134 protein-coding genes, 2 tRNA genes and 5 pseudogenes (2 of these 141 cut by a window edge) are annotated in these 107,937 nt (G+C 57.7%); 82 read left to right on the top strand and 59 right to left on the bottom strand.

Annotated features, from left to right (window positions below):
- Together JFT87_RS19935 and JFT87_RS19930 are read left to right on the top strand one after the other, a co-directional pair.
- Positions 1-51 (top strand) — tRNA-Cys (locus JFT87_RS19935) (it extends 23 nt beyond the left edge of the window).
- 193 nt (positions 52-244) lie between these two features.
- Positions 245-331 (top strand) — tRNA-Leu (locus JFT87_RS19930).
- A gap of 82 nt (positions 332-413) precedes the next feature.
- Here the strand turns inward: JFT87_RS19930 and JFT87_RS19925 are convergent.
- From JFT87_RS19925 to JFT87_RS19915, 3 genes are read right to left on the bottom strand one after another with little or no spacing between them, the layout of a single operon-like run.
- Positions 414-1,445, bottom strand: a complete 1,032-nt coding sequence (locus tag JFT87_RS19925; RefSeq protein WP_201203996.1) for a tyrosine-type recombinase/integrase — start codon at positions 1,443-1,445, stop codon at positions 414-416.
- Between the two features lies 1 nt (position 1,446).
- Complete coding sequence (locus JFT87_RS19920) at positions 1,447-1,653, bottom strand: DUF4224 domain-containing protein (protein WP_201203989.1); 207 nt, start codon at positions 1,651-1,653, stop codon at positions 1,447-1,449.
- A gap of 42 nt (positions 1,654-1,695) precedes the next feature.
- Positions 1,696-2,193 (bottom strand): hypothetical protein, encoded by a 498-nt coding sequence (locus JFT87_RS19915; protein ID WP_201203987.1) that lies wholly within the window; start codon positions 2,191-2,193, stop codon positions 1,696-1,698.
- Positions 2,194-2,265: 72 nt separating this feature from the next.
- Between JFT87_RS19915 and JFT87_RS19910 the strand changes: the two genes are divergently transcribed.
- On the top strand, positions 2,266-2,406 hold the full coding sequence (locus JFT87_RS19910) for a hypothetical protein (RefSeq protein WP_201203986.1): 141 nt from the start codon (positions 2,266-2,268) through the stop codon (positions 2,404-2,406).
- Between the two features lie 55 nt (positions 2,407-2,461).
- Here the strand turns inward: JFT87_RS19910 and JFT87_RS19905 are convergent, their stop codons facing one another.
- From JFT87_RS19905 to JFT87_RS19885, 5 genes are all read right to left on the bottom strand, one after another.
- The gene (locus JFT87_RS19905; RefSeq protein ID WP_201203985.1) at positions 2,462-2,785 is read right to left on the bottom strand and encodes a hypothetical protein; all 324 of its coding nucleotides are present in this window, start codon (positions 2,783-2,785) and stop codon (positions 2,462-2,464) included.
- Positions 2,786-3,189: 404 nt separating this feature from the next.
- Positions 3,190-3,369, bottom strand: coding sequence for a hypothetical protein (locus JFT87_RS19900; RefSeq protein ID WP_201203984.1), 180 nt, complete (start codon positions 3,367-3,369; stop codon positions 3,190-3,192).
- A complete protein-coding gene (locus tag JFT87_RS28480) occupies positions 3,366-3,752 on the bottom strand; it encodes a hypothetical protein (RefSeq protein ID WP_242487278.1) in 387 nt (128 codons plus the stop codon). Before JFT87_RS28480 ends, JFT87_RS19900 begins: the two co-directional genes overlap by 4 nt.
- Positions 3,753-4,072: 320 nt before the next feature.
- On the bottom strand, positions 4,073-4,996 hold the full coding sequence (locus JFT87_RS19890) for a DNA cytosine methyltransferase (RefSeq protein ID WP_201203983.1): 924 nt from the start codon (positions 4,994-4,996) through the stop codon (positions 4,073-4,075).
- Positions 4,997-5,041: 45 nt separating this feature from the next.
- Complete coding sequence (locus JFT87_RS19885; protein WP_201203982.1) at positions 5,042-5,818, bottom strand: DUF2786 domain-containing protein; 777 nt, start codon at positions 5,816-5,818, stop codon at positions 5,042-5,044.
- Between the two features lie 49 nt (positions 5,819-5,867).
- Here JFT87_RS19885 and JFT87_RS19880 point away from each other — a divergent pair, with 49 nt between their 5' ends.
- Both JFT87_RS19880 and JFT87_RS19875 read left to right on the top strand, forming a co-directional pair.
- On the top strand, positions 5,868-6,455 hold the full coding sequence (locus JFT87_RS19880; protein ID WP_201203980.1) for a hypothetical protein: 588 nt from the start codon (positions 5,868-5,870) through the stop codon (positions 6,453-6,455).
- A 194-nt stretch (positions 6,456-6,649) separates the two neighbouring features.
- On the top strand, positions 6,650-6,907 hold the full coding sequence (locus JFT87_RS19875; protein ID WP_201203978.1) for a hypothetical protein: 258 nt from the start codon (positions 6,650-6,652) through the stop codon (positions 6,905-6,907).
- Between the two features lie 23 nt (positions 6,908-6,930).
- Here the strand turns inward: JFT87_RS19875 and JFT87_RS19870 are convergent, their stop codons facing one another.
- The 11 genes from JFT87_RS19870 to JFT87_RS19820 form a co-directional block, all read right to left on the bottom strand.
- Positions 6,931-7,332 (bottom strand): hypothetical protein, encoded by a 402-nt coding sequence (locus JFT87_RS19870; protein WP_201203976.1) that lies wholly within the window; start codon positions 7,330-7,332, stop codon positions 6,931-6,933.
- A 382-nt stretch (positions 7,333-7,714) separates the two neighbouring features.
- The gene (locus tag JFT87_RS19865) at positions 7,715-8,101 is read right to left on the bottom strand and encodes a hypothetical protein (protein WP_201203974.1); all 387 of its coding nucleotides are present in this window, start codon (positions 8,099-8,101) and stop codon (positions 7,715-7,717) included.
- Between the two features lie 75 nt (positions 8,102-8,176).
- Positions 8,177-8,641, bottom strand: coding sequence for a hypothetical protein (locus tag JFT87_RS19860; RefSeq protein WP_201203972.1), 465 nt, complete (start codon positions 8,639-8,641; stop codon positions 8,177-8,179).
- Positions 8,638-8,880: a hypothetical protein gene (locus tag JFT87_RS19855; protein WP_201203970.1), complete on the bottom strand. Its 243-nt coding sequence runs from the start codon at positions 8,878-8,880 to the stop codon at positions 8,638-8,640. The genes JFT87_RS19860 and JFT87_RS19855 overlap by 4 nt, the downstream gene beginning before the upstream one ends.
- A gap of 2 nt (positions 8,881-8,882) precedes the next feature.
- Positions 8,883-9,545 (bottom strand): lambda exonuclease family protein, encoded by a 663-nt coding sequence (locus JFT87_RS19850; RefSeq protein WP_064116720.1) that lies wholly within the window; start codon positions 9,543-9,545, stop codon positions 8,883-8,885.
- A complete protein-coding gene (locus JFT87_RS19845) occupies positions 9,545-10,534 on the bottom strand; it encodes a RecT family recombinase (protein WP_201203968.1) in 990 nt (329 codons plus the stop codon). Before JFT87_RS19845 ends, JFT87_RS19850 begins: the two co-directional genes overlap by 1 nt.
- Positions 10,535-10,589: 55 nt before the next feature.
- A complete protein-coding gene (locus JFT87_RS19840) occupies positions 10,590-11,717 on the bottom strand; it encodes a hypothetical protein (protein ID WP_242487277.1) in 1,128 nt (375 codons plus the stop codon).
- A gap of 278 nt (positions 11,718-11,995) precedes the next feature.
- Positions 11,996-12,190, bottom strand: a complete 195-nt coding sequence (locus JFT87_RS19835; RefSeq protein ID WP_201203966.1) for a hypothetical protein — start codon at positions 12,188-12,190, stop codon at positions 11,996-11,998.
- A gap of 244 nt (positions 12,191-12,434) precedes the next feature.
- Positions 12,435-12,671, bottom strand: coding sequence for a hypothetical protein (locus JFT87_RS19830; RefSeq protein ID WP_201203964.1), 237 nt, complete (start codon positions 12,669-12,671; stop codon positions 12,435-12,437).
- 867 nt (positions 12,672-13,538) lie between these two features.
- Positions 13,539-14,303, bottom strand: a complete 765-nt coding sequence (locus tag JFT87_RS19825; RefSeq protein WP_201203962.1) for a hypothetical protein — start codon at positions 14,301-14,303, stop codon at positions 13,539-13,541.
- Between the two features lie 69 nt (positions 14,304-14,372).
- On the bottom strand, positions 14,373-14,732 hold the full coding sequence (locus JFT87_RS19820; protein WP_201203960.1) for a hypothetical protein: 360 nt from the start codon (positions 14,730-14,732) through the stop codon (positions 14,373-14,375).
- A 441-nt stretch (positions 14,733-15,173) separates the two neighbouring features.
- Here JFT87_RS19820 and JFT87_RS19815 point away from each other — a divergent pair, with 441 nt between their 5' ends.
- Complete coding sequence (locus JFT87_RS19815) at positions 15,174-15,494, top strand: DUF1654 domain-containing protein (protein ID WP_201203958.1); 321 nt, start codon at positions 15,174-15,176, stop codon at positions 15,492-15,494.
- 63 nt (positions 15,495-15,557) lie between these two features.
- Here the strand turns inward: JFT87_RS19815 and JFT87_RS19810 are convergent, their stop codons facing one another.
- The 3 genes from JFT87_RS19810 to JFT87_RS19800 all read right to left on the bottom strand — a co-directional run bounded on the left by JFT87_RS19810 (position 15,558) and on the right by JFT87_RS19800 (position 17,101).
- Positions 15,558-15,860 (bottom strand): hypothetical protein, encoded by a 303-nt coding sequence (locus JFT87_RS19810; RefSeq protein ID WP_242487276.1) that lies wholly within the window; start codon positions 15,858-15,860, stop codon positions 15,558-15,560.
- Positions 15,850-16,149, bottom strand: coding sequence for a hypothetical protein (locus JFT87_RS19805; protein WP_201203957.1), 300 nt, complete (start codon positions 16,147-16,149; stop codon positions 15,850-15,852). The genes JFT87_RS19810 and JFT87_RS19805 overlap by 11 nt, the downstream gene beginning before the upstream one ends.
- Positions 16,150-16,234: 85 nt before the next feature.
- Positions 16,235-17,101, bottom strand: coding sequence for a S24 family peptidase (locus JFT87_RS19800; protein ID WP_201203956.1), 867 nt, complete (start codon positions 17,099-17,101; stop codon positions 16,235-16,237).
- Positions 17,102-17,208: 107 nt separating this feature from the next.
- Between JFT87_RS19800 and JFT87_RS19795 the strand changes: the two genes are divergently transcribed.
- From JFT87_RS19795 to JFT87_RS19685, 23 genes are all read left to right on the top strand, one after another.
- Positions 17,209-17,415, top strand: coding sequence for a Cro/CI family transcriptional regulator (locus JFT87_RS19795; protein ID WP_034152713.1), 207 nt, complete (start codon positions 17,209-17,211; stop codon positions 17,413-17,415).
- A gap of 64 nt (positions 17,416-17,479) precedes the next feature.
- Positions 17,480-17,947 (top strand): YmfL family putative regulatory protein, encoded by a 468-nt coding sequence (locus JFT87_RS19790; RefSeq protein WP_201203955.1) that lies wholly within the window; start codon positions 17,480-17,482, stop codon positions 17,945-17,947.
- 63 nt (positions 17,948-18,010) lie between these two features.
- Positions 18,011-18,814 carry a phage antirepressor protein gene (locus tag JFT87_RS19785; RefSeq protein ID WP_201203954.1) on the top strand — a complete coding sequence of 268 codons (804 nt, stop codon included), beginning with the start codon at positions 18,011-18,013 and terminating at the stop codon, positions 18,812-18,814.
- On the top strand, positions 18,811-19,257 hold the full coding sequence (locus JFT87_RS19780; RefSeq protein WP_201203953.1) for a hypothetical protein: 447 nt from the start codon (positions 18,811-18,813) through the stop codon (positions 19,255-19,257). Before JFT87_RS19785 ends, JFT87_RS19780 begins: the two co-directional genes overlap by 4 nt.
- Positions 19,257-20,063: a hypothetical protein gene (locus tag JFT87_RS19775; protein WP_201205291.1), complete on the top strand. Its 807-nt coding sequence runs from the start codon at positions 19,257-19,259 to the stop codon at positions 20,061-20,063. The genes JFT87_RS19780 and JFT87_RS19775 overlap by 1 nt, the downstream gene beginning before the upstream one ends.
- Positions 20,053-20,859 carry an ATP-binding protein gene (locus tag JFT87_RS19770; RefSeq protein ID WP_201203952.1) on the top strand — a complete coding sequence of 269 codons (807 nt, stop codon included), beginning with the start codon at positions 20,053-20,055 and terminating at the stop codon, positions 20,857-20,859. The genes JFT87_RS19775 and JFT87_RS19770 overlap by 11 nt, the downstream gene beginning before the upstream one ends.
- A gap of 1 nt (position 20,860) precedes the next feature.
- A complete protein-coding gene (locus JFT87_RS19765; RefSeq protein ID WP_201203938.1) occupies positions 20,861-21,229 on the top strand; it encodes a phage protein NinX family protein in 369 nt (122 codons plus the stop codon).
- A complete protein-coding gene (locus JFT87_RS19760) occupies positions 21,226-21,603 on the top strand; it encodes a hypothetical protein (protein ID WP_201203936.1) in 378 nt (125 codons plus the stop codon). The genes JFT87_RS19765 and JFT87_RS19760 overlap by 4 nt, the downstream gene beginning before the upstream one ends.
- Positions 21,600-21,767, top strand: coding sequence for a hypothetical protein (locus tag JFT87_RS19755; RefSeq protein ID WP_201203934.1), 168 nt, complete (start codon positions 21,600-21,602; stop codon positions 21,765-21,767). Before JFT87_RS19760 ends, JFT87_RS19755 begins: the two co-directional genes overlap by 4 nt.
- Positions 21,764-22,165 carry a recombination protein NinB gene (locus JFT87_RS19750; protein ID WP_201203933.1) on the top strand — a complete coding sequence of 134 codons (402 nt, stop codon included), beginning with the start codon at positions 21,764-21,766 and terminating at the stop codon, positions 22,163-22,165. The genes JFT87_RS19755 and JFT87_RS19750 overlap by 4 nt, the downstream gene beginning before the upstream one ends.
- On the top strand, positions 22,165-22,395 hold the full coding sequence (locus JFT87_RS19745) for a hypothetical protein (protein WP_201203929.1): 231 nt from the start codon (positions 22,165-22,167) through the stop codon (positions 22,393-22,395). Before JFT87_RS19750 ends, JFT87_RS19745 begins: the two co-directional genes overlap by 1 nt.
- Positions 22,386-22,985: a recombination protein NinG gene (locus tag JFT87_RS19740; RefSeq protein WP_201203927.1), complete on the top strand. Its 600-nt coding sequence runs from the start codon at positions 22,386-22,388 to the stop codon at positions 22,983-22,985. The genes JFT87_RS19745 and JFT87_RS19740 overlap by 10 nt, the downstream gene beginning before the upstream one ends.
- Positions 22,982-23,677: a hypothetical protein gene (locus JFT87_RS19735; protein ID WP_201203923.1), complete on the top strand. Its 696-nt coding sequence runs from the start codon at positions 22,982-22,984 to the stop codon at positions 23,675-23,677. The genes JFT87_RS19740 and JFT87_RS19735 overlap by 4 nt, the downstream gene beginning before the upstream one ends.
- Before the next feature lie 139 nt (positions 23,678-23,816).
- Positions 23,817-24,362, top strand: coding sequence for a hypothetical protein (locus JFT87_RS19730; protein ID WP_201203922.1), 546 nt, complete (start codon positions 23,817-23,819; stop codon positions 24,360-24,362).
- Positions 24,363-24,427: 65 nt separating this feature from the next.
- Complete coding sequence (locus JFT87_RS19725) at positions 24,428-24,715, top strand: hypothetical protein (protein WP_201203919.1); 288 nt, start codon at positions 24,428-24,430, stop codon at positions 24,713-24,715.
- A 136-nt stretch (positions 24,716-24,851) separates the two neighbouring features.
- Positions 24,852-25,181, top strand: a complete 330-nt coding sequence (locus JFT87_RS19720) for an FxLYD domain-containing protein (RefSeq protein ID WP_201203917.1) — start codon at positions 24,852-24,854, stop codon at positions 25,179-25,181.
- A 340-nt stretch (positions 25,182-25,521) separates the two neighbouring features.
- Positions 25,522-25,779, top strand: a complete 258-nt coding sequence (locus JFT87_RS19715) for a hypothetical protein (RefSeq protein ID WP_201203916.1) — start codon at positions 25,522-25,524, stop codon at positions 25,777-25,779.
- 72 nt (positions 25,780-25,851) lie between these two features.
- On the top strand, positions 25,852-26,184 hold the full coding sequence (locus tag JFT87_RS19710; protein ID WP_085731213.1) for a phage holin, lambda family: 333 nt from the start codon (positions 25,852-25,854) through the stop codon (positions 26,182-26,184).
- 53 nt (positions 26,185-26,237) lie between these two features.
- The gene (locus JFT87_RS19705) at positions 26,238-26,453 is read left to right on the top strand and encodes a hypothetical protein (RefSeq protein WP_201203914.1); all 216 of its coding nucleotides are present in this window, start codon (positions 26,238-26,240) and stop codon (positions 26,451-26,453) included.
- Positions 26,450-26,671, top strand: a complete 222-nt coding sequence (locus JFT87_RS19700) for a hypothetical protein (RefSeq protein ID WP_201203912.1) — start codon at positions 26,450-26,452, stop codon at positions 26,669-26,671. The genes JFT87_RS19705 and JFT87_RS19700 overlap by 4 nt, the downstream gene beginning before the upstream one ends.
- Positions 26,668-26,859, top strand: a complete 192-nt coding sequence (locus tag JFT87_RS19695) for a hypothetical protein (protein ID WP_201203910.1) — start codon at positions 26,668-26,670, stop codon at positions 26,857-26,859. The genes JFT87_RS19700 and JFT87_RS19695 overlap by 4 nt, the downstream gene beginning before the upstream one ends.
- Positions 26,856-27,044 (top strand): hypothetical protein, encoded by a 189-nt coding sequence (locus JFT87_RS19690; RefSeq protein ID WP_201203908.1) that lies wholly within the window; start codon positions 26,856-26,858, stop codon positions 27,042-27,044. The genes JFT87_RS19695 and JFT87_RS19690 overlap by 4 nt, the downstream gene beginning before the upstream one ends.
- Complete coding sequence (locus JFT87_RS19685; protein WP_201203906.1) at positions 27,041-27,295, top strand: hypothetical protein; 255 nt, start codon at positions 27,041-27,043, stop codon at positions 27,293-27,295. Before JFT87_RS19690 ends, JFT87_RS19685 begins: the two co-directional genes overlap by 4 nt.
- A gap of 76 nt (positions 27,296-27,371) precedes the next feature.
- Here the strand turns inward: JFT87_RS19685 and JFT87_RS19680 are convergent, their stop codons facing one another.
- The gene (locus JFT87_RS19680; protein ID WP_201203903.1) at positions 27,372-27,731 is read right to left on the bottom strand and encodes a hypothetical protein; all 360 of its coding nucleotides are present in this window, start codon (positions 27,729-27,731) and stop codon (positions 27,372-27,374) included.
- 101 nt (positions 27,732-27,832) lie between these two features.
- On the opposite strand from JFT87_RS19680, the gene JFT87_RS19675 reads away from it, so the two are divergent.
- The 21 genes and pseudogenes from JFT87_RS19675 (at position 27,833) to JFT87_RS19580 (ending at position 43,982) form a co-directional block, all read left to right on the top strand.
- Positions 27,833-28,354, top strand: a complete 522-nt coding sequence (locus JFT87_RS19675; RefSeq protein WP_201203901.1) for a hypothetical protein — start codon at positions 27,833-27,835, stop codon at positions 28,352-28,354.
- A 1-nt stretch (position 28,355) separates the two neighbouring features.
- The gene (locus tag JFT87_RS19670) at positions 28,356-29,846 is read left to right on the top strand and encodes a terminase (protein ID WP_201203900.1); all 1,491 of its coding nucleotides are present in this window, start codon (positions 28,356-28,358) and stop codon (positions 29,844-29,846) included.
- Complete coding sequence (locus JFT87_RS19665; RefSeq protein WP_201203899.1) at positions 29,846-31,306, top strand: DUF4055 domain-containing protein; 1,461 nt, start codon at positions 29,846-29,848, stop codon at positions 31,304-31,306. Before JFT87_RS19670 ends, JFT87_RS19665 begins: the two co-directional genes overlap by 1 nt.
- Positions 31,242-32,335: pseudogene (locus JFT87_RS19660) on the top strand (minor capsid protein). The gene JFT87_RS19665 and the pseudogene JFT87_RS19660 overlap by 65 nt, the downstream one beginning before the upstream one ends.
- An 8-nt stretch (positions 32,336-32,343) precedes the next feature.
- On the top strand, positions 32,344-32,829 hold the full coding sequence (locus JFT87_RS19655; protein ID WP_201203898.1) for a DnaT-like ssDNA-binding protein: 486 nt from the start codon (positions 32,344-32,346) through the stop codon (positions 32,827-32,829).
- Positions 32,830-32,910: 81 nt separating this feature from the next.
- Positions 32,911-33,684 carry a hypothetical protein gene (locus tag JFT87_RS19650; RefSeq protein ID WP_201205289.1) on the top strand — a complete coding sequence of 258 codons (774 nt, stop codon included), beginning with the start codon at positions 32,911-32,913 and terminating at the stop codon, positions 33,682-33,684.
- Between the two features lie 3 nt (positions 33,685-33,687).
- Positions 33,688-34,665, top strand: coding sequence for a major capsid protein (locus tag JFT87_RS19645; RefSeq protein ID WP_201203897.1), 978 nt, complete (start codon positions 33,688-33,690; stop codon positions 34,663-34,665).
- A gap of 55 nt (positions 34,666-34,720) precedes the next feature.
- Positions 34,721-35,026, top strand: coding sequence for a HeH/LEM domain-containing protein (locus JFT87_RS19640; RefSeq protein ID WP_201203895.1), 306 nt, complete (start codon positions 34,721-34,723; stop codon positions 35,024-35,026).
- Positions 35,027-35,036: 10 nt separating this feature from the next.
- Positions 35,037-35,414, top strand: a complete 378-nt coding sequence (locus JFT87_RS19635) for a hypothetical protein (protein ID WP_201203893.1) — start codon at positions 35,037-35,039, stop codon at positions 35,412-35,414.
- Positions 35,415-35,416: 2 nt separating this feature from the next.
- The gene (locus tag JFT87_RS19630) at positions 35,417-35,806 is read left to right on the top strand and encodes a hypothetical protein (RefSeq protein WP_201203891.1); all 390 of its coding nucleotides are present in this window, start codon (positions 35,417-35,419) and stop codon (positions 35,804-35,806) included.
- A 2-nt stretch (positions 35,807-35,808) separates the two neighbouring features.
- On the top strand, positions 35,809-36,465 hold the full coding sequence (locus tag JFT87_RS19625; protein ID WP_201203889.1) for a hypothetical protein: 657 nt from the start codon (positions 35,809-35,811) through the stop codon (positions 36,463-36,465).
- Positions 36,462-36,881, top strand: a complete 420-nt coding sequence (locus JFT87_RS19620) for a phage tail terminator-like protein (RefSeq protein ID WP_201203887.1) — start codon at positions 36,462-36,464, stop codon at positions 36,879-36,881. The genes JFT87_RS19625 and JFT87_RS19620 overlap by 4 nt, the downstream gene beginning before the upstream one ends.
- 70 nt (positions 36,882-36,951) lie before the next feature.
- A complete protein-coding gene (locus JFT87_RS19615) occupies positions 36,952-37,605 on the top strand; it encodes a phage tail protein (RefSeq protein ID WP_201203884.1) in 654 nt (217 codons plus the stop codon).
- A gap of 3 nt (positions 37,606-37,608) precedes the next feature.
- Complete coding sequence (locus tag JFT87_RS19610) at positions 37,609-37,998, top strand: phage tail assembly chaperone (protein ID WP_201203881.1); 390 nt, start codon at positions 37,609-37,611, stop codon at positions 37,996-37,998.
- A gap of 17 nt (positions 37,999-38,015) precedes the next feature.
- Complete coding sequence (locus tag JFT87_RS19605) at positions 38,016-38,309, top strand: DUF1799 domain-containing protein (RefSeq protein WP_201203880.1); 294 nt, start codon at positions 38,016-38,018, stop codon at positions 38,307-38,309.
- A 10-nt stretch (positions 38,310-38,319) separates the two neighbouring features.
- Entirely contained in the window at positions 38,320-41,646 is a 3,327-nt protein-coding gene (locus JFT87_RS19600; RefSeq protein WP_242487275.1) for a phage tail tape measure protein, read from the top strand.
- Entirely contained in the window at positions 41,643-41,921 is a 279-nt protein-coding gene (locus tag JFT87_RS28475; protein WP_242487274.1) for a hypothetical protein, read from the top strand. Before JFT87_RS19600 ends, JFT87_RS28475 begins: the two co-directional genes overlap by 4 nt.
- Positions 41,921-42,259 (top strand): phage tail protein, encoded by a 339-nt coding sequence (locus JFT87_RS19595; protein ID WP_201203878.1) that lies wholly within the window; start codon positions 41,921-41,923, stop codon positions 42,257-42,259. The genes JFT87_RS28475 and JFT87_RS19595 overlap by 1 nt, the downstream gene beginning before the upstream one ends.
- A gap of 8 nt (positions 42,260-42,267) precedes the next feature.
- A complete protein-coding gene (locus JFT87_RS19590; RefSeq protein WP_201203876.1) occupies positions 42,268-43,017 on the top strand; it encodes a phage minor tail protein L in 750 nt (249 codons plus the stop codon).
- A 1-nt stretch (position 43,018) separates the two neighbouring features.
- Complete coding sequence (locus JFT87_RS19585) at positions 43,019-43,783, top strand: C40 family peptidase (protein WP_201203874.1); 765 nt, start codon at positions 43,019-43,021, stop codon at positions 43,781-43,783.
- A 25-nt stretch (positions 43,784-43,808) separates the two neighbouring features.
- Positions 43,809-43,982, top strand: a complete 174-nt coding sequence (locus JFT87_RS19580; protein WP_201203872.1) for a hypothetical protein — start codon at positions 43,809-43,811, stop codon at positions 43,980-43,982.
- Between the two features lie 245 nt (positions 43,983-44,227).
- Here the strand turns inward: JFT87_RS19580 and JFT87_RS19575 are convergent, their stop codons facing one another.
- Together JFT87_RS19575 and JFT87_RS19570 are read right to left on the bottom strand one after the other, a co-directional pair.
- A complete protein-coding gene (locus JFT87_RS19575) occupies positions 44,228-44,488 on the bottom strand; it encodes a protein L (RefSeq protein WP_201203869.1) in 261 nt (86 codons plus the stop codon).
- A gap of 2 nt (positions 44,489-44,490) precedes the next feature.
- A complete protein-coding gene (locus JFT87_RS19570; RefSeq protein WP_201203867.1) occupies positions 44,491-45,066 on the bottom strand; it encodes a hypothetical protein in 576 nt (191 codons plus the stop codon).
- A 411-nt stretch (positions 45,067-45,477) separates the two neighbouring features.
- Between JFT87_RS19570 and JFT87_RS19565 the strand changes: the two genes are divergently transcribed.
- From JFT87_RS19565 to JFT87_RS19515, 11 genes and pseudogenes are all read left to right on the top strand, one after another.
- Positions 45,478-45,819, top strand: coding sequence for a hypothetical protein (locus JFT87_RS19565; protein ID WP_008076930.1), 342 nt, complete (start codon positions 45,478-45,480; stop codon positions 45,817-45,819).
- 71 nt (positions 45,820-45,890) lie between these two features.
- On the top strand, positions 45,891-46,457 hold the full coding sequence (locus tag JFT87_RS19560; protein ID WP_201205287.1) for a tail assembly protein: 567 nt from the start codon (positions 45,891-45,893) through the stop codon (positions 46,455-46,457).
- Positions 46,458-46,512: 55 nt separating this feature from the next.
- Positions 46,513-50,076: a host specificity protein J gene (locus tag JFT87_RS19555; protein WP_201203865.1), complete on the top strand. Its 3,564-nt coding sequence runs from the start codon at positions 46,513-46,515 to the stop codon at positions 50,074-50,076.
- Positions 50,077-50,091: 15 nt separating this feature from the next.
- Positions 50,092-50,394: a hypothetical protein gene (locus JFT87_RS19550; RefSeq protein WP_201203858.1), complete on the top strand. Its 303-nt coding sequence runs from the start codon at positions 50,092-50,094 to the stop codon at positions 50,392-50,394.
- On the top strand, positions 50,394-51,077 hold the full coding sequence (locus tag JFT87_RS19545; RefSeq protein ID WP_446739721.1) for a hypothetical protein: 684 nt from the start codon (positions 50,394-50,396) through the stop codon (positions 51,075-51,077). Before JFT87_RS19550 ends, JFT87_RS19545 begins: the two co-directional genes overlap by 1 nt.
- Positions 51,078-51,100: 23 nt before the next feature.
- The gene (locus tag JFT87_RS28470; protein ID WP_242487273.1) at positions 51,101-52,369 is read left to right on the top strand and encodes a hypothetical protein; all 1,269 of its coding nucleotides are present in this window, start codon (positions 51,101-51,103) and stop codon (positions 52,367-52,369) included.
- Between the two features lie 5 nt (positions 52,370-52,374).
- Positions 52,375-52,725, top strand: a complete 351-nt coding sequence (locus JFT87_RS19535; RefSeq protein ID WP_201203856.1) for a hypothetical protein — start codon at positions 52,375-52,377, stop codon at positions 52,723-52,725.
- Positions 52,726-52,783: 58 nt separating this feature from the next.
- Positions 52,784-53,208, top strand: a pseudogene (locus JFT87_RS19530) (cell wall hydrolase).
- Positions 53,208-53,714 carry a lysis system i-spanin subunit Rz gene (locus JFT87_RS19525; RefSeq protein WP_201203854.1) on the top strand — a complete coding sequence of 169 codons (507 nt, stop codon included), beginning with the start codon at positions 53,208-53,210 and terminating at the stop codon, positions 53,712-53,714. Before JFT87_RS19530 ends, JFT87_RS19525 begins: the two are co-directional and overlap by 1 nt.
- Positions 53,681-54,127 (top strand): hypothetical protein, encoded by a 447-nt coding sequence (locus tag JFT87_RS28720; RefSeq protein WP_342367184.1) that lies wholly within the window; start codon positions 53,681-53,683, stop codon positions 54,125-54,127. The genes JFT87_RS19525 and JFT87_RS28720 overlap by 34 nt, the downstream gene beginning before the upstream one ends.
- 131 nt (positions 54,128-54,258) lie before the next feature.
- Positions 54,259-54,528 carry a helix-turn-helix domain-containing protein gene (locus JFT87_RS19515; protein WP_201203852.1) on the top strand — a complete coding sequence of 90 codons (270 nt, stop codon included), beginning with the start codon at positions 54,259-54,261 and terminating at the stop codon, positions 54,526-54,528.
- Positions 54,529-54,662: 134 nt separating this feature from the next.
- Here JFT87_RS19515 and JFT87_RS19510 read toward each other — a convergent pair whose 3' ends face one another.
- Entirely contained in the window at positions 54,663-55,388 is a 726-nt protein-coding gene (locus tag JFT87_RS19510) for a hypothetical protein (protein ID WP_201203850.1), read from the bottom strand.
- Positions 55,389-55,518: 130 nt separating this feature from the next.
- Here JFT87_RS19510 and JFT87_RS28465 point away from each other — a divergent pair, with 130 nt between their 5' ends.
- Complete coding sequence (locus JFT87_RS28465; RefSeq protein ID WP_242485544.1) at positions 55,519-55,737, top strand: hypothetical protein; 219 nt, start codon at positions 55,519-55,521, stop codon at positions 55,735-55,737.
- Here JFT87_RS28465 and JFT87_RS19505 read toward each other — a convergent pair.
- The 3 genes from JFT87_RS19505 to JFT87_RS28460 form a co-directional block, all read right to left on the bottom strand.
- Complete coding sequence (locus JFT87_RS19505) at positions 55,715-55,993, bottom strand: hypothetical protein (protein ID WP_201205341.1); 279 nt, start codon at positions 55,991-55,993, stop codon at positions 55,715-55,717. The two genes, JFT87_RS28465 and JFT87_RS19505, sit on opposite strands and share 23 nt — an antisense overlap.
- A gap of 374 nt (positions 55,994-56,367) precedes the next feature.
- Complete coding sequence (locus tag JFT87_RS19500) at positions 56,368-56,613, bottom strand: hypothetical protein (RefSeq protein ID WP_201203849.1); 246 nt, start codon at positions 56,611-56,613, stop codon at positions 56,368-56,370.
- Complete coding sequence (locus tag JFT87_RS28460) at positions 56,614-56,835, bottom strand: hypothetical protein (RefSeq protein ID WP_242487272.1); 222 nt, start codon at positions 56,833-56,835, stop codon at positions 56,614-56,616.
- A gap of 132 nt (positions 56,836-56,967) precedes the next feature.
- On the opposite strand from JFT87_RS28460, the gene JFT87_RS19495 reads away from it, so the two are divergent.
- Entirely contained in the window at positions 56,968-57,225 is a 258-nt protein-coding gene (locus JFT87_RS19495; protein WP_201203848.1) for a hypothetical protein, read from the top strand.
- A gap of 43 nt (positions 57,226-57,268) precedes the next feature.
- Here the strand turns inward: JFT87_RS19495 and JFT87_RS19490 are convergent, their stop codons facing one another.
- From JFT87_RS19490 to JFT87_RS19445, 10 genes are all read right to left on the bottom strand, one after another.
- Positions 57,269-57,553 (bottom strand): hypothetical protein, encoded by a 285-nt coding sequence (locus JFT87_RS19490; protein WP_201203847.1) that lies wholly within the window; start codon positions 57,551-57,553, stop codon positions 57,269-57,271.
- Between the two features lie 545 nt (positions 57,554-58,098).
- Positions 58,099-58,329, bottom strand: a complete 231-nt coding sequence (locus JFT87_RS19485; RefSeq protein ID WP_201203846.1) for a hypothetical protein — start codon at positions 58,327-58,329, stop codon at positions 58,099-58,101.
- 123 nt (positions 58,330-58,452) lie between these two features.
- Positions 58,453-58,683 carry a hypothetical protein gene (locus JFT87_RS19480; RefSeq protein WP_201203845.1) on the bottom strand — a complete coding sequence of 77 codons (231 nt, stop codon included), beginning with the start codon at positions 58,681-58,683 and terminating at the stop codon, positions 58,453-58,455.
- Between the two features lie 71 nt (positions 58,684-58,754).
- Positions 58,755-60,392, bottom strand: coding sequence for an ATP-binding cassette domain-containing protein (locus JFT87_RS19475; RefSeq protein WP_201203844.1), 1,638 nt, complete (start codon positions 60,390-60,392; stop codon positions 58,755-58,757).
- Between the two features lie 145 nt (positions 60,393-60,537).
- Positions 60,538-61,575, bottom strand: coding sequence for a DNA topoisomerase IB (locus JFT87_RS19470; RefSeq protein WP_201205281.1), 1,038 nt, complete (start codon positions 61,573-61,575; stop codon positions 60,538-60,540).
- 75 nt (positions 61,576-61,650) lie between these two features.
- The gene (modC, locus tag JFT87_RS19465; protein WP_201203843.1) at positions 61,651-62,730 is read right to left on the bottom strand and encodes a molybdenum ABC transporter ATP-binding protein; all 1,080 of its coding nucleotides are present in this window, start codon (positions 62,728-62,730) and stop codon (positions 61,651-61,653) included.
- 3 nt (positions 62,731-62,733) lie between these two features.
- Entirely contained in the window at positions 62,734-63,414 is a 681-nt protein-coding gene (gene modB / locus JFT87_RS19460) for a molybdate ABC transporter permease subunit (RefSeq protein ID WP_201203842.1), read from the bottom strand.
- Positions 63,415-64,182, bottom strand: coding sequence for a molybdate ABC transporter substrate-binding protein (gene modA / locus JFT87_RS19455; RefSeq protein WP_242486247.1), 768 nt, complete (start codon positions 64,180-64,182; stop codon positions 63,415-63,417). It lies immediately after the preceding gene.
- 281 nt (positions 64,183-64,463) lie between these two features.
- Complete coding sequence (locus JFT87_RS19450; RefSeq protein WP_201203839.1) at positions 64,464-65,528, bottom strand: NAD(P)H-dependent flavin oxidoreductase; 1,065 nt, start codon at positions 65,526-65,528, stop codon at positions 64,464-64,466.
- A gap of 109 nt (positions 65,529-65,637) precedes the next feature.
- On the bottom strand, positions 65,638-68,088 hold the full coding sequence (locus tag JFT87_RS19445) for an autotransporter (RefSeq protein ID WP_201203837.1): 2,451 nt from the start codon (positions 68,086-68,088) through the stop codon (positions 65,638-65,640).
- 188 nt (positions 68,089-68,276) lie between these two features.
- On the opposite strand from JFT87_RS19445, the gene acuI reads away from it, so the two are divergent.
- Together acuI and JFT87_RS19435 are read left to right on the top strand one after the other, a co-directional pair.
- Entirely contained in the window at positions 68,277-69,260 is a 984-nt protein-coding gene (gene acuI, locus JFT87_RS19440) for an acrylyl-CoA reductase (NADPH) (RefSeq protein WP_201203835.1), read from the top strand.
- Positions 69,261-69,322: 62 nt separating this feature from the next.
- Positions 69,323-69,780 (top strand): annotated as a pseudogene (locus tag JFT87_RS19435) (GyrI-like domain-containing protein).
- On the opposite strand, the pseudogene ada reads toward JFT87_RS19435, so the two are convergent.
- The 5 genes and pseudogenes from ada to JFT87_RS19410 all read right to left on the bottom strand — a co-directional run bounded on the left by ada (position 69,777) and on the right by JFT87_RS19410 (position 72,923).
- Positions 69,777-70,840, bottom strand: a pseudogene (gene ada / locus JFT87_RS19430) (bifunctional DNA-binding transcriptional regulator/O6-methylguanine-DNA methyltransferase Ada). The pseudogenes JFT87_RS19435 and ada sit on opposite strands and share 4 nt — an antisense overlap.
- Before the next feature lie 101 nt (positions 70,841-70,941).
- A complete protein-coding gene (gene alkB / locus JFT87_RS19425) occupies positions 70,942-71,607 on the bottom strand; it encodes a DNA oxidative demethylase AlkB (RefSeq protein WP_201205276.1) in 666 nt (221 codons plus the stop codon).
- A gap of 5 nt (positions 71,608-71,612) precedes the next feature.
- The gene (locus JFT87_RS19420) at positions 71,613-72,317 is read right to left on the bottom strand and encodes a 2OG-Fe(II) oxygenase (RefSeq protein WP_201205274.1); all 705 of its coding nucleotides are present in this window, start codon (positions 72,315-72,317) and stop codon (positions 71,613-71,615) included.
- Between the two features lie 98 nt (positions 72,318-72,415).
- A complete protein-coding gene (locus JFT87_RS19415) occupies positions 72,416-72,589 on the bottom strand; it encodes a hypothetical protein (RefSeq protein WP_201203833.1) in 174 nt (57 codons plus the stop codon).
- A 28-nt stretch (positions 72,590-72,617) separates the two neighbouring features.
- Complete coding sequence (locus JFT87_RS19410) at positions 72,618-72,923, bottom strand: DUF1883 domain-containing protein (RefSeq protein ID WP_101208500.1); 306 nt, start codon at positions 72,921-72,923, stop codon at positions 72,618-72,620.
- Between the two features lie 211 nt (positions 72,924-73,134).
- On the opposite strand from JFT87_RS19410, the gene JFT87_RS19405 reads away from it, so the two are divergent.
- Positions 73,135-73,491 (top strand): hypothetical protein, encoded by a 357-nt coding sequence (locus JFT87_RS19405; protein WP_201203832.1) that lies wholly within the window; start codon positions 73,135-73,137, stop codon positions 73,489-73,491.
- A 71-nt stretch (positions 73,492-73,562) separates the two neighbouring features.
- Entirely contained in the window at positions 73,563-73,793 is a 231-nt protein-coding gene (locus JFT87_RS19400) for a hypothetical protein (protein ID WP_201203830.1), read from the top strand.
- 11 nt (positions 73,794-73,804) lie between these two features.
- On the opposite strand, the gene JFT87_RS19395 is transcribed toward JFT87_RS19400, so the two are convergent.
- Positions 73,805-74,086, bottom strand: a complete 282-nt coding sequence (locus tag JFT87_RS19395; protein ID WP_201196760.1) for a hypothetical protein — start codon at positions 74,084-74,086, stop codon at positions 73,805-73,807.
- A gap of 143 nt (positions 74,087-74,229) precedes the next feature.
- Positions 74,230-74,415: a hypothetical protein gene (locus tag JFT87_RS19390; protein ID WP_201203829.1), complete on the bottom strand. Its 186-nt coding sequence runs from the start codon at positions 74,413-74,415 to the stop codon at positions 74,230-74,232.
- Between the two features lie 260 nt (positions 74,416-74,675).
- Here JFT87_RS19390 and galU point away from each other — a divergent pair, with 260 nt between their 5' ends.
- A complete protein-coding gene (gene galU, locus JFT87_RS19385) occupies positions 74,676-75,515 on the top strand; it encodes a UTP--glucose-1-phosphate uridylyltransferase GalU (protein WP_201196763.1) in 840 nt (279 codons plus the stop codon).
- A 131-nt stretch (positions 75,516-75,646) separates the two neighbouring features.
- Positions 75,647-77,005, top strand: coding sequence for a glutathione-disulfide reductase (gene gorA / locus JFT87_RS19380; protein WP_201203828.1), 1,359 nt, complete (start codon positions 75,647-75,649; stop codon positions 77,003-77,005).
- On the opposite strand, the gene JFT87_RS19375 is transcribed toward gorA, so the two are convergent.
- On the bottom strand, positions 77,002-78,012 hold the full coding sequence (locus JFT87_RS19375; protein WP_201203827.1) for a DNA-binding protein: 1,011 nt from the start codon (positions 78,010-78,012) through the stop codon (positions 77,002-77,004). The genes gorA and JFT87_RS19375 overlap by 4 nt on opposite strands.
- Before the next feature lie 176 nt (positions 78,013-78,188).
- Between JFT87_RS19375 and JFT87_RS19370 the strand changes: the two genes are divergently transcribed.
- From JFT87_RS19370 to ahpF, 3 genes are all read left to right on the top strand, one after another.
- Positions 78,189-79,133, top strand: coding sequence for a site-specific integrase (locus JFT87_RS19370; protein ID WP_201203822.1), 945 nt, complete (start codon positions 78,189-78,191; stop codon positions 79,131-79,133).
- Positions 79,134-79,278: 145 nt separating this feature from the next.
- The gene (gene ahpC / locus JFT87_RS19365; RefSeq protein ID WP_201203821.1) at positions 79,279-79,842 is read left to right on the top strand and encodes an alkyl hydroperoxide reductase subunit C; all 564 of its coding nucleotides are present in this window, start codon (positions 79,279-79,281) and stop codon (positions 79,840-79,842) included.
- Positions 79,843-79,982: 140 nt separating this feature from the next.
- Positions 79,983-81,548 carry an alkyl hydroperoxide reductase subunit F gene (gene ahpF, locus JFT87_RS19360; RefSeq protein ID WP_201203820.1) on the top strand — a complete coding sequence of 522 codons (1,566 nt, stop codon included), beginning with the start codon at positions 79,983-79,985 and terminating at the stop codon, positions 81,546-81,548.
- A 66-nt stretch (positions 81,549-81,614) separates the two neighbouring features.
- Here the strand turns inward: ahpF and gloA are convergent, their stop codons facing one another.
- Positions 81,615-82,136, bottom strand: coding sequence for a lactoylglutathione lyase (gene gloA / locus JFT87_RS19355; RefSeq protein ID WP_131058687.1), 522 nt, complete (start codon positions 82,134-82,136; stop codon positions 81,615-81,617).
- Positions 82,137-82,281: 145 nt separating this feature from the next.
- On the opposite strand from gloA, the gene JFT87_RS19350 reads away from it, so the two are divergent.
- Positions 82,282-82,806 (top strand): DUF4946 domain-containing protein, encoded by a 525-nt coding sequence (locus JFT87_RS19350; protein WP_201203819.1) that lies wholly within the window; start codon positions 82,282-82,284, stop codon positions 82,804-82,806.
- A gap of 221 nt (positions 82,807-83,027) precedes the next feature.
- Here JFT87_RS19350 and JFT87_RS19345 read toward each other — a convergent pair whose 3' ends face one another.
- From JFT87_RS19345 to JFT87_RS19335, 3 genes are all read right to left on the bottom strand, one after another.
- On the bottom strand, positions 83,028-83,390 hold the full coding sequence (locus tag JFT87_RS19345; protein ID WP_201203818.1) for a histone-like nucleoid-structuring protein, MvaT/MvaU family: 363 nt from the start codon (positions 83,388-83,390) through the stop codon (positions 83,028-83,030).
- Between the two features lie 224 nt (positions 83,391-83,614).
- Positions 83,615-85,150: an EAL domain-containing protein gene (locus tag JFT87_RS19340; RefSeq protein WP_201203816.1), complete on the bottom strand. Its 1,536-nt coding sequence runs from the start codon at positions 85,148-85,150 to the stop codon at positions 83,615-83,617.
- A gap of 115 nt (positions 85,151-85,265) precedes the next feature.
- Positions 85,266-86,138, bottom strand: a complete 873-nt coding sequence (locus tag JFT87_RS19335; RefSeq protein WP_201203814.1) for a LysR family transcriptional regulator — start codon at positions 86,136-86,138, stop codon at positions 85,266-85,268.
- A gap of 69 nt (positions 86,139-86,207) precedes the next feature.
- Here JFT87_RS19335 and JFT87_RS19330 point away from each other — a divergent pair, with 69 nt between their 5' ends.
- Positions 86,208-87,152, top strand: coding sequence for a DMT family transporter (locus tag JFT87_RS19330; RefSeq protein WP_201203812.1), 945 nt, complete (start codon positions 86,208-86,210; stop codon positions 87,150-87,152).
- A 265-nt stretch (positions 87,153-87,417) separates the two neighbouring features.
- Entirely contained in the window at positions 87,418-88,494 is a 1,077-nt protein-coding gene (gene hppD / locus JFT87_RS19325) for a 4-hydroxyphenylpyruvate dioxygenase (protein ID WP_201203810.1), read from the top strand.
- A gap of 125 nt (positions 88,495-88,619) precedes the next feature.
- Here the strand turns inward: hppD and rarD are convergent, their stop codons facing one another.
- The 3 genes from rarD to JFT87_RS19310 all read right to left on the bottom strand — a co-directional run bounded on the left by rarD (position 88,620) and on the right by JFT87_RS19310 (position 92,220).
- On the bottom strand, positions 88,620-89,501 hold the full coding sequence (gene rarD / locus JFT87_RS19320) for an EamA family transporter RarD (protein ID WP_201203808.1): 882 nt from the start codon (positions 89,499-89,501) through the stop codon (positions 88,620-88,622).
- 217 nt (positions 89,502-89,718) lie between these two features.
- Positions 89,719-90,732: an aldo/keto reductase gene (locus JFT87_RS19315; protein ID WP_201203800.1), complete on the bottom strand. Its 1,014-nt coding sequence runs from the start codon at positions 90,730-90,732 to the stop codon at positions 89,719-89,721.
- A 177-nt stretch (positions 90,733-90,909) separates the two neighbouring features.
- Positions 90,910-92,220: an MFS transporter gene (locus JFT87_RS19310; protein ID WP_201203798.1), complete on the bottom strand. Its 1,311-nt coding sequence runs from the start codon at positions 92,218-92,220 to the stop codon at positions 90,910-90,912.
- A 169-nt stretch (positions 92,221-92,389) separates the two neighbouring features.
- Here JFT87_RS19310 and JFT87_RS19305 point away from each other — a divergent pair, with 169 nt between their 5' ends.
- The 5 genes and pseudogenes from JFT87_RS19305 (at position 92,390) to JFT87_RS19290 (ending at position 97,938) form a co-directional block, all read left to right on the top strand.
- Positions 92,390-93,502 carry a sugar diacid recognition domain-containing protein gene (locus JFT87_RS19305; protein WP_201203797.1) on the top strand — a complete coding sequence of 371 codons (1,113 nt, stop codon included), beginning with the start codon at positions 92,390-92,392 and terminating at the stop codon, positions 93,500-93,502.
- A 140-nt stretch (positions 93,503-93,642) separates the two neighbouring features.
- Entirely contained in the window at positions 93,643-94,782 is a 1,140-nt protein-coding gene (locus JFT87_RS19300; RefSeq protein WP_201203796.1) for a glycerate kinase, read from the top strand.
- A 302-nt stretch (positions 94,783-95,084) separates the two neighbouring features.
- A pseudogene (locus tag JFT87_RS28890) lies at positions 95,085-95,852 on the top strand (MCP four helix bundle domain-containing protein); the annotation flags it as partial.
- Positions 95,847-96,710 (top strand): methyl-accepting chemotaxis protein, encoded by an 864-nt coding sequence (locus tag JFT87_RS28885; RefSeq protein WP_416195338.1) that lies wholly within the window; start codon positions 95,847-95,849, stop codon positions 96,708-96,710. The pseudogene JFT87_RS28890 and the gene JFT87_RS28885, both read left to right, overlap by 6 nt.
- A 40-nt stretch (positions 96,711-96,750) precedes the next feature.
- Positions 96,751-97,938 carry a pyridoxal phosphate-dependent aminotransferase gene (locus tag JFT87_RS19290; protein ID WP_201203794.1) on the top strand — a complete coding sequence of 396 codons (1,188 nt, stop codon included), beginning with the start codon at positions 96,751-96,753 and terminating at the stop codon, positions 97,936-97,938.
- 122 nt (positions 97,939-98,060) lie between these two features.
- Here the strand turns inward: JFT87_RS19290 and JFT87_RS19285 are convergent, their stop codons facing one another.
- The 5 genes from JFT87_RS19285 to JFT87_RS19265 form a co-directional block, all read right to left on the bottom strand.
- Complete coding sequence (locus JFT87_RS19285) at positions 98,061-99,038, bottom strand: 2-hydroxyacid dehydrogenase (protein ID WP_201203792.1); 978 nt, start codon at positions 99,036-99,038, stop codon at positions 98,061-98,063.
- 13 nt (positions 99,039-99,051) lie between these two features.
- Positions 99,052-100,350 (bottom strand): MFS transporter, encoded by a 1,299-nt coding sequence (locus tag JFT87_RS19280; protein WP_201203791.1) that lies wholly within the window; start codon positions 100,348-100,350, stop codon positions 99,052-99,054.
- 115 nt (positions 100,351-100,465) lie between these two features.
- On the bottom strand, positions 100,466-101,440 hold the full coding sequence (locus JFT87_RS19275) for a sugar kinase (protein WP_201203790.1): 975 nt from the start codon (positions 101,438-101,440) through the stop codon (positions 100,466-100,468).
- Entirely contained in the window at positions 101,433-102,215 is a 783-nt protein-coding gene (locus JFT87_RS19270; protein WP_201203789.1) for a sugar phosphate isomerase/epimerase family protein, read from the bottom strand. Before JFT87_RS19270 ends, JFT87_RS19275 begins: the two co-directional genes overlap by 8 nt.
- 175 nt (positions 102,216-102,390) lie before the next feature.
- Positions 102,391-103,419 carry a LacI family DNA-binding transcriptional regulator gene (locus JFT87_RS19265; RefSeq protein ID WP_201203788.1) on the bottom strand — a complete coding sequence of 343 codons (1,029 nt, stop codon included), beginning with the start codon at positions 103,417-103,419 and terminating at the stop codon, positions 102,391-102,393.
- A gap of 260 nt (positions 103,420-103,679) precedes the next feature.
- Here JFT87_RS19265 and JFT87_RS19260 point away from each other — a divergent pair, with 260 nt between their 5' ends.
- The gene (locus JFT87_RS19260; protein WP_201203786.1) at positions 103,680-106,514 is read left to right on the top strand and encodes a hypothetical protein; all 2,835 of its coding nucleotides are present in this window, start codon (positions 103,680-103,682) and stop codon (positions 106,512-106,514) included.
- 241 nt (positions 106,515-106,755) lie between these two features.
- Positions 106,756-107,937, top strand: the beginning of a protein-coding gene (locus JFT87_RS19255; RefSeq protein ID WP_201203784.1) for an autotransporter outer membrane beta-barrel domain-containing protein. The gene runs 1,479 nt beyond the window's last position; only the first 1,182 of its 2,661 coding nucleotides appear in the window; it begins with the start codon at positions 106,756-106,758; its stop codon lies off the right edge, out of view.

Below are 107,937 nucleotides of genomic sequence, written 5' to 3'. Positions count from 1 at the left end.
CAGTGGATTGCAAATCCACCTACGCCGGTTCGATTCCGACCTCGGCCTCCACTCTAAACAAGCTCCGTAGATCAATGATCTACGGAGCTTTTTTATTTTCGCAGTCCTGCAAGATTTTGTCTTGAAAAGGGCATTTGCGAACTTGCTTCACCGGGGCGGGGTGTATATATTTCCCCCTCTGTTGCACAAGCGTCAGAACTGCCAGGTTTTTTGGGCAGCCGTAAGACCGCTTGATCGCGCTACCGCCCGAATGGCGAAATTGGTAGACGCATGGGACTTAAAATCCCCCGCTCGTAAGGGCGTGCCGGTTCGATTCCGGCTTCGGGCACCATCTTAAATCAAGGGTTTGCGGGCGAAAGCTGATGCAAACCCTTGTTTGTTTCTGGGTCGCAAAAATAGACATGGGTCGCAACTCACTTGGTTGGCGACACTTTTTTGCTCTTGCGATTACGGATGTACTGCTCGGTCATCACCACGGTGGTATGCCCGAGTTGATCCTTCGCTTGCATGATGTCACCGCTCGATTCAGCCTTATCTGTACCAGCCTTGGCGCGTAAATCACGCATTTGAAACTCGGCCTTTTCAACGCCTGCGGCCTCCCTGGCCACATCAAATCTCCTGCGCAACATTGCCTCCGTCATCGGAGTGCCGTCTTCGGCCACGATCAGCCGCGTCGAGCGGACTTTGTGTCCGGACTTCCGGGCCATGATTCGATCAATCAAAACTTTCAGCTCACCAGTTACCTCGATCCGCCGTTTAGCCTTCGTTTTTCCCTGGAGCACCCAGATCTGGCCGTCGCGCACGTCTCGTTCATCCATAAGTCGCGTGTCTGTCACTCGTTGGCCGGTCAAATAGGCCAGGTCCATGGCGTCGCGCAATCCGGCGTCAGCCTTGTCGTGCACCCGTTTGAACAGTTCATCCTCGACATAGGTATCCCGGCCCGTTTCTTTGTTGCCCTTGATTCCGGAGCAAGGGTTGGCCAGCGACGTGTAGCCCTTGTCTCGTGCGTAGTTCCAGATCGCGCTCAGCAAAGCCTTTTCCCGATTTGCCCGAACAGGTGCAGATTTTCGCCAGGTTAAATACTGGCGGACATGGAGCGGTTCGATTGTCTCGAGCGGTGCCGGCGGATCATCGAAGAACGCCATCAGGTTCTTTAGCTCGCGCACATTGTCCTTCTGAGTGCTTTCTGCCTTGGTTGGCACTACCTCGATCATGTACTTCTCGGCCACGTAGCGAAACGTGACGACCTTGGCAACCAGTTCAACCGCGGTTCGATCGCGCTCCAGCTTCGCGTATTCCATGATCGCCAGGCCGTAATCGCTACCCAGCGCTATTTCCTTGCGTTCTTTTCCACCCAGCTCGTAGTAATAGTAGGTCCGGCCACTTGCCTTTTTGCGTTCCCGCAGCCGGGCGATGGAACCCGGCTTCGTTGGTCTTCTTCCCATCTCAACTGGCCTTTCTTGGCGTCCACACAGGTTTTTCTGGTTCGTACGATCCGACGGCGGTAACTGCCAAGGCCGTCACTGCAGGCCAGCCGCTGCGTTTGATTGAGTGTCGGATACCGTTTTTCTTCAGGTTCAGGATCTGTCCTGCCTTGGTTCGCGCGCCGGTCAGCTCGCAAACCTCCTCGTGCGATAAAAATTGAATGTTCATGAGCTATCCATACCGCGCGTGGCGGCAGAAGGTGGTGATGGGTTATGCGCCGGCCTTGGCCAGGACTGCGTCGGCGACCGCCATTGCAGCTTGGGCGTCGTCCACGTAGGCGGGATCGAATCCGCCAGCGAGATGGATGGTTGCTTGGCAGGCGCGCAGGTTCTCGCGGTTGAGTTTCAGCGCGGCGGCCAGCTCTTCGTGCAGTCCGCGCTCCTCGCGACCGATATCCCAGAAGCACTGGCCCCAATGTCCAGTCGGTGGCGGATTACTGTTCTGCGCGCCGAGTGCCAGTGCGCCGACCACAGCGTCCAGCAGATCGCGCTTGTAGGCGTTATCGCCGTCGATGCTCAGGCCCTGCCGGCGGAGCGCGTCGAGCGCGTTATTCAAGTTCGCCTCGGGCGAAGGCAGCACCAGGTCAAAGTCAGCTTTGCCTGGCCGGCAGACGATGACAAACATCTGGCAATCGAGCGGCAGGTGTTGGGCGATATCCGAGATCGATTCGATAGCCACTTCGCGCAGTTGGTGTTTTTGATCAGACATACGAATTCCTCGCCCGCCTTACATCGGCAAGCTTTGTGCTTAAATGAGATGAATTCTTAGGGAGAGGGATCTATGAAAAAGGCATTTCAAAACCCGTTGTTCTTAACCGGGCTGCCGCTGACTATTTGCGGTTTTGCGATTACCGCCCCGGGTCTTTGGATTCCGGGCTTGGTGCTGATGGTCGCCGGCTGGGCAAAAACAAAGCGATCCTGACTTCATCGCCACGGCCCCCTGTAGATCAGGTAGGCCATGTAGAGCGGGGCGAGGATCATGGCGTCACCTCGCGTCGTGCCCACCAGCAGGCCGGGCCATCGTCGGTGTCGTGAATCGACAGGCAGAACCAGCCTTCGCCTTCCGGTTTATCCGGATCCCAGTAGCTGCAATCCGGATCATGGGAGTCGAAGTAGCGCTCCGAGATCTCGTCCGGCGCGTCCTCAATGCTGGTCATCTTCACGACCAGGCGCTGCTCGGCGATCCACTTCTTGCACTTATCGCCATCACCTTCATCAAATGGCGGCAGTTCCGGGTGCCAGAACATCCCGTTTTCATCGCGCACAACCGGCACCGGCTGAATCAGTTTTATCGTTTCCATGGGCGAACTCGTCCTTGCCGCTATAGCGGCTGATTTTGAAGGGGAGGGAGTAGAGGTTTTGGCAGCTACGGCTACTATCGATATGAATCGGTTACAGCGGTGGCCCAGATGCTCAACGAGTCAGATAAAGTCGGACACACGTTTAAGCGGGCGTTTTTCCGGGTAGATGGCGTGACGATGTATTTTTTGGGCTGTATGGCTCGGGCTCACTATATGGGCGCTATTTGACCCCGCGCTTTTAAGATTCCCCGCTTGGATTCTTTTTATACTCGGCATGACGTTGAACCCTTTCATCTACGTTCTACTGGGTGTTATGCGCTCACCTGGGTTGTTGACGGCGCTTATCATCCTTTTCTTCAATGCTAAATTCCTCCTCATCTTCGTCTGACTTAGAGGGGGAGGGGTTACTGGTATTTGTTGCTGATGCGTTCAGCGATGTCTTCGAGCTTTTCGGCCATACCGTACATTTTGTTGTTGTCGCGGCGGGAGACGACCGGGGAGCGGTGGACGTTCCGGCCTTCGAGGATCTTCGCTGCCAGCAGGATCAGCCACGCTTCTAACTTGCGGCGGGTGAAGCGCTTCATGGCTTAACCGTTTCGTCGGGGTCGAATCCGAACCGCCGGCAGAGCGCGTGCGCAACACCCGATCCGCAGCAGAAAGCGTCCTTCATCGCTAACCAGCGCTGCGTGTCGCGCCGGCTGGTGCCGGTCACCATTCGAACGGCTGTACTGATAAGTTCGTGTTCACTGAACTCGCAACCCGACAGGGTGATCATGCGACTTTCCGTCAAGTTGGCTGCTGCGAGCTGTGCTTTCAGATCGTCGATGGTCTGATCCGCTGCATTCAGGCGCAGCTGCAGGGCGTCACGCTCTTTGATCGCAGTCGCGTGCTTTTCGCGCCAGTGCAGCACTGCGTCGAGTTCTTCAGCCGCTGTGGCTGGTGCAGCCGGTTTGTTTTCTGTGGGCATGGGGCGTCCTATGCCGGGGCATGCCCGGGCGGTGGAGGGTGGCGAGGGATCAGCTACAGTTCAGCGTTCAGCCAATGGAGAAATTTATGAGCTGCTTTATCTGTGGTCGTGCGGCAACGGCTGTCCCTTCGACTGGGGACTATCAAGAAAGGGTGTGTGCCAGCTGCGGGCATTACCGAATAAGCGGAACAGTTGTTGACCAACTGCAGCGTTTCAATCGCAAACTCGATGTAGATCTCATGCGTATATTTGTTCAGCAAGATGCAGCCAGAGGGATCGTTCCGCTCATTACGACCTACGTGGCCAATATTCAGTAATTGTCAGGCTGCGGCGTTAAGTGCTTCGATGATTCGCTGGCCAGCGAGGGGCGGAACCGCGTTGCCAGTCATGTGCATGGTCAGTTTGTGGTTGTTCGGGCGCAGCGTGTCCTTCGGGAAGGACTGTGCGGCCATGGCTTCGTCAGCGCTGATCATCCTCATCATGTCGCCGTCGACTACGGCCCAACGATCCAGAGTGGTGATGGTGCCGATCGGTCGGTCGAGGCTGCGGCCGGTGAGTCCAGAGCCTGACCCGTAGTAGGGCATGACGAACCGTTCGCCGAAACGCTCGCGGCCATTCTTCACGCGAGTCAGCGTCGACGCGGCACGGCCAGGCTTGTTGATCGGCGACCACTTGCCGGCGTCGAAGTCGATAATCTGGCTGGCGGGCACGTGCTGGTAGCGGGGCAGTTGCAGGTGCAGCGGCGCCTTGCTGCGCGAGCACACCATGAACAGGCGTACACGGTGCTGTGGAACGCCGAGATCTGCGCAGTCCACGATGTGCGGCGCCAATGAGTAGCCCAAACGCTGCATCGCGTCAGCCCAAGCCGGGTACAGAATCCAGTCCATGAACTCCGGTACGTTCTCGATCACTGCGAAATCCGGGCGGTTGACTTCAGCGTTCTGCACCGGCGCCCAAGCCGTCGAGCGCGAGTTATCGTGCTGAGGGTTGCCGGCAGCCTTGCCTCGAGCTTTCGTGTGCCCTTGGCAGCATGGCGAGGCGAGCATCACATCGTGCTTCGGCACATCCGCCCAGTTCGCCTGGTGCAGATCCTGACAGGCGTGGATGGTGCCTGGGTTATTGCGGGTGTGCCACTCGACCGCCTCAGGCCAGTGGTTCGCAGCCCAGAGCACATTTAGCCCGGCGTCCTTGCCGCCGCGCGTCCAACCACCGAAACCAGAAAACAAGTCAATTGCTGTGAGCATGCGGAATCCTTACCGGCATGCGCCGGTTGTTTCAGGCAGGAGAGGTCAGGCGGTTGCGGATAGGGCGAGAGTGTCCTCGCCGCCGCGCGCGATGCCGGCGTGCAGGTCCACCCTACGCCCGGCGAGCATTCCGGCGATTTGCGCATTCAGGTCGATATCGACATCACGCGATTTTCGAGCTTTCCCCACGCCTTTGTTTGCGAGGTACTCGGTGATCAGTGCCTTGTCTTGCGCTTCAACTGCGATGATCTCGCGACCCTCACTTGCTGGCGCGGTATCGTCTTCGCCTTTCGGGACAAGGGCGCTCAGCTTTTCGTAAACCTCGTTAACCCAAGCCAAGGCGAAGTGGTCGCCTGCTGTTTCGGCTGAGTACGAGCTGCGGTGCACGCCTGCACGCACCGAAGCGACGTATTGCTTGCGAGCAAATTTCAGCTTTGTCAGCAGCGCCTCGAACGCATACAGCGCGATGTGCTGGGCAGGCGTCACCCCTACGAATGACACGCGGGCGATGATTCGATCCTTTTCCTTGCAGTACTTCCGACCGTACAGCGACGTGCATCCGAACACATGAGCGACAGCCCCGCTCAGGCTCCGCTCCCACGCGGGGAGGCGTTCGACTCGGGAGAACTGCGACTCGACTTCACCGACGTCGCTCAACTTCACATCCATTTCGGTCAGCCGGTACTCGCGCATCAGTGCCTGCGCTTGCCGAAGCGCCGTCGCCGCCTCGTTCTCGTTGGCGCTCTGGGCCAGTGCAAGGCAGTGCTTGATCTTGCGGATCGCGCGCTCGAGTTTCTTTTCGTCGATCTGTTGTGCGGACATAGGGGATCCTCGCCGGGTATATTTGGCGGATAGGGAAAGGGAGATCGCGATGCTTAATGATTACGGGAAGAGTTTGTTTCAACCGTTACTATCGGTTCCGAACATTGTTTTATGTTTATCTGCCGCTTTCGTCCTAGCTCTGGCTTTGATGAAAGTGGAGTTAACTAATAGTGAATGGGCAAGCTGGGTTCAGGCAGTTGGGGCGATTGTTTCGATCTGGGCCGCCTGGGTTATAGCGAGCCGCCAGAGCAGACGAGCGGAGAAAGCCGCGATGCGTCAGGATTCAGCTAAATGTGCCGCAATCGTCGGAGTTCTTAACTACGCGCTGAACGTCATCGAGCAAGAGTCATTAACTGAAAATGGGAGTGTTAATCCCCTCCATCTGCGGGCCGATATCGAAAAAATCCTTTCAATGTTCGACCGAATTGATCTGTTAGCCATTCCTGATCCGGTCGTTGTAAACGCAGTCTGCGCTGTGCGCAGATCGATAGAACTGCTGGATAAGAAACTCATTGAACACAGGGGGACTACTGTGTTCGCCCTTCATTACAGGTTTGGCCTTGCTAGGGCATGTATCAGCACAACACAGCACCAAATTCTGCTATGTGAAGTGGCCATAGCCGAATTGAATTCGTAGAGGTTGGTTTTTTTGGTGAATTAAGAATTTCCACCATTACAGACGCGCATCGACTCGCGCTCGAAGGCAAGCCCGATGCCGCTGCACACAGAGCTGGAGGTGATATGGGGCATAGGGGATCCTCGCCGGCTGGCGTGATTCGTAGAAGTGGGGTATTTGTGTTCAGCCCGGCATCGAGCCGGAAGGAGAAGCAGATGGCTACTGATTTTACGAAGGGCCGCTACAACGTCTATTCGGGTCGAGGGCCGGCCGCGCCTTTGATTGGTCGTATCGATGAAGACGAGTTTGTTCGAAGTAGCACTGGCGAGCTTTTGTATCGGATCGATGGTGACGAGGTATACACCGCGGGTTCTTCCGCGAAATACATTGGTGACATCACGGAAACAGATAGCGGTCGAGCCATGGTCGTTGATTCAAACCACAATGCGGTGCTAACCATCTCGCCTGAGTGATCAGTGCCACAGGTGAGGGCTGATCAGGCGCGCCGGACCTTGAAGTGCAACATCGCCTTGATGCTGTGGCAATAATCCTGAAGCTGCTCGTAGGCCTTGTATTTGGCCTGACTTCGAGTGGCCGCCCACACCCTGACCAGATCTTCGCGGGCCTCGCGGTTCCAGTCGAGATCGTCCCAATCGTGCTTGAACGGCAGCACCAGCCACTCTTTTAGCGGTAGCGTCTCAGCCATTTCGCCGTATTGCATTTCGTGGGTTGGGTGGTAGTTGCTGATCCGCTTCTTCGGATCTTCGTCCAGCACCACGCCGATATAGTGGCCGCGATCCGCAAGGATGACTCCGGGCTTTCCGTAGGCGATGACGCGTCGGCCAATCTCGGCGGACACCTGGTAGTGCTGCCGGACATATGCGCAGTTGTAGCTCATGGATTTCTCCAGTCAGGCGCCGCCCTCCGCGACCGGTGGTGGCAATTTGTATATAGATAAGGTTTGATAGCGCCTCGAATTTAGCAATGGAGGCTTTATGTCTTTTTTAGAGCGGCTCAGTGTTTTTCAACGGCAATTGACATCTTGTTGCCTCCTCACCCCAACAGCGAGGCGTATGACATCTTTCGGGCATTGGTCGAGTGCAGTGAAGCGGTGAGTAGTATTGACATCACTCAGCTCGACGCCCAAGCGGCAGGCTGGGTCGACCAGTTAAAGCGTCTGATGGACTATAGCCACTTGTCAGTTCCGACCGACAAAGGGGGGCTAGAGGTAAAGGCAGAGGGTTTCGGGATAACTGACAAAATCGAATTATCTCAACTGGTCAAAGATCTGTACGAATGGTGCAGCGAGGCAAATCGGAAGGGCTTATAACTTCATCGCCAGCTTCGCGCGCCAGTTCGACCATGCTCTTCGCGTAAAACTCTCGCGACACCTTTTCAGTAACAACAAAAGGTGTCGTGACACATTTGAGCATCTGGGCCTGGGTTTCGAAGTCGGCGGCGATCAGGTTGCGCAGCAGGTTCTGATGGATCTCCTGCTGGTTGTTGAATCCGTGGGCGGCCATAACCCGCTTGAGGTCTGGCTTGAACACGCCGGCAACTTCAACCGTAAACTTCTCCACGCCCAATGCAGCGTCCTTTGCTGCCGCTTTCTCGCGCTTCCTGCGCTGCTTCTTGGCTTCCTCCGTCAGTTCCTTTACCTCGGCCATGGCCTACCTCTTCAATTCCGCTGGCCGGCAAGTCCAACCAGGTCTGTCGTTTGCGTTGTTGGGTGCGAAAACGTCTCACGCTGCGACCTTCACCTGATGCCAGGCGCCGGCGGCGTAGAACAGCTTCGCGGCTTGGGCTTCGTCAATCGAAATTTCATCCGGAATAGCGATCCAGCCTGATGCGATCAGATGGGTGGGGTTCGCGCTGTTGCGCAGCTCCAGGTAGTAATGCTCGATCGCATCGGTGAGGTGCTCAACCTTGTAGATGCCTTCGGGCGAGATCTCCACCGACTTGATGTACTCGGCGCCGCGCTCGTCGCGACACATGGCGCCGATGTAAATCGTCCAGCGGTATGAGAAGTCGAAGATCGCATTAGCGATCGCCAAACTGCGGATCTGACGGCAGTTCTTCCAGTTCACCATGATCTGGGAGCCGCTTGGGTCGATGTTCACCACCGCGACGTGGTTGGTACGCAGCAGCGCCCGGCAACTGCGTTCAGCCCGGGCGAAACCGTTGTTGGGTTTGCGTTTCGACTTCATACCGAGTCCGCCATTTTGCGCAGAGCCTTGCGGTCAGCGGCCGATATCGGCTTCGGCCGCCGCTTGAGGACCGTTTCAGGGTCTACCCAGTCCCGCCGCGCAGGCCTTGGCTTCATTCGAGCCGGCGGCAGCTCCTTGAAGGTGCTGCCGGGCCGACTCCAGAAGTCAGTCGTCGCCGCCGCAATTCGGTCAGACTCAGCTTGTTTCGTTCGAACTGCATTGAGGTTGAGGCTGATCATGCTCAAGCTCCTAATCTATGGGCTTGTGCCCGTGCTTTGTCCGCGACTTCATCAACCATGCGGTTCAGCTCCAAGTTGAATTGGACGAGCTCTCTGTGCAGGTTGGCGATGTAGTCTTCGTCGCGGTAAATCGTTTCGATGTAGAGCTGACACTCCTCGTCTTGGCGGGAATCGAAGGACAGAAAGTCCCACCATTGCCGGCCTGTCACGAACATGCAGCCCTGAATCTGCGGCATGTGTTCCTCGGGCATGCCCTCCAGCCAAGTCCTGACGTGGATAGCCTCGTTGAAAGGGCACTTTGATTCGGTGCCGCCGTCGTCGTTGATCAGGCCGTCTGGCGAGCAGCCGAGCCAGTCATACTTCGGGTGAACGATGAATTCCGACGGCACGACAATGTTGCCGGTCAGCATCTCGTAGGCGTCCTGAGCCTTTTGCTCTTCTGTGTGACCCCACTTCATGGAGGCGCTGCTGACGTTGTGCTTGGACTTCTTCGCCAGTCGTTCGAAGCACAGCTCGCGCATGTAGGAGGTGCGCGCGCCCATCGGCTCGCGCTTCCCATTCTTGTCAGGCTTCCCCCAAGCGATCACATCTTTGAAGCGACTGGCAGTTACTCGACCTGACCGGTCTGAGTGCCACTTTTCAGTACCTTGCAGTTCCGTTCTCACTACGCCGCTTCCTCGACCTGGGACAGGTCTTTGTCCGTGCCAGTCATATCGGTGAAGTCAGCATCAACGGTTGCCGCCATGCTCTTGAGTGCTTCGTGACACTCCAAGCCGATCGCTGCGCGCTGCTTAGGCTTGAGACCTGCCCACGCCGCCGCATAAGCATCGATGTCCTGTCGCTTCGCGACGACCAGCAGGTCAGCGAATACTCCGTCGATTTCCGGTGATGGGGATTTCGGGCCGAAAGACACCTCGGCGGCGGCAGCGGTGTTTGAGGCGTGCTTCGCAGGAGTTATATCGATTTCGCCACCGTAGGAGTCTTCGAACTCGTCAGGCGTGTAGACGCCAAGGATGACGTCCGGGCAGAAGAGCCTCGCCCATTTTTTCGTCACCAGGTAGGCGATTTGCTGCTTCGGATCCTCCGCCCAAAGTGTCGAGTTGCGAGTGCGAACTTGAGTGAGCAGAAGCTCCAAAGTGCGCGGCTCCTCTTCGCCTTTGAACGTTGCCCAAACCTTGATACCGAGTCCTTTCTCGTCGTCGAAGCTCCACCCCGGAACGCGGTATTTCTTGAACTCGCCGGTGTCCTCGTCCTTCTTGGTTCGGCTGGTCACTTCGCGCATCTTTCCGATGACGTTTTCCCAATTGCCGAACCACTCGAAGTTCAAACGTCCTTTGACAGGTGCCTTGGCGGTGATCACTGCGTTGACGAGCTGCGCCTCATAGCTGAGTGCACCACCGTTCACGATGAAGGTCTTTTGAGCAACCGCAAACGGGTTCATCTGCCACTGCATTGCTTGCAGGACGACCGCCATGCAGTCAGCTTGATTGCCCTTCAAATGCTTGGGCACAGTTGTCACGCCCTTCGACATCATCAAGGCGAGGTCGCTCATCGACTTCATGGTGCCCGGGTCGAGAATGAGTGCTGCCGCGTTGTGGGACGGGTCTTGGTAAGTGGCAAGGCCCGTCGCTGTTTGAGTGTCTGAGTCATTCATTGCGCTCTCCTTGGCCGACGATGTGTTCGTCGACCTTTAGAGGGGAAGGGAGGGTTTAGAAGCGAATTGCACGAAGCCAGGCGCGAGCGGTGTCGACGCTTACGTCGAAGCCCAGTGCGACGACCTCGACGATGTCTTCAACCGCAGGCGCGGTGGTGGTCACGTCGTCGAATTCAGCTGCGATCGCCGGAGTGTTGATAGGTGCGACCTCGACTTTCTCTTCGATCAGCGGCGCTACCGCTGCAATGATCGGTGCCGGTGCGGCAGCTTGGGCGCGCAGGCGGGCCAGTTCTTCTTGGTCACGCTGGTTCTGCTCGTCCTTCAAACGCTGAGCGTCTTGATCACGCTGCAGTTGTTCGCGCTGCCGGTTGAGTTCTGCCTGCTGATCTGCAATGCGCTGGCGATCTTCTGCTGCGACCCGTTGGCGTTCCTTCTCTGCGTATTCATCGGCGATGCGTTGCTTCTCGCGCAATTCGTCGAGCTCTTTCTGCTGGGCTGCCAGCTTGGCGGCAGCCTCTTCGCGCTCGACGGCAGATCTGTGCAGGGTTTCGAGCTGCTCAATTGCGTTGTCCCGAGCGATGGTGCCTTCAGCTTCAAACTCGGCGTACTCCTCTGGCAGGATTACCGACTCTTTGACGTTCAGCAGGACATTTGCAACATCGGCAGCGCTTCGGCTTGCGTATGCAGCAGCGACCGAACTGAATCGGGTAATTTTTGCTCGGATGGCTTCGACACGCTCAGCTTCGATGCGCTCGCGTTCGGCCTTGGCGTCCGCTACGCGCTTTTCTTCGGCCTTGATGGCTTCATCGACAGGCGCTTCAATCGCGAGAACTCGATCTTTCAGCGCCTCGCCAAATTCCTTTACCTGGTTGACACGAGCCTGGGCTTCTTTGACTTTCTGCTGATAAGGAACGAGCGCAGTCTTCGTGGTGTTAGCCAAGGCGTAACGCACATCGCGGATGTCGACCCGCACTTCCTTGGCGTTTGCCAGCCCCTCGCTGGTTGAGCAGTCAACGACAAGCTTCCCGTAGCTGGTTTCCAAACGGACGATCTGTTCCTCATGCGGCCGATACTCGGCGATGTCGGTGACGGCAACCGCAGGAGCAACAGGGTTCTTTGTGCTTCCGGTTTCACTCAGATCGAGGTCGGCCGATACGGGGGCTTGTTTGGCGTTTGCGGACATGACGATTCCTTGCCGCGCCGAGCGCAGCGTGTGGTGGTTTTGTTTATTGAGTGACGCGATCGGCGAGGGCGCTGAGTAGCATCAGGAAAGTAAAAACGCCCATGGCGGAGAACGAGCCGCGCCGAATTAGCAGCCGGCGCGCTCGCTGAAGACTGGTCACCGGAAAACCCGGTAGGTGGTTGAGTGCGGCACTTCGCACACACCAGACGAATCGCGTGCCGTCGTGTAAGCGGCCATCCCGGCAACGAGGACGGAGGCGAGGATCCAGTAGGCTAGCTTCATGGCCGAGCCCTCACCGCGATGCGACCGCCTTTCATGGTGACCGACAGGCGCTGCGGGAGTTTGTCGACCAGGTCCTCGCGTTTGCGGCCGATCACCTCGTTGAAGGGGAGACCGAAGCCGAGGATGGCGATGCGGCGCTCAATGTCGTCGAGTAGTTCATCGACCAGAGTTTTTACCGGTGGAGTTGTCATGCGGCTCTCCCTTTTCGGAATTCGTATGCATGGTTCAGTCGTTCGGTGTAATCAGCGTCCTCTGTCGCGCTGATAATGCTTAGTGCGCGGAAAATCATCAGAGCGGTGTTAGCTGAGGACCGGACGGCCACTGCACTGCAATCCGGGTCGGACATGCTTTTGATGTAGCCTTCGAGCATCCCAACGGCCAGATCGTGATTCCCTGCACCGGGAAGGCCTGCGGCCACTGGGACCTGATGAGCGCTCATTTCAACCCCCAGAATTCACCGTAAGCGACCACTGCTGCCGAGACGCGCTTTGCCCGTGCTTTACGGTCTACGAGTTCCTGAGCGGCCATCAACGCTTGGCGCTGGGTGCGCTTCTGCTCAGCGGCTTCGTAGTCGTGGAAGTCTTCAACCTTCGGCGCTTTCGGGCGCCCCCAGTCGTCGTAGCGCCTGTCCCATTCCCGGGCCTGCGCACTGTCTGCATAGCTGGTTGCCATGGTCGCCTCCGTGGTGGCGGGTGTTGATCCAACAAAACTCGGATGCACTCAACCGCTCCGCTGGTTGCCGTTGGGCGCGGAGGTGAGTGCATTCGGGTGGTGTCGGAGGATAAGGAAGGGAAAACGGAGTAGCGGGGCAGTGGGGCCGGCGGTGGAGTCTTAGTCCGAGCCGCCGGCAATGAGCATGGTTACTCTACGATGCAGATCCAGCGGTGGTTGTAACGGTAAGGAGCGCGAGTGAAGTGCACATCTGAAACCAGATTCATGCCTCGCTCTTGGAGCGCTTCGGTCAGTTGTACGAGTGTCTCTGCTTGGATAGTCATTGCTGTCACCTCGTCAGATTTCCTGCGTTCATAATTCTTGACCGAGCGGGCAACTGGCTAATTCAATTTTTCTACCTGTGTGATATGCAAAGCACCCAGACCCGCTACTGGCGTCGGTCTGGGCTTGGAGCATCACATTGTCGACGTGCGCAGGGTGGACTACCGGGAATCCCGGCCGATGCGCGGTGACATCGACGTCCTACTGTCCGCTGCCTGTATGAGTGATGGGCGCCGGCCTTCAGGCTTGCCGCGCCGCGCAGGTGAATCGCTCACTTTTACATGGCTGCCATTCCTCTGATTGAAGGCAACTGCCGAGCATCCCTCGGTAGTTGGTTGCGATGCAGGTGAGCGGTTATAGACCGCAGTTTCGTCCGCATCAGGGTGGGATCTGGCCGGGGCTCAACCGGCATTTGGCGGAAGGGGTGGCCCTATAGGCGACCGGTTGGCTCATCCGCTGCCCGAGACTTAGCCTCAGATCACACCCCGATGCGCTCTCATAGAGAGGATCAGGCAGTTAACGACAGGCTGTCGTGGCGCTGATTGGTCAGTCGTAGATGCCGTAGCTAAACTCATCCTCATCGCAGTCGACGATGATTTTGGATTTACCGAAGTAGAGTGCAGCGACCATCTTTTCGAATGGAGAGCGGAATTTCAGTGTTTGGCTGATCTTCTCGTTGTCGATTTTGGCGGCGTACACCGAGCCAACCTCATGACCTTTTTCGTTTCGGTCTTTCCCGTAACGGTCAAAGCTGATGTGGATCGCGTTGTCGAGCATGTACTCGCTGCGCTCAGTGCTTCTGGAGTAGGTCGAAATTCCGTGATCCTTTGGCTTCTTGTCGAAGTAGATGTGCAGGCCACCGTAGTCGGATGGCTGGAAACGGATGTCCGGGGCTTCCCAATGCTCTTCGGCCGCTGACTCTTTGTGGTCTTCGACAAAGGCTTCCAGTAGATCCTGCAAACTGATCACTTCAGGCAGCGCGTCTTTGTTCAGTACTTCATCAATCTGCTTTTGCGCCAAGCGCACCATGTCGGCTTCTACGCCGCTGTTTTCCCACTTCTCCTTCAAAGCAGCAGCGATCATTGCGTTATAGCGAGTCAGCTCAAAGATTTCGGTCAAATTGGCCGGCAGTGCGGCCTTGATTGCCTCCTCAACCTGCTTGCCCATGTCGCCATAACGGCCGAAGCAGTTGTCGACCACGTTCGTGAACATCTTCTTGACGTGCTCGTCGATGATTTCGACTGGCTTGTCGCTGTTTGCAAAAGCAGTGACGCGCTCGGCGAGCAGCGCTTGAAGGGTTTGTTCGCTCATTTGATGCTCCGTGCTTGATCGGTTGTTTTCCCAATGCACCCGTCACCAGGTGCATCAGGAAAAGGTCCGTCATTGCATGCGATCCAGGTTCTCAGCGATTTGCTGATCAACCAGATCGGCAATCTTGAATGTGTCGTCAATCGAGTAGTGCGGATTGCATTCAGAGCAATGCCCGGCCACCTCAATCTCAATGGCGTGCTGGACCAGCTCTTGGTCACGGAAACAGGAAGGGCATCGAACAGTCTCAATGCCGCGCGCCTTGACCTTGCCGACGCAGCACTTCTCTGCATCATCTTTCTCGTCGTGCGCCTCTTCGCAGGTATCGCACAGCCAGACGTCGCTCACTTCTGGCTGGCAGCACTGCTCGGCCGCGTAATGCGTGTTGTGCACGTCGTTACAGCTTCCGCACTCATAGGCCTTCTTCGGCATCGCGGTGCCCTCCGTTGATTTCCAATGCCGCCTCATCGAAGCGGCATCAGTAAATCTGTGGCGCCGTGACCCGCTACTGGCGGCCGTCATCGGCTTGAATCGTGTTGTTCCTCCAGCCGCGGGCCTTTCGGCTTGTTCTCCCGCTGTGTAACTGTTCTTGGCGTTTTACGCTGCACGCCCGGGTCAGTTGCCAACCCTCTGAACCGTTGAGGCCGGTTCATCGCTGCCTTTGAATCTGGGCCGGTAGTGATCCGGCAAGGTGTATCACTAAAGAGCGGCGGGTCTGTTGAGGCCCTTCGCAATGGCTGTGTGTCGCTGCGATGGGTGTAAATTAACCGGCGGTTTCTTTGTGGTCAATACCGGCGGTTAATTTATTTTCCATAAGAATTGGTTATGCTTTGTTTTAACTGGATGGATATACAGCTATCAGGAGTGAAGTAGATGGCAATGGCGCAAAAACAAAACCGGCTCGAAAGCGGTGCAATGTCTGACCTTGAGCGCCTTCAGTTGCGCGTCTCGTCGATGATCAATCACCCGATCGCACAGATACAGCGATGGGTGGCGATCCACCGACTGGACACGGATGGAGAAAGGGAGTGGGAGGAGGTGATGGGATTGCTGTCAGAGACTGAGTGCATAGACATGACGTTCAATGACGACGAGTCGGTAACCCTCAGGTGGGATCCTCAGGGCGAGGAGGAGCGAGTCGCTAAGGTAGAAAATCTTTTTGAAGTGGCGATGGAGCAGACAGCTCCGTTTTGAAAGGCAGAAAAAAGCCCGCTCACTTGCGGGCTTCGTACAATCTTGGCATTCATGAAGTCGTACTTAAGAGCCTGAAAACAATTTGGTCAGGCCAAAAGTGATGGCGCAAGCAAGGCCGGTCATCGCTATGGCTGTGCCAATGCACCACTTCAGCATGCTTAGCTCAGTGTTGGCCAGATCGGCTTTGGTCGCAGTGTGTTTATCGATGGATTCGACCTTGACCAAAATTAGATTCAGCTTTTCCTTGATCTCAGGAATAGCACTTTCTATTGCAGAAACTCGCGATTCCAATGTCATGCCTCCTGGTGGGTTTCCAGAACCATTACCCTTGGCTGAGCGAAAACCTACGATATTGTCATTCGCCATGCTCGTCACCAGTATGCTCGCCAAGAATCGTTCTTGCCATTGAGATCGCGTTAATAAAGCGAGTATTGCCACATCTTAAGCAGGAGACAGGCATGTACAGCAAGCCAAGATTGTCGTCTTTTGCCAGAATGATGGGGATATATGCAACATCACCGCCATCGGTTTCAATTTTGAAATCTTCATACCCACACGCTTCGCAAGGTCGGTTGCAGCGCATACGTTTTAGGTAGTCATTTGCCTGATCAAAAGAGATCTTTATCGCATCATCATAACTGACATCGTCACTCATGCTATTCCCTTGAGTCTCTGAATACAGCGCTCTTGCCCGCACGCCAAACGCGCTGACAATTTCCCATGGTGTACATTTTTGGTGGTTAAAGCAGTTGAGCATTCCAGGCTAGAAGTACGCGAGCCTGGATAAACGTCTCGTCTGCTCGAATCGTTTGTGGAGGGTGACGATCATTGTCAGAAATCATCTTGATCTGATCGTCACCAATCCACTGAAGCCGCTTGATGTAGAGATGACCTTCCCACGAGAACATGTAGATCCCGTCCCCCACGAATTCTCGGATACTGATGTCGACCAGCAGCGGGTCTCGATGCTTGATAGTCGGCGCCATTGACTGACCCCAACCGGTCACCATTTTTAGATGGAAATGCTCCTTGAACTCGACACCCATCTCGCGAAGATGCTGGGGGCTCACCCGGACATCCTGCAGCATCTCGGGATAGTCATGTGGGATCTGACCGCCGCCCATCGCTGCGCGGACATCGTAGTGGGCGATCCATACCTCATCACCCACAACCCCTGGCCGGTAGTAGTCAAGCTCGATGGTGCCGCCGGCATCATCTGCTTCAGCGGCTGCCATCAATCTTTGTCTGGCCGTGTCAGTCAACCCTTTGCCCTGCTTATCGAGCATCTGGCGGACCATATCAGCGGCAGAAAGCGTCGAAGCCGATGGCGCTTCGGCGACACTTGTCAGCCCGCTGATCTCGCGCGCAAGTCGCTTACTGAAGCGCTCGACTGGAACGCCAAGTAAACGCGATAGAACCGACGCGAACTTGGCGTTCAAAGGGTTCGTTCCGTTCAGGTACATCGCTACCGCAGCGGCCGATATATCAGCCTCCGCCGCAAGGCTCGCCTGAGTCAATCCGAGCGCATTCTTTTTCGATACGAAAAGCGCCTTGGCGGCGTCGCACTCAGCTTTCAGTTCTGGGGACAGTTCTTTCTTTCTGCTCATCCGTGAAATTTAACCGTTGGTTAATTATATTGCGGCAACCGCCGGTATTGCTTGAAAACTAACCGGCGGTTAATATTGGGTCTGACAAAGTTTGCTGAGGCAACGACATGAAAAAGACGCCACTGCCAGAACTGGTTGAGCGAATTGGTCAGTCCGCTGTCGCCAAGGGCCTTGGCGTCAGCGCTCCAGCCATTTCAAAAGCCTTGAAGGCGGCCAGGGAAATCCTGGTCATTGAACATGAGGACGGGAAGTTGACAGCGGAGGAGGTTCGTCCGTTTCCGTGCCAGTTGCCTGTACAGAAAACAGCCGCCTGACGTGCCCGCCCGCCGAGCCATTGAAGACATTTTGACCGCATCCAACCCAAGGAAAAACTAGGACATGAAATCGCCCGTACTAGAGACCCGCCGCCAAGTAATGGCGGCCGTGTCCAACGCTTTCCCTGGCGGATTGGATTGCGCAGCTGCGCGTCTTGGAATCAAGGACAAGCGCCTGGAAAACCAGATCTACGAGACAGCAGGCTGCAAGCCGTTGAGTGATGCCGAAATCTTCGTGCTGGAAAGCGAGACGAAGACCGAGCATCTGCCCGACTACATCTGCGGCATGTATGGCGGCGTGTTCGTGAAGATTCCGGAAGCGGGGGAGCTGGATAACGTGGATCTGTACCAGCGCTCGCTGGCTGCATCTGCACAGCGAGGTGCGCTTGATCAGATGGTGGCTTCCGCCTTGGAAGACGGCGAGATCGATGCGAACGAAGCCAAGAAGATTCGCGCCCTACACGCCAAATACATGTCGGCGAGTCTTGAGGCTGTCGGCGCAGTAATCGAGTTGCACAAAGCCCGCGCATAAATCGCAGGCGAAAAAAGCCAGGTTCGTGGCCTGGCTCTCTTAAAACGCTTTGTGGAGTAAATCATGCACCAATCAATTCAAACGATCAATACCCCGGCCAGTGTCGCGACACAATTTGGCAACGGTGAAAACGTGTCGCGTGAAAAAATGAGCAGCTTCGACTTGCTCGACCTGGTCAACGCGGCGCGCAAGGAATTTGGCGAAAGCGAAGTTCGTCGCAACGATTTCACCGCGCGATGCCGTGACGAGCTGGACGGCGAATACTACGAAACTTTCGTAGTAAGGAATCAGCGCGGCCCGGCCTCTGAGGCTTTGATGCTGACCAAGGATCAGTGCCTCCTGATATCGATGCGCGAATCTAAAGCGGTTAGACGCTCGGTTGTCTCCAAGATCAATGCATTGTCACAGCCGCGCGAACTATCCCGCATGGATCTCATCCAGCTCGCCTTCGAGGCAGAACAGCAGCGCCTGCAACTGACCATCCAGGTCGAAGCCCAGGCCTCGAAAATCCACTCCATGGAGAACTTGTTCAAGGAAGGGATGACCCATACCCAATTCTGCAAGGGCCTCAATGGGGTCAACGTCATGCAGGTGGGTAAATTCCTAGAGGGCCGCAACTGGCTCTACAACGAGAGCAAGTCCGGCCTCCGCTTCCGCGTGGCGTCCTACGCGCGCGACAAGTACATGACCGAGCATCAGACCGAAGTCGCCCTCCACGGCAAAGAGCCGTTCATTGCCTTCACGCCTGTTCTGCTGAAGAAGGGTGCCGTGCGCTTGTACGACCTGTATCTGGCCGGCGAGTTACCTATGAAGAAGACCTGGGACGGGCAGTTCACCCATGACAAGGCTATGCGGGGTGCCGCATGAGCTACATGAGTGAAATGCGAGAGGAGTTCGATCGTGGTGAGTACCGCCAATTAAAAGGTGCGGCTCTTGGCTCGCTGGAATGCCAGCACCCGCAGCATCAAGAGGGTTTCGATCAGGCTTTCGCAGAGGCAGCAACGCCTGGCGTGATCTGGAAGCTGGTGGAAAGGCATCAGGCGCTGATCGCCGATAACGAGCGACTGCAAAAAGCGAGGATCCCAGCCGGCCTTTACCGTGAACTCGTCGCTCTCCGTGAACTGCGCGACCAGACCAAGAAGTACGTCGATTCCTACCTGCTGGACGAAGTGGAAGACGCTGAGCTCTGCGTTTCCGAAGGCCAGCATCTCTGCGCTTCTGCCCTGAGTGAATGCCTTATGGATGCGTTCGAAGCGCACTGGGATTCGGCCATGGCCAACGCTTCAACGAATGCACCGGAGGCCCAATGATGGCCAGATCCAGAAATATCAAACCGGGGTTCTTCTCGAACGAACACCTGGCCGAAGTAGATTTCGCAACGCGCCTGCTGTTCATTGGCATGTGGACCGAGGCTGATCGGGAAGGGCGCCTGGAAGATCGTCCGCGCCGCCTGAAAATGGCTCTGTTCCCGGCCGACAATGTCGACATCGAAAAGATGCTCGCGGACCTGGATCATTTGGGGTTCATCACGCGGTACACCGTTGGATCATTCAAGGCGATCCAGATCGTGAACTGGTCGAAGCACCAGAACCCTCACGTCAAAGAAGCCAAAAGCATCATCCCTGAAATGCCCGGTTTAGATGGTTCGGAGGGTGAGCATGGTGCAAGCCCGGTGCAGGCACCAGACAAGCACAGTTCTTTCCCTGCTGATTCCCTCTCTCTTGATTCCGGATTCCTGATTCCTGATTCCCTCACTCCGTCGCAGGCTCTGGTGGTGCCCGAGGGCTTGTTCGCGTCGTTCTGGAAGCTCTACCCGCGCAAGGTCGGGAAGGACAAGGCCGAGAAAGCGTGGGCGAAGCTCAAGGTGAATCAGGCGCTGTACCACCTGATGGTCTCAGCTCTGGCCAAGCAGGTGCTGACGCCTGACTGGACCAAGGAGCGGGGCCAGTTCATCCCGCACCCGGCGACGTGGCTCAACGGCAAGCGCTGGCAGGACGAGCTTCCCGAGCTCGCCAGCAACGTGCACCCGTTCCCGCAATCCCGTCACACCGGCTTCACCGAGCGCGATTACACCTCCGGATTGAAGCAGCGGGAGGATGGTAGCTATGCGCTCTGAAAAAGCCGTATCACTTCCTGAAGGCGCTCCACCGATCCGTACTCAGCCGGCCGAGTGCGAGAAACACGGCAACTTCGATCAGAAGGTCACCGTGCTGCTTGGCCGAGAGCTGAAGGGCGGTTGCCCTGAGTGCCTGCGAGTTATCGCCGACGAGCGCGCTGCCAGCGCCAAGGCCAACGCTGCGTACGAGCTGCGCTTGTCCCTGACCCGCAAGCTGGGTGATGCGTTGATCCCGAAACGGTTCACCACTCGCACCCTGGACAACTACCAAACCGACCATGACGAGCAGCGCAAGGCTCTGAAGTTCTGTCGTCACTACGTCGCCACGTTCGACCAGATCCGCGATTCAGGACGCTGCATGGTGTTGATCGGCAAGCCCGGCACAGGCAAGACGCACCTCGGCGTGGCGATGGCCAACGAGCTGCTGCACAAGACGGCCCGCACCGCCGTGTACCGCACCGTCGGGGCAGTCCTGCAGGCCATTAAGGCGACCTTCGACCGCAAGAGCGAGTTATCCGAATCCGACATCCTCGCCAGCCTGATCAATCCCGATCTGCTGGTGCTGGACGAGATCGGCGTGAGCAAGGAGCAGCCGGGTGATTTCGAGCTGGCGACGCTGTTCGCGATCATCAACGGCCGGTACGAGCGCGAGGCGCCCACTGTGATTATTTCTAACCTGCAAGCCGATGAACTGGGTCGGGCAATGGGTGATCGCTGCGTTGATCGGTTGCGGGAGGGCGGACTGATCGTTGTTCCGTTTGAGTGGGAATCACAGCGCGGCAAGGAGGGCTTTTGACATGACGGAATTTGTTGAAGTGAACACGCAGGAACTGTCGGGTTCGGCGCTGGATTGGGCGGTGGCGAAAGCAGCTGATGAGCAAGTCACTGTCATGCCAGGCATGGAGTGGAAGAGCCAACTCGTTTGGACTGCTGGATCTTTCAATCGCTACTCGCCAACCACCGACTGGAGCCGGTGCGGCCCGCTGATCGCCAAAATCAAAATTGGCTTTGGCCCTGTCCGCAGTGGCTGGGTAGCACACCCGCATCGCCCGAACGCACCAACTGAATGGCTGAACGCTGACGAACCGCTGGTTGCCATCTGCCGCGCCATCGTCGCGGACAAGCTCGGCATGGTAGTGAGCGTTCCAAAGGAGCTGATGCCATGACCATCGACAAACAAAAACTCCAGAAGCTGCTGTGGAGTGAAGTCGCCTCATGGAAGGCTGACTGTGAGGAGTGGAAGCCCAATGCTGAGGCACTCGGTGAATTCCTCGGCGAGAAGACCGTGGAGGAGGTGGCGCTGGAGTTGCTGGCCGAGAATGAGGCGCTGCGCGACGGCGCCAACTTCAGGGCGATTCAGTCCCTGCGCCAGGATTGCGAGGCGCTGCGCAAAGACGCCGAGCGCTACCGGTGGCTTCAGCACGGCCACAGCGGTTACATCGAAGTCGTAGAGTGGATCGGCCCTCACGCCACCGGGATGATCGGTGAAGATCTCGATGCGCTTTTAGATACCGCTATGAGCAAGGCGGTGCAGTCATGAGCAATTTCTTCGCAGGACTATTTTTTGCCGCTGTGCCAGCGCTGCTTGCCGGATTCGTGTTTGCGCTACTCAGCCCTTGGCTTGGTCTTCTCGTGGGCATCGGCATGTTCGGGTTCGGCCTGGATCTGTGCTTTCGCGGTAGCGGCAAGGAGGGGCGGCCATGAAGCCCGAATACACGATCCGAGATCGCCGTGACGCCAACCGCGTGGCAGGTGTTCTGCACGCCATCGACCTGAGCAAACCGAAGGTCGTGGTGATCCGCGACGAAAAGCGCCCCGACGTCTGCAACCGCAAGATGTGGGCAATGCTCAAGGACGTATCCGGGCAAGTGATCTGGCACGGCAAGAAACTGACCAGCGAGGACTGGAAGTGCCTTTTCAGTGCCTCGCTGGAGAAGCAGCGCGCGGAGCCTGGCCTCGACGGTGGCTTCGTTGTGATGGCCGTATCGACCCGCAAGCAGTCGCAGAAGTGGTTCAGCGATCTGTTCGAGCTGATGCATGCCTTCGGCGCCGAGCATGACGTGAAGTGGACTGAGCAGGACAAGTGGGGAGGGCGCTACTGATGCGAGAGGCCAAGACTTTCACCATTGCCGACGCGCTCACCAAGTACGTCACCACCTGGTATCTCGATAAAACGGCAATCATCAAAACGGCGGAGGAGACGCCGCCCGAAATTGGCGAAACCTTCCGCCTCGGTTTCAAGGACTACACAGTCATGATGGTGATGGGCGAACACAGCCCTCGCTGGGTGAATGCCGTGATCGTACCGAAGGAGGCCGAGCCATGCGCGTAGCCCTCAAGGAAGCGAAGCAGAAGACGTGCAAGGCCTGCGGCGACAAGTTCTCTCCGATGTTCAACACCACGCAGGTGGTGTGCAGCCCGAAATGCGCGCTGGCTCACGCGCCGGCGAACAGCGAGAAAGCCCGCAAGGCCATCGCCCAGCGCGATCGCCGCGAGGTCCAGGTACGCAAGGAGAAGCTGAAGAGCAGGGCGGATCACCTGCGCGAAGCCCAGGCGGCGGTGAACGAATACGTTCGCCTGCGTGACGCACACCTGCCGTGCATCAGTTGCGACTCTATGCCGAACGACAATGACCTCATGACGGGCAGCCGCTGGGACGCCGGGCACTATAGATCTGTCGGCGCCTGTCCGGAGCTGCGCTTCGAGCCGCTGAACATTCACCGCCAGTGCGTGAAGTGCAACCGCAACCTGTCCGGTAATTCGATCGAGTACCGCATCCGGCTGGTGCTGCGCATTGGCGCCGACCAGGTGGCTTGGCTTGAAGGGCCTCATCAGCCCAGCAAGCACACCGTCGAAGAAATCAAAATCATCAAGGCCGAATACCGAGCCAAGACCCGAGAACTGAAGAGGGCTGCAGCATGATCTATCCAAGCGTTCTGAACGCAGTTGTCTCCGCCCTCGCGGCCGAGGCCATCGACAACACCAGCACACAGGCATGGCAGAAGCTGTACAACGCTGTCGACGAAGAAGAGGGCGGCGATCTGGCGACACTGGTTCGCTCGCGTGGTTCCGACGGCATGGATCGCAGAGAAGTGGACTGCTGGGTATCCGCTCGACTCCACAGTGCGCTCGAACCGAAGCACTGGGATGCGCTGCTGGCGAAGTACAGCACCCATAAGGGGCGCAAGGTGAAGGCCATCTCCGCATTGCAGACCCTCATAAATACCCCGGCCCCGAAGCTGTTTCTGTACAAGGCAACCACCGCCTGGGCAATCCCACAGTTGAAGGGGGCGCGCCCTAAGGTGGTCACCTCCGTATCGGTGGAGATCCCACTCGATGCGCCGGCGTGGCGCCGGGAGACGATGGTGAAGGCGGCAGTTGCAGCCGGGCAGGCCAAGGCGAAGAAGGACGAAACCCGATCTGCCGACATGATCGTCCTGAAAGACAGCTTCTACGACATGAACACCTGGGACAATGACGGCACACCGGAGTCGACGCGGCGTCGGTGGCGCCAGGATATCGGCAAGGCTGCTGACAACTTGGTCAACGAGGCACTGGCGCATGCCGCTGACATTTTGGAGGGGGAAGGATTGCTGATTGAGCGGGCAGCGTGATTGCCTGTTGACATCAGTGAGCGGATGAGCGAAATTAATCCCATCCTGTCATTCCTGCGTGCGTAGGACTGATAAACGAAACCCGGCCACCGAGCCGGGTTTTTTGTATTCCGCATCCTGGGTTGAAAGGAAGATTGAATTGGAAGGAATCAGCCCGTCAGTTTGGTTTCCTGTAGTGACATTGGTCATCGGCGCTTTACTAAAGGCTGTTTTTGACTCTTGGACGGAGAAAAGACGCGCTGGCTTTGATAGGGAGTCGAGAGTTGAAAAGCGCAAAGAAGTCATCCTTATGCAGAGGATTGATCTTCAGCGAAAGGCACTCGGTGACATACAGATCGCGATTTCTGATCTGATGCGCTGCACGACGGTTCTTCACCTGGCTGAATGTAAATTGTGGAGAGACACCGGTAGCTGGGGAAGTGGCGACATTCCAGTCGATGTGAATGACCAATCGAGAGCAGCTTTCCGTCAGGTTACGCTCGCAAGAGTTAGGGTTCGTGATGAGCATGTGAGGGAGATGGCAGAGCAGGTTTCAAAGCTGTGTTCTCAAGTTTCGTTCGCTGATTCGGTTGACGCGTCTGAGGACGCCGTTCTTTCTGCAGGAAGTCTCTACAACATCTTCAATGAAAAGGTTGGTGAGTCTCTCAGGGCTTTGGAAGATGAGGAGCAGGCGCTACTGATCTAGCCCCTTCCGATTCATTACTCAGGCCCAACCATGCGCCGCCCTTTGTGCTTTCGCAGGATCGTGAAATGATCCGCGCTTCTTCAAAAAACGGGTGCAATATGGATCGAGCAACTCATACCGAAGTCACGGGGATTGCGAGCACGGTGGCTGATATGGCGACGCAGTATTTCGCCGCCTATCGCTCTGACAGCACGCCATTCGAGACGACCGTTAGTTTTCACGATGAAAACCCTGAAATTGTCAGGCTGAAGGCCGCAGAGCTGCGCAACAGCTTGTGTGAGCACTACGAGGCATCTCGAGTACATGTAAGTATTCAGGGCACAAATTACATGATTCAAATCGACAGACCTTAGGTCGTCTGACCCCTTTGAGCCTCGGCATTTGCCGGGGCTTTTTCGCTTTCGGGAAATGAGTTGGCGCGTCGATATGTTGTCGCCAGTATCTTGACATCATCGAAAATCTTAGGCAAAAGTGGGATCCAATTCACAAATGAGCCTGACCAATGCGCAAGATTTTTGCTGCCGCTGCAATTCTTTTTCCGCTTTCGCAGTAGCTGAGGATCGGGTTTCCGTTTCCGGCCTCCAAGTTTCTCAAGTTAGCGCGGGCTATTCCGTAGTAGAAGGGATCGCCCACAACAACACCAACGCTACGCTGGCGAATGTCTTCGTGAAATTTAAGCTTTATGATGAAGGTGGAACGGTAGTCGGGAACACCATTGCCCACGGGGCAGATATCGGCCCAGGTGAGAACTGGAGGTTCTCGGCGCCTGCTACGGTGCCGTTCGCTAACGCGAAATTGAGCAGTATTCAGGCTCAGTAATTTGTTTTTGCAGAAGCCCCGTCTTGAACGGGGCTTTTTTATGCACCGAATTTACCTGTAGCCAGGACAGCCCTCGGGATGGCCTGGACATTGATAAGCCGGTAAGTGCAGTGCTACAGAATCAACACCGGCAGCCCGCGCACCTGACCTCACGATTTGCTTTCAGGGTGGCGCGAGACTGGATCAGCGAGATCGATGCAAAGGGGCGTCGACGTGGATCCGGGCTTTGGCGGACAGCGCGGAAAGACGCGCGCACCTATTAAGGGCCTCTGCATTCGCATGGGCCTTTTCGTTCTTGCCTCTGATAGAGTGGCACTTTGTCATCGCGGAAGGGAATCGTATGTCGAAGTACCACATCAATGAAGGTCATGGCTCCAGAACCGGTCAGAAACTCTATCAGGTGTTCATTGGCGGGAAGACCATTGGCAATCCGTATCCATCCCGAGAACAAGCCGAGGGCTATATCAAGCTTCTTGAGCAGCGTGATGCGGAAGCTGAGGCCGAGCGCGAGAGGGAAGTCGAGGATGAGCGCCATCAGGAGGCTGAGGCGGAGAGGCAGCGAAAGAAAAATAGATCCGGTCCGTCCTTCGGAATGTGACAACCCCAAAACCAAGAGCCCGGCATTTTGCCGGGTTTTTTATTCCTGACTCCCTGAAGGGGAGGAACAGAGATGCCAAACATGCCAGACAAACCAGACACATGGGCGATAGCGCTTGCGTGGTTGAGCCAGCATTCGCCAATCCTCTATGCCGCTGCGCTGTCCTGCGCCATGGCCGTTTTGCGGATCACCTACGGGGGCGGCACGCGTCGCCAGATGTTGGTGGAAGGCGCCATTTGCGGCGGCCTGACGTTGACCATCATCAGCGGCCTGGACTTTTTCGGCCTGCCCCAGAGCATGGCCACCTTCGCCGGCGGCTGGGTTGGCTTCCTGGGCGTGGAGAAGATCCGCAACATCGCGGATCGGGTGACTGACTTCAAGCTTCCCACTCGCAAGGCGGAGTAAATTGCGACACGTTTCGCGAGTCAGCAAATTGTGTCGCGACATTGGAGGTTGGTATGAGCATCAAGAAGACGTTAATCCACTTCAACAACATCACACTAACCTTGTCTCCGAACGAGCTTAAGTCTGCGCTGATCGCCAAGTACGGTGATGCAGCAGTGGACGTGCTGGGGGAGGGAGTGATTCTGCAGAACGCCTATTTCTCATCGTATCAGCCAGAAGACGGCTTGAAGTTCACCTTTGCTCAGCCTCTGGAAGGACATCAGACATGAGCGATCAATCAGGCGAGAACGCCCACTGGGTAAACGACGGGCGAGGGCTGCGGCTGGTTTTCATTGACGGTGAACGCGTCAATTATGTGCTGTACGCCGACACCAAGGCCGGAATAGCAGTGGTGTGTGATGACCCGCCTACTTGCTTGGATGGCGAACACATCGACTTCCATCCCGTATGGGGTGAAATCACTGTAGTTCCTGTGGAAGGCGCATGAGTAACGTCACCCGCCTGCACCACGCGCTCCCGCTGAGCCAGGACATCAACAAGGCACTGACCGAGCTGGATAGCGCGATCGCCAAGGCCATCGATGCTGCCAAGGCTGCTGGCCTGCCTCAGGGCCTGATCGTTGCCGAGCTGCACGGGCATGCCCACGCACAGACCCACAATATGGTGAAGGCATGACCGCAGACATCCACGACATCGCCGGTCAGCGTCCGCACCTGACGGTAACGGCTGAAGACGGTGTCCACGTGCTGCCGTGTGACCTGGTGCGCTCCGTGATCGCCGGCGACAAACCATCAGCCATCCTGAGTGAACCGGTTCTGCGCCGTATCATTGAAGAGTGGCTCCACGGGGTGACGGCATGACCGCGAAGCTTGTTGAGTTCAAGCGGGAGGGCTGGCGCGGCGCCGCCAAGACCCTGCGCAAGATTGCTGATGACCTCGATGCCGGTGTGCACCCGGAGTGCACTGTAGGCGCGCTGACCCTCATGGGGCCGAAAGGCGAAGTGACGGTGTTCGGGCTTGGTCCCAAGTGCGACGACTTGCAGTGCCTAGGGGCAATGCGCCTGGGCGAGCAGAAGCTGATTGATGTGCTGCTGGATGGCGGAGAAGGGTGAGGCGCCGTCGCATGCATTGCTTTGCAGCGCAGATGTTTAGCGCCCTCCATGGAGCCTATTTCATTGCTTAACCCTGTCAGCCTCTTTGCAAGCTATGAAACCAAGATTCGTAATAGATATTGAGGACTTGCTGAATAACTTCCCCTGAAACGGTGTATGTACCAGTTCGGTCGGCAAGTGGCATGCAACCATCCTGGCCAATAATTACCGTCAGATAGGCATCCTCACTTTCTGGGATAGGCCTAAGGAATGCCTCGTGGGGTAGGTAACCTCCGCCCGCAAAAAAATTAGTCAATGAGTCAAATGTTTTTCTGGCTGTGTCGAGTTCCTTTGACGTTGCCCGATTCTGATCTGACAACACGATGCGGGCGGCGAAATAGCTCGCCGCGTAGGCGACCATTTTCTGTTCCGGAGTTTTTTGATCGTTTTCTTGCATGGTTGGCTTCTCCCTACTCTCCGACGGAAATGTCGAGGCGAACAAATACCGGCAACTCGCCACTATTTCAATCCCTACCTTATGTCTACCCGGGACAATTTATGACAACTAAGCAACCCGACTGGGAGGCGATCGAACGAGCCTACCGTGCCGGTCTGCTTTCCCTGCGCGCCATCGCCGCTGAGCATGGCGTAGCGCACAACACGATCATGAAGCGCGCCGAGAAGGAAGGCTGGCAGCGGGACCTGACGAGCAAGGTCAGATCTGCCGTAAAGGACAAGGTGACCAGAGCGGTGACCACGGATGGTGACCAGAAGAAACTGGTCACTGATGCCGAAATTATCGAGGAAGCATCCGATCAGGCTGCGGCTGTCGTGCTTGCGCACCGTTCTGGCTTGGCGCAGTGGCGCGGCATTGCGAGCAAGCTCAGCACATTCCTCTCCAGCGTCACGGTCACTGAAGAAAACCACGGCGACTTCGCTCGGTCACTCAACGCGGGCGTCGACGCCCAGCTCAAAGTGATCAAGGGCGAGCGCCAAGCATTCAATCTCGATACGGAAGAGGGCGACAAGACAGTCGACACCCTGGCCGCGATGATGGACGAACTATCGAAGGACGCCTGACATGAAGCCCGAGCACATGAAGCTGCTCCGGGATAAGCGTTGGAGGCTCAATAATCTCTACTTCATAACTGACAAAGGCGGGAAGAAAGTCCGCTTCAGGATGACGGACGAGCAGATCGAATACTTCGACGGGATGCACACCCGGAACATCATCCTGAAGGCTCGCCAGCTCGGCTTCACCACTGAGTGCTGCATCATCCAGCTGGACGCGGCTTTGTTCGAGTCGGCCAAGTGCGCGCTTATCGCCCACACCCTGAACGACGCCAAGCGCCTGTTCAGGGAGAAGGTGAAGTACGCCTACGACAACCTGCCGAAAGAGATCCGCGCTGCAAACCCTGCGAGCAACGACGCTGCCGGTGAGCTGGTGTTCAGCAAGGGCGGTTCGCTCTACGTCAGTACCTCGTTTCGGGGCGGCACGCTGCGTTACCTGCACGTCTCCGAGTTCGGGAAGATTTGCGCCAAATTTCCGCACAAGGCGCGCGAGATCGTCACCGGCGCCTTCGAGGCGGTGGCGACTGACTGCTTTGTCACGATCGAATCCACGGCTGAGGGCCGGGCCGGCTACTTCTTCGATTATTCCCAGACTGCCGAGAAGCAGCTGCTGTCAGACACGCCGCTCGGCAAGCTGGACTGGAAGTTCTTCTTTTTCAGTTGGTGGAAAAACAAGGCGTACTGGCTTGACCCCACCGACGCGGTCATCCCGCAGCGCCTGACCGACTACTTCAACGAGCTGTTCGCCAAGCACGGCATCGAGACGAACCCGGGCCAGCGCGCCTGGTACGCCGCCAAGGAGAAGACACTTGGCGACGACATGAAGCGGGAATATCCGTCTCTGTCGGCGGAGGCCTTTCAGCAGTCGATTGAGGGCGCCTACTACGCCAAGCAATTTACGAAGCTCCACGCCGCTCAGCGCATCGGCGCACTACCCGACAACAGCCATCTGCCGGTGCACACGATCTGGGATATCGGCGTCGGCGACTCTACGGCGATCTGGTTTGTCCGGATCGTCGGCGAGGAATACCACGTCATCGACTTCTACGAGAACAGCGGTGAAGGCCTTCGGCATTACATGAAAGCGCTCAAGGATCGCAAATACACGTATGGCGATCACTGGGGTCCGCACGACATCGATAACCGAGAGTTCGGCAGCGACGGCAAGACTCGCCGCGAGCTGGCACGCGAGGGCTACGAGATCGACGGGCAGAAATACAGCCTCAAGTTCAGCGTTGTTCCAAAGCTTGGTATCGACGAAGGCATCGAACAGGTTCGGGAAATCCTTCCGGCCTGCGCCTTCGATGAGTCCAAGTGCGAACTGGGTATCTCCTGTCTGGAGAATTACCGAAAGGAGTGGGACGACAAGCGGGGCTGCTGGAAAGACAAACCCTTACACGACTGGTCATCACACGGCGCGGATGCATTTCGCTACTTCGCTGTTTCGATGGGCAGACGTAAACGCACAGGCGGTGTCCGCCGTATTGGAGGCTTGGCCTGATGCCAGTGCAATCGACAAACCCCGACTACGACGCGCACATCGCGGAGTGGGAGATGATGGACGACGCGCTCGAGGGTGAGTGCGCCGTGAAGCGCAACGAGCGCAATCTGCCCAAGCCGAGCGGAATGGTCGAAGCCGAAAAGCTGGATGGCGCCGGCAACAAGTATCTGTACCAAAACTACACCGACCGCGCTCAATACGAACACTGGGTGCGTGACTCATTGCGTTCGATGATGGGTTTGGTATCTCGGTTGATCCCGGAGATCGAACTGCCCGGCGGCCTGAAAGGACTGGAGGAAAACGCAACTGCGGACGGCTTCGGTCTGAAGCAACTGTTCTTCCGCATGGTGCGCCAGGCTATCTCGCACGGTCGGGTGCCGCTGGTGGTGAACATCGATGATCGCGGCGAGCCGTATTTCTCGACGTATGCCACGCGCAACGCGATCAACTGGGACTCCGCTGATCAAGGCGGCCGGCAGGATCTGGTCCTCTCGGTATTCCGCGAGTTTCGCAAGAAGGGCGGCGATCGATACAGTCATGACTGCGACACTGTGTTCCGTGAGTTCTTCATGCTCAACGAGGTCTGCTACACCGCCGTGCGGAATGAAGGCGGTGAGCTGGTCGAGAACGAAAAGCCGCTGGGCACCACAGGAACGGACAACCGCCTGGTCAAAGGCCTGTCGTACTTGCCGGTGATCTACTGCGGATCGACCGACAACTCGCCGGACGTCGATGAGGTGCCGCTGTTGACGATGGCGCGCGCCGCGTTGAAGTCCTACCAACTGAGCGCTGATTACTTCACTGCCCTGCACCAGACCAGCCACCCTCAGCCGTGGGTGTCTGGACTTGATGAGTCTGTAGAGCTCAGCGTGACCGGGCCATCTGCTGCTTGGGATCTGGGCCCGAATGGCGAGTGCGGTTACCTGGAGTTCCAAGGTGCCGGCATTGAAGCAGTCCGCAAAGCCATGGATGACCAGAAGAACGCCGCGCTTGAGGCTGGCGCCAAGGTTATGGACGTGGGCGGTACTGAGTCGGGAGAGGCGCGAAAAACACGCCAAAACGACCAGCATGCCACGCTGCACAGCATCGTCATCACGGTGGCCGAGGCGGTGGAGCAAGGCCTGCGGTACGCCGCCGAGTGGAAGGGCTACGACCCCAAGCAGGTCAAGTTCAAGGTGACCCCTGAATTCGTGACCCCAACGGTCGACGCCCAGGTGCTCGCGGAACTGCTCAAGGGTGTGATGGCTGGCACGATCAGCGCTGACACCTACTGGCAGTATCTCACTACCGGCAAGCTGCCGGATCGCCCATACGAAGACGAAGCCGACCTGATCAGCGATGAGCGCGAGTCGGCCGGCATCAACCTGGACAAAGAAGATGCCAACGACAAGTCAGGTGCAGGCGGACAGCCAACTACTGGAGCAGACAACCCGCCACTCGGTAATGCTGGAGCGGCTTAAGGCTGGTGAGGTAAAGAAATTCGAGAAGTACCTGCGCCAGATCGACAAACTGGTGCGGGAGCAACTGACACGCAAGGAGCTGACCACCTACAGCCGCGACCGTCTCGAACAGTTTCTGGCGCGAGTGGACGGCAAACTGTTGGAGATCTACAAGGCTTATGGCGACCTGGTGCAGACCGATCTGGTCGATATCGCGCTGTACGAATCGACATTTGAAGCCAAGAGCTTGAGTAATGCGCTGTCAATTGACGCGGTCGTTCCGACCAATACCGTCATCCGTGCAGCGATCTTTTCGTATCCGTTGCAGGTGAAGGGTATCGACGGCGGCAAGCTGTTGAAGAGCTTCGTCAGTGGCTGGACGCGCACCGAGACGATGCGAGTCACGAACACCATTCGACTCGGCTTCGGCCAGGGTCAAACCAACGCCCAGATCATCCAGACGATTCGCGGCACCGCGACGCAAAACTTCACGGACGGCATCCTGGCGGTGAGCAATCGCAACGCCGCCTCTGTGGTGCAGACGGCAATCCAGCATGTGGCCACCACGGCGCGGATGGAAACGCTAAAGGCCAACAGCGACGTGGTTCTGGGCTATCGGTGGGTTTCGACACTCGACCGCAAGACCTCGCAGCAATGCAAAGGATTGGACGGTATGCGCTTCGACCTTGGCAAAGGGCCTCTGCCGCCGGCGCACATCAATTGCCGGTCAACCACGGTGCCGACAACTAGGCTTTCGGAGCTGTTCGCAAAGGACGCCACGCGCGCTTCGGTGGGCGAGAGCGGCGGGACGCAGGTCGACGCCAGCCTGAACTATTACGAGTGGCTGGCAACACAGCCGTCGAGCTTTCAGGATCATGCTCTCGGCCCGGTGCGGGCCAAGTTGTTCCGTGATGGGGGCTGACTCCTGAGAAGTTCGCCAAGCTGCAGCTCGACAAGTCGTTCAAGCCGCTGACGCTGGCGCAGTTGAAGGAAGCAGAGCCTGACATGTTCATCCGAGCAGGCGTTACACTCAGCGCTCAACCAGGTTGAGATAGCGCATGCAGATTATCGTTGAGGACGGGAAGGGTAGGCCGGACGCCAATAGCTTCGTGCCGCTGGATAAGCTGACCTTCTACCGTGACTACTACGGGTTCCGGATACCTGAAGCAGAGGCTGACCAGGTCGAACTTCTGCTGCGCGCTGCAGCCGATATCAACGCTCGCCAATGGAAAGGACGCAAGGCCAATACGAATCAGGCCATGGCCTGGCCACGGCGCGATTGCAAGATCGAATATCAGACGCTGTCCGACACGTTCGTGCCCTTTGAGCTTGAGTGGGGCCAAGTACGGCTGGCAGTTGAGTTATACGCCGCCGAACAGGGCTTCCAGATCGAAGAGCCAACTCACTGCACTGAACCAAACGGCCGGCGGACGCGGCTCAATCGCGCTACCCCGGGCTTTCGCATGCGCCCGCCGCCATACGCGCCGAGTAGGACGCAGTTCGCTGATTACCTTGTCATGCGCGGACTTTCAATAGTTCGGTAAAGCACAGAATTCACACCAAACCGCCCAATGGGCGGTTTTTTATGCCCGCCAGGCGGGCCAACCAATCCCCAGGGGATACCCATGCCATTTGAATTTGACCCAGCCGCCGCTGGCCTCACCCTCGACGCAACTCAGACTGCAGCCCTCCAGGAGGCGCTTGGCGGAAAAGTTCAGGAGTATCTGGACAAGGAAGTAAACGGGCTCAAGTCCAAGAATCAGGAATTGTTGGGCTCCAACCGGACCATCAAAACCGAACTGGACAAGCTGAAAGGTCAGTTTGAAGGCCTGGATATCGACGCGGTTAAAGGCTTGCTCGTCAAGGTCGGTCAGGACGAAGAAACGAAGCTGATTGCAGAGGGCAAGCTCGACGAGGTGATCAACCGCCGCACCGAGCGCCTGCGCACCGACTCCGAGAAGCAAATCAAAGCCGCCAACGAGCGTGCCGACAAGGCCGAAGCCTTCGCTGCCAAGTACAGCGACAAAGTGCTGGCCGACTCCATCCGCGCTGCCGCCATCAAGGCCGGCGCGCTTCCAGAGGCTGCCGAGGACATCATCTTGCGCGCCCGGGGCACTTTCAAACTCAGTGAAGACGGCGAGGCAATCGCCACCGACCGTGACGGCGAGGTCGTTTACGGGAAGGACGGGAAAACCCCGCTGTCGCCGCTCGAATGGGCGGAATCGCTGCGTGAAACAGCAACACACCTTTGGCCAAGGGCTCAGGGTGCCGGTCAGACCGGCGATCAAGGTGGCAAGGCCACGAAGAAATGGGGCGAGTACACCGAGCAGGAGCGCGCCGCGCTGGCCCGGGACAACCCCGACGCATTCAAAAAACTCCAGGCCACCAAAGGAACCTAATCCATGGCAACTACCCAATTGACCGACATCTTCGTCGGCGACTACTACGCCTCCTTGGCGCCGGTTAACAGCCCGGAAAAGACCGCTGTTTACGAATCGGGCATTGTGACCCGCTCGCCTGTGCTGGACGCGATCGCCTCCGGCAGTCAGGGCACCGCGGAGATCAGCTACTGGCAGGATCTCAACGCTGATGAAGCCCCGAACATCAGCAACGACGACCCGAACGACCAAGGCGAAGTTGGCAAAGTCGAGCAGGACAGCATGCGTGCCCGCGTTCTTTACCTCAACAAAGGCTACGGCGTTACCGACCTGACCGCAGAGCTGGCCAACACCGAACCACAGCAGCAGATCCGCAACCGCTTCGGCACCTACTGGACTCGCCAGTGGCAGCGTTACACCCTGGGAGCTGCTCGCGGCATCATCGCCTCGAACATTGCGAATAACGGCGGTGACATGGTCATCGACGCGGGCGCGACCATCAGCGCGAACGCCTTCCAGGATGCTGCGTTCACCGCCGGTGATGCGGCCGACCAGTTTGGCGCGATCGGCGTGCACTCGGTGGTGATGAACCAGATGGTCAAACAGGATCTCATCGAGTACCTGCGCGACTCCGACGGTAAGATCATTCTGGCCACTTACCTGGGCAAGCCGGTGTTCATGGACGATGCCTTGGTATATGGCGCGGGCAAATACCTGTCCGTGTTCTTCGGCCAAGGCGCATTCGGTTATGGCGACGGTACGCCGAAGGTGCCGGTAGAACTCGAGCGTAAGCCAGGTGGCGGCAACGGTGGCGGCGCGGAAGTGCTTTGGGAGCGGAAGACCTACATCCTCCAGCCTGCCGGTTTCAGCTGGAAAGGTTCTGAAGCTCAGAACGCCAGCCCGACCGCGACCCAATACGCCGCCGCCGCCAACTGGCAGCGCGTGTTCAGCCGCAAGCAGGTCCCATTCGCCGCCGTGATCAGCGGTACCACCACGCCGTAACTCGGCCCGCACAACCTGGCGCCCGTCTGGCGCCGGGATGCTTTTGAGGTGACTTATGAAAGTGATCTACACGGACAAGCCGGGCAAAGAGCGCGGCGTGTGCTATCGCCTGTTGAGCGAATTCTTCGGTGTCATCGGCTCCGCCACCGAGGTGGTCGTCGATGGCGATGCACCGGATATCGTCGATGCCTACCAAGCGGCTGGCATCAAGGTCTCGGACGGCAATGAGCAGGAAGCCCCGGAAACCGACCCTCTGAAAATGAAGGTTCCCGAGCTGAAAGAATGGCTGACCGAGAAGGGCATCACCTTCGACGCAACCGCCAAGAAAGAAGACCTGCAGGCGTTGGTGCCGGCGGAATAAGGACGAGCACATGACCGACTTCATCACCGTCGCCGATGTTGACGCCCAGCTTGGTCCTGGCTGGGCTGGCACCGGTGATCCGGCCCTTGCCGTGACCATGGCCAATGCCTGGCTCACGACCAAGATTAAGCGGGCTGTTCCAGATCCGGTTCCGGCCGAGATCAAAACAGCCGGCGCTCAGGTCGCCAAAGAGGCGGCGGCGGGCAAGCTGTACACGTCCACGCAGAAGGAAGTGCAGAGCAAGACCGTATCGGCTCAGTCCGGCACGTCAGTGAGCAAGACCTACGTGGCTGGCTCTACCGATCAGTCAGCGGGCGTAAATTTCGCCTTGGCACTGCTCGATCCGTGGATCAAGCGCTCCGGCGTAATGATGCTCAAGAGGATCTGATCATGGGCATGCGCGAAGAGCTCCAGGCTGAAATGGCTGAAGCGTTCGATGATCCTGATGGCCTTGCCGATGCGGTGAAGCCAGTGACAGGTGTGCGCAAGGTTGCGGGCGAGTATGACCCTGATCTGGGCGGTGCACCCGAAGTGACCACCACCTACGGCGGTCGTGGAGTATTTGGCAGCTACTTGGCCAAGGAAATCGACGGGTCATTGATCCAGACAACCGACGAAAAGCTGCTGATCTTGCAGAACGAGTTGTACCTCACTGTTGAGGGAGTGCCGACAGCGATGATTGCCGAGCCGAAAATCGGCGACATCATCGACAGAAAGCGCGCTCTGAACGTCAGCCAGGACCCAGTTGGCGCCACCTGGACAATTCAACTGAGGGTTTGAAGATGGCATCCAAGTACGGCGGACAGTCCGGTAGCTTTGCACTGAGCCTTGCCGAATTCGCAGCCAAAGCCACGGAAGCCATCGACGCCAGTCTTCGCGAGATCATCATCGAGCTCGGTAACAGCGTCATTCGTATGTCACCAGTGGGCAACCCCGAAATCTGGGCGGCGAACATCGTTCATCGCGAAGCGAACACCCGGGCGGCAGACGATTACGACTTCAAGGTCAACGTCCGCAATACGATCATCAATCTTGACGAGTCGAACTTCACGAAGGCCGGCAAGCTCCGCAGCGGTGTGAAATACGCCAAGCCGCTGACCAAGGCTGAGCGTGAACAGAATTTCAACGTGAACGGACTGGTCTCTGGCAAGGGTTACGTCGGCGGCCGGTTCCGCGGCAACTGGATGTTCAGCATCGGCGCGCCCGACAGCACCACGACGGAAGAAGTCGATCCGAGCGGTGCCAAATCAACGGCGCGAATCGTTGCCGGTGCCATTGAGTTCAAAGCAGGGGATACCTGCTACATCACCAACAGCCTTGGTTACGCGATTCCGCTGGAGTTCGGGCATTCCACCCAAGCGCCGGGCGGCATGGTTCGCATCACTGTGGCTCGCTTCCAGCAGATCGTGCTTGAGGCCATCAGGAACAATCAGGTATGAGCCACAACGTCATTGCTTCGATCTACGAAGCCAAGCTGATCGCCTGGGCAAAAGCGTTGCCGAATCCGCTGAAGGTCGTGGTCGAGAACGAGGCCTTTACTCCCGGCGACGACGCCACTTACCTGAGGGCTTTCACGCTACCGGCCGACACCGCGAGCAACACACTCGGCGGTGACCACAGGCTTTTCACTGGAGTATTTCAGGTCAGCATCGTGACGCCCTCAGGCAAGTACCGCGGCGCAGCTGGAGCGCTGGCGGATCAGATCGCCGCGCTTTTCCCGCTGTATGAGCGAAACACGAAAGGGGCACTCACCGTTGTGACGTTGACGCCGGTTGACCAGGGGCCAGGCATTCCCGGCGACACAAATTTCGTAGTGCCGGTGTCTTTCCAGTACCGCGCTGACACCACAACTTAATCCGCCCATTGGGCAACCCCCAGAACCCGCCATTGAGCGGGTTTTGTCATTTCTGCAAAGAGGAAAACCCATGAGCGCAATTCTCCCCAACGGCTCCATTCTCGAGATCGCCGCGATTTTCAGTGCGTTGAAGCCAGTAACTGCTATCAGCAACGCCAATCCGGCTGTCGCCACTGCGGCAGCGCACGGCCTCGCGGACGGCGATGTGATCGTCGTTAAGTCCGGCTGGACCCGTCTGAATGACAAAATCGCGCGGATAGCCGAATCCGATTCGGGCACGTTCGAGCTCGAAGGCATCAACACCACCAATACCGTTGTTTACACTGCGGGCGCGGGCGCCGGATCGGTGCGCGCCGCGAGTGGCTGGGCGCAAATCAGCCAGATCACCGATAGCTCGAGTTCTGGTGGCGAGCAGCAGTTCACGACCTTCGGTTTCTTGGAAGAATCCGACGATCGTCAGCTGCCTACCACGAAGTCGCCGATCAGCATGTCCATAACCGTTGCAGATGATCCGGATCTGCCGTACGTGGCCGTGGTGGAGACTGCCGACGAAGACCGCGCGCCCCGAGTGCTGCGTCTGACCCTGCCTAACGGGTCTGTCATCTATTACAACGCGTACGTGTCGATCACCTCGACTCCGACGCTGTCCCGCAACAACATCATGACCCGCACCATCACGCTGTCGCTGGCTGCGCGCCCGACTCGTTACGCGGCGGCGGTGTAACCCATGGCTAAATTCAAGATCGCCCAAAACCCGACGTTCAAAGCTGACGTGGATATTCCTCGCGTCGGCGGCACCACGATCAAGGTGCCGTTTGAATTCAAGTACCGCGATCGCAGGGACCTCGCGAAGCTTTTCGCTGGCTGGCAGGAGAGCGCGAAGGAAGACCGAGAGCGTTTCAAGGCCAAGGGTGACGACCTCACTCTGATCGAGATCACCGACTCTCACGTCGAGCGGCAGGTCGAGCAGGTGACTCAACTGGTCACCGGCTGGGGCTTTGAAGACAAGCTGAGCCCCGAATCGATTCGCGCCCTGGTGGAAACCTCGGCCGGGGCCGGCGATGCGATTGTCGATGCCTATCAAAAGGCATTCTCAGCAGTACGCCTGGGAAACTGACGAAGGTCGCCCGCCTGATGTACGAGCCTGGTCCGTCTGAGGCAGATCTGGCGGCGTTCGGCTTATCCATCTCTGACATCCCCGAGGAAGAGTGCGAAGTGCTGGCCGAAAACTGGCCGACCTTCGTGCTCTTCAACGCCATGTCCACGCAGTGGCGCACGGGCATGGGCGGGGCTACCGGCCTTGATTACACGGCTCTTCGAGACGTCTCCGACTTTGTCGGCACATCCAGAAAACAACTCAGAGAGATCTTCCCAGACCTTCAGGCTATGGAGGTCGAGGCCCTGCTCGTCATGAGCGAATCAAAGTAATGGAGCACTCATGTCGGGCACTATCGCGCAGTTAGGCATCGAGGTTGACTCGGGCGATGCGGTCAAGGCTGCAACTGACCTGGATAAATTGGTCGATGCGGGCAAGGACGCGGAGGAAGCGGCAAAGCGAACTGGCTCAGCCTGGGAGCAAGCCCTTGCCGGGATGGCAGGTGACACCAAGCAGATCGTGAAAGAGTTGCAGGCTCTTAACGCGAAGCAGGACACCACCGCTCAACTGATGGCGACGGTGGGACGCTCGCTTGCGGAGGTTACGCAGGGACTGAAATCCACTACGGCGGCAACTACTGAACTCAGCACTGCTGAAGTAAAGTTGGGAGAGTCGTCCGAGGATGCAAAAAGTCGTCTTTTGGCAATGGCCAAAGCGTCTTTGGAGTCGAGCGACTACTACCAGCGCTTGACCACCAGCATGGAGACCAATACGGCGGCAATGGATGCTTCCGGATCTTCGGCCAGCAGTTTGGCGGCGCTTGCTCGTCGCCTGAAGGCTGATTCGGATGCACTGGTCGGGTCAACGGACAAGCAAGCCGACGCGGCGAAAAAGGCGGCGGCTGCCACCGGTGTTCAGGCAGAAGGTCTGCAAGCGCTGCTGGGTAAGATCAATCCCGCGATCGCCGCGCTCGACAAGCTGGATCAGCAGCAGGCGCAGCTGCAGAAGTACAAGGCTGCCGGGCTGATTGATGCCGATACGTTCCGGGAGTACTCCGCTCGTATCGATGCCTCTCGGCAGAAGCTGGGCGACTTTGATGAAGGGCTGAAAAAGACCGGTGTCAGCTCGAAGCAAACCGAGGCTGCGCTGCGTCAATTGCCTGCGCAGTTCACGGATATTTTTACCAGCCTGGCCGGCGGACAAAACCCGCTCTTGGTGCTCATCCAGCAGGGTGGGCAGATCAAGGATTCGTTCGGTGGTGTGGGCGCTACCTTTGATGCCCTCGGGGCCAGAATTAAGTCCCTCTTCACTGGCGGTGCAGGAGCGGCGGTGCTTGGCGAGTCTTTGGCCGGGATCGCCGTCAATGCCAAGGATATGGCCGAGAGCACCGGGAAAGCAGGCGAAAGTCTGTCTGATCTGGCCGAAGGCGCAAACACCGCAGCTGACGCGACTAAAAATGCCAAGGAAGCTACTGACGCTCTCAGAGCCGCAACGCCTCCGCTAGGGGTTGGGCTTGGGTTGATTCTTGGCGGTGCCGTTGTTGCAGCCGCAGCCATTGCGGCTTTGGGTCTCGCGTACAAGCAGGGCAGTGCTGAGTCCACCGCTTACACTACTGCGCTGGCGATGACGGGAAATACTGCTGGCACAACGGCCGCTCAACTCAGCGTGATGGCCAAATCTGTATCCGAATCGAACGGAACCATCAATGAAGCCGCTGCGAGTCTGGCACTGCTCGCAGCGTCGACGAGGATTCCGGTCACCTCGTTCGAGATGATTGCCACCGCCGCCGCGAACTTTGAGGACGCCACTGACAAAGCAGCCTCAGAAACCGTAGCCAACTTTGAGAAGATCGCCAAAGACCCCGTGAAGGCAGTCATTGCCCTCAACGAGTCGATGAACTTCCTCACGGTCAGCACGTATGAGCAGATCACTTCGCTTGAGCGCCAAGGGCGAACCCAAGAAGCTGCGACAGTTGCGAGCAAGGCTTATGCGGACTCGCTGAACACTGTTTCTGCGAACGTGAAAGCGAACCTCGGCGTTATTGAGGCTGCTTGGAAGGATGTCGCGGACGGCGCCAAAGGTGCTTGGGATGCGATGCTTAATGTCGGTCGAGAAAAGTCCTTTGCTGACAAAATGTCAGACCTTGAAAAGCGCATAGCCGACTTCAAGGCGCAGGGCGAGAGCGTCGGCGGTAGCTATGGTGCGTCCCTTGCGGCGAATGGCGTTGCGAAGCTTGAAGCCGAAAAGACCCAGCTCCTTCTCGAAAAGGGTGAGCAGGATCGCCGGGCTGCCGCGAAGGGGTTTGCGCAGCAGCAGGAACAGAAAGCGCTTTCGGCGGCAGAGCACATTGGCAAAGTTCGCGATAGCTTCCAGAGCAACGAACAGAAGCGCGACAAGGAAATACTGGATTACCGAAAACGCGTCGAGGAGTTGCGGAAGAATAATGCGGCGAGCCCGCTACTCGATGAGAAGCTGGTCGCGCAAGATATCCAGAACATCAAGAACAAGTACAAAGATCCCAAGGCCCCATCTGCTGGCGCCGTTGACCTTACCGGTTACAACGCTGCGCAGAACGCCCTCAAGGAAATCCAGGCCGAATACGCGAACACCCAGAAACAACTGGATGCCGCACAGAAGGCCGGGCTGATCTCGCAGCAGGAATATCTGCTGAAGCGCGAAGCGTTGATCGGCAACGAGAAGGACGAGGTCGCGAGCGCTTATGAGGCCGAGATTGGAGCGCTTGAAGCGGCGAAGGCCAAGGCCAGCACCACGGCCGAGCAGCGTATCCAGCTTGACCAGAAGATCGCCGATGCGCGCACTGACATGGTCAAGGCGCAGAAGGCTGCGGACAGCGAACTGGATGTGTTGGCGAAGAATGAACAAGGCCGGCTCAGGAAGCAGGAGCAGGCAGTTCAGACCTACACCAACGCATTGCAGCAGCAAGTTGATACCTTGCGCGAACAAGGCCAGCGTGCCGCTGCGGGACTTGGTCAAGGGGACCGGCAGCGCGGCCTGACGGATCAGCAGAACGCCATCGACGACCGCTTCAATTCACAGAAGCTCGATCTGGCCAACCAGTATGGCGATGGCTCGCGCGGCATGAGCCTCGACGAGTACACCCAAAAACTGGCGGCGCTCAAAGCCACGCAGAAGGATCTGCACGACACGGTTCAAGCCAACTATGACGAAATGACTGCCGCCCAGGGTGACTGGAGCGCCGGCGCGTCGTCGGCGTGGCAGAACTACCTGGAATCGGCCCGAGATGTCGCCGGTCAAACCAAAAGCCTTTTCACCAACGCCTTCAGTTCGATGGAAGACGCGATCGTCAATTTCGCCATGACCGGGAAGCTGTCGTTCGCCGACTTCACCAAATCGATTCTGGCCGACATGACGCGCATTGCTACCCGGCAGGCCAGCTCTGCGTTGCTGAACAGCCTGGTGGGCGCCGCTACCAGTTACTTCACGGGGGTGGGGCGACGGCGTCTGCAACGGCAGGCGGGGCGGAGGCTGGGGCTCAGAGTTTTGGCAGTCAGTTTGATGCCAGCTCTGCGTCCGTGTCTTTCGGTGGCGGTCGTGCTGTTGGCGGTGCTGTCGAACCGAACACTTTCTATGAGGTTAACGAAAAGGGGCCTGAGCTTTTCAATCAGGGCGGCAGGTCTTACCTCATGACTGGCGCGAATGGCGGCAGCGTAACGCCACTGACTTCAGGTGGTGGGCCGGCGCTGGCCGCAATGTCCGGTACCGGTAGCGGCAACACCTACAACTTCCCTGTGGCGGTCTCGGTACAGACGTCGGCCGGCGAGGGCAGCGGGGTCTCGCAAGAGGCATCGACCCAGCTCGGCAAAGGCATCCAGCAGGCTGCAAAAACTGAAGCGGAAACTGCAATTGCCCGAGCTCTACAGCCAGGCGGTTCGATCTGGCGCCTGACAAATGGGAGAGGCTGATGGCCATCGAAAAATTCACTTGGCCAGCCGAGCGCGGCGGCACACCCGAGATTGCTTATCGGGTGCGCACCGCCCAATTCGGCGGCGGATATGCGCAGAACGTCGGTGACGGGCCAAACAACAAGGAGGACTCCTACCCGATCACCTTCACCGGTCAGAAGGCCAAGGTGCTGGAGATCATGGACTTCCTCGATCGGCACGCCGGGGCCAAGGCGTTTCTCTGGACAACGCCCCTCGGCCAACTCGGTCTGTTCACCTGCAAAAATCCCGCTCCCACGCCAATGGGTGGTGGCGTGTTCAAACTCACAGCCACGTTCGAGCGTGCATTTCAACCCTAGGAGCGATCATGTCGCTGATCAGTGACATCCAGGTGCTTGAGCCTGGCAGCGAAGTGCTGCTCTTTGAATTGGACGGCACGGACTACGGCGCAGACGTTCTGCGCTTCCACGGGCACGCCATTCCGCACACTGCGGCCGAGCTGATCGCCGCCGGTGCCAATGCTGACCAACTGCCGGCGAAAGCGATTTACTGGCAGGGCAATGAGTACAGCGCCTGGCCAATGCAGATCGATGGCATCGAGGCGAACGGCGACGGCACTGCGGTGCGGCCGAATCTTTCAGTCGGCAACGTCAACGGACGAATCACCGCGCTGTGTCTGGCCTTCGAGGATCTGCTCGAGTTCAAGCTGACGATGCGTCACACGCTCGGCACCTACCTCGACGCGGCGAACTTTCCCGCCGGCAACCCAACTGCTGACCCAACCCAAGAGACGATTGAGGTCTGGTACATCGACCAGAAGACAAACGAGGACGGGGAGACGGTCAGCTGGGAGCTGGCCAGCCCGGGCGACGTCGGCAACGAGTCCATCGGCCGCCAGGCCACGACGCTGTGCCACTGGTGCCTCACCGGTGGTTACCGTGGGCCGAGCTGCGGCTACATCGGGCCGTACGTGACCAAGGACGGCATCGTCACCGACAACCCGGAGCTGGACGAGTGCGACGCCACCCTGGGCAAGGGCTGCATTCCTCGTTTCGGAGAGGGCAACCCGCTGCCGTTCGGTGGCTTCCCTGCCGTTTCGCTGATCGCACGGAGCTGACATGCGCAAACACATTCTGAGCGCGATCCAGGCTCACGCGGCGGCCGAGTACCCGAAAGAGTGTTGTGGGCTGCTGCTGGCAATCGGACGCAAGCAGCAATACTTCCCTTGCCGCAATGTCTCAACCGAGCCGAACGAAGAGTTTCGAATCGACCCGGAGGAATACGCCAAAGCCGAAGATGTCGGCGAAGTGATCGGAGTGGTTCATTCACATCCGGATGCGACCAGCAGGCCGTCACCGCGCGACCTAGCCATGTGTGAGGCCACCGCGCTGCCGTGGCACATTCTCAGTTGGCCGGAAGGTGACCTCAGAACGGTCGTGCCCACCGGTGATGTGCCGCTGCTCAAACGTCCATTCGTTCACGGCGCGTGGGACTGCTGGCAAGTCTGCGCAGATTGGTACAAGCGCGATTGGGGGCTGGAGTTCGAAGCCTTCAAGCGCGCCGACGGCTGGTGGGAGAACAAGGACAACACCAGTCTGTACGAAGCGAACTACGAGGCCGCCGGCTTCTACCGGGTCGATCAACCGCAGCGCGGCGACATGATCGTGATGGAGGTGGGGCGGACGGTTTACCCGAACCATGCTGGGATCTTCCTCGGCGCTGATCCGGCACTGCCTGGTGAAGATGCTGCCACATTTGGCCCCGGGCCGTTCCTGCTGCACCACCTTTACGGCAGGCCGTCGGAGGTCATTGTTTTCGGCGGGCCGTGGCTCGACCGGACGCGCCTGGTGTTGCGCCACAAGAGTGCACCGCCAAACCCTTAAAATTGAATATGTGCTGGAGAAAAATATGGGCGAGATTAATCATGGTTTATCTGAAAAATTAGAAGATCTGAAGCGAGAAATTTGCGACCTGAAGGCCCAACTCGATCAAGAGTCAGGCCAACGAGCTCTAGCCGAAGATCATCTTTCTTCTCGGATTGATGAGCTTTCGGAATTGATCGTCAGCAGGCGTGCTCCTTAGCACTTTCTTCTTTAGCCAACTGCTCAATTTGGGAAATGGTTAAGTCTGCGATTGGAGATGTTGGCCTTACCCAAATCTGGGTTTTGGTTCCTGTCTCGATGCTTTCAAGAGAAACCAGAAGGCGACCGTCTCGGGCTATGCCTACGTGTGTAATGTTGAATGACATTTGACCTCCAGGTCCTATCCGCGCCGAAATTGGCGCAATCCCAGTCCTTGGGCTTGCAGGCAAAGGACTGGGGAATCCCTCAGTCTGTTGTCTGAGTCTTGACGATCAGCTGCCACTGCACTGGAACCGATAGGTTGGTGTGCTGGTGCCGATTTTGTGGCGGGAATTTATCGCCCTTATTGGAGGTGATTTCATCGCCGCAACCTGTGCACCGATAAATGCCAGAAGCCGGAACAACTGCGCCAGTGCCGTAAACGTATTGCCACTCCTCAACCTTATCAAGAATCGTCGGCGCAATCTTCCTGATGTAGTGAGCCGTGTTCGCAATGACCTCTGCCATCTTCAATCCCTCGAATGGGTTTGCTCGAGGCGTAACGCTACTACGGGGTTCTGCGTCGCGGTTACTGGCTTTTCATCCATGCTGGATGCCTCGCCAGGTTCAATCCACGCAACGATTTTCCCCACCTGAACAGGAAGTTGCATTAGTACTTCAAGGAGCGGCGGCCTCCGCTCTCCAACTTCCGGATTGTGATTTGAAATTGCGGCGTACCAGTACTCACGTGAGTTGTGCGCTCGGGTTCCATGGTCGGTTACGTAGTCAAGCCAATTCATGTCCAATGTCCAGAACATCGAAGAAAACACCTCAAAGACAGGTATTCTATGGTGCGGTCTAGGAATGATTGTCTCTACAAAGCGCCTTGAGTCATCAATCGAGTTAGCCCCAAAGAAGGCCTGCATGCGTGAGGTATATGCTGAAAAAGCAGGTTCTTTTTTGATTGTTTCCAATAAGTACTCACGCTGTTCGGCGTCGCTCATTTTCTCGAATGGAACTGTTTGTATGGCATCCCAATAAGCAGATCCAAACCGAGATAGGCCTCGACTGTCGAGTTCTATCGACTGACCTTCAATCAGCCTCAAGTCGCGATCTGCATGATAAAAACGATGTAGTCCCAAGTTTTGATTCTCGAACTAGATTTGAATAATTGAGCACCAATTCGGCTAGCGCTCTTGTATGTTCACCGCCAATATTACAGTCAGCTATTTCAGGATGAGGAACAATCTACAGTATTGTCAGTTCGCCGGTGCCATGCTGGCGTTTTTGCTTTCCGGTTGTGCAGGGACGATTTTTCCGTATGACGAAGCCAGGGAAGTATGGCTGGGATGATCGAGGACGGAACGGGCCGCCTGATTTACTTCAGACTAGTGGACGTGGCGATTGTCGAAGTGCTCACCATTCTTGCGATTTTTAAATGACGTTTCTTGACAGGTTGGTTTTTTGTCGCCAGCACCCAGTGCTACATTGCCCGCAAATCCACAGGAGTGACCTTTATGAAATTGATCGTAGGAGCACTGGCGGTAGCGATGTTGGCGGGGTGCTCTTCACCATCTGACTTGATGGCGTCGGCGCCGTCGATAACCGTCTCTTCGGCGAAGACCCCGAAAGCGATCGCGCTGTGTGTTTTCCCTGCATGGCAGGAGCACAACTCGAACGCAAGCATGAGTGAAACAGCCAGTGGTTACAGGCTTGTTAACGGTTTTGCTCAACAAACAGACGATGTGCTCGATATCACTTCCGCCAAAACGGGCTCCGTTGCGAAGCTCTATCAGCGAGTGGCTTGGTCTCAAATCGGAAGGGGCGATTTGAGAGAGTCGCTTCAGAAATGCAAATAATCTAAAGCCGCCGCGAGGCGGTTTTTTTATGGGTGGACTCAAGAGTGGCAGAATTCCCTCACAAGACCGGCATGACGGTCATAAAGCTTTCAGGTTCTCTCGCGCAGAAGTTTGGCAGAGTTCACTCCAAACAAATCGATTCAGGCTCAAGCCGTGAGGCTTTCAAGTCTTTGAGTTGCACAATCGATGGATTTGAATCTGAAATCAGGCGGCTAGCCGCTTTGGGTATGCGTTTTGCGGTATTCAGAAACCGCGTCAATGTTGGCGAGCCGGATTTGGATCTCGGCGGCACTCGGGAAATCAGGATCGTGCCAGTCGTCGAAGGCAGTAAGCGTGCCGGGGTTTTGCAGACTGTCGTCGGCGTGGTATTGCTGGCCATCTCGTACGCGCTTCCTTTTACCGCGCCATATCTGACCCCGGCGGGTATTGGACTTATTGCCGGCGGCGTCATCCAAATGCTCAGCCCGCAAGCCTCTGGCCTGAAGCAAAGCGCATCCCCCGAGAACTCCCCGTCCTACGCCTTCGGTAGTGCCAAAAACACCACAGCCAGCGGTAACCCGGTACCGATCTGCATCGGCGAACGCCGGTGGGGTGGGATGATCATCTCGGCTTCGATCCTGGCTGAAGACAAAGTGTAATCAGGAAGCAGCACACCAACCGCCCGCGAGGCGGTTTTTATGCCTGGAGGAAAGCATGGGCGCAGCAGAACAGATCGATATCCACGGCGAGAAGGGCGGCAGCAGCAAGCCGAAGTCGCCGGTCGAAGCCAGCGACAGCCTGCGCTCGACCAACTTGGCAAAACTGCTTATCGCCGTGGGCGAGGGCGAGTTCGACAGCGTCCCGACCGATTACGACATCTACCTGGACAACACGCCGATCCGCGATGCCAGCGGCAACTACAACTTCCCGAACGTCCGTTGGGATTGGCGTTCAGGCTCGGTCGACCAGACGTATATCCCGGGCATACCGGCGGTCGAGAACGAGACCTCGCTGAACGTCGAACTGCGCAGCGATTCGGCTTGGGTCCGCTCGATCACTAACATTCAACTATCGGCGGTACGCATGCGCCTGGCGTGGCCAGCCCTGCAGCGCGCTGATGACGAAGGGAATATCGGTGGTTACCGCATCGAGTACGCGATCGATGTAGCCACCGACGGCGGCGCTTATCAGCAGGTGCTGGTGGACGCCGTCGACGGCAAGACCACCACGCGCTACGAGCGCTCGCGCCGAATCGACCTGCCTGACGCAACTACGGGCTGGCAGATCCGCGTGCGGCGCCTGATGCCGAACCAGAACAGCAACAAGATCGCCGACACGATGCTGATCGCCGGTTACACCGAAGTGATCGACGCCAAGCTGCGCTACCCGAACACTGCGCTGCTCTACATCGAGTTCGACGCCGAGCAGTTCACCAATATTCCGGCCGTGACCGTGAAGTGCAAGGCGCGGCGCTGGATGGTGCCAAGCAACTACGACCCGATCCTGCGCACCTACACCGGCACGTGGGATGGTTCTATGAAATCCGCCTGGACGAACAACCCGGCGTGGATCACCTACGGCGTGTGCACCGAAGACCGCTTCGGCCTGGGCAAACGCATCAAGCCATTCATGGTCGACAAGTGGGAGCTTTACCGCATCGCGCAGTACTGCGACCAGCTGGTGCCGAACGGCCTTGGCGGCGTCGAGCCGCGATTCCTGTGTGACATGAACCTGCAAGGCAAGGCGGATGCCTGGTCGCTGCTGCGTGATATCGCCGGCATTTACCGAGGCATGACCTATTGGGCGCAAGGCCAGTTGGTGATGCAGGCCGACATGCCGCGCGCGCAGGACTTCGATTACGTGTTCACTCGCGCCAACGTCATCGATGGCAAGTTTTCTTACGGCAGCGCCTCGGCGAAGACCCGTTACAACCGGGCACTGGTCAGTTATGACAACCCGGCAAACAACTACGACACCGATGTGATTCCGTTCGCTGACCTTGAACTGCAACGCCGTTACGGCGACCGGCCGACCGAGCTGAGCGCCATTGGCTGCACTCGCGCATCCGAGGCTCAGCGGCGCGGCAAGTGGGCGATCCTCAGCAACAACCAAGACCGCACCGTGTCGTTCAAGACCGGCATGGAAGGCGTCATTCCGCTACCGGGGCATATCATCCCGGTGGCGGATTCCCTGCTGGCCGGGCGGGAGGTTGGCGGGCGGATCTCGTCAGCGTCCGGTCGCGTAGTAACCCTTGATCGTGACACGCAGGCCAAGGCCGGTGATCGGCTGATCATCAACTTGCCCGGCGGGCGCGCCGAAGGCCGCACGGTGCAAAGCGTGAATGGCCGCGCCGTGACCGTCACGACGAACTACAGCGAGCCGCCGATCACGCAATTGCAATGGGCGCTCGACGCCGATGACCTCGCTATTCCGCTGTACCGTGTGCTGCGCACCAGGCGCACGACCGAGGGCGATTTCGAGATCAGCGCTCTGCAATACGAGCCGAGTAAGTTCGCCTACATCGACACCGGCGCTCGCTTGGAGGAGCGGCCCATCAGCGTGATCCCGATCACCGTTGTGCCGGCGCCAGCGAGCGTGACCGTCGTTTCGACGTCGGCGATCGTTCAGGGCCTGGCTGTGGCCACGATGACCATCAGCTGGCCGGCCGTGCCCGGCGCCGTCGGCTATGACATCGAGTGGCGTAAGGACAGCGGCAACTGGATCAAGATGCAGCGCACCGGCATGACCAACGTCGACGTGGTTGGTATTTACGCCGGCGCTTATGTGGCACGGGTGCGCGCAGTGAGTGCGTTCGACATCACGTCGATCTGGCGCAACTCGATCCTGACCAACCTCAGCGGCAAGCAGGGTCTGCCGCCGGCACTCAGCTATCTGACAGCTACGCCGCTGCTCTTTGGCATCTACCTGAAGTGGGGTTTCCCACCAGGTGCAGAGGATAGCCAGCGCACTGAAATCTGGTACAGCCAGACAACTCAGCTCGACATGGCTACCAAACTGACCGACCTGGCTTATCCGCAAAGTGACTTCTCCATGCTCGGCTTGCGCGCCGGCGTGACTTTCTATTTTTGGGGCCGGATCGTGGACAAGATCGGCAACATCGGGCCTTGGTATCCGATCGGCATTGGCGTGCAGGGGCAATCGAGTTCCGACGCGGCAGCAATTCTGGAGATGATCGCAGGGGAGATCGGGCGTACCGAGTTGGGGCAAGACATCCTCGACGAGATCGACAAGATTCCGGGGCTCCAAGCGCAGATCGATGCACTCGATGGGCTGAAGGGTTACGACCCGGAAGCGACCTACGAGGAATATGACCTAGTGGTGGTTGGCAAGCGGATCTATCAAGCCACGGGCGCGGTGCCTGTGGATACACCGCCGCCGAATCCGGCCTATTGGCTTGACGTCGGGCAAACCGTGCAAACCGCAAACGGCCTGGCTCAGCAGGTCGCAACGAACACGTCGGATATCACTGAGCTTGACGGCGTGGTCACTGCCCAGGCAACAGCGTTTCAGGCGCTCCGGGCTTCCTATCGCGACGAAGATGGCGAGGGTGAAGCGCAGGATGCGCTGCGCGGCTGGAATGCCACGACCAGCTTTGCCGAAGAGGTCAAGGTTCGGGCAACGCAGAACAGCGCGCTGACGCAGCGGGTCACAACGCTTGATGCCGAAGTGGGCGAAAACACTGCAAACCTGACCGAGCTGGAACAGACGGTCGCCACGAACGAGGAGGCCACGGCCACCAAAATCACTCAGCTGACCGCCACGGTCGGAGAGAACACATCCGCCATTCAGGAAACCTCCGAGGCTTTTGCAGATCTCGACGGCAACCTGAAAACGATGTGGTCGGTGAAGATGTCGGTTACTGCGAATGGTCAGTACGTGGCTGCGGGCATCGGCCTTGGCATCGAGAACGTGAACGGTGTTTTCCAAAGTCAGTTCTTGGTGGCTGCTGATCGGTTCGCCATCGTCAACACCATCGCCGGCGGCGCCATCTCGGTGCCGTTCGCGGTTCAGGGCGGCCAGGTGTTCATGAACTCGGCTTTCATCGCTGACGGCACGATTACCAACGCCAAGATCGGCAGCTACATCAGCTCGACCAACTACATCCCCGGCCAGCAAGGCTGGATTCTCAATAAAGACGGAACGCTCGAGATCAACGGCATTGTCCCCGGACAGGGGAGGCTGGTGATCAACTCGCTGAACGTCTCGGTCTACGACGCGAACAATGTGTTGCGTGTCCGTCTCGGATGGCTGGGGTAATCAATGGCACATGGAATGCGGATCTGGGGCGCCGACGGCGCCCTTCAGGTCGATGAGAATTCGTTCACCATTCGCGTGGTTCTTTCAACGCTGGTTACGTTCGCCGCCGTCAAGTCCAACCAGGACTTTTCGGTTCCCGGTGTGGGGCCGGCGAACGGCTGTGCGATTGTGGTCCCAATCGGTACGTATACCAACCAACAACAGCAGTTCGAAACTGAACTCGTCGACAACGTGGCGCGGGTCTACAACCACACGCGAGGGTACGCCAGTATGGTCGCTTCAGGGACGATGAGACTGATCGTGATGAGGTTCAACTGATGGCGGGATACGGCCTTCAATTCACAAACAACAGCAACGCGGTGACCATCGATTCGGAGTTTGCCCGGTTGATGGTCATTGCCAGCGGGAGATATGCGCCGACTGAAGAAGGCGGCATGGGTTCAACAACTTACTTCGCGAGGCCGGTGACATCTCAAGAGCCGCCGCTGGTATTTGTCCGGCCGGACAACAGCACTCTGATTGCAGGACTGAGCAACATGCGGTTGATAGGGTCAGCCGGAAACTGGACTGGGTTCTACGTTCGGACTTACAGCAGCGCAACTGCTCAGCCGAACGGACGCTATTTTGTGGGAGCGTTCGCGGCGCAAGCTGTCGCGCAGTACGGCATGCGACTTTGGGACGGAACCGGAAAAATGCTGTTCGACTCCGGAACGCCTAACGCCACATTTACGCGGTCTTTCCAGAGCTGGACATACCTTAAATCTGATCAGGATGATCAGGGCCTGTACAGAAATTATTATTCTGTGCCGTTCAGCTTCCCTCAAAACGAATTCATGCTGATCAACAATTTCGGCATGACGATGGTTTCCGGCGGAAACATCCCTAGGCAGCTCTACTGCACTTGGGATTTTTCGGCGGGAAATCTCTACGCAGTAACAGTGGCCGCCAACAATCCATTCAATTTTTTCCTTCCCGCTGTATTCGCAAAACAAGCCGCCTAACTTCTCACTTATAGGAAAAGTCCATGACCTGGTACAAATCAGGAACGGTCTCTGTCGCTCAAAATTCCAATGCCGTGATCGGTGTCGGCACGGCTTTCATCGCGAACAGTCGGGTCGGTGATGCTTGGATCGGCCCGGACAGTGGGCTGTATGAAGTCACCAACATTGCAAGCGATACAGCTCTATCGATCTCGCCTCCGTACAGGGGGCCGACGGTCGTGGGCGGAACCTACGCCCTTGCGCCGATGCAGGGCTATTTGAAAAACACCGCCGACGCGTTACGTCAGGCATCGCTTGAGGTTGGCGACGCGCTGGATGGTCTCGAAGAGAGCGTTCTCTCGGCATCGACTTCGGCTGCGTCCGCCCTGGCATCTAAGAATGCCGCGGCGCTATCGGAAACCAGCGCCGGCAGCTCGGCAGCCACCGCAGTGGCATCAAAAGATGCTGCTGCACTTTCAGCTGGGTCGGCATTGGCCTCAAAAAATGCCGCCGCCGTGTCGGAAACCAACGCAGGGGTCTCGGCCGCTGCCGCTCTCGCCTCCAAAAACGCAGCAGCGACGTCTGAGACGAACGCCGCCGCATCGGCTGCGACCTCAGCCTTTTTGGGCGTAGGTCGAGGATACATCGATGGGCTGGTGCTGGAATTCGTTTCGCTGACATCCATAAAAATCAAAGCAGGCTCGGCATTTGTCCCAGCGCTTAACCGAACAGTGACGCTCGCTGCTGACAAGACCATTTCCCCAGCTCTGTCAGCTTCGGCTTTTCATCATGCCTACCTATACGAAAACGCCGGAGCGGGGGACATCGAGATTTCGAGCACTGCTCTCCCGACTGCATATTTCGGGTCTGCCAATCAGAAAACCGGGGATGCATCCCGCCGATACATTGGCAGCTTCCTAACGGCCAACAACGCGGCGATCTGGAAATTTCACCATGAGTCTCGGCGCAACTTTGTCCGGTACATCGAAAACCTGACCACGGCGCCTTTCCTCGTTCTTACCGGAACAGCCGCAACAACTCCAACACCGGCCAGTTGTGCTGCTGTCGTTCCCCGAACAGGGCATACGGCATTGGCTTCGGTGTATGCGGGAACGGGTCTGTATTTCAGTAGCAGCGACAGCCCATCGGCGCTGAGTAACACTTCTTGGGGTGTCGGCTACAGTACTGGGCCGACCACCCAATATGACCTTTATTTGAGTCGCGGCACGGGTGTCGAGCAGCAGTTCCGATATTTCGGATTGGCAGCGGCAGCGGTGTTTACCCTCGTTCATGGCTACTACTTCGACAGGTGATCAGCATGCCCTACGCAATAACTATCAATGGCTGGCGAGCGATTACAGAGGGGATGGCATTGCAGGACGGGGAGACTTATGTCGAAGACATTCCCCAGGCGCTGCTTGAGGTCGTTGCCGCTGCCAGTGTGCGCGCCGAAAAAGTTCAAGCCGAAGATGCCTGGCGCGACCAGGAAGTAGTCGCCATCAACAATCAATTGATGGCTATCGAGGAGGCAGAGGCAACCGGTGAAGATACCGGCGTACTGCCCGGAACGCGCCTGCAATGGCTTCAGTACCGCACAAAGGTGCGCAACTGGAAAGAAGGATCCGAGAGCTTTCCGGATTGTGACCATCGACCAAACCGCCCTGAATAAATCGACGACTTACGAAGGCCCGCCATTGAGCGGGTATTTTTTTGCCTGGAGAAAAGCGATGCCTGTTACCGATAAAGACCGAGACACCCTCGCACGCACGCTGTGGGGGAGGCCCGCGGCGAGAGCCTGGCCGGCCAGATCGCCGTAGCCTGGACCATCCGCAACCGGGTGAATGACGGCAAGGATAAATCGTGGTGGGGCGAGGGCTACGCCGGCGTCTGCCAGAAACCGTATCAGTTCAGTTGCTGGAACAAGAACGACCCGAACTTCGCCTACCTGATCGGCGCGAAGCAGATCCCGTTTCGCGAACTGGCGCAGGCGCGGATTGCAGCCGACCAGGTGATCGACGGCAAGGTGCAGGATCCTACCGGTGGTGCCACGCACTATTACGCGCTCAGCATGAAGACGCCGCCGGCGTGGGCAGCGAAGGCAAAGCAGACGCTGAGCCTGGGCGGGCACATTTTCTTTAAGGATGTGCCGTGATGGTCGTGCCGTGGCGCTTGATCGGCGCGCTGGCGCTGGTGTTGATCGGCGCCGGCAGCGCTTGGCAGTTTCAGGACGGGCGCTATGGGAAGCAGTTGGCGGAACAGGGGCGGCTGCACGCCGAAACCCTCGATCAACTGACCCAAGCCGCGGCCACCGCGCAGCAGGCCGATCAGGACAAGCACCTGGCGCTCGAGCAGCGCCTGTCGGCCAGCGACCAAACCCACTACAAGGAACTGACCGATGCCCAAACCAATCAGGCTCGCCTGCGTGATCGTCTTGCCACTTCTGATTTGCGGCTGTCAGTCCTCCTCGACGCCGCGGATTCAGCCGGTGGCTGTTCAGTGCCAGCCGGTACCCAAGCCGGCGGCGTGGTTCATGGAGGAGCGCGCGCCCGACTTGACCCAGCGCATGCTCAACGAATTGTCGCCATCACCGGTGAAGGTGACCGGGGATTGATCGCGCTACAGGCTTGTCAGGACTATTTGAGGAACCTGCAGCACTGATTGCTCCAAGTCATTCTTGCGATGCTGCCAGTCGTGAACCATTATTCAGTTTCGAACTGGATGACTGGTGGAATGGACAAACAACTGGCTGGCTACTCAATCGTGATGACGGTTATCTGGGTTTCAGTGGTTCTTGCAGTCATTTATTGGATGTCGTAGTGAATGTAATGGGGGCTGACGTGGAAGGCGTGGTGCTGAGCGAAAAGATGCAGCGAGAAGCAGATCGGCTGCTGGCGCAGATTGTCCGGGCGGATTCGATGATCATCGCTGTGAAGGCGGGGGCACGGGCTGATGGCTTCGTGCTTGGTCTGGAAACCGGCGGGGCTTTGCGCTCCGGTGATGCTGAAAGGCTGTACATCATTTTTGAAGCTGCGCTGGTGGAGCGGCTGAAAACGCTGTCGCATAGTTCATGAACCGGGGCGCCTGACCAAAGCGCCCGTTCATCTCATGGTTCTGTCAGCGTAGAGCCGCTGGCAGCAGCCTGTTTTCTGCCCAGAGAGAAGTTGATAGCATCCCAAAAGCCTCAGAAAAAAAGGATGCCAAGATGACGGATGGTCGCTTTTCAGTAAGCCCTGATACAGCCGTTACGCTCGGCGATCGGCTTCGCCAAGAGCGTGTGAGACTCAATATGAGCCAGCAAGATTTCGGCTCAATCGGCGGGGTGAAGACGGATGCGCAATACAAATACGAGCGTAGTCTTCGGATTCCAAAAGCAGACTACCTTGCTGAAATTGCGAAGGTTGGTGTGGATATTCTTTACGTCATAACAGGAAACACTGCGCCAACAGTTTCGAATGACTCAATGAAAAATTAGTGCGACCTTGAAAGGGTTGGCTATAGTTGAATTTGTCCTGCAACACCTTTAGCCCGCGTGCTCCTTCGCGGGCTTTTCTTTGGCTGAAATTTAACGGTGGGGGCCAATTGGCATCCGCTTCCATTGTTGAGCTTTCAAGTGAGGGCAGTTGGGATCAGCTTTTTGACAAACCCTTGTCCGGCGCAGGTCGAACAATCGTCGCGCTCACCAAAGCAATCACGGCAGGTGGGGCAGATGCAAAAGGCCGCCAACTCGATGTGAGGGCGCACTTTTTCAAAGACGCGCAGATCCCGGTCCTCCTGGGTAATCTGAGCCGCATCAACCAGTGCTCGGTAAGCTTCCGGGTCGTCGATGGGGGTGTGGCAAATTCCGCGGATCATCCGCTGCGTCTCGATCAATTGGTACCGCCGCCCGTGCATCTCCAAAATCAGCCCTGTGATCTTGCCGACATTTCGGGAAAGCCCCAGATTCAGGTGTATCCCCTCTGGGCCCGAGTAAACCTTGCCGTCATAGGAAGATGATGCGCAGCGCGGCTCGGTAGTTGCGAAGTAGAAGATTGAGCGGCTGATCGTGCCCAACAACTCTCCGTTGTCGATCCGCACGACGTCATAGGTCGACGCTCCGCGGTACTGGCCCGGCGAGTTCTGCAACTCCTCAACTGCATGCCAGTACGCGGCGTCTGCCATTTCGCCCATGTCGAACCGCTCAAGCTGATCAATCAGTCCTTCGCGATGGAGAGCTGCTGCCATCTCATGGAGTGTTTCCCGGTGGCCTTCAGGGTTTTGCATACGGAAGCCCTGGTCGTCGAGTGTGGCGCGCCATTGCTTGAGCCGGAGGGTTTTCGCTTGGTCGAAATTCATGGAGCAAGGTTCGCTGTACAAATGCTGTATTTATGTACAGTAATATAGGTGCGGCGAGCAGACGAGGAGGAGGCGACGAAATGTAGGAAAGTGACTAGGCTAGCGCCACCTGACCTCAAGGATGACTTCCATGCCAAATAACTCAGACTCCAACATTGCTACAGCGGATGCACTGACATTGCTTCTGCATAACCAGCATGCGCTAGGGGCTGCGATAGAGGAGGTCACGAAATGGCTTTCAGAGAGTGGCGTAGAAATTGTTGCGGAGAACGCAATCGTGGCCATGGAAACCTTGGACACAAATGCGAAAGCAATCACCGACGCGATTACACGGTTACGCCAATTGTAGAGGCGCCTTCGAGGGCGAGCTGGTTTTCGTTGATCTTGAAGAGCCGGGAAGGGAGCAGGTCGGAGTTGGGCATTTTTGGTTTCCTCTTTGAACGAAACCAGAGTAGCAGGGGGTGATCTGTCGGCGGAACGCCGCGAGTTGGATTATGCAAAACAGGCATGATGCTGGAAGACGAAATAGCAGCGATCACCTCCGGGATGCCGCCAATTTGATAGAGAATTTCGGGTCGCAATGAATTTTCAATATCCGAAAACATTGGGCGAAACATGGGTGTTTAGAGAGTAATTGCGACCCGGAAAACAGGCTGAAAGCCTCAGCCCGCTTGGTTTTCTCCTAGGACTTAAAATCCCCCGCTCGTAAGGGCGTGCCGGTTCGATTCCGGCTTCGGGCACCATCTTAAATCAAGGGTTTGCGGGCGAAAGCTGATGCAAGCCCTTGTTTGTTTCTGGTCCGCTATTTTGAACTTGGCCCGCCATTCACTTTGTGGGCATGAGTTTTTACCCTTACGATCGCGAATGTAACTGGTCATCACCACGGTGGTATGCCCAAGTTGATCCTTGCCCCGCATGATGTCGCCGCTTGATTCAGCCTTGTCGGGGCCAGCACGTGCCACGAAGTGATTTTATTAAATTACGTTCGCACAATCGTTCCCGCCTTTACCTCGTCAGCGTAGCGGCGAATCTTTTCTTGCTGGTCCTTCAGTAGAGCGGAGATCTTCATAAGCTCAATGGCCTCATCTGGGGACTTGCCGCGGCCGGCCATGTTGGTCAATTGGGCCACTGCCCAGCCGACAACGGCGGTCGCATCCTCAAGGTCGTAAAACAGTTCCTGCTGTGCTGTCCTGGGGCCGTCGAGTCCTTGTATGAGATCTGTCATCTAGCCGCTCTCCCCATAGAAGTGGTGTAGCGCTATCAGTTCAAACATAGCCACGAAAACGCAGAGAACAACGAAGCCAGGGCTAAAGACCCGCTTGCGATTGGATGAGCCTCCGCCCGGAAAGCTTAGATTTGAACCGTCGGGAATCATTAAGATTAAAAGCGCCAGCCAGGCATAGCCCGCTACCTTGGTCCAGAAGCTTTGGTTTCGCCACTGCGTCATGCATGCTCCTCTTTATCACGCGTTATCCGGCCCACCTTCACCTCATCAACATGGCGGGCATCCAGACTGGCCGTCGCACTTTCCGATCTGCATCTATAGTGAAATTCCCAAGTCCAGCAGGTGGGTTTCACTATGAAGCGCTTAGTTCTGTTAATCGCATCTTTCGTTGTCGCCACGCCACTTTTCGCCGCAAACGATTTGTGCGCGATCAATCTACAGAAACTACACGAGCTCAAACAGACGGCAGTCATGGGGCAGCCTGCATTGGGTGAAATTCAACAAGCGCGCAAGGATGCCGAGGCCGCGCAAAAGGCAGGGGATACGCAGAAGTGTATTGATTTGACGAACAGGGCTCTGAAAACAGTTAAAGACGTTCAGGGCAATAACTGATGCGTAATGGGCCGATGTTGATCGGCCCATTTTTTACGCAGTTCTAAACGAAAGATTGATGGGCAAAGCCCCGTGGCAAGCGTTGCAGTCCTGCCATTGCGGTCAACCGATCGGTCCACTCAGCACGCCAGTTAACGGCGTGGTGCGTGGCTTTCGCCTGTCGAGTGACGCGGCGAGCGGCGTTACGTTGTTCTTTTCTCGCCTCTTTGTAGGCATCAGTGTTACGGCAACTGCGGCATTTCACGCGATTGAGTTCGCGACTGGCGCTGAGGTTTTGGCCTTTATGGCCACAGGCCAAATGCCCGTCGACGTTGAAATGGATAACCATGAACAGTCTCCTTCGTGACGTGTAACAGTTATGACAACTGACAGGCCACAGTGTTCGGCAACGTAAACGACCAACAAAAAAACACCCGCATGCGGGCGGGTGTTAAGGGGATATCAAAAGGAGTTAGTTCACTGTAGGCGCGCAGATGTGATGGTTATGTGAAAAGAACCAGGTTGCCGCGCGAGGAATACAAAAGCCGCTCAAGACGTCTCTCGGTGACGCTACAGTCGCCGCTCTTCGCCCCGTGACAAATGCTGCGAGATGATGGCTCCCTAAGCTGGAATCGCCTGGCCGCCAGCTTCCGCCAAACCCCAAGCCTCACCCTGTGGCGAGGGAATTTATCCCCGCTGGGTTGCGAAGCAGCCCCAAAACCTTAGAACCCGGTACATCAAACACACCCTGTGCACCGGGTTTACGACTGCTGCACAGCCGAACGGGGATAAATCCCCTCACCACAATGGTTGTTCATTCAGCCGGGTCTCTGGATCCCCTGTAGGAGCTGCCGCAGGCTGCGATCTTTTGATCTTGATCCAGAGGCCGTTAAATTACCTGAAGCGCGGTAGCGGCCTATCGACAGGCTTGAGCGCTGACAGCGTGCTGCGAATCAGCGGTGCGTCTTTCTCGATGTCGTTCAGTCGGTCACGAATTTTCAGGGCCGTAGGGTGCCCGCCTTGATGATCGACCCAGTCGGCAATTTCCTTGCAAGCGGCCGCGAGGCGAGCCTGACGAGAGTCAAGCAGGGTGAGCAGGGTGGTGATGGACTCTTTTTCGGACATGGCAAACACCTCCTTCGAAGGAATCTGACAAGTGGCAGCAAAAAGCCCGCGGGTGCGAGCTCTCTGCTGATGGGGTCGCTGGTCCTTCAGCTGATTTCAGTATAGACCCGCTTATGATCGGCATCAGCCGGAGAACTGGCGGGCTGGTAAGGGTGAACTGGCTGCGTTGAGGCGCTTGCATTCGCGCTCGGCGTCGTCTTGCGCGTCATAGCCATCACCGATGAAACCGTCGGTGCGCGTGTCGCGGATGCGGAACCAGCTTTTCGCTTCGGCAGGATCATGCTGGCTATCTCCGGCGCGTCGACCGTGAATGATGATCTTGTTGCAACGCTTCACGACGAATATGTCTTCCATGGCGTCACCGCAGTTGATTCGTGTCAGATCAACTATAGAAGTCCCTGACGATCGTGCAAAAAATACACAGTTCAGCTCGTCGGTTGCCACTGCCAGCCCTCGGGGTGCCACGTCAGGCAGTGGGTGGGATTTAACGCCCGGAGAAACGCATGGTCGTGAGAAACCGCGACAATCGCGCCGGGAAAGGTCTGTAACGCTCGTTCAAATGCTTGAATGGACGGCAGATCAAGATGATTGGTGGGTTCGTCAAGCAACATCAGTTGCGCCGGTATCTGGCGCCATAGGGCCAAGGCCAGCGCAGCTTTCAAGCGTTCACCGCCGCTGAGTGAGGCGCAGGGCTGGGTAGCCCGCTGTGCGTTCAATTGCAGGTGTGCCAGGTAACTGCGCAAAGTACCCTCGTCCAGCTGTGTCCGCTGGGCCTGCAGCTGTTCGACAATGCTGGTTTGATCATCAAGTATCTTCAATTGCTGATCGAGAAAGGCGAATGGCACATAGGTATTGCACACACCGCTCACCGGTAACCGTTTTGTGGCGAGCATTTTCAGCAAGGTCGATTTTCCGCAGCCGTTCGGGCCGCTGATGGCAACGCGCATCGGCCCGTGGAGGTTCAGGTTCACGTGGGTCGGCGGTGCATCGATTGGCAGCCACGGCAAAACGGCATCCATCAATGTGCACACTTGGCGGCCATTCGGAACGACACTTCCCGAGAGATTGATAAGCACACCATCATCAGGCACGACCTTCGCGTACGCCTCACGAACGCGCTCGTCCAGATCGGACTTGCGCGCCTGATGACCGGCCTTTACGTGACCCATGATTTCCCTGGCGGCGGCTTTCATGGCCGTGCGCTCGAAGCTGGCTACGTTAGCCGTTTGCGCGTTGCGCCGACTACCGGCGGCGTGGCGCTGGATCGTATCGTGCTCACGTTGCAGTCGTGTGCGTTCACGCTGGCGCTCAGTGCGGGCTTGATCGAGCTGCGCCTGAGCCGCCGCTTGCTGGCGTCGGCGCTGCTCGACGAAATCCGCATAGCTGCCGCTAAACACTGTCGCGCCCAGCGGCGTCAGTTCCACGATCTTTTGCATGTGTTCCAGCAACTGCCGATCATGGCTGACCACAATCAGGCCACCGCGCCATTGCTTGAGGCTGCTCAATAGCCATTGCCTGCCTGCGCTGTCCAGATGATTGGTCGGTTCATCGAGTATCAGCAATTGAGCCTGGCTCAACAGTGCGCCAATCAGGGCGATCCGGGCTTGCTGACCGCCGCTGAGGTTTTCCGTCAAATCCGCCGCAATAATGTCGTTGAGCCCGGCTTCGTCGAGGCGCTGACGCAGGCGCTCCGCAAGATCCCATTGGTCGCCAATGATGTCGAAATCGTCGCCAGTGACCTGACCGCGATGCAGCCGTTCGAGTGCCGCGAGTACCGGCGCTGTGCCGGTTGCCTCGGCCACCGTCTGCCCGGATGTGGCGACGAACACTTGCGGGACATAAAGCACAGGCACCGCATTTACCACAGTGCCGGCGGTGGGCAGCAGTTGTCCGGCAATCAGGCGTGCGAGCACGCTTTTGCCGACACCGTTGCGCCCGACGATGGCGGTCGGTAAGTGATCGAATTTGAGATTCAGTGCGTCGAAAATCGTCTCGCCATTATCGAATTGAAAAACCAATTGATTCAGGGAAACGAGTGCGGGCGTACGCGAGACGTGAGTCATCGGCACCTCCAGAAAAATGTCGTGAAAACTGACAAGCGCCGTTCAAGGCGTGTCGCGATTACATTTTTAGAAGGCCGGGTTGTTCACTTCTGCGGTCGTCCTGAGGAGGGAGAGGTGGCTAGCCTAGACGACGATGCGCAGTCGATCAAGGCGAGTCTGTCATCTCGCTCATTCGTTCAAGAAACATTGCCAGCGCCACCTCTTCGGCCCGGAGCCCTTTTCGTACCCGCGGCCGAGGCAATTGGGCCAATGCGCCGAGCAGAAATCCATCCACCACCGCCGGGTGGATGTAGCATTTGCGGCACACCGCCGGAGTGTTGCCCAGCTGCTTGGCGACATTTTTGACCATCTCAACCACATGCCGCTTGGCGTCGGATTCCGGCTCCCATTGCAGTTCTCGCAATAGCGCCAACGCCAGAGCGCTGCCGGCCCAGGTGCGGTAGTCCTTGGCAGTGAAGTCGGCACCGGTGAGGGTTTGCAGGTAGGCGTTGACGTCGGAGGAGCTCACGGTGTGGCGCTCGCCGTTTTCGTCCAGGTACTGAAACAGGTTTTGCCCGGGGATTTCCAGGCAGTGCCTGACGATCCGCGCCAGGCGTCGGTCTTTCACGGTGATCTGATGTTCGACGCCGCTTTTGCCACGGAACTGGAACTTGATTGCACTGCCATTGACCTCGACATGCCGACTGCGCAGGGTGGTCAGGCCATAGGAGCGGTTGTCCCTGGCATATTGGGTGTTGCCGACGCGGATCAGCGTCGCATCGAGCAGCGTGATGACCGTGGCCATGACCTTGTCGCGGCTGAAGCCAGGCGCTGCCAGCAGGGCTTCCAGCTGTTTGCGCAGTTTCGGCAGGGCTAGGCCGAAATCCCTTAGGCGCGAGTACTTGTCGGCATCACGCACCTCGCGCCAGCGCACGTGATAACGGTATTGCTTGCGACCCCGGGCATCGCGGCCGGTGGCTTGCAGATGGCCGCGCGGGTCGGCGCTGATCCACACGTCGGTGTAGGCCGGCGGCACTGCCAGGGCGTTGATGCGTTTGATTTCGACAGGGTCGCTGATGCGTTGACCCGCCGGATCGAAGTAACAGAATTTGCCGCGCAGTTTTTTGCGGGTGATGCAGGGCTGAGTGTCATCGACGTAATGCAGGTCGGGCGGCAGCACATCGGTCAGCGCGGTATCGGGCATGGCGGTGGTCCTGGGCAGCAATTCGAGGGCTTGTACAGCCATTGACCGCGCGCTGTCGCCGTGGTGCCAACGAATTCAGGCCAGTACGGCCACCGCTTTGATCTGGGCCCAAAGTTGTTGGCCGGGATGGATGCCCAGTTGATCGCGGGAGTAGCGGGTGATTCGCGCCAACAGCGGTGTGCCGCCAGCCTCAAGGCGAATCAGCACGTGGGCCGCGTTGTCGGCGCCCAGTTCACTGACCACTGTGACCGGCAAGCGATTGAGGATACTGCTGTGTTCGACGCTGTGCAGGCTCAAGCTGACATCCCGCGCCTGCACTTTGCAGCGCAGCGCCTGGCCCACCGTCATCGGTGCGTGCGTCACGCGGATGTTCATCTCGGTGGCTGGCAGTTGCAAGGTCAGCAGTTGATAGTCGGCATCGTAGGCACTGACGTGGCCCTCGATCACTACGCCGGCGTCGTCACCCATTGCCAGCGGCAGGTCGAGGCGGGCCAGGGTTTCGCCGATCGGGCCGCTGGCCAGGGCCTTGCCTTCACTGAGCAGGACAATGTGGTCAGCCAATCGCGCGACTTCATCCTGGGAATGGCTGACGTAGAGCACCGGAATATCCAGTTCATCGTGTAGCCGTTGCAGATACGGCAGGATTTCGTTTTTGCGTTGGCTATCCAGCGCCGCCAGCGGCTCATCCATCAGCAACAGTTTCGGGCTGGTGAGCAGGGCGCGAGCGATGCCGATGCGCTGGCGTTCGCCACCGGACAGGTGCTGCGGATGACGGTCCAGCAGATGGCTGATGCCCAGCAGTTCGGTGGCGTGCGCCATATCGACCCGGCGTTGCTGTTTGGGGATGCGTTTGAGGCCGAATTCCAGGTTGGCCAGCACCGACAGGTGCGGGAACAGGCTCGCCTCCTGGAAGACGTAACCGATTGCACGTTTGTGCGGCGGGACGAAAATCTTCTTGCTGCTGTCTTGCCAGACTTCATCGTTGACCTGGATGAAGCCTTCTTCGGCTTGCTCCAGACCAGCAATGCAGCGCAGGCAGGTGGTTTTGCCCGAGCCGGAGTGGCCAAACAGCGCAGTGACGCCACGGCCAGGCAGTTGCAGATCCACATCCAGGGCGAACCCCGAATAGTGCAGTTTCAGGCGCGTTTGAATCATCGATCAGCTCCAGCCAGCTTTGGTTTTACGGCTGGAGTAGAGCGCCATCAATACCAGGAAGGAGAACACCAGCATCGCCCCGGCCAGCCAATGGGCCTGTGCGTATTCCATGGCCTCGACATGATCGTAGATCTGCACCGACACCACACGAGTCTTGTCCGGAATATTGCCGCCGATCATCAGCACCACGCCGAACTCGCCGACCGTATGGGCGAAGCCGAGAATGGCGGCGGTGATGAAACCGGGGCGGGCCAGCGGCAGGATCACGCTGAAAAACGTGTCCCAAGGATTGGCGCGCAAGGTTGCGGCCACTTCCAGTGGGCGAGTACCGATGGCGGAAAAAGCGTTTTGCAGCGGTTGCACCACAAACGGCATCGAATACAACACCGAGCCGATCACCAACCCTGCAAAACTGAATGTGAGGGTGCCCAGCCCCAGTGACTGGGTGAACTGACCGACGAAGCCGTGAGGCCCGAGCGCCAGTAACAGATAAAAGCCAATCACCGTGGGCGGTAGGACCAGGGGCAGGGCGACGATCGCCCCGACCGGGCCGCGTAACCAGGAACGGGTGCGCGACAGCCATAACGCAATTGGAGTGCCGATAACCAAGAGGATGACGGTCGTCAGGGACGCCAGTTTCAGGGTCAGCCAGATGGCGGAAAAATCGGCACTCGATAGCGTCATTTAGAGTTGGTAACCGTAGGACTTGATGACAGCAGCGGCTTTCGGACCCTTGAGGTATTCAACCAGTGCCTTGGCGGCCGGGTTGTCTTTGCCTTTGTTGAGGATCACCGCGTCTTGTTTGATCGGGTCGTGCATGCTCGCCGGAACGATCCAGGCCGAACCGCTGGTGACTTTGCCGTCTTTGTAGATCTGCGACAAGGCCACGAAGCCCAGTTCGGCATTACCGGTGGAGACAAACTGGTAAGCCTGAGTGATGTTCTGACCTTCGACGATCTTGTCCTTGACCTTGTCGGTCAGGCCTTCTTTGGCGAGCACCTGAGTCGCAGCCAGGCCATAAGGCGCGGCTTTCGGGTTAGCGATGGACAGGTGCTGATATTCGTTTTTCTTCAGCACGTCGCCCTTGGCATCGACGTAACCTTCCTTGGCCGACCACAGCACCAGGGTGCCGATGGCGTAGGTGAAGCGCGAACCTTTGACGGTGTCGCCTTCGGTTTCGAGTTTTTGCGGGGTGGTGTCGTCTGCCGAGAGGAACACTTCGAACGGCGCGCCATTTTTGATCTGGGTGTAGAACTGACCGGTCGCGCCATAGGCCGCTACCAGTTTGTGCCCGGTGTCTTTTTCGAAATCGGCGGCGATCGCCTGGATCGGCGCGGTGAAGTTGGCAGCAACCGCCACCTGGACTTCATCCGCCTGGGCCGAGCCCAAAGCGAATACAGCGAGCAGGCTCGCCAGGCAAGTAGGGGCGAAACGTGAGGCACGAATGGTCATGAAACGGCTCCGTGGTAGGCAAGTGCAGTGGGCAGTTTTTATAGGGGGTGAACTGCGCCGATGCGAGGGGTGAAACGCTATATATCGGAATATATAGCGAAATGCCTGTAAACGGAACTTTGCCGGCGTGGCTGAATGTTGACGCTGCACCTGTGGCGAGGGAGCTTGCTCCCGCCGGAGCGCGAAGGGCCCCCGCTTGTTCCCGGAAAAGAAGGGGACTGCTGTGCAGTCCGACGGGAGCAAGCTCCCTCGCCACAATTTTTGTATTCGCGTTGGGAGATTTAGCGGCCAGTTAGTTTCGCCAGCGCTTCTTCAGCCAAATGCTTTGTTAGCTCAGCCGTCGTCAGTTCAACGCCCAGAGTGAACGCCTGCCCAGCCCACAGATTGGCGAATTGCGCCGGTTCCTTGGCCCGCAACGGCATCAGTGCACCACCGGCCAGCGGAAAGGCTGGTGCCTTATCGCTCATCGGCCCCAGTTCACGCATCACCCGATTCAGAATCCCCCGCGCCGGGCGCCCGGTGAACAGGTTAGTGATTGCCGTCTCGCTGTCCTTGGCCGTGCGCAACGCCTTGTGGTGGGCCGCGCTGATCTTGGCTTCCGGGGTGAACAAATACGCTGTACCCACCAGCACCGCCGAGGCGCCCAGGTGAAACGCTGCGGCAATCCCTCGAGCGTCACCAATCCCGCCCGCGGCAATCACCGGGACTTTCACCGCGTCGACGATCTGCGGCACCAGTGCAAAAGTGCCCACCTGACTGCTTAAGTCTTTACTGAGAAACATCCCGCGATGACCGCCAGCCTCGTAACCCATGGCGATGATCGCGTCGCAACCGTGTTGCTCCAGCCAGATCGCTTCTTCAACATTCGTCGCCGATGACAGAATCTTTGCGCCGGTGGCTTTTACCCGATCCAGTAGCGACTTCTCTGGTAGCCCGAAGTGAAAACTCACGACCGTCGGACGAAATTCCTCGATGACTGCGCACGCCGCGTCATCGAACGGCGCCCGATTGGATACCGGCGTCGGTGCGTCGAAATCGATACCCAGTTCGCGATAGTACGGCTCCAGCAGATTTTTCCAGTCCCGGGCTTTTTGCTCATCGGCGGCTGGCGGTTGATGGCAGAAGAAGTTGACGTTGAATGGGTGCTGGCTGTGCTGGCGAATGGTTTTCAGCTCTTCGCGCAACTGCTCGATACTCAACATCGCGGCGGGCATTGAGCCCAGGCCACCGGCGTTGCTCGCCGCAATTACCATCGATGAATCGGTCGCGCCGGCCATGGGCGCCTGAATAATCGGCAGTTCGATCCCGAGAAGGTCAAGAATGCGGGTGTCTGGCCATTGGCTCATTTGAAAGCTTCTCCGACGTCAAAACAGGGCAGGGACGGTAGTGCCGGTTTTGTATCAGCAAAACCGGACCCAGAGCCAGTTCGAAATTCAGAACCGCTTGTTCAGGTTTTCAGCGTCGGTGAAATCCGCCACCACCACCTCCTCCAAACGAATGGTTCATGAATTGCGAGGAGTTGTGAAAGTTGTTGGTGCGCTGGTTACCCATATTGCGCGCAGCGGATTCCCGGTTGAGGTTCTGCAATTGCGCGTTGTTGTTGATGGGGGCAGTTCGTGTCGCACCGCCCTTGACCATCGACTGCCAGCCGTCGTTGGTCTTTTTGTAGACGTTACCGTCATGCCCGGCGTAGACATTGTCGCCGATCTTGGCGGCGCTGCTATTGCGCCCTTGGACACCTTTGTACTGGGTGGTGTTGCCGGTGTTGGGGTTGTAGACCGCACCGCGGCTGGCAGTGACTTGAGTGCCATTGCGCACGTTGCCTGCCGTGACTTTCTGACCGGCAATGGCCCCGCCGTTGGGACCTGCCGCGACCCCGCTGCGTCCCGCCGCATAGTTGCCGGTGTAGACGTTGTGCACTGCGCCGCGCTGGCCAGCCGTGGCGACACCTGTGCGTGAGTTGTAGGAAGAACCGACCTGGCCGGCCCAGCGATTGCCGGTCCAGGCGTTGTAGCCGGCACCGTAGCGGCTGACCGAGGCGCGATCACCCCATTGGCGGTAGATGTTGCCCGTGCTGCCGGCCCAACCACCCGGACCCCAGGCCACCGCGCCGCCGTGATAACCATAGGCCGCTCCACCCCAAGGCATTGGCGCTGGATACAGGCGTGGTCCCCAAGCGTAACCCCAGCCGTAATTGCCCCACCAAGGGTAGGCGCCCCAGCCCCAGCCCATGGCCACGGTGCTGCCTCCCCAACTCCAGCCGAAACCGAAACCGAAGGTCCAGCCAGTCCAGGGCGTGTAGCGAATCGCGACGCCAAAACCGTAGGTCACTGGCGGCCCGTACCAAACGTTGCCGACCCAAGGTGTGTAAGGGTAACCGGTGCCATAGACCACCACACCGCTGGCCGGGTCCACCGTAGAGCCTTGGTACCCCGGCGTGTAACCCACCACCACGGTGTCGCCGTTGGCTTCATAGACTTTGACATAGGTGATGTAGTGCATTGGTGAGCTGGGCGGAATCGAGTAAATCACCGCCGGCACCGAAGTCGCCACCGACCATGGCCCCTGAACCGAAGTGGCGCTGAACCAGATACCGTTCTCGACTGCATACCAGCTATTGGCATCGACCATGATGATCGGCGTTGGCGTGTTCACCACATATTGCAGCGGCGTACCGCTGATAGCCTTGAGTTGCGGTTGACCATCGAACTGCGGCGCGGTCATTTTCACCTGGCTTTTCTTTATTGCCGAGGTCTGCGGGATGGTTGCCGCAATCGCTGCTTCCCGGGCCTGAGGCGTACCGGCCACCGAGGCTTTGACGTTCTCTTTGGCGCTGTCATCGGGGATGTTGGCGAAGTCGGCCGGTAATTTGTCCGCCGGGGCGAAGGTCCAGGGCCCTTTCAAGTCAGCCGCTTTGAACCAGCGTCCGGAGATCAGCACATAGCTGTCCTGATCGCCGACTTCCTTGAAGATATGCCCGGTGGTGTTGGTCACATAGAGCAGTTGGGTGCCCTGGATCGGCTGCCATTGAGGTGCGCCGTCGGTGACGATCAATTCAGTGGGCGCAGTTGCGATATGAATCTGTGGGATCGGTGGCTTGGCCAGTGTCGGAATTTTGTCCTTCGGGTCGCTCTGACCTGTTAGCAGATCCACCTGACGACTCTGGATCGCCGCTTTCTTGGCTTTTTCCAGATCGGCTGAAGGCGAGGGCAGTGGTGTGTACTGGCCGCCCAGTTCATCGGCCACCATCCAGCCATCGAACACATGCAGATAATGTTTGCCCTGGGCATCCTTGAGCAGCAACGGACGGGTGTTGATGACCCGCTGCAACGCAGTGCCGTCCACCGGCCGGTAAGCCGGCTCGCCATCGATGTACACCAGCAGCGCCGGGACGTCGGAAGTGATGATGGTCGGCGGGGTATTTTCAATGGGGTCGCTGCTGGATTTCTGCTCGGCAGCGAGTACGCCGACGGCGGCTTCGAGCTGATCCAGAGAAATGGTTTTCTTGCGGCTTTGAGCATCCTTTTGCAGGGCTGCGAGCCAGGTCTCGGACTGACTGGCGTCCGCCGGGAAATCGGCTTTGACGATTTGGTACTGGTCAAGCGCGACCCAGCGAGTGGCCTTGTCGACCAGGGTGTGGGCACTGAATTGAACAATCCCGAAGGTGGACTTGCCATCGGCGCCGGTCGCTTCGACGGCGGCGCGGGCGTTCAAGGTGTAGCCATCCCAACTGTCGAGTTGCGGTTGATACACCGTTAATTTCGCCTTGCCGCTGGTGATGACTTGCGGCCATGTCGGTTCGCTCGGCGCAGCATCAGCCGCCTTCGGGGCGGTCGCCGCCCACGCGTTGCCAACTGTCAAAAAACACAGCATCAACATCACAAACAACGCACGGGGGTAAGACATCGTCAGCTCCATCGACAGGCCGTTTTCATGAGGAGTAATCGCGAACTTACGGCAGTCGAAAAAGCATAGTCGCCCGCCATGGAAATACCCGGCCGATTCGCGGATTGGCGCAAAGTCGAGTGTGGCAATGTGTTGCGATGTGGTATTTCAAGGCACGATATTCTGAAAAACCGTCATGCGAGGCCATCATGTTCAACGCCATTGTGATCAACAAAGACGACAGCGGTTATCGCACCGAACTGCAGCGGATCAACGAAGATCACTTGCCGGAGGGCGATGTAACGGTGCGCGTTGCTTACAGCACGCTGAATTTCAAGGACGGTCTGGCGATTACCGGCAGCAGTCCTGTCGTGCGCAAGTTTCCGATGGTACCGGGGATCGATCTGGCGGGGACTGTCGAAGTCAGTTCGCATCCCGACTATAAAGTCGGCGATCAAGTGCTGCTTAATGGTTGGGGCGTCGGTGAGTCGCATTGGGGCGGCCTCGCACAAAAAGCTCGACTCAATGGCGACTGGCTTATCCCGTTGCCCAAAGCCTTTAGCGCGGCCCAAGCCATGGCCATCGGCACCGCGGGCTACACGGCAATGCTGTGTATTCTGGCGCTTGAGCGCAATGGCGTGACGCCAGAACAGGGCGAAGTGCTGGTTACCGGCGCCAATGGCGGTGTCGGCAGCTTTGCGATCGCGTTGCTCGGCAAGCTCGGCTATCGCGTGGTGGCGTCGACGGGGCGAGTGGCAGAGCATGAGTATCTGACGCAGTTGGGTGCCGCCGAAATCATTGACCGCGCCACGTTGTCCGAGCCGGGCAAGCCCTTGGCCAAGGAGCGTTGGGCGGCGGTGATTGACTCTGTCGGCAGTCACACATTGGCGAATGCCTGCGCGAGTACCCGTGCAGAAGGCACCGTCGCCGCCTGTGGTCTGGCCCAAGGCATGGATTTTCCTGCTTCCGTGGCGCCATTCATTTTGCGCGGCGTCACGTTGGCCGGCATTAATAGCGTGACTCAGCCTAAAGCGCGTCGTTTGCAAGCCTGGGATCATTTGGCCAAGGATCTGGACTTCGCCCTGTTGTCACTGATCAGTCACGAAATCGCCTTGAGCGAAGCCGTCGGCGCAGCGTCAAAATTGCTTGCCGGACAGCTGCGCGGACGGGTTGTGGTCGACGTCAATCGCTGACAAAGTGAGCGCCATTGCGGCGCTACGCAGGCGCCCTCAATCAGCAGGGAGCGAAACTTTCGATGGACTTGAAACGGCAGCAGATCAATGCGTTCACGGTGTCCGGTCTGAGCGTGCGCACGACCAATGCGGCGGAACACAATCCTGAGACGGCGAAGATCGGCTCGATGTGGGGGAGTTTTTCGGCAAGGGATTTACCGAGAGTATTCAAGGCAAGCGCGCCGATTCTCCGGTTTACGGCGTGTATTCGGCTTACGAGTCCGATGCCTCCGGGCATTTCGATGTCATCGCGGGTGTCGCGGTGGACGAGGCCTCTGCGGATTTCCAGTCAGTCACCATTGAAGCGGGCGACTATCTGGTGTTCGAAGCGCAGGGGCCACTGCCTGACGCAGTAATCGCCACCTGGGGGAAAGTCTGGACGTTCTTCGAGGAAAACCCGCAGATTCAGCGTCGCTACGCGACTGATTTCGAAACCTACACAGGTCCCGAGTCAGTCGCGATCCATATCGGCATCCGCTAAGTCAGCTCGCGCTCAAGCAACTGACGTTTGCGCTCAACCCCCAGCGATAGCCACTAAGATTACCGTCGCTGCGCACGACGCGATGGCAGGGGATCGCGACTGCCAGTCGATTGGCTCCGCAAGCCTGGGCTACGGCACGCATGGACGTTGGGGCGCCGATGCGTTGGGCAATGTCGGCGTAACTGGCGGTGCTGCCGGCGGGGATTTCCCGCAGCGCCTGCCACACGCGTTCCTGAAATGCCGTGCCGCGGACATCCAATGGCAAATCCAGGCCAATGGCCGGTGCTTCGACAAACCCCACGACTTTGGCAATCAATTGTTCGAAGCCATCATCGGCGCCGATCAGGTTGGCTTTACGGAACTGATCCTGAAGATCGCAGACCAGTTGATGCGGATCATCACCCAGCAGAATTGCACACACCCCGCGTTCGCTTTGCGCCACCAGAATAGCCCCGAGCGAGCATTGCCCGACGGCGAAACGAATGTCGTTGTTTTGCCCGGCAGCGCGATAGTCACCCGGTTTCATGCCCAGCAATTGATCGGCAGCTTCGTAGAAACGGCTGTTGGAGTTGAACCCAGCGTCATACAACGCGTCTGTCACGGAGCCACCGTCAGCCAGGCGTTCGCGCACTTTGCGCGAGCGCTGGGCTGCGGCATAGCCTTTGGGTGTCAGGCCGGTGGCGGCTTTGAATATACGGTGGAAGTGAAACGGGCTCAGTCTGGCGGTTTCCGCCAGTTGATTGAGCGCTGGCAACGTTTCGGCAGATTCGATCTGGCGGCACGCCGTCGCCACGATTGCGGCGTGCTGCGCCGCCACCTCACTTTGGTCCTTGCCGGCGCGTTTGCTGGGGCGGTAACCCGCGGCCTGGGCCTGCTCGGCCGTCTCGAAAAATTCGACGTTCTGCGGTTTCGGCAAGCGCGCCAGGCTGCTGGGGCGGCAATAGATACCAGTGGTTTTCACCGCGTAGACAAACTGCCCGTCAGCCGATGGGTCGCGAGCTACAACGGCGGCCCAGCGTGGGTCGTTTTCGATGTTGAGGGTGGTCGAAAGCGTTTTCATGAGGGGTGGTCCGTTGGCCTGTTTGATTCAGGTTAACCAGCAGCGCGGGGCGCAACACTCCGGGCCTTGCGGTCAAACTCTGCCAGTGATCCTTTTGCGATCTATCCTGCGACGCGGAAAGTCAGGTTGATCCGCTGTTCGCCAAGGCGCGGGTGCCTACCTTGCTTGATCGGCAACACGCCATGGAAGCGCAAGCGGTCAACCCCGCCCCAGATCACCATATCGCCATGCAGCAGCGCAATACGCTGGCTTTTGTCGCTACGATTGAATCCGCCAAACAGAAACATCGCCGGTAACCCAAGCGACAGCGAAACGATCGGTGCTGTGTAGGCTTTTTCGTCTTTGTCTTGATGCAAGGACATCTTGGCGCCAGGGACGTATCGGTTTATCAGGCAGGAGTCGGCGTTGAATCCGGCAAAGCCTGCCCGTGCCGCCGCCGAATGTGCCAGCTCGGCAAACACCGGCGGCAACGCCGGCCAGGGTAATCCGCTCAGTGGATCGACACTTGAATAGCGATAGCCGCTGCGATCTGTAATCCAGCCCAGCGCCCCACAACTGCTGGTGCCGACCGACATGCTGAAGCCGCCCGGCGTCATCATGTGACGCAAGGGGGCTGCGAGCAAAATCGCCTCCAGCGCGGGTAACAGTTGCTCGATCACCGGCAGGGCAAAGCCGCGCAGCAGCCACGACTGATCGCCAATTTGCTCGGCGCGCGGTTGTTGCTCGGGTTCGTGGTCGGCGAACAAATCGAAATGGCTCGGTTGCATGGTCGTCATGAAGCGTCGTGAAAGATGATTCCAAGGGTATGCCGTTTTCCGCTGTGCAGGCGACTGACGCCGTGGCGCAGGGTCACGCGGTAATAACCGCGAACGCCTTTGACCGGGCGCTGGTTGACGGCAAAGATCAATCCGTCACCTTTCTTTAGTCCGATTACCTGAGGGCGCGACTGCATGCGCGGGCGCTGCTCGGTCAGCACGAACTCGCCGCCAGTAAAGTCTTCATCCGGTTCTGACAGCAGAATCGCCACTTGCAGTGGGAAAACGTGTTCGCCGTACAGGTCCTGATGCAAGCAGTTGTAGTCCTGAGGGCCGTATTGCAGCAACAACGGTGTCGGCCGCTCCTGACCGGCGGCATGGCAGCGTTCGAGAAACGCTTCGTGGTTGTCGGGGAAACGGGTCGGCAGGTCCATGTGCTCGTACCAGCGATTCGCCAACGGCACCAGGCGTGGATACAGGGCTGTGCGCAGACGTTCAACTGCAGCGGGCAATGGATAGCGGAAATATTTGTATTCGCCACGACCGAACCCGTGACGGCTCATGATGACCTGCGAGCGAAACGGTTCGGTCTGCGGATACAACGCACTCAAGCGATCACAGCTTTTGCCCAGCAGCAGCGAGCGAATGATAACGCAGCCGTGCTCATCCAACTGTTGTTCCAGGTTTGCCCAATCGAGCATTTCCAGCCGGGCAGGGGACATCGACATGCTGACTCCTTGACTCAAGGTCGAGGTGGTCATTCTGAGCAGTGCGTAGCGGCAGAACACTCCGCCGCTTGCGGTCGAATTCCTGGCGGGTGTTACAGGGCTTTGCTGACAGCAATATCGCTGATCACGTCTTGTGCATCATGAAGTTTGGCGAGCTCAGCCCTGGCTTCTGCCTCGGTGCCGTCTACCAGTTGCGCGAACTCGAAGCGGCGTTCGCCGTTGAGTTTGTATTTGATGACGTACTTGGTCGTTTGGGCCACGGTCATGACTGCCTGTTCACGTGTATGGGCGTACTCAGCTCAGTTTTGTGCTGGAACGGCGGACGATTTTGATTGAGTGAGTCAGGGTCGGCTTGCGCGTCACGCTGATGGCCTTGCGGCTGTTGACCATGTCGATGGTGATGTTCCAGAAACCGGTGCTCGGTGCAGTAATTCGTGCCGGGAAGGTGTCGAACGCTCCGCCGTGATAAGTGTGGCGGCCGCCATTCTTGAAGCTGCGGAAGTTGGCGTCGTTCATCAAGCGGATGTTGCAGGTTTGGGAGCACTGGATGACGACAATGTCGTCCTCATTGAGGTGCTCGCGCTGGTGGATAAATTTCATGAGGCGCCTCCAGAAGGGCTTTTTCTACAAAATCAAAACGATAGCAGGGCAATGGGCGCAGTTTATCAGCCCGAACAGGTTATTATCTGGCTGTCGACGTCGTGTTTGACAATTAAAAACAGTTATTCGGAATTCTATGAGCGATAAAAGCAACGAGCCTCGGAGAAAAACAGCATTTACGCTGTCGGAGGGTCTTTATCGGAGGTTTTGTATGAAGTGGGGTGTTCTGGTCCTGCCTTTGGCGCTAGCGGTGAGTGGTTGTGCAAATGTCGCAGAAATCAACGAGTCGCTGCCGACCATGAGTGTGATCTCAGGCAAAAAGCCCCATGAGTACGCGCAGTGCCTGGTCGAGAAGCTGGCGTCCAGCCGTGGCGCCTTGCAGCTTGAGCCGCACAAGGACGGTGTGCGAGTGATCGTACCCGGCAAATTTTCCTCGGGTCCGGCGGCCGTTTTCGATATCGAAGAACGCTCCAGTGGCAGCAGCATCAAGTTGCATGAGCGCATGTCCAACGTGCCAGTACGTCCTAAGGATGTACAGGGCGCCGCCAACGCGTGCATTTCCGGCTGATGGACTATCGGCAGTCAGCCTGATGCCGCCAAAGCGTTGCTTTGGCGGCATTGTCATTTCTGGAGTCACGCATGAAGCGCGAGCAAATACGGGAACGCCATGCAGAGGGCCATATCTCTGCCACGCACGTTATTCAGAACCCGGCCAATTCCGGGGAATGGATCGTGTTTTTCAAGAAGAGCGCCGGGCGCAGCTATTTTCTGGTGGATGAAAACGATGAAGTTGAATCGTTCGCCCGCCTGGACGATTTGATCGAGACCGTGCGCGGCCTCGGGATCAAATTTGCCGAAATCCACATGTAGGGCAGGGCGCCCTACTTGCAGACCACCACTACGCTGCGGTTCTTGAAGTTGCCGACATCCACACCCAGGGTCTTGTCGCTTTCCTTGGTGGCGGGGCTGCCGTTGGTGCTGACGATTCGGTAGCCGGTGCCAGCACACGAGTCATCGGCTTTTTCGTAGCAGGTGGCCCAGGAGTTGGCTTCTCCGGAACAGTCGATGCTCAGGCCCTGCTCGCCGTTTTTCAGGTAAGTGCTTTCTGATGTGGCGCAGCCAGTGAGCGCCAGTACCGCAATCAGTGCCAGAAATTTGTTCAGGTTCATGATGTAGGTCTTCAGCGAGGGGGACTAGACGCTCTGACAGCGCCGCGTTGAAAAGGTTATAGCGATAGGCCACTTGTTTGCACGCGGGTACAAAAAAGCCCTGCACAAGGGCAGGGCTCCAGGCGTTTCGCAGCTGATCAGTCCTGATCTTTGCCACGGCGCTTCGGCGATGCCGGGGTGTCGGTGAACACCGACGCTACATCAGTCGCCATTTGTTCGCTGTCGAAAGGCCCGGCCATGTGTTCGCCATTGGTAGTGGTCACCGTCCACTTGCCGTCTTTCTTGCGGATCTCATACCTGTTGATGATTTTTACCACGGCCATCTAGTCTGTCTCATTCGCTGGTTCAAAGGTGCCATGATACCGGCAAATGCTCGCATTGGGGGATGATCGGCGTATGGTGAAGTAGTTTCTCGGCGTCTTTGAGCTAAGCTGATTTCGCTGCCTGAACGCACCAACGGAACTATCCGCCAGAATATTTCTCTATGATGGCATCGGTTAGCCAGTGCGGGGCATTGTAAGGTGCACGCCGCCTGATTAGACTGCGCCGAAACTCGTACAACACAGCCCTTTCAAGGACTTATATGATCAAGAAATGCTTGTTCCCAGCAGCCGGTTACGGTACTCGCTTCCTGCCAGCGACTAAAGCCATGCCCAAAGAAATGCTGCCGGTGGTAAACAAGCCACTGATCCAGTACGGCGTCGAAGAAGCACTGGACGCAGGCTTGACCGAAATCTCCATCGTGACCGGTCGTGGCAAGCGCGCTCTGGAAGACCACTTCGATATCAGCTACGAGCTGGAAAACCAGATCAAAGGCACTGACAAGGAAAAGTACCTGGTCGGTATCCGCAAGTTGCTCGACAACTGCTCGTTCTCCTACACGCGCCAGACTGAAATGAAGGGCCTGGGTCACGCGATCCTGACCGGTCGTCCGCTGATCGGCGACGAACCGTTCGCTGTGGTGCTGGCGGATGACTTGTGCGTAAACCTCGAAGGCGACGGCGTACTGACCCAGATGGTCAAGCTGTACAAACAGTACCGCTGCTCGATCATCGCGATCCAGGAAGTCGACCCGCAGGAAACCAACAAGTACGGCGTCATCGCTGGCGACCTGATCGGTGACGATCTGTACCGCGTACGCAACATGGTTGAAAAACCAGCGCCTGAAGATGCACCGTCGAACCTGGCAATCATCGGTCGTTACATCCTGACGCCGGACATCTTCGACCTGATCAAGCAAACCGAGCCAGGCAAGGGCGGCGAGATCCAGATCACCGACGCCCTGATGAAGCAGGCGCAGAACGGTTGCGTGATCGCCTACAAGTTCAAAGGCAAGCGTTTTGACTGCGGTGGCGCTGAAGGCTACATCGAAGCGACCAACTTCTGCTTCGAGAACTTCTACAAGACTGGCAAGGCTTACTAATAGCGCCTGACCCGACTTGTACTGAGAAAGCCACCTTCGGGTGGCTTTTTCATTTTCCGGCCCCATATTGTTTGCAGTGCTTGCCCAGCGGGCGTCTGCGGGTATGCTGATGGCCTGCCGAGGAGATAGAAATGGCCTACGATTTTGACCTTTATGTGATTGGTGCCGGTTCAGGCGGCGTGCGTGCGGCGCGATTTTCAGCCGGTTTTGGCGCAAAAGTCGCCGTGGCTGAAAGCCGCTACTTGGGTGGCACCTGTGTGAACGTCGGCTGCGTGCCGAAAAAACTGCTGGTCTACGGCGCACACTTCGCCGAAGACTTCGAGCAGTCTTCCGGTTTCGGCTGGACGCCTGGCGAGGCGAAGTTCGATTGGGCGACGTTGATCGCCAACAAGGACCGCGAGATCAATCGCCTGAACGGCATCTATCGCAACCTGCTGGTCAACAGCGGCGTGACCTTGCATGAGGGGCACGCCAAGATCGTCGACCCGCATACCGTCGAGATCAACGGCGAACGCCACACCGCCGAACACATCCTGATTGCTACCGGCGGCTGGCCGCAAATTCCGGAGATTCCGGGACACGAGCACGCAATCAGTTCCAATCAGGCGTTCTTCCTCAAGGAACTGCCAAAGCGCGTTCTGGTGGTGGGTGGCGGTTACATCGCGGTGGAATTCGCCGGGATCTTCCACGGCCTGGGTGCTGAGACCACGTTGTTGTATCGCGGCGATCTGTTCCTGCGCGGCTTCGATGGCGCGGTGCGCAAGCACTTGCAGGAAGAACTCACCAAGCGCGGCATGGACTTGCAGTTCAACGCGGACATCGAGCGCATCGAGAAGCAGGCCGACGGCAGCCTGAAAGCGACGCTCAAGGATGGTCGTGAACTGGAGGCTGATTGCGTGTTCTACGCCACGGGTCGACGTCCGATGCTGGACAACCTCGGGCTGGAGAACACCGGCGTCAAACTCGACAAGAAAGGTTTCGTCGAAGTGAATGAGCAGTATCAGACCGCCGAGCCGTCGATTCTGGCGTTGGGTGATGTGATCGGTCGCGTGCAACTGACTCCGGTGGCGCTGGCCGAAGGCATGGCTGTTGCGCGACGCTTGTTCAAGCCAGAGCAGTATCGCCCGGTGGATTACAAGATGATCCCGACGGCCGTGTTCAGCTTGCCGAACATCGGCACCGTCGGTCTGAGCGAAGAAGAAGCCCGGGAAGCCGGGCTCGATGTGGTGATCTATGAAAGCCGTTTCCGGCCGATGAAGCTGACCCTGACTGAATGTCAGGAACGCACGCTGATGAAGCTGGTGGTGGACGCCAAGACCGACAAGGTTCTGGGCTGCCACATGGTCGGCCCCGACGCCGGCGAGATCGTGCAGGGTCTGGCAATTGCCTTGAAGGCGGGTGCCACCAAGCGCGACTTCGACGAAACCATCGGCGTGCATCCAACGGCCGCCGAAGAGTTCGTCACCATGCGTACGCCGGTCGCGAGTTAATCGTCCTTCGCTGTGTCTGGCGCGGTCGCAACGACCGCCGCCAGACGCACGCTTTCATCCAGGCTGGCCTGGGTCTTCGCCAATTCGATTTCCAATGACTGATTGATCTGCGACTGCTCGTCGACGTTCTGCTTGAGCGCCTGACTTTCCAGCAGGGCAATGCGCAAGCGTTCCTGGAGGAGGGTGCGTTCACTGTCGACGCGGTTGGCTTGCTCCAGCAGTTGATCCTGCCGACTGTTGGCTTGCTTGAGTTGCTCCTGCAACAGGCTCAGCTCTCGCAGCGTTCCGCGGTTTTCGGTCAGCAAGCGTTCGTTGTCGCGGTGCAACTGCGTGATCTCATCCTGGCGGACGAGGGCGCTTTGCTGGGCCTGACGCAATTCCATCTGAATTTGTTGTACCTGGCCTTCGTGACGGCGCTGTTCCTGCTCGCGCTGTTCCTTGACGGCATTGCGATAGTGTTCAAGCGCATCGCGGGCGTGCAGGTGTTTTTCTTCGAGGGAGCGGATCTGCTCGTCCTTGTCTTTCAAACGTAACTCGAAATCGGACAGCGCCTGATTCAGCCCGGCGTTGCGGGTCTGCTCGGTCTGCAGCATCGAGCGGGTATTGCCCAGTGCTTCGGATTCGCGCTCCAGCGCCGCGCCTTGAATCTCATGCTCCTGTTCCAGCTTTTCCAGTGCCTGGCGAGTCTGCTGCAGCTGCGTTTCGAGCGCGTCACGCTGCTCTTCAAACTGCTCGCGCGCTTGGTCGATGGGTTCTTGCGCTTGCTCTTTCAGGCGTTGCGCTAGGCGCGAAACCAATCCTGCCAGCTCATCATCGATGGGTTCGGACGTCTCTTCAGCACGCTCCGGGCCGGCATCCAGCTCCTTTAGATAGCGATGAATTGTGGTTTTCGAGCCTGTATTGCCCATCTCGATCCGTACTGCGTCGATGCTTGGGTTTTCGCCACGGGCGAGGATCGCCAAACGTGCCGCTTGCACCACTGCTTTATTTACACCGCCACGAGCCATGAGTTCTCCTACGATTTCGTACTGTGGTACATGCCACTAAAGTACGCAGTGTACCACGCTGAAAATAAAGTTAAATGCTTGATTATTAACAAGCGGGATATACTGGTATTACCCAATGCCAGATGATTAAATTGCTTTTTGATCACTGAATCAGTACACCTGCGAGAAAACAGCCCATGACCGATCTGGATCGCTACCTGCAAGCCGCCACCCGCGACAACACTCGTCGTAGCTACCGGGCGGCAATCGAGCACTTCGAAGTCAGTTGGGGCGGGTTCCTGCCGGCGACCAGCGACAGCGTTGCGCGCTATCTCGTCGCGCATGCAGGCCTGTTGTCGATCAATACCCTGAAGCTGCGCCTCTCGGCATTGGCGCAATGGCACAACAGCCAGGGCTTTGCCGATCCGACCAAGGCGCCGGTGGTGCGTCAGGTGTTCAAGGGCATTCGCGCGTTGCACCCGGCGCAAGAGAAACAGGCCGAGCCGTTGCAGCTTCAACACTTGGAGCAAGTGGTGGCCTGGCTTGAGCAGGAAGCGCAAACCGCCCGTGCTGACGGTGATCAACCCGGGTTGCTAAGAGCGAGGCGCGACATGGCGCTGATCCTGCTGGGCTTCTGGCGTGGCTTTCGCAGTGATGAGCTGTGCCGCTTGCAGATCGAACACGTGAAAGCCATCGCTCAGTCGGGTATCACGCTCTATCTGCCGCGCAGCAAGAGCGATCGGGAAAACCTCGGCAAGACTTTCCAGACCCCGGCGTTGCAGCGTTTGTGCCCGGTGCAGGCCTACATCGACTGGATCACCGAAGCCGCGTTGGTCCGTGGGCCGGTGTTCCGTGGCATTGACCGTTGGGGCAACTTGAGCGAGGAGGGCTTGCACGCCAACAGCGTGATTCCATTACTGCGCCAGGCGCTGGAGCGTGCCGGCATCCCCGCCGAGCACTACACCAGCCACTCCTTGCGGCGCGGCTTTGCGACCTGGGCTCACCAGAGCGGTTGGGATTTGAAGTCGTTGATGAGTTACGTGGGCTGGAAGGATATGAAGTCCGCCATGCGCTATGTTGAGGCCAGCCCGTTTCTCGGGATGACGCCACTCGCGGAAAAATCCATTGGCGCTGCTCAGTAAGTTTTCTTCTATTAATACGTTCCGCTAATAGCGAAAACCAATGAGCAGCATGAGGTTTGCCAATGAGCCATCCGGCCATCGGATGGGTAGGATTCACCCCATCAACTTCTTAACCAAACTTTTCAACCCTGACGGAGAGTCACCGATGCCTATCATCAACAGCCAAGTTAAACCGTTCAAAGCTACCGCCTACAAAAATGGCGACTTCGTACAAGTGTCGGACGCTGACCTGAAAGGCAAGTGGTCTGTCGTGTTCTTCTACCCAGCTGACTTCACCTTCGTTTGCCCGACCGAACTGGAAGACCTGGCTGACAACTACTCCGCGTTCCAGAAACTGGGCGTCGAGATCTACAGCGTTTCTACTGACACCCACTTTGCTCACGCTGCCTGGCACAACACTTCGCCAGCTATCGGCAAAATCCAGTACACCATGATCGGCGACCCGACCCACGCCATCTCCCGCAACTTCGATGTGCTGATCGAAGAAGTTGGTCTGGCTGACCGCGGCACCTTCGTGATCAACCCAGAAGGCCAGATCAAAATCGTTGAACTGAACGACGGCGGTGTTGGCCGCGACGCTTCCGAGCTGCTGCGCAAAATCAAGGCTGCTCAGTACGTTGCTGCTCACCCAGGCGAAGTGTGCCCAGCCAAATGGAAAGAAGGCGAGGCCACTCTGGCTCCGTCCCTGGACCTGGTCGGCAAGATCTAAGTCTGTGACACACGCATCACCGGGGCGGGTTTCCGCACCTCAGTAAGCTGCAACCGCCCAATAAAAACGCCCGGGCGAGATTCGCTCGGGCGTTTTTTTTCGCCTGCTTTTCATGAAACTGCATAAAGGAAATCGCCCGTATGTTGGACGCCAATCTTAAAGCCCAGTTGAAATCGTACCTGGAACGGGTCACCCAACCGATCGAGATCGTTGCCTCCCTCGACGACGGTGCGAAATCCCAGGAAATGCACGAACTGCTGAAAGAAGTTGCCAGTCTTTCTACTCAAATTACCTTGCTCGATAACGGTGACGATGCACGTAAGCCATCGTTCTCGATCAACCGCCCGGGTGCCGATATCAGCCTGCGTTTTGCCGGCATCCCGATGGGCCACGAATTCACCTCGTTGGTGTTGGCCTTGCTGCAAGTCGGCGGCCACCCTTCGAAAGCCAGCGTTGAAGTGATCGAACAGATCCGCTCGCTCAAAGGCCAGTTCAGCTTCGAGACTTACTTCTCGCTGTCCTGCCAGAACTGCCCGGACGTGGTCCAGGCGCTGAACCTGATGGCCGTGCTCAACCCGAATATCCACCACGTCGCCATCGACGGTGCGTTGTTCCAGGCCGAAGTCGACGATCGCAAGATCATGGCGGTGCCAAGTATCTACCTGAACGGCGAAATCTTCGGTCAGGGCCGCATGGGCCTGGAAGAAATCCTCGCCAAGATCGACACCAGCGGTGCCGAGCTTCAGGCCGAGAAGATCAGCGCCAAAGAAGCCTTTGACGTGTTGATCGTCGGCGGTGGCCCGGCCGGTGCTTCGGCTGCGATCTACGCTGCCCGTAAAGGCATTCGTACCGGCGTGGCCGCTGAGCGTTTTGGTGGGCAGGTGCTGGACACCATGGCCATCGAGAACTTCATCTCCGTGCAGGAAACCGAAGGGCCGAAACTGGCCAGCGCCCTGGAAGAACACGTCAAACAATACGACGTCGACATCATGAACCTGCAACGCGCTACTGCGCTGATCCCGGCGAAGAATGTCGGCGAGTTGCATGAAGTTCGCTTCGAAAGCGGTGCCAGCCTGAAGACCAAGGCGCTGATCCTTGCCACCGGCGCCCGCTGGCGCGAAATGGGTGTGCCGGGCGAGCAGCAATACAAAGCCAAAGGCGTTTGCTTCTGCCCACACTGCGACGGCCCGCTGTTCAAGGGCAAACGTGTGGCGGTGATTGGCGGCGGTAACTCCGGCGTTGAAGCGGCCATCGACCTGGCCGGCATCGTCAGCCACGTCACGCTGCTGGAATTCGACAGCAAGCTGCGCGCCGACGCTGTGCTGCAACGCAAACTGTACAGCCTGCCGAACGTCAACGTCATCACCAGCGCGCTGACCAGCGAAGTGAAAGGTGACGGGGAGAAAGTGACCGGTCTGGTCTACAAGGATCGCGATTCGGGTGAGTTCAACACGGTCGAGCTGGAAGGGATCTTTGTGCAGATCGGTTTGCTGCCTAACACCGACTGGCTTAAAGGCACCGTCGAATTGTCGCCGCGTGGCGAGATCATCGTCGATGCTCGTGGTGAAACCTCATTGCCGGGCGTGTTCGCTGCCGGTGACGTGACCACCGTGCCGTACAAGCAGATCGTGATTGCAGTGGGCGAGGGTGCCAAGGCTTCCCTGAGCGCATTCGATCACCTGATCCGGACCTCGGCCCCGGCTTAAACGCCAGCGCTGAAAACACAAAACCCCATGAGTGATCATGGGGTTTTTTATGCCTAGTGCTGTCAGTTACATCGGCGCTGGCTGAATGATCTCAACCCAGTAAGCATCCGGGTCCTTGATAAACGCCAGGCTCTTCATCCGGCCATCGTTCAAACGCTTCTGGAAATCACAACCCAGTGCTTCAAAACGCTCGCATGCTGCACGAATGTCCGGCACTGAGATGCAGATATGACCGAAGCCACGCGGATCAGTGTTGCCGTTGTGGTAGGCGAAGTCCGCGTCGTTTTCGGTGCCGTGGTTGTGAGTCAGCTCCAGAATGCCCGGGATCGACTTCATCCACTCGGTACGAGCAGCGGCATCGGCCGGAATCTGTGCCTTGTCGACCAGCGCCAGGAAGTACAGACTGAATTCGGCTTCCGGGAAGTCGCGCTTTTCAACCAGCGAGAAACCGAGGATGCGCGTGTAGAAATCCAGCGACTTGGTGATGTCCTTGACCCGCAGCATGGTGTGGTTGAAGACGAACTTCTGAGTGGCGGTGTCAGGTTGGGCAGTCACGCCCGGGAAGGTGTTCAATTCGTGCAGGCTCATGGGCCCTCCGGAAAATAAGTGGGGCTGGCGAATGGTCGCAATGATACGCAAGCGTCCGGGCATCGCCAAACCAAAACGGCCAGCTATTGCCTGGCGGCCGAGTGAGGCTCAGACTTTGTGGTTCAATCTGTGAGTACCCCTCGTAATGATCCGACCGTTCAAATCGCTGTTCGTTTTCATGGGTTTGTTTGCACTGGCCACTGCGGCGCAAGCAGACACCCCGAGCATTGCCTGGCCAAGTGGCTGGGAGGTGGAGGCCGTAGCGCCCAATGACACCACGCCGCAGGTATCCCGCCAACGCGCGGTGAAAAACGATGCCGATGGCAACCAGGTATTGGTGATGGAGCTGACGATGACCCAAGTCGAAAGCGGCCATCAGGTGAATTTACAGGGCGTGTTGCTGGAGATGCGCAAGTCGGTGCAGAAGGACTTCTTCCAGGGCGGCTATCAAAGTGTCTGCAACAAGATTCACCCGGCCACGTTGAGTCAACTGCCAGCACTTGAAACCACTTGTACGGTTACCCAGAACGGTCGACACGTGCTGTCGCAAACATTGGTCGCTGCGGTGGAGGCGGACAAGGCCTATGTTCTTTCCTATGCCGGGCAAGCTGAGGTTTATAAGGCAAGTCAGGACGAAATACAGGCTGCCCGTAACAGCTTGAAACTGTAGATGAAGAATTGAGTCGGCGATCGATTGCGCCAAGCCCCGGCCTCTTTAGATACCCAAAGGGATTAAGCACAAAGTTAGCCGGAAAGTATTGAGTTCTTGCAGCGGCGACATCCCCGTTAGAAGCAATTTCCAACTTTATCGACGACTATCGTTGCATTTGTTAGATGTCATCCACAAAAAAAGCCCTGCATTAGCAGGGCTTTTTTTGTTGTTGCAAAGGGTTAGCCGCGCAACCAGGAATCAACGGTAGCTGCACCGTACTGTTCCTTCCAGGCTTTCAGGCCACGGTGGTTGCCGCCCTTGGTTTCAATCAGTTCACCTGTGTGCGGGTTGTGATAGACCTTGACCACACGGGCGCGACGGGTTTTAGGCGCGGCCTGTTGAAGCCCCGACTTTGACGGGTTTGGGTCGAGGATGGCGACGATGTCGCGCAGGCTCTTGCCGTAGGTTTTCATCAGCCCCTGGAGCTTTTCTTCGAATTCGATTTCTTTCTTGAGCCCGGCATCGTTCTTCAGGGACTCCAGCTGCTTGAGCTGTTCTTGAAGGGCCTTTTCAGCGGCACGAAATTCAGCGAGTCTGGACAATATCTTTACTCCAATAGTGTGTTTGGCTGATACCAACCGCAAACAAAGCTATAAGCCAAGAGCCTTGAAGCGACTCGGTGATAATGGCTCACCTGCCAATTTTGCACAGGTAAGAAAAATTGTAGTAGTTAATTGACCAAGAGTAAATCCTGTCTTTTTCTTCATGTAACAACAGCAGTGTTTTGATGCAATTTGGTGCAAGATTTCGTTATTTGCCAAGCCGGTTAATGGTGACTTAATGCATTAATGAAGTCGGCGCCGGGCATTGGCCGGCCAAACAGGTAGCCTTGCAGAAAGTTCACGTGGTGCGCCGTCAGGTAATCGCTTTGCGCCTCGGTTTCTACACCTTCGGCAACAATTCCCAAGTCCAGCTTGGCCGAGAGTTCGATAATGCTGTCCAGAATGTGCCCGGAAAGAGCATCGGCACCGATCATCGCAACGAAGCTCTGATCGATTTTCAGGAAATCCACATTGAACTGTCGCAGATAACCCAGGCTTGAATGGCCGGTACCAAAGTCATCGATCGCGATCATCACGCCCAACCCGTGAAGCTGCTCGAACAACTGGTGAGTGATGTCTGTCGGCTCGATGAGTTCACGCTCGGTCAGTTCCAGCACCAGGCTGATGCTGCCCGGCACGAAGGCCCCGAGGAATTCGCGGCAGTCTTGCACCAATGCCAGGTCCTGACAGTGGCTGGCTGTGATGTTGATGCCGATGTGAAACGGCTTGTCGAACGATGCCGACACCGGTGCCAGCAGGGCGCAGGTTTGCTGCATCAAGGCGCGGGTCATTGGTACGATCAGCCCCGAGTGTTCCGCAAACGGGATAAACAGATCCGGCCGCACCAGGCCTTCCTTGGGATGATTCCAGCGCATCAGCACCTCGGTGCCACTCCACTTTTTGGTATCGCCATGCACCACCGGCTGAAAATATGGAATGAACTCCCCAGCCTCCAGCGCCCGCTGCAGCTCAACGCTGGGCGACGAGGCACGTTTTTGCAGGACATGCCCAATCAAGCCCGACACCACGCCGAAAAAAATCAGCAGGCTGAACAGCGGCGGATACTCACTGCTCATATAGCGCCAGGTTTCGCCCTCGGGAAAACCGGCGGCTACGGTAAAGGCATACGGCCCGGAAACCCGCGTGCTTTGCGCCACCGGCAAGGCGGGCAGGGGGCCTTCATGGACTTTTCCGTCGGCGGATAACCAGTTATTGCCCACTTGCAGCAACAGCGAAGTCCGGCGCCCGATCAGGCGCAGCACGTTGCTCAGGTGATAACCGTCGAGCGTGGTTAGCGCGCCTTTTTTGTCATCACTGAGGCGATACACCAGTAGCGCGGTGTTGGGCGTCACCGGGTTGCCGTTCATTAACCACAGTTTGCCTTCGTGGTAATCGCCCGAGTTCACGGCTTCCTTGAAGTCACCGAACAGCGAACTGCAATAGAGGTTGTCGTCCCATACCAAATTGGTGGAGCGCACGAAGGGGCGCCGGGTGACTTGTTCGCGCAGGGCCAACTTCACGTCTTCGCAGGTTTTTCCTGCCAATGGCAGCAACTCGTGAGCAGCTTGCGCCGTGTTGTCGAGCATCAATTCGAATTGACGCAAGGCTTCTTCGGCGGTTTGCCGAGCACTCTGCTGCAGGGTGCGTTCGGCCTGCATATAGAGAATTACGCAACCCAGCACTACCGGGAGCAGGCCGCTGAGCAGTGTCACGATGATGCGAGTGCTGCGCTTGCGGCGGGATCTGACGGTTAACGGCATGGGCGCATCCTGTCGCGAAGGTATAGCGCTCTGAAATGCCGGACGGGCAACGGCGCGCGGCCAAAAAACAGTTGAGCCAGAAGGGAGGATAGATGGCCGATGAAACTTGTGCTGCTCATTGATGATTCATGTTTGTGGCCAATTCGATAAACGCCAGCGCGGCGGGTGAACACTGGCGCTTATCCAGTACGGCAAGGCCTACCGTGCGCTGCACGGCAGGCGCTAACGGTTTCTTCAGGTAACGCGGCGTAGCATCGTCAGGCAACGAGCCTTCAGCGACGATCGTGATCGCGTCGCCGCGACTGACCGTGTCCACGGTGCTGAGCAATTGCGAGCAGCGAAAGCGGATGTTCGGCGTCAATCGGGCGGCATTGAACAGGCGGCAAACCAGCTCCGAAGAGCCGGCCTCGGTCAGCACGAACGGGTCATGGCACAAATCGCTCAAACTCAGGCTGTCGCGCTTTGCCAAGGGATGATCGGCGGGCAGCAGCGCGACCATTTGGTCCTCCAGCAGCGCAAAGGTGTCGAAGCGTTCCTCGGGCAGCACTACAAAACCAATGTCGATGCGCCGCTCTTCCAGCCACTGAATCACCTGTCGATCCGGGCCTTCGTCTATATGCACTTCGATGCCGGGATGAGCCGCACGGTACTGCTTCAGGATCGTTGGCAGCAATTTTATCGATGATGTCGGACCGAACGAGCCGATGCGCAGTGTGCCGCGTTTCATCCCTCGAGCATCGGCGGCTTCCTGGCGCAAGGTGTTGGCCAGCCCGAGCATCGCCCGAGCGCGCAGCAACAGTTGCTGGCCGATGTCGCTGAGTTCGACCAACGACTGATGCCGGTGCAGCAACTCGACGCCCAACTCTTGTTCGAGTGACTTGAGGGCGTGAGAAACCGCCGATTGCGAGATCCCGAGGCGATTGGCCGCAGCCGTGAAGCCGCGCAGTTCAGCAACCAGCGAGAAGATTTCCAGTTGAGTCAGGGTCATGAGTGTTTACTCATTTTACGATGATCGAGCATTAGCCAGATGATACGGCATCTTTTCTTCTGGTGACTTATGAGTAGCTATGAGCAAAACCCGACAAAGCCGTCGGATGTGCCGGTTTACCTGAAGCTGGCAGCGGTGACCATGATCTGGGGCGGGACCTTTGTCGCCGGGCGCTTCCTGGGCGGCAGTCTCAGTCCGTTGTTTGCCGCCAGCCTGCGATTTTTGCTCGCCAGCATCGCGTTGTTGCTGTTTGTGTGGCTGGCCCAGGTGCAGCTGCTGCGACCAAGCCTGAGGCAATGGTTACAATTGGCATTGCTGGGATTTTTCGGCATCTTCTTCTACAACCTGTGCTTCTTTTACGGGCTGCATTACATCAACGCGTCACGGGCGTCGTTGATCGTGGCGTTGAATCCGGCGGTGATTGGCTTGGCGTCGTGGCTACTGTTCAAGGAACGCTTGGGCCGGGCGAAAGTGGCTGGAATTGTGATCTGTATCGCCGGGGCCAGTATCGTGATCGTCAGCCGAAATCCGCAATTGCTGGCGACCAATGCCGATGCGTGGATCGGCGATCTGCTGATTTTCGGCTGCGTCCTGAGTTGGGGCGTTTACTCGCTGTTTTCCAGGGAACTGAATCAAACATTGGGGCCGGTGCAGACGGTGACCTACTCGATTTTGTTGGGCACGGCGATGCTCTGGGCGACCAGTGCGCTGCGGGGCGAACTGAGTGTGGATACGCTTGTCAGCCTCGGCCCGCAACAATGGCTGAGCCTGATGTACCTCGGCGTGCTCGGCTCGGCGCTGGCCTATATTGGCTACTACGACGGCATCCGCAAGATCGGCGCGACCCGCTCGGGCGTGTTCATTGCCCTGAATCCGCTGACCGCCGTGATCCTCGGCGCGTTGCTGTTGGGCGAGCAACTGACATTGACCATGTGCCTGGGCGGCGGGCTGATTTTGACGGGGATTTACCTGTGCAACAAACCGCTTGCGCCGTCCACGAAAAAGGGGATTTGATACAGAAGGCGGACAAACCGTTTTACGCTGTGTAGAATCGGTTTACGCATACAATAATAAACGTCTTCTGGCAGCAGAAGCCTCGCCCGCAAGAGCCTTGGGTCGACAATGAAGAGTTTTGGGTTTCAATTGATCTACGGTGACTTCCTCGCCCGCAGCGTTCGGGGCATCTCCTGCGCGCCACCCGCCAGTCTCAGCATTGCTAGCAACTAACGATCCGTTAATTCAGCCGTTAATTTTAAAAGCAGATGATGAGGCGCCAACCATGGCAGATTTATACGAAAACCCAATGGGCCTGATGGGCTTTGAATTCATTGAGTTTGCATCGCCGACCCCGAACACCCTGGAGCCGATCTTCGAGATCATGGGCTTCAGCAAGGTCGCGACCCACCGCTCCAAAGACGTGCACCTGTATCGCCAGGGCCAGATCAACCTGATCCTCAACAACGAACCTCACAGCGTTGCTTCGTATTTCGCGGCCGAGCACGGTCCGTCGGTGTGCGGCATGGCGTTCCGCGTCAAGAATGCCCAGCAGGCGTTTGCCCGTGCCCTGGAACTCGGCGCCCAGCCGATTCATATCGAAACCGGCCCGATGGAACTGAACCTGCCGGCGATCAAAGGCATCGGCGGCGCGCCGCTGTACCTGATCGACCGTTTCGGCGAAGGCAGCTCGATCTACGACATCGACTTCGTGTTCATCGAAGGCGTGGACCGCAACCCGGAAGGGGCGGGCCTGAAGATCATCGATCACCTGACTCACAACGTGTATCGCGGTCGCATGGCCTACTGGGCCAACTTCTACGAGAAGCTGTTCAACTTCCGCGAAATCCGTTACTTCGACATCAAGGGCGAATACACCGGCCTGACCTCCAAGGCGATGACCGCGCCGGATGGCATGATCCGCATCCCGTTGAACGAAGAATCGTCCAAGGGCGCCGGGCAGATCGAAGAGTTCCTGATGCAGTTCAACGGCGAAGGCATCCAGCACGTTGCGTTCCTCAGCGACAACTTGATCGACACCTGGGATCGCCTGAAGAAAATCGGTATGCGCTTCATGACCGCGCCGCCAGAAACCTACTACGAAATGCTCGAAGGCCGTTTGCCGAACCACGGTGAGCCGGTCGATCAACTGCAAATGCGCGGGATCCTGCTGGACGGTTCGTCCGAGTCGGGCGACAAGCGTCTGTTGCTGCAGATCTTCTCGGAAACCCTGATGGGGCCAGTGTTCTTCGAATTCATCCAGCGTAAAGGCGATGATGGCTTCGGCGAAGGCAACTTCAAGGCGTTGTTCGAATCGATTGAGCGGGACCAGGTGCGTCGCGGTGTGCTCGCTACCGAGTAAGCCGCTAGCGTTGTAAAAAATGTGGGAGCGAGCTTGCTCGCGATAGCGTCTTCAGATTCAACACGGATGTTGGCTGACAGACCGCTATCGCGAGCAAGCTCGCTCCCACTTTGTTTTTTGGGCGCCTAAGGTCTGCGGTTGCGCATCATGTGTTTGAACCCTTCAAACACCAGAACCACCACTGCCAACCAGATCGGAATGTAGGTCAGCCATTCGCCAGGCTTGATGCTTTCCCCCAGCAGCAACGCCACGCCGAGCAACAGCACCGGTTCAACATAGCTCAACAACCCGAACAGGCTGAACGGCAACAGTCGGCTGGCAATGATGTAGACCACCAGCGCCGAAGCACTGATCAACCCCAGTACAGGGATCAGCAGCGACAGCCACGGGTATTGATCGAATACGCCGAAACCTTGTTCACCGCCCCAGACGAACCAGAACGCCACCGGCAGCATCAAGGTCATGTCCAGCCACAAACCGCCGAGGTTGTCGGTCTTCAGCCACTTGCGCAGCACGAAGTAGGTGGGATAACCGACCACCACCAGCAACGTCGCCCAAGAAAAACCGCCAACCTGGTACAGCTCGTTGAGCACGCCGAGGGAGGCAAAAAACACCGCGACTTTTTGCAGGTAGGACAAACGCTCGCCGTAGGCAATCCGCCCGGTCAGCACCATCGACAGTGGCAGCAGGAAATAGCCCAACGAGACGTCGAGGCTGTAGCCGTTGAGCGGCGCCCACATAAACAGCCAGAGTTGCAGGCCCAGCAGCGTCGCAGACACGATCAGGGCAGCGAGCAGTTTCGGTTTGCCGGTCAGGCGCTTGAGGATCTCGACCGAGCGCCGCCATTCGCCGGACACCACCATGAACACTGTCATGCAGGGCACGGTCAGCAACATCCGCCAGCCGAAGATTTCTACGCCGCTCAACGGGGTGAGCAACGAGGTGTAGTAATACATGACGGCAAACAGCACCGAGGCTGTGACCGATAAAGCGATACCTTTAGACAAACTGTCCTCGCGGGGTTGAACGTGAAACGGGGTGCGGAGGATACGTGGTTTTAGCGTAGAACATTGTCCGATTGATCAAGAACGAACATGGATTCTGCATTCAACACAAAACCCTGTGGGAGCGGGCTTGCTCGCGAAGGCGGCGGGTCAGTCAATATTGATGCCGGCTGATCCACCGCTTTCGCGAGCAAGCTTCGCTCCTACAGGATGTATGTCTTCAGGTATTGCGGGGTTTACGGCCGGACACGAAGTGGCTCACGTCATTGAATCCCGGTGTCGAGGAGTGCCCAGGCGTTACCAGCGAATCGATAAACGCCTCATCTTCTGCCGTGATCTTCACCGCTTGGGCCTTGGTGTATGCGTCCCATTGTTCCTCAGTGCGCGGCCCGACGATGGCCGAGGTCACGGCGCTGTTGTTCAACACCCAGGCGATGGCGAATTCGACGATGCCTACGTCACGCCCCTGGGTGTATTGCTGGATTTGCTGGGCAATGCGCAGCGATTCAACGCGCCATTCGGTTTCGAGGATGCGTTTGTCCTGACGCCCGGCGCGGCTGTTGGCGTCCGGCTTCACGTCCGGTGCGTATTTGCCGCTGAGCACGCCGCGGGCCAGTGGACTGTAAGGCACAACACCCAAGCCATAGGCGTGAGCCGCGGTAATCTGCTCGGTCTCAGCCTGGCGATTGACGATGTTGTACAGCGGTTGGCTGATCACCGGCCGATCGACGCCGAGTTTGTCGGCCACGCGGATCACTTCGGCGATGCGCCAGCCACGGTAGTTGGACAGGCCCCAGTAGCGGATCTTGCCTTGGCGAATCAGGTCGCCGATGGCCGAGATCGTCACTTCCAGCGGCGTGCTGTGGTCTTCGCGGTGCAGGTAATAGATGTCGACATAGTCGGTGCCCAGACGCGTCAGGCTGGCGTCGATGCCGTTGAACAGGTGCTTGCGGCTCAGGCCGCTGCGGTTCGGCACGCCGTCCACCGGGCCGAAACCGACCTTGGTGGCGAGTACCCATTCGTGACGGTTGCCGGCAATGGCTTCACCGACGATTTCTTCAGAGCGGCCGCCGGTATAGACGTCGGCGGTGTCGATGAAATTGATGCCCTGGTCCCAGGCCTTGTCGATGATCCGCAGGGAATCTTCGGTGCTGGTCTGTTCGCCGAACATCATGGTGCCCAGGGTCAGGGTGGACACCTGCAACCCCGAATGACCCAGTGTGCGGTAACTCATGACGAAATCCTCTGGTCGGTGGAAACCCCAACAAATAACAGATGCGTAACAGGGCGCAAAGTGAATTGTTGCGCCGTTTAAACGCAAAAGATCGCAGCCTCCGGCAGCGCCTACATTGAAATACGATCCTATGTAGGCGCTGCCGAAGGCTGCGATCTTTTGATCCTGCTCTTGCTATTAAGCCCGCAACGTCCGCGTCATCCGCAACGCCAACACACTCCCGCACACGATCACACCCGCCAACAGATACAACGCCGCATCCGTCGACCCGGTACTGTCCTTGACCCAACCAACAAGGTACGGGCTCAGGAAGCCCGCCATCTGCCCCATCGAGTTGATCAACGCCAAACCACCCGCCGCCGCGCCCGCGCTCAGCAGCGCTGTCGGCACCGGCCAGAACATTGGCAGGCCGGTGAGGGCGCCCATGGTCGCAATGGTCAAGCCGAGAATCGCAATCGCCGGCGTAGTGGCGAAGTTCACCGCGATCAACAAGCCCACTGCGCCCATCAGCATCGGCACCACCAGGTGCCAGCGACGCTCTTTGCGCAGGTCCGCCGACCGACCGACCAGCAACATAAACACTGCCGCCAGCAGGTACGGAATCGCGCTCAACCAGCCGATTACCAGGTTATCGCTGAAACCGAGGTTCTTGATGATCGACGGCAGCCAGAAGTTGATCGCGTAAACGCCGCTCTGGATGCAGAAGTAGATCAGACCGAACGCCCAGATCGCCGGGTTCTTGAACACCGCCGCCAACGAGTCCGTGGTGGTTTTCGGCTTGCTGGCCAAGTCTTCAGCGTGGTCGGCTTCCAGCACGGAACGCTCGTGCGGGGTCAGCCACTTGGCATTAGCGTAACTGTCACTGAGCAGGAAGTAGGCGAGGACGCCGAGGATTACCGTCGGAATGCCTTGCAGCAAAAACATCCACTGCCAGCCCGCCAAACCTGCGTGGCCGGCGCCGAAGTGGTTAAGAATCCAGCCAGAGAACGGGCTGCCAAGCAGGCCGGACACCGGGATCGCCGACATGAACAGCGCCATGATGCGGCCACGGCGGAAGGTCGGGAACCACTGCGAAAGATAGAGCACCACGCCCGGGAAGAACCCGGCTTCGGCCGCGCCGGTGAACAAGCGCAAGGTGTAGAACTCGGTCGGCGTGGTGACGAACAACAGGCAGGTCGACAGCGAGCCCCAGACGATCATCATCAGCGCAATCCAGCGCCGTGGGCCGAACCTGGTCAGCGCCAGGTTGCTCGGCACGCCGCATAGTACGTAGCCAATAAAGAAGATCCCGGCCCCGAGGCCGTACACGGTTTCGCTGAATTTCAGTGCGTCGAGCATCTGCAGTTTGGCAAATCCAACGTTCACCCGGTCGAGGTAGTTGAACAGGTAGCAGATGAAGATGAAGGGGATCAAACGCAGGGTAATGCGTTTGTAGACGGCGTTTTTATCGTCAGCGATGGCCTGGATAGCTGCGGCGCTCTGTGACATGGCGGCTCTCTCTTTATTATGATTTTTTGCGATGCAAAGGGTAACGTTGATCGCCCTGTGAGTCTCGGCCACCCTTCGGGTGATTGTCTTTGTGCCTGAGCACAGGGTTTGCCAACAAGGCCTGTGCGGGTGAACAACCCGTCCCACCACGTTTTCAAGGATTTGCCCAATGTTTGAACTCGATCACGACCTGGCCCAGGACATCGTAGACCGGGCGATGGCCATCCTGCCTTACAACGTCAACGTCATGGACAGTCAGGGGCTGATCCTCGGCAGCGGCGAGCCCGAGCGGATCAACACTCGCCACGAAGGTGCGCAACTGGTGCTGGCCAACGGGCGGGTGGTGGAGATCGACGCACAAACGGCGATTCACCTCAAAGGCGTACAACCGGGCATTAACCTGCCGCTGTTGCTCGATCAACGGCTGATCGGCGTGCTGGGCATTACCGGCGAACCGGAGCAACTACGCACTTACGCCGAACTGGTGCGCATGACCGCTGAAATGCTGGTGGGCCAGCGCAACCAACAGGCCGAGCAGCAATGGCGGCGTCAGCGCTGCGATGATTTGCTCGCGTTGCTGCTGACCGACGCCGGGGATTCGCCGCGCTTGGTCGACGAGGCGCAACAATTGGGGCTCAAGCCACAACTGACGCGGGTGCCGTATCTGTTTGAGTTGGGCATGGAGCACGGGCCGGGGCAGACCGTCGAAGCCCTTAGTGCCTGGTTGATCAGTCGTTACCCGGACAGTTGGTGCGTCAGTTCGGCCAAGTCGTCGCTGCTGTGGTGTCGGCCGGCGAATCAGGTGATTGAGCATGAACGCTTGCTGGAAAAACTCGATGGCCTGGGCTGGAACATTCTGCGTATCGCCGTGGGCGGGCAGGCCGATGGGTTGCCGGGTTTGCGCCGTTGCTATCGTCGGGTCGGGGATTTGTTGGCCTATGGGCGCGATGTGTTGCCGCGTTCACGGTTGTTGACGCTGAACCGTTATCGACTACCCGTGATGCTCTGGCGCCACCGCAACGACGATGCGCTGGACGAATTGCTCAAGCCGTTGCGCAAAGTCATCGCCAAGGACAACAACGGCCAACTGCTGGCGACATTGCGTTGCTGGTGCGACCACGACGGCCAGAGCCAGGCCTGTGCCGATGCGTTGGGCATCCATCGCAACAGTTTGCGTTATCGAATGGAGCGGATTGCCGAGCTGAGTGGGGTTGATCCATTGCGGCTGGATGGGATGTTGGCGCTTTACCTGGGTGTGCAACTGCTTCCGCAAACCGACTGAGAGATGTGGCGACTGGTAGGACGCCATCAATAATGACTTTGTATAAATGAACAATAAACGCCATACCCGCTTGTGCAGCGGACCGGCGTCATCGTTCCGGGCAACTGGCAGCATGGAGGCATTGGAACTGGAGAATTCTCATGAAAATCGTCATCGCCCCCGATTCGTTCAAGGACAGCCTGAGTGCCCAGGGCGTAGCCGATGCCATCGCGCTCGGGTTGGCCGAGGTCTGGCCGGATGCGCAATTGGTCAAATGCCCGATGGCCGACGGCGGGGAAGGGACGGTCGAGTCGATTCTGGCGGCGTGCGCCGGTGAATTGCGTCGCACCAATGTGCGCGGCCCGCTGGGCGCATCGGTCGAAGCGGCTTGGGGTTGGTTGCCACACAACCACACAGCGATCATCGAAATGGCTGAAGCGAGCGGCTTGCAACTGGTGCCACCGGGGCAGCGCGATGCCTGCATTAGCAGCACGTTCGGCACTGGTGAACTGATCCGCGCCGCGCTGGATGCCGGGGCGCAACGGGTGATCCTGGCGATTGGCGGCAGCGCCACCAATGACGGCGGCGCCGGGGCGATGCAAGCCTTGGGCGTGAAGTTGCTCGACGCGCAGGGCCAAATCCTCGCCCCCGGTGGCTTGGCACTGGCACAACTGGCCCGCATCGACTTGAGCGTTATCGATCCACGCCTGAACACAGTGCGCTTCGACATCGCCGCCGACGTCAACAATCCGCTGTGCGGTCCCCACGGCGCCTCGGCGATTTTCGGCCCGCAAAAAGGTGCGTCACCGCAGCAGGTCCAGCAACTGGACCAAGCCCTTGGGCACTTTGCCGATCTGTGCGCACAGGCACTCGATAAAGACGTACGCGACGAGCCGGGCAGCGGCGCGGCGGGTGGTCTGGGGTTTGCGGCCAAGGCGTTTCTCGGTGCGCAGTTTCAGGCTGGTGTAGAAGTGGTCGCCGAACTGGTGGGGCTGGCTGACGCCGTCAACGGTGCGGACCTGGTGATTACCGGCGAAGGCCGATTCGATGCGCAGACCTTGCGCGGCAAGACACCGTTTGGTGTGGCGCGGATTGCACGGCAGCAGGGTGTGCCGGTGATTGTCATTGCTGGAACGCTGGGTGAGGGTTATCAGGCATTGTACGAACACGGCATCGACGCTGCATTTGCATTGGTGAGCGGGCCAATGACACTGGAGCAGGCGTGTACCGAGGCGCCGCGGTTGTTGCGTGAACGCGCCACCGATATCGCCCGCGTCTGGCAACTCGCCGCCAAATCCTGACCTCCCCTGTAGGAGCTGCCGCAGGCTGCGATCTTTTGACTGTGCTTTTGTAAAGCAAGATCAAAAGATCGCAGCCTGCGTCAGCTCCTACAGGTAAAAGCAAAACTTGAGAGGCGGGGGCGTTTCATCGCTGTAACACATTGAAAAATATTTTCGCTTGACCCCAAACCTTCCTAAAGCCTGGCCGATATAGCTAACAGGCGCACAAAGACTCCTTCGAACAGTGACGCCGGGCTGAACCCGTTTACGGGCCAGTGATTACGGCAAGGACGCTCGCAGTTACCTCATTCGAGAGTCCTCCTATGTCTTTGCGTAACCTGAATATCGCCCCGCGTGCCTTTCTCAGTTTTGCTTTTATCGCCTTGTTGGTGATTTTGCTCGGCGTATTTGCCGCCAACCGCATGACGACCATTCGCCAGGCGTCTGTCGACATGCAGACCAACCAACTGCCTAGCGTCGGTTACCTGGGCGTCGTTACGGAAAACGTCCTGCGCTTGCGCATCCTCTCGTTCCGGATTCTGGTCAACCGCGATCCGGCGGGTTTGCAGGAAGCGCAGACCCGCATCGGTGTGTTGGTCGACAAGGTGCGCAGCGCGCAAGCCAGCTACGCCGCACTGCCTGCTGGCGGCGAAGAACTTGCGCAATACCGGGCGTTTGCCGCGACGCTCGACAGTTATCTGCAAGCGCAAAACCAGATGATGGAGTTGTCGCGACAGGACAAGGTCGATGAGATGCGTACGCTGATCAATACGCGGATCAAGGACGGCACTGACCAGATGGGCGAGCAGCTCAACAAACTGATCGCAATCAATGCTGCCGATGCGAAGAGCGCCTCCCAGGAAGCGGGTGAACATTACGACAGCGCCATCACCGGGATCATCATCGTTTCGGTGGTGGCTGCGCTGGCCACGGTTTTGCTGGCCCTGCTGCTGACGCGCAGCATTGTCACCCCGCTGAACCGCGCAGTCGCCGCCGCGCAAACCATTGCTGGCGGCAACTTGACCAAAACCATCGAAATCGATGGCAAGGATGAACCGTCCCGCCTGCTCGGCGCTTTGTCGGTCATGCAAGCCAACCTGCGCAAAACCATCGAGCAGATCGCCGGTTCCGCCACTCAGTTGGGTGCCGCCGCTGAAGAGCTCAGTGCAGTCACCGAAGAAGCCTCGCGCGGCCTGCAACAGCAGAACAACGAAATCGAACAGGCCGCCACTGCAGTCAATGAAATGACCGCCGCCGTCGAAGAAGTGGCACGCAACGCGGTGTCGACCTCCGAAGCCTCGAACCAGTCGACCCAGGCTGCCCGTGAAGGTCGCAACCGCGTGGTGGAAACCGTTGACGCGATCCAGACTATGACCCACGACGTGCAAAACACCTCGGTGATGATCGAAGGCCTGGCGGCTCAGGGTCGCGACATCGGCAAGGTACTGGACGTGATCCGCGCCATCGCCGAGCAAACCAACTTGCTGGCGCTCAACGCCGCAATCGAAGCGGCTCGTGCCGGTGAAGCCGGACGTGGTTTCGCGGTGGTGGCAGACGAAGTTCGGGCGCTGGCCCACCGCACCGCGCAATCGACCCAGGAAATCGAAAAAATGGTCGCCGGCATTCAGAACGGCACCGGTGAAGCAGTCTCCTCGATGCAGCAAAGCAATCAGCGCACCCACAGCACCCTGGAATTGGCCCGCGCCGCCGGGGTTGCGTTGGAGCAGATCACCCAATCGATCCATATGATCAACGAGCGCAACCTGGTCATCGCCAGTGCTTCGGAAGAACAGGCCCAGGTGTCCCGCGAAGTCGATCGCAACCTGGTCAACATTCGTGACCTGGCTATCCAGTCCGCCGCCGGTGCCAACCAGACCAGCACCGCGACGCATGAACTGTCGCGTTTGGCGGTGGATTTGAATGCGATGGTGGCGCGATTTGTAATTTGAGATAGGGTTGTGACTGGAACACGCGCGATAGGAGAAGTACATGCGCTATTCAGCCCTGACCCAACGCATCGCCGGTGACGGAGCGGCGGCCTGGCAGATTCATGATCGAGCGCTGGAGTTGCGCGAGCAGGGCGTTGATGTGCTGCTGCTGTCGGTGGGCGATCCGGATTTCGATACGCCCAAGCTTATTGTGCAGGCTGCGATCGACAGCCTGCTGGCCGGCGACACTCATTACTCCGACGTACGCGGCACCCGGGCGCTGCGTAACAGCATCGCCAGCCGGCATCGGAGACGCAGCGGTCAGGCGGTGGATGCCGGGCATGTGATCGTGTTGCCGGGTGCGCAATGCGCGGTGTATTCGGTAGCGCAATGCCTGCTCGATCCGGGCGATGAAGTGATCGTCGCCGAACCGATGTATGTCACTTACGAAGGTGTTTTCGGGGCCTGCGGGGCAAAAGTGGTTCCGGTGGCGGTGCGTCCGGAGAATGGTTTTCGGGTGGATCCGGCCGATGTCGCGGCGCTGATCACCCCCAAAACCCGGGTGATTCTGCTCAACAGCCCAAACAATCCGTCTGGTGCCAGCCTTCCATTGTTGATCTGGCAGGAACTGGCGGTGCTCTGCGTTCGTCACGACTTGTGGCTGATCAGCGATGAGGTCTATAGCGACTTGCTGTACGAAGGTGAGCACATCAGCCCGGCCAGTTTGCCCGGCATGGCCGAGCGCACCGCGACCATTAATAGCCTGTCAAAATCCCACGCCATGAGCGGTTGGCGGGTCGGTTGGGTGATCGGTCCAAAACCCTTGGCCGAACACTTGGTGCACCTGTCGTTGTGCATGCTGTTTGGGATTCCGGATTTTGTGCAGAACGCTGCGCAAGTTGCACTGGACGGGGACTTGCCGGAAGTGGCGCAAATGCGTGAAGAATATCGCCAGCGCCGGGACCTGGTGTGCGAGCGTTTGCAGGGTTGTCCGGGGTTGTATCCGATTCGTCCCGATGGCGGGATGTTCGTGATGGTCGATGTACGCCAGACGGGGCTGTGTGCCCAAGGGTTTGCCGAGCGGTTGCTGGAAGGGTATGGGGTGTCGGTGCTGGCGGGCGAGGCGTTCGGGCCGAGTGCGGCAGGGCATATTCGACTTGGGTTGGTGGTGGATCAGGTGAAACTGGCGGATGCGTGTCGGCGGATTGCGCTGTGTGCGGCGCAGCTTTTACAAGCGCGCAGTGCCTGATGGATCTGCATTGTCTGTTCCGGCCCAATCGCGAGCAAGCTTTGCTCCTACACAAAAGGCATGCGTCGCACCTGTAGGAGCAAAGCTTGCTCGCGAAGACGGCGGCGAAAACGCTACAAATCTCAGCCCCGCCAGACAGATGGATTCACCAGATTCGCCGGTTTCTCTCCCTTCAGCGCGGCCATCAGATTCTCCACTGCACAGCGCGCCATCGCCTCACGCGTTTCATGCGTCGCCGAGCCCATGTGCGGCGTCGCCACCACATTGTCGAGCTGCAACAACGGCGAGTCATGACTCAACGGTTCACGCTCGAACACATCCAGCCCCGCCGCGCGAATTTGCTTATTGCGCAAGGCATCGATCAGCGCCGCCTCATCTATTACCTTGCCCCGCGAGATATTGATGAAGATGCTTTCCGGGCGCATCAATGCAAACTGCTCGGCACCGATCAAACCTTCGGTCTGCGCCGTCAGCGGCAAGGTCAGGCAAATGAAATCGGCCTGTTTGAGCAAATCTTCGAGGCTGCGGTACTGCGCATCGAATCGCTCCTCGACTGCCGGTTTACGCGACTGGCTGTGATAGAGCACCGGCATGCCAAAGCCGAAATGACCACGCTGGGCCAGCGCTTCACCGATGCGGCCCATGCCGATGATGCCCAGCGTCTTGCCGTGCACATCGGTGCCAAACTGCGCTGGGCCGATGTTGCGGCTCCACTGGCCGGCGCGAACCAGGTTGGCCAGTTCTACTACGCGTCGGGCGGTGGCCAGGATCAGCGCGAAACCGGTGTCGGCCGTGGTTTCGGTCAGCACGTCGGGAGTGTTGGTCAGGACGACTTTGCGTCGAGTCAGGTAGTCGATGTCGTAGTTGTCGACGCCCACCGAAACGCTGGCAATCGCCTGCAGTTGCGGCGCGAGATCCAGCAACGCAGCATCGAGTTTCAGACTGGCACCGAGCAGACCGTGGGCGCGGGGCAGGGCGTCGCGCAGTTGCATGAGGCCGTCAGCGTCGAGGCTTTCGATCAGTGTTACCTCGCACTGTTCTTGCAGGCGCGCCATCAGCGCTGGCGAGAGTTTCTTGTACAACACGACGTGTTTTTTCATGGCAAAAGTCTCTTCAGGAATGGGCCGGTACGCGGCGCGCAGTCACGGCTTTGGCCACGACCCGGTCACTGGCGCCGGGCTTGAGGAAAATCGTCAGCACCACCGAGAGCATCAACGCGCCGCTCATCAACAGATACGACGCGCCGGGCGAACCGGTGGTGCTGTTCAAGTAGCCGACCAGATAAGAACCGCCAAACGAGCCAAGTGCGCCCATGCTATTGATCAGCGCCATGGCGCCACCGGCAACGTTGGCCGGCAGGATCTCCGGGACGATCGCAAAAAACGGCCCGTAAGGTGCGTACATGCAGGCGCCGGCGATCACCAGCAAGGTGTAGGACCACCAGAAGTGTTCAGCGCCCAACGCATAAGAACCGTAGAACGCAATCGAGGCGATGAGCAGCGGCGGCCACACAAAGCGTTTGCGCTTCTGCAATTTGTCCGAGCCCCAGGACACCGCAAGCATGCCGATCACCGCTGCCAGGTACGGCAGCGCCGAGAGCCAGCCGGCTTCGACCATGTCCATCTGCAAACCAGCCTTGAGGATCGACGGCAGCCACAGCACAAAACCGTAGACGCCAATGCTCCAGCAGAAAAACTGCAAGGCCAGCACGATCACTTTCGGCGAGCGGAAGGCTTCGGCGTAGTTCTTCACGGCTTTGATGCCAACCTGTTCGGCGGCCAAGGCGCTTTCCAGGTCTTGTTTTTCCTGGTCGCTGAGCCACTTGGCCTGGGCTGGACGCTCATCGGCCAGACGCCACCAGATAAACGCCCAGATCACCGCCGGCAGACCCTCGACGATGAACATCCAGCGCCAACTGAAATGCTGCACCAGATAGCCCGACACCACCGACATCCAGAGCATGGTCACCGGGTTGCCGAGGATCAGAAAGGTGTTGGCCCGGGAGCGTTCGGCACGGGTGAACCAGTGGCACAAGTACACCAGCATCGCCGGCATTACCGCCGCTTCGACCACGCCGAGCATGAAGCGAATGACGATCAGCCAATAGGCGTTGGAGACGATCCCGGTCAGGGTGGCCAAGCCGCCCCAGAGGATCAGGCTGACGAAAATCAGCTTCTTGACGCTGTGCTTCTGGGCATAGATCGCGCCGGGCACCTGGAAGAAAAAATAGCCGAGGAAGAACAGCGCACCGAGCATCGATGACAGACCCGGTGTGATCATCAGGTCGGCGGCCATCCCGGAGGCGGCGGCGAACCCGTAGTTCGCGCGGTCGAGGTACGCCAGGCTGTAGGTGATGAATACGATGGGCATGATGTACCACCAGCGGCGGGCGGCGAGTGTTGCAGTTTTCATGATGGTGCTCCTGAGCTTGTTGTTTTTGTCGCAGCAGGTAACGGTTTAAACTGTATTGCGAGTCAAAGGACGCCTTCGCGAGCAAGCTCTGCTCCTACAAAGGCGAGCGCACGGCTTACCCTTGCAGGAGCAAAGCTTGCTCGCGATTAGCAGTTTCGAATTCAACGGGTAACTCACGGCGGGTCGGCAATCCCTCCATATCCCCCCGACTCTGCACTGCACGACTACCAATCCAGTTGGCGCGCTTCACGGCGTCGGCAAAACTGTGGTTTTCCAGCAGAGCGCTGATCATCCCTACGGCAAAGCCATCGCCAGCCCCGACAGTATCGACAACCGTTTGCACCGGTACGCCAGCCACAAAACCCTGATCCAGATGTGTGCGGTAATAAGCGCCGTGCGGCCCGAGTTTGATCGCCACGGCTTCGGCACCTTGGTCGAGGTAAAACGCCGCAATGTCCGCCGGGTCTTCAAACCCGGTCAGCAAACGACCCTCGCTCAAACCCGGCAGCACCCAATGGGCGAGGGCGGCGAGGCGGTTGATCTCGGTAATCATCTGTTGCTCGCTGGCCCACAGGCTCGGGCGCAGGTTCGGGTCGAAAGACACGCTGCGACCGGCCGCGCGCATGCGGGTCATTAATTCGAAGGACATTTCCCGAGCGCTGGCCGACAGTGCCGGCGGAATGCCGGTGGCGTGCAAGTGCCGGGCGTTGAGCAGTTGCGTGGTAATCGACTGCACCGACAAATGGCTGGCTGCCGAACCACGGCGGAAATATTCGACCACCGGGTCGCTGCCATCATCGGTACGCGACTTGAGCTGAAACCCGGTGGGGTGCGCCGGGTCGATAGCGACATGGCGGCAATCCAGGCCTTCTTTCTCCAGCGTATCGATCACAAAGCGACCCAGGGAATCAGCGCCGACCCGGCTCAGCCAGGTAACGTTGAACCCCAGTCGCGACAAGCCGATGGCGACGTTGCTGTCGGCCCCGGCAATGCGTTTATGAAAATGGCCAACCTCGGCCAGGTCGCCGTTCTGCTCGGCGACGAACATCGCCATGGTTTCGCCGAACGACAGAATATCGATCTCAGACATGCGTGCTCTCCAACCGTGATTGACCGAGGCGGGCGAGGGTGGCGACATGCTCGGTGGTCAGTTGCACCAGGTCATCGCCTTGCAGCGGATATTCCGCCGCCCGCATTACGCCTTGGGCCATATGCCGCAGCAGTTGTTCCCATAAATGCAGGTCGGCGGCGCCGGGCGGTATCGCCACCAATTTACCGTCGGCCCGGCGGACCACCGCTTTGCAATGCACGTAACCGACATGCCGACCGAGCAACCGCGCGGCGCTGGCGGCGGACTGGTCCTGCCATTGCCAGTTGCCGATGTCGAAGGTCATTTTGATCGGCAGGTTGTGCTGCTCGACTTCATTGAAGAAACGCTGGAACGGTTCGATGCGGCCGCCGTGCAAGGTCTGGTCGTTTTCGACCAGCAGTTGCACCGGGCTCTGGCTCAGCTGCCGCGCCAACGCCTGGAGATCGTTGTTGTCGGTGAAGTAGCCGAGGGAGACTTTCAGCCATTTGGCGCCGAATGTTTGGGCCCGTTGCAGGGTTATGGCCAGCTCGGGATTGGGTTTCGATTGACCGGCGAGCCACAGCTCAATGGGCGAGGAGTAGACGCTTTCCAGGCCTTGGGCCTGGGTGGCGTCGGCCAGTTGCGTCGGGTCTTCAACCGTCAACAACTCTTCGCGCCATTCGATGCGCGTGGCGCCGGCGGCGGCCAATACGTCGACAAAACTGCCTTGACCGAGTTGACGGACCAGGTCGGCGCCGTAGCTCGACAGGCTGATGGAAACGGGTGGTTTATTCATTGTTATCTACCTCTGAAACCGGTTTCATTTTTGTTCAAAAAAATATGGGATGTTTCCGCGGTGTTTTTTCGTGCCTCATCGCTGGCTTGCCAGCTCTCACCGGTTGAGGGGTGTACAACACTTTTGTGTATGACCCGCAAACGGTGGGAGCTGGCTTGCCAGCGATAGCGTCAGTTCAACCACCACCGCCTCCAAGGGTCGACCCACGTACCACCAACCGCGCCGCAAAATCCACCGTCCGCACCGGCCCGATATCCCCGCGCAACCGTTTGAGCAAACACTCAAACGCACTCGCACCAATCTCCGCCGTCGGCTGGGCGAGGGCGGTAATCCCGCTGCCTACCAACGGATACCAATCCAGATCATCGAGGGCGATCAGTCCGACATCCTCAAACAGATTGCACCCCAGTTCCCGCAACGAATGAGTGCTGGCCAACGCCGCAATCCCGTTGGCACAGAACAGCGCTTTCGGCCCCGGGCCGGGTGCATCGAGGAAGGTTTTCAAACGTGAAGTCAGGTCGCTGCCGGTCTCAACCACAGTCCCTTGTAGCGCAGGGCGTTGCTGAATCTGTGCCTTGAAGCTGCTTACCCGCTCGATCCGCGAACTGGTCCCGTCAAACGGTTCAGTCACCAGCAACACATCGCGGTAACCGCGCTCTTCAAGGTGGGCGAGGGCCAGTTCAACGGCGGCCGGGTTATCCAGACCGACCAAATCACTCTCGAGCTGCTCAACCTTGCGATCCACCAGCACCAGCGGCATTTCCCGATGCAGTTCGCGCAGCTCATCACGGTGATGGCCCAGGGTGTTCACGATCAAGCCTTCGATGTTGTACGAGCGCAGCAACGCCAAGTGCTGACGCTCCTGCTCGTCATCGCGATCGGTGTTGCACACCACCAAGCTGTAGCCGTGCTGGCGGCAAGCGGTTTCCACGCCATGCATCACGGCAATCGAATAAGGGTTACGGATATCGGCCACCAGCATGCCAATCAGGCGAGTTCGCCCGCGTTTAAGGCCACGGGCCATTTGGTTGGGGCGATAGCCCAACTCGCTGATGGCTTGCTCGATGCGCAAGGCAGTGGCATCGGAGAGCAGCGCGCGGTCGTCGCCGATAAAGCGCGACACGCTGGCCTTGGACACGCCCGCGTGTTCGGCGACATCGAGCATGGTGACGCGGCTGCGCTGGGCGGCGGAGAAATCGTTCATGGCATTGGTTTTCTTGTTGTTGGAATTCGCATCGGGTTTCGCTGAAACCGGTTTCAGGAGACACCAAACGCCTCACTTTCGTCAAGGCGCGTTTGTCCGCGCGAGCAGGAGAATTTTTTGTATCCCGACGAGCGGTAGTCGTACCTGTCAGATCTGACAGTAGGCATGAGCAGTGGCTAAGCGCCTAATCCGTCTAGGAACAGCGAGAAACCTAGCCCCGGTTTCTGAATCACGAGCGTAAATCCAATGGCCGAAAAAAGTTGGCGAATTCAGGCATAGGCTTATATGCGTTACCGCTAACAGTTGAAGGTATTGATGACGCTGATATTGAGGGACGCGTACCGCTGAATATTCTGCGTGATGGCACTCGCATTGCTATTCCGTACTGGCCAAGCCCGTTCATGAATGATGAACTTTGGATATCGCTTCTTCAAAACGGCAAAGAAACACGTCTATACGAGGCGTTTATTAGTCCGCCACAACGTCCTGTGCTGTATTTCAATTTGACACCTGAGCACTTGGCAACTGATGGAATTGCCTTTCTGTACTACCAGATCTGGAAGGCGGCGGGAGGGAACGATGATTCCTCACCGCAAAAAACACTGACAATCGATCACACGCGACCTGTAGTCCTGACGGATGCAACATTTCCGCATGCCACGTTATGGGGATATTTAAACAACAAAACAATTCCCCCGCTGACATCCGGAGCGACCGTTGCAATTCCTGCTTCAAAAGAGATGGCAAAAGCCGGCGATGTTGCCAAAGTTTATTGGCAAGGCTATGCCAGTTTCAACGGAAGCGGTCCTCCGGTTGCTGGTACATATTTTGAGTCGGAAAAAATATTGCAGCAGCAGGATGTCGATCGTGGCTATAGAGCGGTTGTTCCATTTGATCCATATGTAAGGTTGCTTGTTGATAATGATTCGGCACTCGTCCGTTGGCAGTTGTTTAGAGGCGCCAGATTACTTGGCGAGTCGAAAGAAAATTTGGTGAAAGTAGACAGAGTAACACCTGGCGAAAGCGGCCCTTTTGGCCTGAGTACACAAGGAGAGATGAAAATGGCACTGCAGACGATACCTAAGAAACAAAGGGATCTATCTATTGGCGTTAGTGGCATTGGCGTTAGTGGTATTGGCGTTAGTGACGCTGGCCCTTTGTCGGCGATCACGATAGATACACTGGCTGAAGGCTTCATCGCAAAAAGTGTTTGGGATAGCGGGTCGCTGACGTTCTTCTTTGAGCGAACGCCTGATGAGCTTAATGGTGATGATTTTGATTTCTCGTCCGGTGTAAAAGGTGAAGCTTTAGTCGACTATGGGAGAACGTTTGCCTTGGGTCCAATTGCTGGTAGACCACCGACCCGTATTGCATTCACTGTACCCTCAAGTCTGTTTCCAGAACAACCTACCCCTTTGGCTCCGACGATTTATACGGCGCAGATCAAACTTTATAAAGGCGGTGGCGGTAACGAGGAGGCTTCGAATATCGTAGAGTTTGTAATCGACCAGACTGCACCATTCAATCTAAAAAACCCTCGACGGGATGTAAGGCCGAATCCAGCGCCTGTTTTTGTCAATAGACCAGCAGACGCGCAAGTGACGGTCAACGAAGCCTGGAGAGCACTGCCCGCTAACGCAAATGTGAATATCACGATGAACGTTGGTTATGCCCTGCGCCGTCTGGATGATCATCTGCGTGTCTGGCTAGTGTCTGGCACCCAAAGAATTCAGGTCTGGGACGCTCCCGTCCCTGCCACCGGTGCAATTTCGTTCGCCAATACAGTATTCAGTCAACTACCGAACGGGCGCGTCAATGTTGAATTTGACTGGAGAGACTTGCCAGGTAATCAAAGCCTGATGTCCGTACCCACCGCATTTTTAACCCTGGCACTCGCACAGAGACCGCTGCTCAACAAAGCGCCTCTTGTGCCAAAAACCGATCCCAACTACAGCACCGCAATTTTTCTGGACGATTTTGCCGCAGGCATTTCCGCGATTGTTCAAAATGCGTTTATCGAACACGCGGAGGTGGGCGACCAAATCCACGTGACTATCGAGGATTCGGGGGACGTGACCAACTTTGTCGATCTCCCTCCACAGCCTTGGGCTAATGCGGATCTGACGTTTCCTCTTTTGTACGCAGATCTTGCGAGAGTATTCGCTGATGCCACCGAGCCAAAAAATGTCACGATCAGATCTACAATTACCCGAGCGGGATTGACCCCCGAAGTTCAATCACCAGACGCTATTTTCACATTGGCACTAGACTATGCCGGCCCAACGAATCCAGATCTTCCAGATTTGGTAAACCGGGCAATGCAGCTCCCTGTTGTCACTGGCGCTTCTAAAACACCGAACAGTTTATTGCCCGGGGATCGCAATCAACCTGGTACCTTCGAGGTGGTGTTTGGGCTAACGGATCCGGAAATTACGCCGGAGCAGACAGCAAAATGCTACATAAACAACATTTTGATTGCCGAGTATGTTCCATTTACAAATGAGAATAAGTTCACAGTCAATTTTCCGGCAAGTGTGAGTGCCGCCCTGCCTACCCCGCAAACTAACGCGCATTGGACGATTCAAAAGTCTGGCTCGAACAAAAACGTTATGTCGTCCCTGCCGCAAATCGTCCTGGTGGGTGGCGTACCCATTCCCCTGCCTTTGCCGACAATTAGAATCCGTAACCCTGCCAACCGTGATTTCATCGAGTGCTTCGGGATGATCAGCCCCACCAGTGGTTATATTCTGGGGTTGCAAATTCCCAAAGACCGGCTCCTGCCGCCGGGTAAAACCATCACAGCGCATTTTGCTGCCTACCGCGACTTGGCGGGCACTCAGTTAATTACTGGTACAGAGAGCTCGCAGGATTACGTTATCAAGACAGCCGACTTGCCAGATGTTGCGCCAGTTGGCAGTCCAGCGGTTTTCAAAACGGCGCAACCGGCACGAGGTGCAATTGCCTTTGGGAAGTACTGGTATACAACCGATATTAATGGTCAGCAGACCTCCGCACCTGTCATTAAACCGTTGGATACTATTAGTAATAGTTTCAATTACTGTGATCTGGCAGTCGCGCCTGTCACGGCTCCTTGATTGAACTGATTGGCCTGACTATCGCGGGGAGATTGAAGATCTCCTTCGCGATCTTGTTAACGATGAGAAAAGATTTTATATGAGGGTGATTACGTAAGTTGGAGATAATTCGCCACGCTTAAAGGACTTTTCCTACATAAGATTTTTGTTTTTCTGATTAGTCTGCCGGTCGTTTCTGGGTCGGGTTCTTCACTCGGCTAGAAAACAGTATCGGTAATTTTGTAGGTCTGAGGAGTTTCCCATGCGTTTGTTTTCGAGTCTAAAAAACCCGAACGCTATAAAAAAAACACTGATCGCGAGCACACTTGCGAGCGCGCTTGTGACCGTGCCAGAGGCCTACAGCCGAACACTCCTGCCGGGTGAAAGCGAAGTAGTCACTAATCCTCCCGCACCCGAGGCATGGGTGGTGTCTCAAGGTGGAACGCTGACGATCAACAACGCGATAGCGCTGACCATCAATTCTCAGACTGCCAATGTCGTCTTCAACGGTGGCCAGAGCCAACGTATCAGCGCGGACACTTCGGTGCTGACCATGTCTGGAGCTGACGTCAATAGCGTGACCGGTAGAGGGGCCATCCAGTTGATCGATAGCTCAGCCACCATTGACCGCTCCACCATCACCAGCACCAACAGTTTCGGCCTTCTACTGGGGCGCAATATCAACACGCCGGCGTCATCGACTGCGACAGTGAAAGGTGGCAGTGTGATTTCTGGCGCTGCGGGAGGCGCGAACACAGTAGGTTTTGCGGTATTGAACATCGAAAATTCGACCATCCAAGGCACCGGTGCAACCAGCTACGGTGTGCAGCTCGGTGGTGCAACGCTGTCGGCTAAGGGCAGCACCCTTTCCGGGGTAAAGGATGGCCTGCAAGTGGTAACCGACACCACAGGTATCAACGCCAGCACTGTAACGCTCAGCGATTCGGGAGTGACCGGTGGTACAGGGGCGGCGATTTTGCTGGGCTCTTCTGGCACTGCCGGTACGGTTGCAACCATCAATGTTCTGGGCAACTCCCGATTGATCGGTGGCAACGGCAATCTTCTGCAAGCCACCAACCGTTCCACTGCCAATCTCACTGTTGATGCAAGCCAGTTGAGCGGCAATGTCGTTGCGGATACCGGCAGCTCAATCTCGCTACGGATGCAGAATGGCGCCGCGCTGGCAGGTGATTTGCAAAACGTGACACAGGTTGATCTGGACTCGCGCAGCACCCTGAATGGCAATGTCCGTTCAGTTGCAGGCACGGCGGCCACGGTCAACCTGAACAACAGCGCCGTTCTCAATGGCAACGTTGCAAACGTAGCCAACCTGTCGCTGAGCAATGGCAGTCAGATGACTGGCAATGTGCTGACGGACACCCATGGCGGTGTAGCGCTGGACACCCGTTCGGCAATCAATGGCAATGTCGAAAACGTCTCGAGC

The organism is Pseudomonas sp. TH15, assembly GCF_016651105.1.
Taxonomy (GTDB): domain Bacteria; phylum Pseudomonadota; class Gammaproteobacteria; order Pseudomonadales; family Pseudomonadaceae; genus Aquipseudomonas.
The sequence above is the reverse complement of the archived record's forward strand: the minus strand, read 5'-3'. Positions and strand labels throughout refer to the sequence as shown.

Coding starts and splice junctions, on each gene's coding strand:
- JFT87_RS19740 (WP_201203927.1), top strand. CDS start 22,386: ATGCGCGTAGCCCTCAAGGAAGCGAAGCAGAAGACGTGCAAGGCCTGC.
- JFT87_RS19515 (WP_201203852.1), top strand. CDS start 54,259: ATGACGGATGGTCGCTTTTCAGTAAGCCCTGATACAGCCGTTACGCTC.
- JFT87_RS19605 (WP_201203880.1), top strand. CDS start 38,016: ATGTACGAGCCTGGTCCGTCTGAGGCAGATCTGGCGGCGTTCGGCTTA.
- JFT87_RS19880 (WP_201203980.1), top strand. CDS start 5,868: ATGCTTAATGATTACGGGAAGAGTTTGTTTCAACCGTTACTATCGGTT.
- JFT87_RS19525 (WP_201203854.1), top strand. CDS start 53,208: ATGGTCGTGCCGTGGCGCTTGATCGGCGCGCTGGCGCTGGTGTTGATC.
- JFT87_RS19495 (WP_201203848.1), top strand. CDS start 56,968: ATGAAGCGCTTAGTTCTGTTAATCGCATCTTTCGTTGTCGCCACGCCA.
- JFT87_RS19870 (WP_201203976.1), bottom strand. CDS start 7,332: ATGAGCTACAACTGCGCATATGTCCGGCAGCACTACCAGGTGTCCGCC.
- JFT87_RS19645 (WP_201203897.1), top strand. CDS start 33,688: ATGGCAACTACCCAATTGACCGACATCTTCGTCGGCGACTACTACGCC.
- JFT87_RS19780 (WP_201203953.1), top strand. CDS start 18,811: ATGAGCTACATGAGTGAAATGCGAGAGGAGTTCGATCGTGGTGAGTAC.
- gorA (WP_201203828.1), top strand. CDS start 75,647: ATGGCCTACGATTTTGACCTTTATGTGATTGGTGCCGGTTCAGGCGGC.
- JFT87_RS28470 (WP_242487273.1), top strand. CDS start 51,101: ATGACCTGGTACAAATCAGGAACGGTCTCTGTCGCTCAAAATTCCAAT.
- JFT87_RS19665 (WP_201203899.1), top strand. CDS start 29,846: ATGCCAGTGCAATCGACAAACCCCGACTACGACGCGCACATCGCGGAG.
- JFT87_RS19595 (WP_201203878.1), top strand. CDS start 41,921: ATGGCCATCGAAAAATTCACTTGGCCAGCCGAGCGCGGCGGCACACCC.
- JFT87_RS19655 (WP_201203898.1), top strand. CDS start 32,344: ATGCAGATTATCGTTGAGGACGGGAAGGGTAGGCCGGACGCCAATAGC.
- JFT87_RS19715 (WP_201203916.1), top strand. CDS start 25,522: ATGTCGAAGTACCACATCAATGAAGGTCATGGCTCCAGAACCGGTCAG.
- JFT87_RS19475 (WP_201203844.1), bottom strand. CDS start 60,392: ATGACTCACGTCTCGCGTACGCCCGCACTCGTTTCCCTGAATCAATTG.
- JFT87_RS19370 (WP_201203822.1), top strand. CDS start 78,189: ATGACCGATCTGGATCGCTACCTGCAAGCCGCCACCCGCGACAACACT.
- JFT87_RS19305 (WP_201203797.1), top strand. CDS start 92,390: ATGTTTGAACTCGATCACGACCTGGCCCAGGACATCGTAGACCGGGCG.
- JFT87_RS19915 (WP_201203987.1), bottom strand. CDS start 2,193: ATGTCTGATCAAAAACACCAACTGCGCGAAGTGGCTATCGAATCGATC.
- JFT87_RS19580 (WP_201203872.1), top strand. CDS start 43,809: ATGGGCGAGATTAATCATGGTTTATCTGAAAAATTAGAAGATCTGAAG.
- JFT87_RS28480 (WP_242487278.1), bottom strand. CDS start 3,752: ATGCCCACAGAAAACAAACCGGCTGCACCAGCCACAGCGGCTGAAGAA.
- JFT87_RS19800 (WP_201203956.1), bottom strand. CDS start 17,101: ATGAGCAGAAAGAAAGAACTGTCCCCAGAACTGAAAGCTGAGTGCGAC.
- JFT87_RS19785 (WP_201203954.1), top strand. CDS start 18,011: ATGCACCAATCAATTCAAACGATCAATACCCCGGCCAGTGTCGCGACA.
- gloA (WP_131058687.1), bottom strand. CDS start 82,136: ATGAGCCTGCACGAATTGAACACCTTCCCGGGCGTGACTGCCCAACCT.
- JFT87_RS19835 (WP_201203966.1), bottom strand. CDS start 12,190: ATGACAACTCCACCGGTAAAAACTCTGGTCGATGAACTACTCGACGAC.
- JFT87_RS19330 (WP_201203812.1), top strand. CDS start 86,208: ATGAGTAGCTATGAGCAAAACCCGACAAAGCCGTCGGATGTGCCGGTT.
- JFT87_RS19675 (WP_201203901.1), top strand. CDS start 27,833: ATGACAACTAAGCAACCCGACTGGGAGGCGATCGAACGAGCCTACCGT.
- JFT87_RS19510 (WP_201203850.1), bottom strand. CDS start 55,388: ATGAATTTCGACCAAGCGAAAACCCTCCGGCTCAAGCAATGGCGCGCC.
- JFT87_RS19865 (WP_201203974.1), bottom strand. CDS start 8,101: ATGGCCGAGGTAAAGGAACTGACGGAGGAAGCCAAGAAGCAGCGCAGG.
- JFT87_RS19795 (WP_034152713.1), top strand. CDS start 17,209: ATGAAAAAGACGCCACTGCCAGAACTGGTTGAGCGAATTGGTCAGTCC.
- JFT87_RS19635 (WP_201203893.1), top strand. CDS start 35,037: ATGACCGACTTCATCACCGTCGCCGATGTTGACGCCCAGCTTGGTCCT.
- JFT87_RS19695 (WP_201203910.1), top strand. CDS start 26,668: ATGAGTAACGTCACCCGCCTGCACCACGCGCTCCCGCTGAGCCAGGAC.
- JFT87_RS19590 (WP_201203876.1), top strand. CDS start 42,268: ATGTCGCTGATCAGTGACATCCAGGTGCTTGAGCCTGGCAGCGAAGTG.
- hppD (WP_201203810.1), top strand. CDS start 87,418: ATGGCAGATTTATACGAAAACCCAATGGGCCTGATGGGCTTTGAATTC.
- JFT87_RS19920 (WP_201203989.1), bottom strand. CDS start 1,653: ATGAACATTCAATTTTTATCGCACGAGGAGGTTTGCGAGCTGACCGGC.
- JFT87_RS19625 (WP_201203889.1), top strand. CDS start 35,809: ATGGCATCCAAGTACGGCGGACAGTCCGGTAGCTTTGCACTGAGCCTT.
- JFT87_RS19565 (WP_008076930.1), top strand. CDS start 45,478: ATGAAATTGATCGTAGGAGCACTGGCGGTAGCGATGTTGGCGGGGTGC.
- JFT87_RS19405 (WP_201203832.1), top strand. CDS start 73,135: ATGAAGTGGGGTGTTCTGGTCCTGCCTTTGGCGCTAGCGGTGAGTGGT.
- JFT87_RS19315 (WP_201203800.1), bottom strand. CDS start 90,732: ATGAGTTACCGCACACTGGGTCATTCGGGGTTGCAGGTGTCCACCCTG.
- JFT87_RS19765 (WP_201203938.1), top strand. CDS start 20,861: ATGACGGAATTTGTTGAAGTGAACACGCAGGAACTGTCGGGTTCGGCG.
- modB (WP_201203842.1), bottom strand. CDS start 63,414: ATGACGCTATCGAGTGCCGATTTTTCCGCCATCTGGCTGACCCTGAAA.
- JFT87_RS19690 (WP_201203908.1), top strand. CDS start 26,856: ATGACCGCAGACATCCACGACATCGCCGGTCAGCGTCCGCACCTGACG.
- JFT87_RS19610 (WP_201203881.1), top strand. CDS start 37,609: ATGGCTAAATTCAAGATCGCCCAAAACCCGACGTTCAAAGCTGACGTG.
- JFT87_RS19485 (WP_201203846.1), bottom strand. CDS start 58,329: ATGTCCGAAAAAGAGTCCATCACCACCCTGCTCACCCTGCTTGACTCT.
- JFT87_RS19415 (WP_201203833.1), bottom strand. CDS start 72,589: ATGACCGTGGCCCAAACGACCAAGTACGTCATCAAATACAAACTCAAC.
- JFT87_RS19615 (WP_201203884.1), top strand. CDS start 36,952: ATGAGCGCAATTCTCCCCAACGGCTCCATTCTCGAGATCGCCGCGATT.
- JFT87_RS19855 (WP_201203970.1), bottom strand. CDS start 8,880: ATGATCAGCCTCAACCTCAATGCAGTTCGAACGAAACAAGCTGAGTCT.
- JFT87_RS19310 (WP_201203798.1), bottom strand. CDS start 92,220: ATGTCACAGAGCGCCGCAGCTATCCAGGCCATCGCTGACGATAAAAAC.
- JFT87_RS19650 (WP_201205289.1), top strand. CDS start 32,911: ATGCCATTTGAATTTGACCCAGCCGCCGCTGGCCTCACCCTCGACGCA.
- JFT87_RS19830 (WP_201203964.1), bottom strand. CDS start 12,671: ATGGCAACCAGCTATGCAGACAGTGCGCAGGCCCGGGAATGGGACAGG.
- JFT87_RS19400 (WP_201203830.1), top strand. CDS start 73,563: ATGAAGCGCGAGCAAATACGGGAACGCCATGCAGAGGGCCATATCTCT.
- JFT87_RS19390 (WP_201203829.1), bottom strand. CDS start 74,415: ATGGCCGTGGTAAAAATCATCAACAGGTATGAGATCCGCAAGAAAGAC.
- JFT87_RS19490 (WP_201203847.1), bottom strand. CDS start 57,553: ATGGTTATCCATTTCAACGTCGACGGGCATTTGGCCTGTGGCCATAAA.
- ahpF (WP_201203820.1), top strand. CDS start 79,983: ATGTTGGACGCCAATCTTAAAGCCCAGTTGAAATCGTACCTGGAACGG.
- JFT87_RS19545 (WP_446739721.1), top strand. CDS start 50,394: ATGGCGGGATACGGCCTTCAATTCACAAACAACAGCAACGCGGTGACC.
- JFT87_RS19900 (WP_201203984.1), bottom strand. CDS start 3,369: ATGAAGCGCTTCACCCGCCGCAAGTTAGAAGCGTGGCTGATCCTGCTG.
- JFT87_RS19815 (WP_201203958.1), top strand. CDS start 15,174: ATGGCAATGGCGCAAAAACAAAACCGGCTCGAAAGCGGTGCAATGTCT.
- JFT87_RS19600 (WP_242487275.1), top strand. CDS start 38,320: ATGTCGGGCACTATCGCGCAGTTAGGCATCGAGGTTGACTCGGGCGAT.
- JFT87_RS19375 (WP_201203827.1), bottom strand. CDS start 78,012: ATGGCTCGTGGCGGTGTAAATAAAGCAGTGGTGCAAGCGGCACGTTTG.
- JFT87_RS19280 (WP_201203791.1), bottom strand. CDS start 100,350: ATGAAAACTGCAACACTCGCCGCCCGCCGCTGGTGGTACATCATGCCC.
- JFT87_RS28460 (WP_242487272.1), bottom strand. CDS start 56,835: ATGACGCAGTGGCGAAACCAAAGCTTCTGGACCAAGGTAGCGGGCTAT.
- modA (WP_242486247.1), bottom strand. CDS start 64,182: ATGACCATTCGTGCCTCACGTTTCGCCCCTACTTGCCTGGCGAGCCTG.
- JFT87_RS28465 (WP_242485544.1), top strand. CDS start 55,519: ATGCCAAATAACTCAGACTCCAACATTGCTACAGCGGATGCACTGACA.
- JFT87_RS19905 (WP_201203985.1), bottom strand. CDS start 2,785: ATGGAAACGATAAAACTGATTCAGCCGGTGCCGGTTGTGCGCGATGAA.
- JFT87_RS19620 (WP_201203887.1), top strand. CDS start 36,462: ATGAGCCACAACGTCATTGCTTCGATCTACGAAGCCAAGCTGATCGCC.
- JFT87_RS19335 (WP_201203814.1), bottom strand. CDS start 86,138: ATGACCCTGACTCAACTGGAAATCTTCTCGCTGGTTGCTGAACTGCGC.
- JFT87_RS19630 (WP_201203891.1), top strand. CDS start 35,417: ATGGGCATGCGCGAAGAGCTCCAGGCTGAAATGGCTGAAGCGTTCGAT.
- JFT87_RS19925 (WP_201203996.1), bottom strand. CDS start 1,445: ATGGGAAGAAGACCAACGAAGCCGGGTTCCATCGCCCGGCTGCGGGAA.
- JFT87_RS19820 (WP_201203960.1), bottom strand. CDS start 14,732: ATGCCGAAGAAGGCCTATGAGTGCGGAAGCTGTAACGACGTGCACAAC.
- JFT87_RS19480 (WP_201203845.1), bottom strand. CDS start 58,683: ATGGAAGACATATTCGTCGTGAAGCGTTGCAACAAGATCATCATTCAC.
- alkB (WP_201205276.1), bottom strand. CDS start 71,607: ATGCAACCGAGCCATTTCGATTTGTTCGCCGACCACGAACCCGAGCAA.
- JFT87_RS19685 (WP_201203906.1), top strand. CDS start 27,041: ATGACCGCGAAGCTTGTTGAGTTCAAGCGGGAGGGCTGGCGCGGCGCC.
- JFT87_RS19265 (WP_201203788.1), bottom strand. CDS start 103,419: ATGAACGATTTCTCCGCCGCCCAGCGCAGCCGCGTCACCATGCTCGAT.
- JFT87_RS19670 (WP_201203900.1), top strand. CDS start 28,356: ATGAAGCCCGAGCACATGAAGCTGCTCCGGGATAAGCGTTGGAGGCTC.
- JFT87_RS19710 (WP_085731213.1), top strand. CDS start 25,852: ATGCCAAACATGCCAGACAAACCAGACACATGGGCGATAGCGCTTGCG.
- JFT87_RS19680 (WP_201203903.1), bottom strand. CDS start 27,731: ATGCAAGAAAACGATCAAAAAACTCCGGAACAGAAAATGGTCGCCTAC.
- modC (WP_201203843.1), bottom strand. CDS start 62,730: ATGATTCAAACGCGCCTGAAACTGCACTATTCGGGGTTCGCCCTGGAT.
- JFT87_RS19845 (WP_201203968.1), bottom strand. CDS start 10,534: ATGAATGACTCAGACACTCAAACAGCGACGGGCCTTGCCACTTACCAA.
- acuI (WP_201203835.1), top strand. CDS start 68,277: ATGTTCAACGCCATTGTGATCAACAAAGACGACAGCGGTTATCGCACC.
- JFT87_RS19770 (WP_201203952.1), top strand. CDS start 20,053: ATGCGCTCTGAAAAAGCCGTATCACTTCCTGAAGGCGCTCCACCGATC.
- JFT87_RS19910 (WP_201203986.1), top strand. CDS start 2,266: ATGAAAAAGGCATTTCAAAACCCGTTGTTCTTAACCGGGCTGCCGCTG.
- JFT87_RS19705 (WP_201203914.1), top strand. CDS start 26,238: ATGAGCATCAAGAAGACGTTAATCCACTTCAACAACATCACACTAACC.
- JFT87_RS19470 (WP_201205281.1), bottom strand. CDS start 61,575: ATGCCCGATACCGCGCTGACCGATGTGCTGCCGCCCGACCTGCATTAC.
- JFT87_RS19275 (WP_201203790.1), bottom strand. CDS start 101,440: ATGTCTGAGATCGATATTCTGTCGTTCGGCGAAACCATGGCGATGTTC.
- JFT87_RS28885 (WP_416195338.1), top strand. CDS start 95,847: ATGCAAGCCAACCTGCGCAAAACCATCGAGCAGATCGCCGGTTCCGCC.
- JFT87_RS19840 (WP_242487277.1), bottom strand. CDS start 11,717: ATGTCCGCAAACGCCAAACAAGCCCCCGTATCGGCCGACCTCGATCTG.
- JFT87_RS19500 (WP_201203849.1), bottom strand. CDS start 56,613: ATGACAGATCTCATACAAGGACTCGACGGCCCCAGGACAGCACAGCAG.
- JFT87_RS19745 (WP_201203929.1), top strand. CDS start 22,165: ATGCGAGAGGCCAAGACTTTCACCATTGCCGACGCGCTCACCAAGTAC.
- JFT87_RS19790 (WP_201203955.1), top strand. CDS start 17,480: ATGAAATCGCCCGTACTAGAGACCCGCCGCCAAGTAATGGCGGCCGTG.
- JFT87_RS19735 (WP_201203923.1), top strand. CDS start 22,982: ATGATCTATCCAAGCGTTCTGAACGCAGTTGTCTCCGCCCTCGCGGCC.
- JFT87_RS19270 (WP_201203789.1), bottom strand. CDS start 102,215: ATGAATAAACCACCCGTTTCCATCAGCCTGTCGAGCTACGGCGCCGAC.
- JFT87_RS19750 (WP_201203933.1), top strand. CDS start 21,764: ATGAAGCCCGAATACACGATCCGAGATCGCCGTGACGCCAACCGCGTG.
- JFT87_RS19875 (WP_201203978.1), top strand. CDS start 6,650: ATGGCTACTGATTTTACGAAGGGCCGCTACAACGTCTATTCGGGTCGA.
- JFT87_RS19450 (WP_201203839.1), bottom strand. CDS start 65,528: ATGAGCCAATGGCCAGACACCCGCATTCTTGACCTTCTCGGGATCGAA.
- ahpC (WP_201203821.1), top strand. CDS start 79,279: ATGCCTATCATCAACAGCCAAGTTAAACCGTTCAAAGCTACCGCCTAC.
- JFT87_RS19890 (WP_201203983.1), bottom strand. CDS start 4,996: ATGCTCACAGCAATTGACTTGTTTTCTGGTTTCGGTGGTTGGACGCGC.
- JFT87_RS19410 (WP_101208500.1), bottom strand. CDS start 72,923: ATGAAATTTATCCACCAGCGCGAGCACCTCAATGAGGACGACATTGTC.
- JFT87_RS19420 (WP_201205274.1), bottom strand. CDS start 72,317: ATGTCCCCTGCCCGGCTGGAAATGCTCGATTGGGCAAACCTGGAACAA.
- JFT87_RS19575 (WP_201203869.1), bottom strand. CDS start 44,488: ATGGCAGAGGTCATTGCGAACACGGCTCACTACATCAGGAAGATTGCG.
- JFT87_RS19535 (WP_201203856.1), top strand. CDS start 52,375: ATGCCCTACGCAATAACTATCAATGGCTGGCGAGCGATTACAGAGGGG.
- JFT87_RS19300 (WP_201203796.1), top strand. CDS start 93,643: ATGAAAATCGTCATCGCCCCCGATTCGTTCAAGGACAGCCTGAGTGCC.
- JFT87_RS19550 (WP_201203858.1), top strand. CDS start 50,092: ATGCGGATCTGGGGCGCCGACGGCGCCCTTCAGGTCGATGAGAATTCG.
- JFT87_RS19775 (WP_201205291.1), top strand. CDS start 19,257: ATGGCCAGATCCAGAAATATCAAACCGGGGTTCTTCTCGAACGAACAC.
- JFT87_RS19640 (WP_201203895.1), top strand. CDS start 34,721: ATGAAAGTGATCTACACGGACAAGCCGGGCAAAGAGCGCGGCGTGTGC.
- JFT87_RS19585 (WP_201203874.1), top strand. CDS start 43,019: ATGCGCAAACACATTCTGAGCGCGATCCAGGCTCACGCGGCGGCCGAG.
- JFT87_RS19720 (WP_201203917.1), top strand. CDS start 24,852: ATGAGCCTGACCAATGCGCAAGATTTTTGCTGCCGCTGCAATTCTTTT.
- JFT87_RS28475 (WP_242487274.1), top strand. CDS start 41,643: ATGACTGGCGCGAATGGCGGCAGCGTAACGCCACTGACTTCAGGTGGT.
- JFT87_RS19445 (WP_201203837.1), bottom strand. CDS start 68,088: ATGTCTTACCCCCGTGCGTTGTTTGTGATGTTGATGCTGTGTTTTTTG.
- JFT87_RS19755 (WP_201203934.1), top strand. CDS start 21,600: ATGAGCAATTTCTTCGCAGGACTATTTTTTGCCGCTGTGCCAGCGCTG.
- JFT87_RS19290 (WP_201203794.1), top strand. CDS start 96,751: ATGCGCTATTCAGCCCTGACCCAACGCATCGCCGGTGACGGAGCGGCG.
- JFT87_RS19885 (WP_201203982.1), bottom strand. CDS start 5,818: ATGTCCGCACAACAGATCGACGAAAAGAAACTCGAGCGCGCGATCCGC.
- JFT87_RS19825 (WP_201203962.1), bottom strand. CDS start 14,303: ATGAGCGAACAAACCCTTCAAGCGCTGCTCGCCGAGCGCGTCACTGCT.
- JFT87_RS19860 (WP_201203972.1), bottom strand. CDS start 8,641: ATGAAGTCGAAACGCAAACCCAACAACGGTTTCGCCCGGGCTGAACGC.
- JFT87_RS19810 (WP_242487276.1), bottom strand. CDS start 15,860: ATGGCGAATGACAATATCGTAGGTTTTCGCTCAGCCAAGGGTAATGGT.
- JFT87_RS19560 (WP_201205287.1), top strand. CDS start 45,891: ATGACGGTCATAAAGCTTTCAGGTTCTCTCGCGCAGAAGTTTGGCAGA.
- JFT87_RS19760 (WP_201203936.1), top strand. CDS start 21,226: ATGACCATCGACAAACAAAAACTCCAGAAGCTGCTGTGGAGTGAAGTC.
- JFT87_RS19725 (WP_201203919.1), top strand. CDS start 24,428: ATGATCCGCGCTTCTTCAAAAAACGGGTGCAATATGGATCGAGCAACT.
- JFT87_RS19700 (WP_201203912.1), top strand. CDS start 26,450: ATGAGCGATCAATCAGGCGAGAACGCCCACTGGGTAAACGACGGGCGA.
- JFT87_RS19505 (WP_201205341.1), bottom strand. CDS start 55,993: ATGTTTTCGGATATTGAAAATTCATTGCGACCCGAAATTCTCTATCAA.
- galU (WP_201196763.1), top strand. CDS start 74,676: ATGATCAAGAAATGCTTGTTCCCAGCAGCCGGTTACGGTACTCGCTTC.
- JFT87_RS19805 (WP_201203957.1), bottom strand. CDS start 16,149: ATGAGTGACGATGTCAGTTATGATGATGCGATAAAGATCTCTTTTGAT.
- JFT87_RS19555 (WP_201203865.1), top strand. CDS start 46,513: ATGGGCGCAGCAGAACAGATCGATATCCACGGCGAGAAGGGCGGCAGC.
- JFT87_RS19350 (WP_201203819.1), top strand. CDS start 82,282: ATGATCCGACCGTTCAAATCGCTGTTCGTTTTCATGGGTTTGTTTGCA.
- JFT87_RS19285 (WP_201203792.1), bottom strand. CDS start 99,038: ATGAAAAAACACGTCGTGTTGTACAAGAAACTCTCGCCAGCGCTGATG.
- JFT87_RS19340 (WP_201203816.1), bottom strand. CDS start 85,150: ATGCCGTTAACCGTCAGATCCCGCCGCAAGCGCAGCACTCGCATCATC.